This window comes from Pseudomonas sp. FR229a (genome assembly GCF_030209115.1).
Lineage (GTDB): Bacteria > Pseudomonadota > Gammaproteobacteria > Pseudomonadales > Pseudomonadaceae > Aquipseudomonas > Aquipseudomonas moraviensis_A.
The window spans coordinates 1-115,343 of record NZ_JARVSP010000020.1 but is presented as its reverse complement, the minus strand read 5'-3'; the positions used below and the strand labels follow the sequence as shown (position 1 = coordinate 115,343).

Sequence of the window (115,343 nt, the reverse complement as noted above, 5' to 3'; positions counted from 1 at the left end):
CCTGCGCGGCAACTGCGATGCACGGGACACCGCCGATCCGCTGCACACCATAAGCGCCGGCGGCACTCATCACGGGCTGGTCACTGCCTTCATGGAACGCCAGTTCGGCGCCAGCGTAGGCCAGAGCGTGGATGAACCGGCGCCGACCATCACAGCAGGCGGCGGCGGCAAGAGCTCGCTGGTCGAGCTGCAGCTCTCGCCAGAGGTTGAAGCCGGTGCGCTGAGGGTCGCTGCATTCCTGATCAGCTACTACGGCACCGAGAACATGAGCGCCGCAGACGCGCCAGCGCCAACCATCACCACCAAGGATCGGCTGGGCCTGGTCACCGTCACTATCAAGGGCACGCCCTATGTGATCGTCGACATCTGCCTGCGGATGCTCCAACCGGCAGAGTTGTACAAGGCTCAGGGCTTTCCCGCTGACTATATCATCAGCCACGGCGCCGACGGCAAACCGTTCACCAAAACTCAGCAGGTGCACATGTGCGGCAACAGCGTCAGCCCGCCGCCTATGGCTGCACTGGCACGGGCGAACGACCCTTGGAAACAACTAAGCTTGCGGCGCGTTGCTGCCTAAACGATGAACTCACCTAAACCAGAGACCGGAAGATATAAAATTATCTAGTCGTGCTGATTTTATATCTTTCAGTAAGTCTGAGTCCTTAGGGATAACTGTTATTTTAGAATTGAATTTGTCATCATAGACGCCCGCTGCAATAAAAACATCTCCATATGACGCAACGAGCGCAAGCTCCTCACCATCACGGTTAACAGTCGAATAACTTGTCTTCCAGTGAGCAACACCAAACCCTATGCCTCGTATCATAAATACGACTAGCAGAATAAAAACAATTATCGTCAGGGCCATATAAATGTAGTCTTTAAGCATCAAACCCTTGTCAGATCCTCCTACCTTAGCTCGATCCTTCACCCCTTCAGCGTCAGCGTAGTCACCCAGCACCTGTGTCCAACCATTGGTTCTAGCTTTATAAAATAGCTTCAACAGGGTCCACCCCAAAAAACAAAGCGAGATCAGGAGTAGTCCTTTCATTATTGTTGACTGAAAGCCGGTGATATATAGGAACAACATCGAAAACACCGGATACAACATTGGCAACGCGGCAACCCTTACTTTCCTTGAATCAGATTGAATCAAGTATAAAAAAGCATACAAAAAGATAATTAGAGGCAGCAAAACAAAAATCACGCAAACAAGCGCCACCACCATACCCTTGAGATCTATTTCAATAAAAAAATAATCATAACCAAAAGCGTCTGCATAGCCCATTTCGAAAATCAGGGACACTACGAAAGCCAGAACCGGTAATACAGCAAGAATAAAGCCATCCCTATCAATCACTTTTTTCATGCTTATCATTCCCGAGTTTGAAAACAAAGATGATCATGCCTGAAGCGCTCCAGATTCGCGATGGCGTTAACAATTCCCTCCCCCTTCAAAGTCAGCCGCTATAGCGGCAAGGATACCTATGCGCCTGAAGAAAGCTGAGCGCGAGCACGTGCGCCTGAAGTACGGCGGGCATTGCGCGTATTGCGGAGTGTTGCTGGGTGACCGGTGGCATGCCGATCACCTCGAAGCAGTTCGCCGCAACTGGGGCAAGGAGGCGAAGCTGGTTCCTGCACTGAGCCCACAAAACCACAACCTCGCCAACATGATGCCGGCCTGCATCCCATGCAACCTGAGCAAGCACGCCATGCCTCTGGAAGCCTGGCGCGAGTGGATCGCCGGACACGTCAACAGCCTCAACAACTACCACCCAATCTACCGGCTCGCCAAGTCGTACGGCCTGATCGCTGAGACTGGCGCGCCGGTGGTCTTCTACTTCGAAAAGGTGAACCCATGACCGCTATCAAGGAACGGCCGATCCTGTTCTCGGCCCCGATGGTGCGCGCCATTCTGGATGGCCGGAAGACGGTCACGCGGCGGCCGGTGAAGGGTTGGCAGGTTCCAACTGAAGACACCACCGTTGCTGCCGGCGAGCGCCATCGCTGGATGGCCATTGCCCAGCGCGACCCGCGCTACGGTTTCGGCGTGTTCGGACCAACCGAAGCGGAGTGCGCCAAGGAGCTGGAAGAGTTCGCGCCTTGCCCATACGGCCGTCGCGGCGAACGACTGTGGGTGCGTGAGGCTTGGCAGGATGTGCATCCGGTCCAAGTTATTGATCGCTACTCACAGCCAGGCCGGGCCGGAATTCCAGGTCCTCCGGGAGTTACTTATCAAACGATCTACCGAGCGGACGGAGACTACCCGCCAGTCCATTACACACATGAGCATCCCTACAGATGCCTCGAGCCAGACCCAAACCATGGATTTCGCGGAGCGGCAAATTCCGGTTGGACGGGCTGGACACCAAGCATCCACATGCCGCGCTGGGCCTGCCGCATCGTGCTGGAGATCACCGACGTGCGCGTGGAGCGCTTGCAGGACATCAGCCGCGCCGATATCCGGGCGGAAGGCTTGCAATGTCCGCCGGAACTGGCAAGCGATGACGTTTCGCCGAATTACCGAGACTGGTACCCGGCGGCTTGGAAGGAGTTGTGGAACTCCACCGGCGGCGACTGGGACGCCAACCCGTGGGTCTGGGTCGTCGAGTTCAAGCGGGTGACGCCATGATCACCAAGTGCGCACTCGGCTGCACCCTCTTCTTCTGGATTCCATTGGTACTGACCATAAAGGCGGTGATCGGATGAGCGACCATTCAAAACTGAAACAACTGGCTGAGGCTGCCACGAAAGGCAAGTGGTGCACCGACGGCGCGCGACAGGTCATGTCGGCAGAAAGCGACCAGTTGAACAGCGGCTTTGTGATTGTCGATTGCCAGGGGCCGGACAACTTGAAGAACGCGGCATTCATTGCCGCCGCCAACCCTGCCGCAGTGCTGGCACTGATCGCCGAAAACGAAGCATTGCGCCAAGACCGCGACAGCCTACTCGACGCAGGAGCCGACTTACTATGATCGCCCTCGCCTGGTTCGCCTACGTGTACTGCTACAAGGGGCCGCGGTGATGAAAGCGCGCATCGAAAAGAAACTGAGCAAGCGACTGGTTGAATTGCATCCATCCCTGTACAGAAAGGCTTGGCGTGATGACGAGCATTCTGAACTGGCGTATGAGCAGCGTTCGAGTGTCAGGCACTGCCTCAGTGTTGGAGGCGGCACTGATTATTGGGGCGACGGCCTGGAAGCCTATACGGTGTGGGCTGACTGGCGTAACAACTGGGCCTGGCATGGATCGTTTGAGGCTTACCCTGACGGGCATAACCTCGAAGGCTACCCCGACACCGGCCGTTTCAGGCCGACAACGAGGAACCTGCTGAAGCTGGCTTCCAATTGCGAACTGTCAGAGCGCGCCAAGGCGCGGGCACGATGAAGCACACGGTCAGCGTCCGCACCGAGGAACTGACCGGCCCGGCGCTGGACTGGGCAATCAACGCGATCGAGGGTGATCAGCAGCCCGCCGCCGGCCAGCTGGATCTCTTCGCCCTGCCCGACGCCGAGCAACTGATTACGAAGTACGGCGTCTGGGTTGATGTTGGTCACCGGCACCCGTGGCTGGCCGACGCGACAAACGATCCGTTCAACCGCCAGCCCGGCGATACCCGAACCATCGCAGTGTTCCGCGCCGTGTTGTTCGCCAAGCGCGGCGCCGCGGTGAAAGTCCCCGCCGAACTCATCCAGCAATGACCCCAACCACTCAACAGCCTGCCGGCCAGCGGCGGGCGAGGTATCCCAATGTCCGAAGAAAAGAATGCATTCCGCGACGCTGCTATCGAAGCCATCACGGATATGGCTCAGCACCTGCCGCTTGATTGCGAGCTGCTGATGGTGGCCTGCCGCCCCGGCAAGAAAGACTTTGACCTGGTGCTGCCGTCGCCCAAGTCGAACTTGAACAATGCCTTGGACGCTCTGCGCCGAAACGGCCTGAGCATCGACGGCGACAACGCCTACAAGCGCGACCTGCTGGACGGTGTGGTCGGAGCGCTGGCCCTCGGCGCGCAAAACAGCAACCCGCCGCCATCCGATCACTGGGCAACGCGATTCTGGGAAATCGGCCGTGAAGAACGCGAACTACATGAAGAGCTGGTCGCGACGCTCCGTGAGTCTCGACAAGTCCTCGCCACCGCAATCAAGACCGGCGCGCCCGACTGGTTCGACACCGATGAAAAGGTTTCGCGGCACGTCACTGTGCAGCGGATCGACGCAGTTTTGGCCAAGACCGGCGCATAACCCATCACCACCTTCTGCCGCCACGCGCGGCATGGAGCATCACATGACCATCCAGTTTCTATCTCACGAGGAGGTTTGCGAGCTCACCGGCGCGCGGACCAAGGCAGGTCAGATCCTCAACCTGAAAAAAAACGGCGTCCGCCATACGATTAAAGTGAACGGCTGGCCGAGCGTCACCGCGATGGCGGTCACCGCCGTCGGCGCATTTGAATCTGAAAAGCCCGTATGGAAATCACGTAAGGCCAGCTGACATGGGAAGACGACCAAGTAAACCCGGCTCGATCGCCAGGCTGCGGGAACGCAAGAAAGCCAGCGGCCGAGTGTTTTACTACTACGACACGGGCGGCAAGGACCGCAAGGAAATTCCGCTGGGCAGCGACTACGGCTTGGCGATCATGGAGTACGCGAAGCTTGAGCGTGATCGCACCGCAACCGATCTGGTCGCCAAGGTCATCACGTTCCGCTACGTCGCCGAAAAATACGTGGTCGACGTCGTTCCCACCAAAGGCACGGCGACCCAGGCTGACAACAAGCGCGAGCTAAAAAACCTGATCGCTTTCTTTGATGACCCACCCGCGCCGCTGGAAACGATCGAGCCGTTGCACGTACGCCAGTACCTGACATGGCGCAAGGCCGCGCCGGTGCGCGCTAACCGCGAGAAGGCACTGCTCAGCGCCATCTGGAATTACGCTCGGGACAAGGGTTACACCTCTCTTGCCAATCCATGCGCGGGCATCAAGGGCAACAAGGAAACCGGGCGCGACACGTATGTCGAAGATGCGCTGTTCAAGCGTGTGCACGACAAGGCAGACGTGGGCCTACAGGACGCAATGGACCTCGCCTATCTGACCGGGCAACGGGTGACCGATACCCGGCTGATGGACGAGCGCGACGTGCGCGACGGGCAGATTTGGGTGCTGCAGGGCAAGACAAAGGCGAAGCGTCGGATCGAGATAACTGGGGAGCTGAAGGTTTTGATTGATAGAATCATGTCCCGGAAGTCAGAACACAAGGTCCGCTCGACGCGGCTGATCGTTACGGAGGACGGCACACCGATGACGGTGGCGATGTTGCGCAGGAGATTCGACTTGGCCAGGGAGGCGGCCGGCGTGCCGAAAGCGGAGTTTCAGATGCGCGACTTGCGCGCCAAGGCGGGTACCGATAAGGCGGAATCCAGTGGTGATATCTTGCAAGCCAGAGATCAACTTGGGCATACGACGGTGGTGATGACCGAGCAATACATCCGCAATCGAAAGGGCAAAAAGGTCATGCCCACTAAGTGAATTGCGGACCAAGTCAAGAATTGCGGACCAGAAACATACAAGGGCTTGCATCAGCTTTCGCCTGCAAAGCCTTGATTTAAGATGGTGCCCGAAGCCGGAATCGAACCGGCACGCCCTTACGAGCGGGGGATTTTAAGTCCCATGCGTCTACCAGTTTCGCCATTCGGGCGGTAGCGCGGTGTTGCGTTGCTCAGCCTTGCGGTTGCGATCCTGACAGGATGGCTGCTTGAAAAGCCGAGCGGGGAATATATACATGACGTCCCGGTGAAGCAAGTTCGCAGTGGTCGATTTGAAGACTAAATCTTGCTGGCGACTGATTAGCAAAAAGTCATTGGAATCATTGAGCTACGAAGCGTGCTTGAAGTAGAGCCGAAGCTGCCGGTAAATCGAGGCAACCGGGTACGAAATTCATGCGAAAAATCAATAAGATCAGAAGGTTACCACTGCTTTCGCATACCGGGCCAGAGATTTTTCTGCGTTGGCGATATGAAGAAGCAACCCATAACTCGCCGAGGTGTCTACGCTAAACGATGACGCCGGAATCAGCGATTGGACCAAACAAGCCTGCACCTTTCACCACGACCCCGCCCCCACGGGCGCTGACTTCCACAACACGTCACCAGAGCCCAGCTCAGGGATGTACCAGCAATCAGGAGATTTGACCCTATGCAAATGAGTGACACCGTTCTCAAAGCGTCCTTGAGCCCCGAGGAGCGCTCCGCGATCGCCGAGATCGAAGCGACCACCAACATCCTGCAGCTTGTCACCCGTCTGACCGGTACGCGCTTTGCCGGCATTGCCAAATTCACGGAAACCGAGTGGATCGTCTGTTCCGCCTACGATCCGATCGAACTGGGGATAAACGTCGGTGATACGCTGGATCTGGAAACCACGCTTTGCAGTGAGTTTCGCAGAAATCCTCAAGCCCTCTTCCTTCCACAAATCAGCCAGGATGGACGACTTTCGTCACGTCCTGTGGTGAAGCAGTATTCGATCGAGAGCTACGCAGGCGCGCCTGTTTTCCTGCCGGATGGCAGATTGTGGGGCGCACTGTGTGCTTTGGATTCAAGGTCTGTGCTGTTCGACAACCCGGATATGGCAGAAACATTGACGCTGTTCGCACGGCTTATCGGCTGTATCTTTTTCTCGAATCTGACTGTTGAGGGCGTTACCCATATCAAGACCGGGGCGTGCCTGACTGAGTAGCCCTGCCAATGGTCGAGGATTACCCAACTTTCTTGCAGACAACAAAAAACCCCGTAGATCATTGATCTACGGGGCTTTTGATAGTGGAGGCCGAGGTCGGAATCGAACCGGCGTAGGTGGATTTGCAATGTTCGCTCTAAAGCTAAGTAAATAACTAGCTCAATTGCAATCTAACTACGTAGTGGCTCGCCCCTTTATCACAGCCCCTGTTTTCAGACAGTAGAATATTTGCTAGCTCGAGTTTAGCCATTAGGCTGAACCCAGGCGATAAGAGGACCTTGCTGAGAACAAATTCAAGACAGAAAATTAATCAAATAGTCCACTAAGAGAATCACTATTCTCTTCGATCGTTCTTACCAGATCGATCATTTGATCCCTATCGATCACAGAATCCGTTAACGTTGTGACAAGCTCGTTATTCTGACCCACAACGAGAACCTCAGGGATATATTTCTGGAAGGCATAGTCATGATGAGGATCATCAGTTTTCTTTTCTACGAAAACAAGTTCGTAGGTTTTACCACCTTTCTTGTATACGGTGGCATACTGTCGAAATGACATATCAGGGTTGAATATCAGATCGGCATGAGCCGTCTTACTGATCTGCTTCCAATTCAAATCGCCATTATGGGTTTTAGTAGCAATATCATCAAAAAGTTTTTCGTATTTGTTCATAGGTCTTCGCAATGGGACTTATAGTCCTCTATGCCCTCTTTAACCGAAGCAATTTCACCTGCGAGAATTGCATTTCTTATTCCCCGCAATGCCATACTTTTCTTAGACCAATACAGTGGCCAAGCAGATGGAAGATTTCTATCCAAGGATTGAAATTTACTCTTAGTAGCATTCGACATAGGAAGAGCATCATCCTGGATCCTCGCCACATCAGAAAAGAGGTCTCTCAATCTGCCCTTTCGCCTAGACTCGATGATATTATTCCTAATACTTCCGATCAAGTACAGAGACAGTACAGTGATAGCCAATGAAATTATAGATGCCCATGATGCAAGCTTATTGAAATCTGCGTCCGTAATGATTGCTCCCTCCTTTTTCATCTCTGCACCTTGCTTTCTGTAAGCGGACGTTATGGATCCTCGCCCTGCGGTCAGGTGACTGACTGGATCGACTTAACCCAATCAAAGTCAGAATATAGCAGCATTACGTACCTTCATCGTCTCCTGCTGCATGAAAATTCAAATCCGTTGCGACTCGCAGAATACAAGGTCAGGTTGACCTGCCCGGTTGACAGCTCTCAGCTGCGCTCTTGGTCATCAACACACCTTCGGAACTCCTGCACATGTGTCGAATTTCAAAGTTTCGAAAGACAAAAAAAACCCCGTAGATCATTGATCTACGGGGTTTTTGATAGTGGAGGCCGAGGTCGGAATCGAACCGGCGTAGGTGGATTTGCAATCCACTGCATAACCATTTTGCTACTCGGCCTCAAAGTATTCGCTGTCAGTAGCGCAACAACAAACACTGTACAAATTGGAGCGGGAAACGAGACTCGAACTCGCGACCCCGACCTTGGCAAGGTCGTGCTCTACCAACTGAGCTATTCCCGCTTGGTGTGGCGCATTCTATAGAATTAAGAAGCCCCGTCAACCCCTTGATTCAAAAAAGTTTTATTTCTTTTCGACATCGGTCTTCAGGTGCGGCCAGGCGGCGCGAAGGTATTGAACCATCGACCACAGGGTCAGCCCTGCAGAGACCATCAGCAGCGTATAACCGAGCACGACCCAGAAGCTGAACGCCTTTGGATGGGCCAGCAGGATCACCAGCGCGAGCATCTGCGCCGCGGTTTTCCATTTGCCCAGATTCGAAACTGCCACCTGTGCCCGGGCGCCGAGTTCGGCCATCCATTCGCGCAGCGCCGAAATCACGATCTCACGACCGATGATGACCGCTGCGGGGAGCGTGAGCCAGAGATTGCCGTGTTCCTGCACCAGCAGGACCAAGGCGACAGCCACCATCAGCTTGTCGGCGACCGGATCGAGAAACGCACCGAAGGGTGTGCTCTGCTCCAGTCGGCGCGCCAGATAACCATCGAGCCAGTCGGTGGCGGCCGCGAAGGCGAACACCGAGGCGGAGGCCATGTAACTCCATTCGTAAGGCAGATAGAACAGCAAAATGAAGATCGGGATGAGCAGGACGCGTAGAACGGTAATCAGATTAGGGATATTCATCGGCACAACTGGCTACGAGGTGAAGGGGCATTCTACTCACTATGCAGGTTCGCATAAATCGACTCAGCGAGCTTTTTACTGATCCCCGGGGCTTTGGCGATCTCTTCGATGCTTGCACGAGACAGCTCCTGCAATCCACCAAAATGTTTCAACAGGTCACGGCGCCGGGTCGGCCCTACCCCTGCCACGCCTTCCAGCGTTGAGGTGCGGCGCGTCTTGCCGCGGCGGGCGCGGTGTCCCGTAATCGCGAAGCGATGCGCCTCATCGCGGATCTGCTGGATCAGGTGCAAGGCAGGCGAATCGCCGCGCAATGTGAACTCGTGGGCTGCATCATTCAGATACAACGTTTCGAAACCGGCCTTGCGGGTGGCACCTTTGGCGACGCCCAAAAGGATCAGGTCGGGCACGGCCAGTTCGTTGAGGACATCACGGGCCATCGACAGCTGGCCCTTGCCACCGTCGACCAGCAGGATGTCTGGCAACTTGCCCTCGCCGTCCTTGAGTTTGCTGAAGCGGCGGGTCAGCGCCTGGTGCATGGCCGCATAATCATCGCCGGCGGTGACGCCTTCGATGTTGTAGCGGCGGTAATCCGACTTGATTGCCCCTTCCGGCCCGAAGACCACGCACGAGGCCACCGTCGCCTCGCCGCTGGAATGACTGATGTCATAGCATTCCAGGCGTTGCGGCGGCTCGTCGAGGTTCAACACCTCGGCCAGCGCGTCGAATCGCGCAGCCGTGTGCTGACGATTGGCCAGACGCGCGCCCAACGCTTGCTCAGCGTTGGTCACGGCCAGTTGCTGCCAGCGCGCTCGCGTACCGCGCACCCGGTGGCTGATCGCCAATTCGCGGCCGCGCAAGGTATGGATGCCTTCGATCAGGGCCGGGAAGTCCTCGTGAACCACGTTGACGATCAATTCGCTCGGCAGATCCCGTTCGGGGCTACTGATGTAGTACTGGCCGAGGAAGGCCGCCATGACTTCGGAAACTTCTTCCTCGATGCCGACCTGGGGGAAGAAATTCTTGCTGCCCAGCACTCGCCCGCCGCGCACGCTGATCAGGTGGACACAGGCGCCACCGGGGTTGACGAAGGCCGCGATGACATCGATATCACCGGTGCCGCCCTCCATGCTTTGCTGATCCTGAACGCGGCGCAGCAAAGCAATTTGGTCGCGCAATTCGGCGGCACGCTCGAATTCGAGATTGATCGCCGCTTCTTCCATCGCCGTGGACAGCTCATTGGTCAACGCGTGGCTGCGGCCTTCAAGGAACATCACCGAGTGGCGCACGTCTTCGGCGTAGACATCAGGCTCGACCAGGCCCACACAAGGCGCCTTGCAGCGCTTGATCTGATATTGCAGGCATGGACGGGTGCGATTCTTGTAATAGCTGTCTTCGCACTGACGGACAAAGAAGGTTTTTTGCAGGATGCTCAGGCTCTCGCGGATGGCACCGGCACTCGGGTACGGGCCGAAATACTTGCCCTTGGCTTTTTTGGCGCCGCGATGAATGCTCAGGCGTGGAAACTGCCCATCCGACAAAAAAACATAGGGATAGGACTTATCGTCACGCAGCAGGATGTTGTAGGGCGGGCGCCATTCCTTGATCAGCGTCTGTTCCAGCAACAGCGCTTCGGTTTCGTTGGCTGTGATGGTGGTTTCGACCTGAGCGATGCGCCCGACCAGTGCAGCAGTCTTCGGCGCCAGCCCGGTCTTGCGAAAATAGCTCGCCAGGCGTTTCTTCAGGTTTTTCGCTTTACCCACATACAGCAGACGCGCCTCGCTGTCGAACATGCGATAGACGCCGGGGCGACCGCTGACGGTGGACAGGAAAGCACTGGAATCAAATATTTCGGTCATGGTCAGGCGCTGGCATCCACCATGCCATGTCGCACCGCGAGGAGCGTCAACTCAACGTCGCTGCTGATCGAAAGTTTCTCGAAAATGCGGTAGCGGTAGGTGTTCACGGTTTTCGGCGACAGGCACAGTTTGTCGGAAATGATCTGCACCTTCTGGCAACCGACAATCATCAATGCGATCTGGATTTCCCGCTCGGACAGGGCATCGAATGGCGAGTCATTGGTTGGCTGGAAGGACTTGATCGCCAACTGCTGGGCGATCTGCGGACTGATGTAGCGCTGGCCGGCGAACACCAGGCGAATGGCCTGGACCATTTCCGGCAAGCCTGCCCCTTTGGTCAGGTAACCGGCGGCGCCAGCCTGCAGCAGACGCGTCGGGAAAGGGTCTTCCTCGCACACGGTGACAGCAACCACCTTGATGTCGGGATGGCTGCGCAGCAGCTTTCGCGTGGCTTCGAGGCCGCCGATGCCTGGCATCTTGACGTCCATCAGCACGACGTCAGGCTTCAACTCCCGTGCCTTGATCAGGGACTCTTCACCTGATTCGGCCTGACCCACCACCTGCAGGCCATCGATATCGGCCAGCATCCGTGTAATGCCTGTACGAACGAGATCATGGTCATCGACCACTAGCACCCTAATCAAGCAGACACCTCGCGATATGGTCTTATTGGGATGCCGGACACCTTAGCAAAAAGTGCCTGACAGACCTAGCGGAAAGCCGCATTTAAAAAGTTTCAATTCGTCATTGAGGGCTTGCCGGCTGTGGGTTTCAGAGCACAGCTGTACTTAAATCGAGCTGCATCCTCAGGAAATACTCATCCCTGCCGACGATCCGCAGTCCTTTGCGCCCGTACAGTTTTTGCGCCGGGTTGTTATCGAACACCGTCAACCGCAGCGCCGGTCGTCCTGCCTGAAGGGCCATGCCGATAACCTGATCAATCGCCCAGGAACCGGCGCCCTGCCCTTGCCACGCCTGATCGATCTGCAATTCGCGGACGTACAGCGCCCGCGCATCCTGGCTCAGACTGAAAAACCCGATCGGGGTTTCGTCCCGGACAATCAACCAGCTGTCACGATAGTGCCAGCCTGCGTCGAACGCTTCGTCCTGCCACAACAGATCGTGGTCAATGTAATAGCGCAGCATGTTGCGACAGGTCAGGCCCCGCGCGAAATCCAGGTCATCATCGGTGGCATGCCGAATTCGGTAGCTCATTCAGCCCCCCTCCATAACCACAAAAATTTACTCAACCCGAATCATTTGCCAGCGATAGCGCTTTCGCTCAACTGGTAATAGCATTTTCTGATTGCTGATGCGCACCAGCGTCGAGTAAGCTCGGCGCACTCAACGGAGAAAACCATGTTCAACGCCCTCGCACAGTCACGCATCGCCAGCGCCCCGCGCTCGATTGCGCCTGCCCGGGTGAATGACGTGTGCGCTCCTGGCAGTTTTTATTTTGGGTATTGGTTTAGCCACTGGCGCGCCTGATACCCAAACGGCGCCCATGAAAAACGGGTCGCCTACCAGAGATTTCTCAACCCCCGGTCGGCTTCCCGATCGGGGGTTTTGTTTTTTCAGGCCCAATATTTTCCAGCACCACACCAGACAATTCGAGGATTACATCATGAACTACGCCACTTATTACCGTTACGACAGCTTTAGCGCCTGGCGATTTACCAGCCTCCGCTCGGGACAGCCTGCCGCCTCCGATCGGTCACCCACAGGTGGCAAACACACACCCCTAGCCAGTACGGCCATTTGTCGAACACCCCAGTAGGGCCGAGCGCGCGGGAAATACCCGCCATCCGCCCAGGAAGACCGAACATGAACTCTTCAGTTTCCGCTCTGCCGCTGTCCACACTCGATTCTGCCAACGAAGCACTGACCCTGCGTCTGCCCAGCTCGTTGCAACTCAAACAGCAATTACCGCTCAGCCATTCCCTGCATCAGCAGGTCAATGCCCACCGCCAGGCGGTGCGCGCCATCCTCAACGGCGAAGACCCGCGCCTGCTGGTGATCGTTGGCCCCTGCTCTATCCATGACCCGCAATCAGCAATCGAATACGCTGCCAGACTCGCTCGCCTGGCCCAGGATGTCAGCGAGGAAATGCTGCTGGTCATGCGCGCCTACGTTGAAAAGCCGCGTACGACGGTCGGCTGGAAAGGCCTGGCCTACGATCCGCATCTGGACGGTACTGACGACATGGCTACGGGCCTGACGCTGTCCCGCGAACTCATGCTGGAAATGATCCGTCTCGGTCTGCCGGTGGCCACCGAGCTGCTACAACCCATGGCCGCTAACTACTTCGATGACCTGCTCAGCTGGGTGGCCATTGGTGCCCGCACCACCGAATCGCAGATTCACCGGGAAATGGCCAGCGGCCTGAACATGCCGGTGGGTTTCAAGAACGGCACCGACGGCGGCGCCGCCGTTGCTGTCGACGCCATGCGTTCGGCAGCCCATCCGCATCGGCACTTCGGCGTGGATAGCCAAGGACATCCAGCGATCGTGCAGACCGCTGGCAACGCTGACACCCACATGGTGCTGCGCGGCGGCCATCAAGGGCCAAACTACGACGCGACCAGCGTGGCCAAGATCAGCGCCGAGCTCAGCCGACTGAAAATCCCGAGCCGCATCATGGTCGATTGCAGCCATGCCAACAGCGGCAAGGATCCACTGCGTCAGCCAGCAGTCTTCAACGACGTTCTTGAGCAGCGCCTTCGTGGCGACCGCTCGCTGATCGGCATGATGCTGGAATCGCACCTCTTCGAAGGCTGCCAGCCGCTGAGCAATTCCCTGCGCTACGGCGTGTCGATCACCGATGGCTGCCTCGGCTTCGACGCAACGGAACAATTGTTGACTGACGCGGCGAGGCGCCTCGCGCAAACCCAACGTTGATCGCAACCGCCCTCCCGCTTACACAGAGCGTGGAGGGCTGCAGTTCGCAGGCTATGCCACTACATTGATCCGTCTCACCGCGGATTGCTGACTGACGTCATCCAGGCGTTCAACCGTGTAGCCAATTTCGACTGTTGTGCCGTGATGTTCACGCCAGAAGCGGTGAGGGACGGTGAAACTCAGCGGTCGCCCGGCCATCTCCGGAGTGATTTCAAGGTCATCCCGGTGACCGAAAAATTCGCCGTCAAGCTTGAGATAGACCAACTCATCCTCCTGCACTTGCGCGTCCTCAATGAGAATGGCAACCCCGTCTACCGAATCCTTCACTGACAACACGTCTTCAATCGCGCCGACAACATCCGGCGCAACCAGTTGCGCACGCGCCGCAGGCCCGATGAAAACCGTGGCGGGCTCTGACGTTCGAATGGTTGCGCAGGGTTGTTCGACACGGTAACCGACAACCACCTCGCCACCGCGATGGGCTTCGATGTAGCTGCCCGGCACCCAGAATGAAAGACTTTGGGCAACCGCATAGGCCTCCACCTTCAATGCATCGGTGAAAATCTCGGGCGAGGTATCTCCGTGCCAGGACAACATCACCCGGTCGCCCACGGACATTCGCGCGTAAGGTTGCAGCGTCACCAGCGTGCCTTCGGCAACGCGCAACGGCTCCAGCGCCCCGTTGACCGAGCCCTCTATCTGCGGCGCCAACAGCTGCGGACGGACATCCCCCACAGACAATTGCAAGCGAGCAGACTCCACGGGGCCGGGTACGCGCGGACTTTGCAGTGCCCAGTAGACCTGCAGCGAACCTCCGTCCAGCGCGGCCACATGCATGCCCTTGATGACGAAGATGACGTCTTTGCCCACCTGGGCCTGGCTGATAAACCGGATCCTCTCGTATTGATAGGCAAAACCTTCGATATCCAGCCCCTCCCAGTACAGCACCAACTGATCGCCACAGGTCATGTTGGCGTAGGGCGCGATCCGTACGACGATCCTGGTTAGCGAAGGGTCGAGGACGCTGCCCTCCAGACCGTCGATCGTCGGCGCGTACAGCGGTTCGGCAGACACTTGAGCCGCGACCGGCTGATGCATGCGCCAGCAAAACTCGATTTCATGGTGATTCATTTCGTCTCCACTCCATGGATAACGTGCCGCCCTGGATGACGACACCGACACCTACATTGAGGACTTCTTTGACTGTCCTGGCTGTCAGCCGCATACGTCGCGAAGCCGGCGTAATCGCTACTCGCAAAGTAGGCAAGTGGGGGCTTCGGGCTCTTATGCCGACAAACGACCCAATGAACTTCCGATTCGGATTTCACAGGTATCCGAAATTTCGTACGCCCCCTATTCCATTTTCAAACGCAACGTGAAGCCTCTTCGTACTTCTTCAACGAGATGAGTGTTTTAGAGTGGCCCGGTGATTTCCCGATGAACTTCTACGAAAAAGGTAAGAACATGCAACGGAATGCTACAACTCGTTATCCCATCCTGTTGGTCCACGGTCTGTTCGGGTTCGAGCGTATCGGTCATTTCGAGCTGTTCCATGACGTCAAGTCCGCGCTGAAATCGGCCGGCTGCCGATTGTTTGTTCCACACCTTTCGGCGACTCACAACAACGAAATGAGGGGTGAGCAATTGCTGTCACAGATTGCCTGTGTGCTGCGAGGCACAGGCGCGAAGAAAGTCAACCTGATCGGACACAGCCAAGGCGCACTCGCTGCACGCTACGCGGCGGCGCTTGCACCAAACGTCGTCGCGTCAGTCACCTCCGTCAGTGGTCCGAACCAGGGCTCGGAGCTCGCCGACTTCCTGCGCAATGCGCTGATCCCGGGCAAGCTGCCGGAGGCCGTCGCACAAAACGTGGCGACGCAGTTTGCCGATTTGTTGTCGCTACTCAGCGGTAATGTGGCACTGCCGCAGAATGCATTGGCCGCGCTCAACGCACTGACCACGGTCGGCGTCGGTCAATTCAATGACAGGTTTCCGCAGGGACTGCCGCAAACCTGGGGTGGCCACGGCCCCGGGCAGGTCAATGGCGTGCGCTATTACTCGTGGAGCGGGGTTGTCCCCCAATCGACGCTGCCAGCGCTGGATCCGGTTCAAGACATATGCCGGCGCCTGTCGCAATACTTCACCACCGAACCCCAGCAGAACGACGGTTTCGTCGGACGCTTCAGTACCCATCTGGGGCAAGTGATCCGCTCTGATTATCCAATGGATCATCTGGCCAGCCTGCGGCGTAGCACTGGCGTAAATGGGCCATCACCCGATCCAATTGACCTGTATGTCGAACATGCACGGCGCCTGCGAGCGGCGGATCTCTGAATCGGATCTGCCATCGAGAATGGAACTTTGCCGAGAATTCGCCCACTGATTCCGGTAGGCTCCACCTTTTATTGAAACAGTTCGGAGAATTCCCCATGGCTAAAGCCACTGCCCGCCACATCCTGGTTTCCAGCGAAGACAAGTGCAACGAACTCAAGGCTCAGATCGAAGCCGGCGCTGATTTCGCCGAAGTCGCCAAGACCAACTCCACCTGCCCGTCCAGCCGCCAGGGCGGTGATCTGGGTTCTTTCGGTCCTGGCCAGATGGTCAAGGAATTCGACACCGTGGTGTTCAGCGCGCCAATCAATGTCGTGCAAGGCCCGGTGAAGACCCAGTTCGGTTACCACCTGCTGGAAGTCACCAGCCGTCAGGACTGATTCGTCGTCCGATTGCGATAACGGCCCGCCTTCTGGTGGGCCGTTGTGTTTCAGTTACATATACGGCTGGCGAGTGACGCGCGGCTCGCGTACAACTTGCGCTTATCGATTTTCCGTTCCAAGGCTGACGATGCGACTGGTTTTTCCCACACTGCTGTTCACCGCCCTCGCCCTGCTCACGGGTGCCGCCGGTGTCAACGCTGCGCCGCAACACGCGTTGACCGTTTACGGTGAACCGGCCAAATACCCCGACGGCTTCAGCCATTTCGACTACACCAATCCGCAAGCGCCGAAGGGCGGGACGATGCGTCGCTCGGCGATCGAAATCGGTCACTTCGACCATTTGCTGCCTTATATAGACAAAGGCATCGGTGTCACACAGATCGACGGGCTCCTTTATTCTCCATTGGCGCAACGCTCGCTCGATGAGCCTTACACCGTCTATGGTCTGGTCGCGGAGAAAATGGAGCGTTCGGACGACGGGCTGTCGCTGCGTTTCTTTATCAATCCCAAGGCGCGCTTTGCCGATGGCAAACCGATCACCGCCGAAGACGTTCGCTATACCTACAACCTGCTGATGACCCAGGGCAGCCTGCGTTATCGCACCCAGTTCGCCGACGTCAAGGACGTCGAAATCGAAGCGCCGCTGACCGTGCGCTTCGACTTCAAAAGCAACGAAAACCGCACCCTGCCGCTGGATATCGCGACCCTGCCGGTGTTCCCCGAACATTGGTGGAAGAGTCGCGATTTCGCTGGCGGCGGTGGCTATGAACCGCCACTGGGCAGCGGACCGTACCGGGTCGGCAAAGTCGATTCCGGGCGCAGCATTACCTTCGAACGCAATGGCGACTGGTGGGGCAAGGACCTGCCGGTCAGTCGCGGCCTGTACAACTTCGACCATTTCAGCATCGAGTACTTCGGCGACACCGACGTCGCCCGTCAGGTGCTGCGTGGCGGCGCCTATGACTACAACCGCGAATTTTCCGCGACCGGCTACTCGATCGGCTACGACAGCCCAGCTCTCAGCGATGGCCGTTTGCAGAAAGCCCACCTCGCCACCGAAGCGCCGCAGTCGGCTCAGGGCTTCGTGTTCAATCTGCAAAAACCGATGTTCCAGGACCGTCGTGTGCGCCAGGCACTGGCGATGCTCTGGGATTTCGAATGGAGCAACCGGCAGATGATGCGCAACGTCTATATCCGCCAGCAGAGCTACTTTTCCAATACCGATCTCGCCGCCCGGCAGTTGCCCGATGCGCAGGAATTGAAAATCCTTGAACCGCTGCGCGGCCAGGTACCTGAGGAAGTTTTCAGCAAAGTCTTCGAAGCACCGAAGACCGATGGCAGCGGCATCATCCGCGACAAGCAACTGCAAGCGCTCGATCTGCTCGAGCAGGCCGGCTGGAAACCGGACGGCGACCAACTGGTGAACAGCGCCGGCGAGCCGTTGAGCTTCACCTTTCTGGTCAGCCAGAACGGAATGGATCGCCTGCTGCTGCCCTACAAGCGCACCCTGAAACAGATCGGCATCGAACTCAATATCCGCCGCATCGATGCCTCGCAGTACGTCAACCGCCTGATGAGCCGCGACTACGACATGATCGTTACCGGCTATCCCGTCACCACCTCCCCCGGCGGCGAGCTGCTCAACTATTTCGGTTCGGCGGCAGCCAACGATCCGGGCGCGAACAATTACATGGTGCTGAAAAACCCGGCGGTTGACACCTTGATCAACGGCCTGATCCGCGCCTCGACCCAATCGGACATGCTGCATTACGCCCATGCACTGGACCGGGTGCTGCAATGGAATTACTACTGGATTCCCAACTATTACCCGCCAGGCACCTCGACCGTCTGGTGGAACCGCTTCGGCATTCCGACAGTGCAGGCCAGCAATGACGAAGCCATCGAGAGCTGGTGGGAAATCAGTCGGACACCGCTGACCAATCAACAAATGACCGCTGAGAAAATCAGTCGCAGCAGACCCGGAGGGCCGCACTGATGTGGGGTTACATACTGCGGCGCCTGCTGCTGATCATTCCGACGCTGGTGATCATCCTGCTGGTCAATTTCGTGATCATTCAGGCCGCGCCCGGCGGACCGGTGGAACAAGCCATCGCCCATCTGCAAGGCATCGGCGGTGCCAGTGTCGGCGGCGGAGCCAGCGAGACATCGAGCAACGCTTCGCGCGCCAGCCGTGGCCTGGATCCGCAACTGATCAAGGACATCGAAAAACAGTACGGCTTCGACAAGCCTGCCCACGAACGCCTGTGGCTGATGCTGAAAAACTATGCGCAGCTGGATTTCGGCAAGAGCTTCTTTCGCGGCGCGACGGTCACCGACCTGATTCTGGAAAAAATGCCGGTCACCATCTCATTGGGTTTATGGGCGACGCTGATCACCTATCTGGTGTCGATCCCGCTGGGCATCCGCAAGGCCGTGCACCACGGCAGCCATTTCGATATCTGGAGCAGCACAGCGATCATCATTGGCTATGCGATGCCAGCGTTTCTGTTCGCGATGTTCCTGATCGTGGTATTTGCCGGCGGCACTTCGCTGAACTGGTTTCCGGTGCGCGGACTGGTTTCGGACAACTTCGAATCGCTGTCGACGCTGGGCAAGATCGCCGATTACTTCTGGCATCTGGTGTTGCCGGTCACCGCGCTGGTGATCGGCGGGTTCGCCACCCTGACCATCCTGACGAAAAACTCGTTCCTCAATGAGATCACCCGGCAGTACGTGGTCACCGCCCGGGCCAAGGGCTTGAGCGAACGCCGTGTGCTGTACGGACATGTGTTCCGCAACGCCATGCTGCTGGTGGTGTCCGGGATTCCTCAGGCGTTCATCAGCGTATTCTTCGCCGGCTCCCTGCTGATCGAAGTGATCTTCTCCCTCGACGGCCTTGGGCGCATGAGCTACGAAGCGGCGGTTTCACGGGACTATCCGGTGGTGTTCGGCTCGCTGTTCATCTTCACCCTGTTCGGTCTGCTGATAAAACTGCTCGGCGACCTGTGCTACACCCTGGTCGACCCGCGTATCGACTTCGCCGCGAGGAACGCCTGATGCTCACGCTCTCGCCTTTGGGGCGCCGCCGTTTCGAACGTTTCAAGAAAAACCGTCGCGGCTGGTGGTCGCTGTGGTTGTTCATCGGCCTGTTCATGCTGACGCTGGGCGGCGAATTGATCGCCAACGACAAGCCGTTGATGGTCAGTTATCAGGGACAGTGGTACTTCCCGGTGCTCAAGCGCCACACCGAGCAGGAATTCGGCGGGCAACTGCCCTTCCAGGCTGATTATCGCAGCGAGTACGTGCAGAACCTGATCCGCAAGGAGGGCGGCTGGTTATTGTTCCCGCCGATTCCGTTCAGCGACGACACGCCCAACTACGACTTGAACAAACCGGCGCCAAGCCCACCAACGTTGGTCAACTGGCTGGGCACCGACGATCAGGCCCGCGATGTGCTGGCGCGGGTCATTTTTGGCGCTCGGGTGTCGATCCTGTTTGCGTTGATGCTGACCTTCGTCAGTGCGCTGATCGGCATCGCTGCCGGCGCGTTGCAGGGCTATTACGGTGGCTGGGTCGATCTGCTCGGGCAGCGCGTACTTGAAGTCTGGTCGGGACTGCCAGTGCTGTATCTGCTGATCATTCTTTCCGGTTTCGTCGAGCCGAATTTCTGGTGGCTGCTGGGGATCATGGCGCTGTTTTCCTGGCTGGCCCTGGTGGACGTAGTGCGCGCCGAGTTCCTGCGCGGGCGCAATCTGGAATACGTCAAAGCCGCGCGCGCCCTGGGTCTGACTGACCGCAAGGTGATCTTCCGGCACATCCTGCCCAACGCGATGAACGCCACGCTGAGCTACCTGCCGTTCATTCTGACCGGGGCCATCTCGACGCTGACCGCGCTGGATTTCCTCGGCTTCGGCATGCCGGCCGGCAGTGCTTCGCTGGGCGAGCTGATCGGTCAGGGCAAGCAGAACCTGCAAGCGCCATGGCTTGGCTTGACCGCGTTCTTCACCCTGGCGCTGATCCTTTCATTACTGGTATTCATCGGCGAAGCGTTGCGTGACGCTTTTGACCCTCGATCCTGAAGCGTGACCATGACTGACAACCTGATTGAAATCCGCAACCTCAATGTCGCCTTCCATGGCCAGACGGTGGTGCGTGACCTGTGCGTGGATATCCGCCCCGGTGAATGCCTGGCACTCGTCGGCGAATCGGGTTCGGGGAAATCGGTGACGGCGCATTCGATCCTGCAACTGCTGCCCGACACTGAGGCGCAATCCCGTGGCAGCATCCGCTATCGAGGGCAGGAGCTGCTGGGCGCCGATCCGAAAGTCTTGCGAGAACTGCGCGGCAATCGCATCGCCATGATCTTTCAGGAGCCGATGACCTCGCTCAATCCCTTGCACACCATCGAAAAGCAGATCGGCGAAACCCTGCTGCTGCACCGTGGCCTGGGCGGCAAGCAAGCGCAGCAGCGCATTCTCGAACTGCTCGGACTGGTCGGCATCCAGAAGCCCCGGGAACGGCTGAAGGCCTATCCGCATCAACTCTCTGGCGGGCAACGGCAGAGGGTGATGATCGCCATGGCGCTAGCCTGCGAACCGGAGTTGCTGATTGCTGACGAACCGACCACGGCACTGGACGTCACCGTGCAGCGCAAGATTCTCTTGCTGCTCAAATCCCTGCAACAGCGCTTGGGCATGTCGCTGCTGCTGATCAGCCACGATCTCAATCTGGTACGCAGCATTGCTCAGCGCGTCTGTGTGATGAAGGCCGGCGAGATTGTCGAGCAGGCGCCCTGCGAAACCCTGTTCACCGAGCCGAGACACCCTTACAGCTGCGTGCTGTTGAACGCGGAGCCCGAAGGTGAAGCCCTGCCCCGTGACGAGCGTGAAAACGTGCTGGAAGTGGCAGACCTGCGCGTCGATTTTCAGGTCGCTGGCGGACTGTTCCAGCGCAAGCAATATTTGCGCGCAGTTGACGGCATCAGTTTGAACATTCAGCGCGGCAAGACCCTGGGCATCGTTGGCGAATCTGGTTCGGGCAAGTCGACGCTGGGTCAGGCGATCCTGCGTTTGCTCGACTCCGAGGGCAGCATTCGCTTTCAGGGCGCAGCGCTCGACGGCCTCAATCAGAAGCAACTGCGACCGTGGCGGCGGCAAATGCAGGTGGTGTTTCAGGACCCGTTTGGCAGCCTCAGCCCGCGCATGTCGGTGGCGCAGATCATCAGCGAAGGTCTGGAAGTGCATTGCGAATCGACGGCTAACGAATGCGACGAGCAAGTGATTCGCGTGCTCAGGGAAGTCGGCCTCGACCCGGAAAGCCGCCATCGCTACCCGCATGAATTCTCCGGCGGCCAGCGTCAGCGCATCGCCATCGCCCGGGCGCTGGTGCTGAAACCGGCGCTGATCCTGCTCGATGAGCCGACTTCGGCACTCGATCGCACGGTGCAGAAACAAGTGGTCGCCCTGCTCCGTGACCTGCAGGAAAAACACGGTTTGACTTATCTGTTCATCAGCCACGATCTTGCGGTAGTGCGCGCGCTGGCCCACGACATGATTGTGATCAAGGACGGCAAAGTGGTCGAGCGTGGCGCCAGTCATGAGGTATTCGACAATCCCCAGCATCCGTACACCAAAGAGCTGTTGGCGGCGGCGCATCCGGGGTAGGCATAATCGCAGCCCGACTCGGAACCGAGTCATGGCTATCGCAAGCAGGCTCACTCCTACAATTGGAATGCGTTCCCCCTGTAGGAGTGAGCCTGCTCGCGATGAAGCCTCAACAGGCGAAATATTTTCAGGACCTTGCAGATGAACACCACCGAAAGCCTCAAGGACTATCAACGGGTTCGCACTCTGGCGATCCGTTCGCTGTTCGAGATCATCGAGCAGTCCAGTGAAGGCACGGTGATTGTCGATCGCGATGCGAACATCGTCTGGATGAACGAGCGCTACGCGCGGCGCTTTGGTCTTGAATCTGCGGCAGGCGCCATCGGCAAACCCTGCGAAAGCGTGATCCCCGGCAGCCTGCTGCGCGAAGTGGTGCGCACCGGTCGCCCCATTCTGCTGGACATGCAGGACACACCGAAGGAACCGCTGGTGGTGATGCGCCTGCCCATCCATGACGACGCCGGCAGTGTGATCGGCGCCATCGGTTTTGCCCTGTTCGACGAATTGCGCACGTTGTCGCCGATGCTCAAGCGCTACCTGAGCATGCAGGAAGAACTGGCCTCGACCCGCTCGCTGCTGCGCGCGCGGCAGACCAAATACAACTTCGCCCATTTCATCGGCACCAGCGCTGCCAGCCTCGAAGTCAAACGCCGCGCCCGACGCAGTGCCAGCGCTGATTCGCCGGTGTTGCTGCTCGGCGAAACCGGCACCGGCAAGGAATTGCTTGCGCAAGCCATTCACAGCGCCTCGCCACGGGCGCACAAAGCCTTCGTCAGCATCAACAGTGCGGCCATTCCGGAGGCTTTGCTGGAAGCCGAGTTCTTCGGCACGGCACCGGGCGCGTTTACCGGTGCTGATCGCAAGGGCCGTACCGGCAAATTGCAGATCGCTCAGGGCGGCACGCTGTTTCTCGACGAGATCGGCGATATGCCGCTGCCGCTGCAAAGCAAACTGCTGCGGGTTTTGCAGGAAAAGGAATTCGAACCGGTCGGCTCCAATGAAGTGATTCAGAGCGATGTGCGGGTGATCGCCGCGACTTCGACAGATTTGCAGGCGGCGATCAAGCGTGGCGAATTTCGCGCCGATTTGTACTACCGCCTCAACGTCCTGCCAATCCAGGTGCCGCCGCTGCGTGAACGGCTTGATGACCTGCCCGCGCTGAGCGAGGCGATTCTGGAGGAGCTGCGCAGCCAGCATGAATTGCACCGCGATGCGCTGGCGCTGCTCGGCCAGCATGCGTGGCCGGGCAACATTCGCGAGTTGCGCAATGTGCTTGAACGGGCGGCGCTGCTCAGTGATGACTTACTGCTGACCGAGCAGGATATTCGCGGGGCGATTGGGTCGTTCACCCCGGTTGAGCGCACGGCCGATCCGGGCGTACAAGCAGCCGTGGGTGAGACATTCGCCCAGGCGCGAGCGCGTTTTGATCGGCAGTTGATTGAGTCGGCCCTGGCGCAATGCGCGGGGAAAGTGCCGGAGGCTGCGGCTCGGTTAGGGCTGGGGCGGTCGACGCTGTACAAGAAAATGCTGGCGTTGGGAATCGTTTGAGTCTCACTAAAGAGACAGCAATCTCTTTTTTTAGATAGGTTTTTCGAGATCAAAAGATCGCAGCCTTCGGCAGCTCCTACAGGGTAAATACGACCTTCCGTGTAGGAGCTGCCGAAGGCTGCGATCTTTTATCGGTCTCAAAATAGAGACAAATTACTCAAGATGCTGACCTTGCCGTAGAGAATATTCATAGATATCAATTGGTTAGGGTTTTGGCACAGTAATCGCTACAGCCTCTCCACCCGTTCCACCTATAAAAACAACAATCCTGGAGAGACACACCATGAGTGTGATCATTGCCCTGGCAGCGCTGACGCTGCTGATGCTCGCCGCCTACCGTGGCTACAGCGTTATCCTCTTCGCCCCGATCGCTGCCCTCGGCGCGGTTTTGCTCACCGATCCATCCGCCGTCGCGCCCGCGTTTACCGGGGTGTTCATGGACAAGATGGTCGGTTTCATCAAGCTCTACTTTCCCGTTTTCCTGCTCGGCGCAGTGTTTGGCAAGCTGATCGAACTGTCCGGCTTCTCGCGGTCGATTGTCGCCGCCGCGATTCGCTTGCTCGGCACCCGGCAAGCGATGCTGGTGATCGTGCTGGTTTGCGCCCTGCTGACTTACGGCGGCGTGTCGTTATTTGTCGTGGTGTTTGCGGTGTACCCGTTCGCCGCCGAGATGTTTCGCCAAAGCAATATTCCCAAGCGCTTGATCCCGGCGACCATCGCGCTCGGTGCGTTCTCGTTCACCATGGACGCCCTGCCCGGCACGCCGCAGATCCAGAACATCATCCCCAGCACGTTTTTCAATACCACCGCATGGGCGGCGCCGTGGCTGGGCGTGATCGGCACGATATTCGTGTTCTGCGCCGGCATGCTGTTTTTGCAGCGCCAGCGCAACAAGGCGCAGCGTGCCGGTGAAGGCTATGGCACCGAACTGCGCAACGAACCGGAAACCGCTGAAGACCTCCAACTGCCGAACCCGTGGATCGCGCTGTCGCCATTGCTGGCGGTCGGGATCATGAACCTGCTGTTCACCCAGTGGATTCCGCAGTGGTATGGCAAGACCCACAGCCTCGCACTGCCGGGCATGGCCGCGCCAGTCACGACCGAGATCGCCAAGCTCACGGCGATCTGGGCGGTGCAGGCTGCGTTGCTGGTCGGCATTCTCATGGTATTGGCATTCGGCTTTCAGGCGATTCGCAGCAAGCTTGCCGAAGGCAGCAAAAGCGCGGTCAGCGGTGCGTTGCTGGCGGCGATGAACACCGCGTCCGAATACGGCTTTGGTGCGGTCATCGCCTCACTGCCCGGCTTTCTGGTGTTGGCCGACTGGCTCAAGCAGATCCCCAATCCACTGGTCAACGAAGCCATCACCGTGACGCTGCTCGCCGGCATCACCGGTTCGGCCTCGGGCGGCATGAGCATTGCGCTGGCGGCGATGTCCGAACAGTTCATCAGTGCGGCGCATGCGGCGAATATTCCGCTGGAAGTGCTGCACCGCGTGGCCGCAATGGCCAGTGGCGGCATGGACACCCTGCCGCACAACGGCGCGGTGATCACGCTGCTGGCGGTGACCGGGCTGACCCACCGTGAAGCCTATAAAGACATTTTCTGTATTACGCTGATCAAGACCCTGGCGGTTTTCGTGGTGATCGGCACTTTCTACGCCACTGGCATTGTGTGAGGTATTCATGACCACTCTTTCCGGCAAGACAGCGCTGGTAACCGGCTCCACCAGCGGCATCGGCCTGGGCATCGCGCTGAGCCTGGCGCAGGCCGGCGCCAACCTGATTCTCAATGGTTTCGGCGACGCCTCGAAGGTGATTGCCGAGGTCGCCCGGTTCGGCGGCAAGGTCGGCCATCATCCCGCCGATGTCAGCGACCCGGCGCAGATTGCCGACATGATCGCTTACGCCGAGCGTGAGTTTGGCGGCGTCGACATTCTGGTCAACAACGCGGGTATTCAACACGTGGCGGCGGTGGAAGAATTTCCAGTCGAGCGGTGGGATTCGATCATCGCGATCAACCTGTCATCGGTGTTTCACAGCACTCGCTTGAGCCTGCCGGGCATGCGCGAGAAAAACTGGGGACGGATCATCAATATCGCGTCGGTGCATGGCCAGGTCGGCTCCACCGGCAAAGCCGCGTATGTCGCCGCCAAACATGGTGTGATCGGCCTGACCAAAGTGGTCGGGCTGGAAACCGCGACCAGCCATGTCACCTGCAACGCGATCTGTCCGGGCTGGGTGTTGACGCCGCTGGTGCAGAAGCAGATCGATGATCGTGCGGCCAAGGGCGTCGATCCGCAGCAGGCGCAGCATGACCTGCTCGCCGAGAAACAGCCTTCGCTGGAGTTCGTTACGCCGCAGCATCTGGGTGAGCTGGTACTGTTTTTGTGCAGCGAGGCTGGCAGCCAGGTGCGCGGGGCGGCGTGGAATATTGATGGAGGGTGGTTGGCGCAATAATCCTGCCCGCTCCTGTAGGAGTGAGCCTGCTCGCGATAGCGGTGGATCAGACACAGTTCGGGATTCTGACACAACGCTTTCGCGAGCAGGCTCGCTCCCACAGGAGATGATTTCCGTGGCCTGTACGAATCAGATAAGAAGAGGCAACCCATGTCCGACATCCTCTGGCAACCCGACCCGCAGCGTATCGCCCGTTCGCGTATGGACGTGTTTCGGCGCGAGATCAATCAGCGGCATTCGCTGCAGCTCGATGACTACCCTGCCCTGCACCAATGGAGCATCGAGCAGCGCGGCGATTTCTGGCAGGCGATCGTCGATTTCTTCGACATCCGCTTCCATACCCAACCCGACGCCGTTTTCCACGAAGGTGCGCAGATGCCCAGCGCCGAGTGGTTTCCCGGCGCGACGCTGAACTTCGCCGAACACCTGCTGCGCCGTCGCGACGATGCCGTAGCGGTGGTCGCCGTTGCGGAAAATGGCCAGCGCGAGCAACTGACCTGGGCCGAACTGGCCGAACACGTGGCAGGCTTCCAGGCCAGCCTGCGCGCCGTGGGCATTGGATACGGCGATCGCGTCGCCGCGTGCATGCCCAACACCTGGCAAACACTGGTGGCGATGCTGGCGACTACCAGCCTTGGCGCGATCTGGTCGTGCTCGTCACCAGACTTTGGTACCCACGGCGTGATCGATCGCTTTGGCCAGATCGAACCGAAACTGCTGCTCACCTGCGCGGGCTATCAATACGCCGGAAAAACCCTCGATCAGACCGCAAAGCTCAACGAAATCCTGGCGCAACTGCCGTCGCTGCAGCAGTTGATCATCGTGCCGTACGCCCGTCCGCAAGCGCGCATCGACGACTACCAGACCGACGCCGAAGTCACTCTGTGGCAAGACTTCTACGAACCGGATGGCGAGCCGGATTTCACCCCGGTGCCGTTCAACCATCCGCTCTACGTGCTGTACTCCAGCGGCACCACTGGCGTGCCGAAATGCATCGTCCACAGCACCGGCGGCGTGCTGCTGCAACTCGTCAAGGAGCATGGTTTGCACTGCGACCTCGGCCCTGGTGATCGCTTGTTCTACTACACGACCTGCGGCTGGATGATGTGGAACTGGCTGGTCTCGGCACTCGCGGTGGGCAGCGCCGTGGTGCTCTACGACGGCTCGCCGTTCCACCCGGACCCTCAGCGTCTGCTCGAACTGATCGACGACGAGCGCATCAGCGTGTTTGGCACCAGTCCCAAGTTCCTCGCCACATTGGAAAGCGGCGGCGCCAGACCCCGTGAAAGTCATGACTTGAGCAGCTTGAAAACACTGCTGTGTACGGGCTCGGCGCTGTCGCCGCAAAGCTATGATTTCGTTTATCGCGACTTCAAAACCGACGTATGCCTGGCGTCGATGTCCGGTGGCACGGACATCGTTTCCTGCTTCGTCAACGGCAATCCGCTGTCACCGGTCCGCCGCGGAGAAATCATGGGCAAGAGCCTGGGCATGGCCGTCGAGGTGTGGAACGACGCTGGTCAGCCGGTGATCGGTGAAAAAGGAGAACTGGTCTGCACCCGGCATTTTCCGGCGATGCCGATCGGGTTGTGGAATGATCCTGACGGCACAAAACTGCGCCAGTCCTATTTCAGTCTCTTTCCCGGCTTCTGGGCGCAGGGTGACTACGCCGAACAATTGCCCAATGGCGCAATGATGATCCATGGCCGCTCGGACGCGGTGCTGAATCCGGGTGGCGTGCGCATCGGTACAGCGGAAATCTATCGTCAGGTCGAGAAGATCACCGAAGTACAGGACAGCGTCGCCATCGGTCAGCAGTGGCAGGATGATGTGCGGGTTGTGCTGTTTATCAGGTTGCGCGAAGGGCTGGAACTGGATGAAGCAATGGAGCAGCGCATCCGTCAGGTGATCCGCGCCAACACCTCCCCAAGGCATGTACCGGCGAAAATTGTGGCGGTGACAGACATTCCACGCACCATCAGCGGCAAGGTCGTGGAACTGGCTGTGCGCGAGATGGTGCATGGGCGACCGGTAAAAAATACCGATGCGCTGGCCAATCCCGAAGCGCTGGAGCAGTTTCGGGATCGGTGGGAGCTTGAGCAGTGAATATTGCAAAGGTCAAGGTGACCATTCGCGAGCCAAAGGCAAAAGCCCGGGAATGGTCTGGACGTTTAATCGTTGAGATTCAACCAGACTTCCTCGGTAATCTTTCGCCCGGCGCTCCTTTTAACTGCAGCCTTCAGACGTGTCATGTTCATATTGAATTCTGATGGATCAGACTCTTTCTGGCTGAGCAAAGCTACCAGCATTGCAATCGAGTCCGCGTTTTGCAAAGCGCTACCATCGCCAGCAGCTGGGCCAATATAAGGTATGTGCCCTGCAGCGAAATTCAATAACCGGCTAACGTCACAGTGCTGGGTCTTGTTTCGTATTGCCGCCGGAGCATAAGCGTAATCTACCGTTCCGGCCTGTGCTCGACACATCTCATGTAACAGATCATCGGCAACTGCTCCATAATTGAATCTGCTGAATTCAAAACCCATATTGAGATTCTGATTGTTAACCGTCATGAACTGCACTTGATTCCGAGCATGCAACTCTGCTTTTTTCCACTCGTTGTATTGATTGACATCGACACTGACGACCTGATCATCAGTCTTCAGCGGATCAAGAAAGAAATTACTGGCGGAAACCCCTGCAAAGTCGAGTCTTACAGTCTTTAGTAGTGCCTCGATCTTTGCGCGACTATTGTCCGTCGTCCCCAAAAACAGACCGATCGCCAGGTCGGTGTCCAGATTGATCCGGGAGTTCGTCAATACAGTAATTGCGGAATCCAACTTCTGCTTAGAAATGCGCAGGCCGTGTTCGATGATATGTTTCGTAAGACTTTCTGGTCGTACACTTGGGAGAGTAAACGAACACTTGAATTCGAAGTTCGGCAGCTTTTTTCCCCAAGGCTTACCGCTCCGGGTGAGCGCATACCAATGATTACTTTTTTTGAATGCACTGACACTCAGCGCAGTAAGAGCACCGCCGCGAGGTCGCCACTTCCCCTGCCCGAGCGCTGGAAGGCTGGCAGCCTGAATCAAATCAGTGGAATGTCTGCCCCCCGTGAAGTTTTTCAGTTGCGAGGAAGCAGCATCTAGAAGCCTCAACCCCTTGGGCGCCAAGCTCAATCCATTTCTGATTAATATTTTTGAAATTTTGTAACCCGTCGAGGGTAACCCATCAATCGGATTGAAGGTCGAGACCGCCAATTGCAAACCATACTTCAGGAATTTAGCAAGTTTGGCAGTCTGCGATATCGACTTTGTAGCGATATTAAGCACCTTGACCGGAGCACCTACAAGCGTAAACAAAACACCAATAGCGTCCATGGAACAACCGTAGATACCATCGACAACTTTATTTCTTTCTCCGGACGCCAGGTCCTCGATGCATTTTTTGAACGGCACAATCAGATCGATTACAAACGTTACTGCCTCATCGTATTGCCGCGCTTTTTTCTCTTTCTCCGTAAGATCAGTAAATGTCTCCAGCAACTCATCTACGCTGCCGATAGGGCGATTGGCGACTATGAACTTCGCAATAGTCTGCGCCTGTGCACTGATGAAATACTGATAATAACTTTTTTTGCTGCCAGACTCGATGGCTGGTGCTGCGATCGTGCCGAGCTTCTCGATTATCATCGAACCTGCTGAATTCGGGTTCGCTTGAGTACCGTTCATATAGGTGCTTATGTCGATCGGAACGTTATGCGTTTCAGGGACTGGAGGATGTTCTTCGTAAAGCCCGCCCTTATAATCGAGCCTGGATGGCATACTCATTTTGCCGGTATTCTTTATCAAAGCCCCCAATGCATCATTTCTACGACACTCACCCAACAAGCTAAACATTTCGTAGCATAGAAGTTCATTATTGCCATGGGAAGCGATCATGATCAGCGCGAATCGACCTCGGGCACGATCTTTATCAGCCTGGATCTCTACAACTTTCGTTTCCTGCCGGTCGGCACTTGTCTGTCTGTGATCTACCGGCTCATGAATAAATGTCCCGGCGGTTCGACGGACTGTAAAGAATGTAATTCTGCTCCTTTCAAATACATCCCGGTCTTGACGTGGCATACCCGCCAGCGCCATTTTTATGTTTGTTTCCATGGCGGCATGAATATTTTTGTGATACTCGCGCGTCTCTGCCAAAAAGGCGACTCGGGTGGGAGTACAGTATTGCAGCAGAGGATACTGAGTAAGGATGTGGGGTTGTTTATTCCAGTCCCACTGGCCGGAAGCAAGTTCGTCCTCTATTTGCAACTCGAGTATAGAGTGCCTCAAATCGGAAAACGTATTCGGGCGAAGTATCGGCTCTTCCAGAAAATCGCAATTCGGCAGCGCCGGCTCCAGAGCGGCCAAAGCAATTCGCCTGCGATTTGGCACGGGAGCAGTGAAGGCTTTGGTGCCTTTGACAATAGTCTCCACGTGGCTTTGATAGGCATTCATTGCCCGTTGCGTTGCTTGTCCAATAGCTGTCTGTATGTCCTCGGGCGTGATCACCTCATTGATCAACCCCCAGTCCGTAGCGGCATCGATCAAAGCCAGACCCTGCAGAGCGCTAATTGATTTACTGATCGATTCCAGATCAGCAAATTTCATAACCTGGTCATATGTCACAAGACGCGATGCGCCTTTGGCTGTCATTTCGATAGAGCTAACCGTTTGCGAAAAAACCACCCAACTTATAGAGCCCGCAGTAAGCCATGCCGGAATGTTTTTAACCAGCAACGCCGGGGCGATGGAAGACAATAGTAAGTGAGATGCCAGTGGCACAAGCAGGCGAGAAATTTTCTTGCTGTCAACAAGGTGACTCTCAATGTTTTCCCGGACAACACTCAAAGATTGATCAGCCGCTGTTTCGGGGTCATAGATATCGAAACCAGCAATACAGTTTCTCCTATGCTGGGTACCGATCAATGGATCAAGCTGAAGAATAATCGCAGTGTACAGGACGGATGACCGTCTTTGACTGTCCAGCGCCTCATCACTGTTTGCCCCCCACCACGCCAACCTTTCGATATAGCGCTTGGCCTGAGCCTGTGAATACTGATGGCCTATCAACTGGGCAACAACATCACCTGCACTTTCCCAAGAAATGCGATCCGCCAACTTCGGCTTGATCTGCTCATACAAGGTGTCCAGCAAAGAGCCTGAAAAAAACTCCGTCGTCAAATCACGAATTTCTTTACATTCTTCAGCGGTCAATGTGATCACGCCGCCATTGATACACTCCCAGTAATCGGGAAGCTGATCCGCTGCTGACCACCTCAAGGTCAAAAATTCCACCAACTTCGTCAGTTGATCAATGTCTGTAGGGACATGCAAACCATGAAAGCGCAACCACTGTGCGTAACTCGCCTTTCCATTCGACCAGATTTGACCTCCGGTAAGATTGAGGCCGTCTTTGAGCACTTCAAAATCGTCGTGAGCTTCGGGCGCGGACTTGATTCTAGCCGCCACCTGCTCAAGCCCGTCAGCCATTAACAACCCATCGCCCTTGAGTATTGCAATCGCGCCCGGTTCGTAACGATTTACACACTTCGCGAGCAAATCGCTAAAAGGTTTTTGCACATAATGCATGGATGAACCTGGCTGTAAATCCAGACTTAACATCTCAAAATCCGGTAAAGACGAACCGGCCTGATAACTACCGGAAATTCGACTTACAATCTCTGCCCGTTCAAACTGATCAGCCTCCGAGCAGAAATTATTATCTTCTGCGGTCAACACAGCGCTTTGTTCAAAAACACTTCTTACTCTCATATTGCGTCCTTTATTCAACAATTAAACAACGAACGCAACCTTAAACAAACGCAATAAACCTTCAAGCGAAGGTTTATTAATCGATATTTCTCGACACTTAAAACAACAACTGCAACTACACGATTTTTTACTCCAACAAACTCCAGCCGCCAGAAAGACGCCCCTGCGCATCAGCTGATTCGCCGGAAAGTTTTAATCGCAGCCTGATGTTATTTATGGAGTCTGCATTCTTGAATGCTTCTTCCATAGTGATCGCCCCCTCCAGAACCAGGTTGTAAAGAGCACCATCAAAGGTCTGCATACCCAAATCGATGGATTTTTCCATTATGCCTTTCAACTCACCCAACTCATTTCTGCGAATGTGATCTTCAATAGTCGGATTCCCCAGCATGACTTCCACCGCTGCTCTTCTCTGCCCGTCAACCGTGCGTACAAGTCTTTGCGATACACAAGCCTTCAGGTTGTTGCCCAGGGTTTGCAAAAGCTGCTCGCGCCGCTCCTCGGGAAACATATTGATGATTCGATCGAGTGCCTGATTGGCGTTGGTCGCGTGCAACGTCGACAGCACCAGATGCCCGGTATCGGCGAATGACAATGCATGTTCCATGGTTTCGCGATCACGGATTTCGCCGATCAATACGACGTCCGGGGCCTGGCGCAGGGTGTTCTTCAGCGCGGCATGAAAGCTGCGCGTGTCGACGCCGACTTCACGCTGGTTGATGATCGAACGCTTGTGCCGATGGATATATTCGATCGGGTCCTCGATGGTCACGATGTGCCCGGCACTGTGGCGGTTGCGGTGGTCGATCAGGGCGGCCAGCGAGGTCGACTTGCCTGAACTGGTGGCGCCGACGAAGAGAATCAGGCCGCGTTTGAGCATCACCGTCTCGAGCAACACTGGCGGCAGCTTCAAGTCTTCGAATCGCGGAATGTCGAGTTTGACGTTGCGGATGACGATCGAGACGTCGTTGCGCTGCTTGAAAATGTTCACCCGGAACCGCCCGACGCCCGTTCGGGAGATTGCCAGGTTCATTTCCAGATCCCGGTCGAACTCCCGGCGCTGCTCAGCGTCCATCAGGGAGGTGGCGATTGCCGCGGTTTCGCCGGGTTTGAATGGCTGATCGTTCAATGCCGTCAACACACCGTCAACGCGCGCGCTGGGCGGTGCGCCGGTGGAGAGGAAGAGATCCGAACCGTTATTTTGCGACAATGTTGATAACAGTGCATCGATTTCCATGGCTGAAAGCACCCGCGAAGCATTGGATGAGCAGATTTGGCCTACGCTTGGCGCGGCTCCTGCAACAATGATAGACCTCGTCTCACCGAACCACGCTCAGGATTGAAACATGAATGCTGTACCCACCACCGATGATGCTCAGGCCCTGATTGCCCGCACCGACTGGAGTCGCAGCCCGCTAGGCGCTGCCGGCACCTGGCCGCAGAGCCTGCGCACGGCAGTGGATATCGTGATTCATTCACCGATGCCGATGCTGCTGTTATGGGGCCCTGAGCTGACGCAGATCTACAACAATGGTTTCGCCCTGCTCGCCGGCAGCAAACATCCGCAAGCGTTCGGACAGCCGACGCATGAGGTCTGGCCGGAAGTGCGGGATTTTTCCGAGCCGATTTATCAAGCGGTGTTGCAGGGACAGGTTCGCAGCTTCAGTGAGCAGCGTTTCACGGTGCAGCACGACGGCAAAAAAACCGATTTCTGGCTGGATCTGACCTACAGCCCGATTCGCGATGAAAGCGCACAAGTGGCGGGAATTCTGATCACGGCCATCGAAACCAACGAACGCCGACGCATCGCCCTGGAATTGCAGCGCCGCTCCGAGGAAAGCCTCAAGGCCCAGCGTCAGTCCGAAGAACGTCTGCAACTGGCCCTGGCCGCGGCTGATGCCGTCGGCACGTGGGACTGGGACATTGGCGAAGACCGTTTCATTGCCGACGCGCACTTTGCCGAACTGCACGGTGTCGATCCGGCCGCCGCCGCACAGCTGCCGATCAGCGACTACCTGCACGGCGTGCACCCGGAAGACCGCGCCATGGTCGCGCGTGGCATCAAGCACTGCATCACCCACGGCACCGAGTACGCCGAGGAGTACCGCCTGTTGCAAGCCGACGGCACGCTGCGCTGGGTTTTCGCGCGCGGGCGCTGCTACAAGGATCATCACGGTCGACCCATGCGCTTTCTCGGCGCGGCGCTGGACCTGACCGAACGCAAACACACCGAACAGGCGCTGCGTCAGAGCCAGACCGAGCTGCAACTGATCATCAACGCCATGCCGATCCTGATCAGCTATGTCGACGCCGAAGAGCGTTTTCGCCTGAACAACGCGGCGTACCTCGATTGGTACGGCCTGACGCCGCAGGAATTGTACGGGCGCACGATCCGCGAAGTGGTTGGCGAAGAAGCCTACTTCCTGCGCGCACCGTACATTGCCGAAGCGCTGGCCGGACGCTCCTGCTCTTTCAGTTTCTACACCCCACACCGCGATGGCAGCATCCGTCATGCCTTGATGAACTATCTGCCACGTCATGGCGCGGACGGTGCGGTGAACGGCTTCTACATCTTTGTGATCGACGAAACCGAGCGCAAGAAAACCGAAGAAGCCTTGCGCAATCTCAATGAAACGCTTGAAGAGCGGGTCAGCGCGCGCACCGAACAACTGGCCCAGGCCAATCAGCGTCTGCAGAACGAGATGTTCGAACGCGAGCGCGCGGAAGATGCCTTGCGTCACGCGCAAAAAATGGAGGCTGTCGGCCAGCTCACCGGCGGCATCGCCCACGACTTCAATAACATGCTCACAGGCATCATCGGCAGTCTCGACCTGATGCAGCGCTACATCGCCAATGGTCGCGCCGACGAGATCGGCCGTTTCACCGAAGCGGCGGTCTCATCGGCCAATCGCGCGGCGGCGCTGACCCATCGTTTGCTGGCGTTCTCGCGGCGCCAGTCGCTGGATCGCAAGCAACTGAACGTCAACGAGCTGGTGCATTCGCTGGAAGACCTGATCCGCCGCACCAAGGGCGATCCGATCGATCTGCAACTGCGCCTGCCCGACGATGTATGGCCGGTCAGCACCGACGTCAGTCAGTTGGAAAATGCTCTGCTCAATCTGGTGATCAACGCCCGCGATGCGATGCCGGAAGGCGGCACGTTGCTTATCCAGACCGCGAACGTGTATCTCGACAGCAGCGACATCACCATCCTCGAGCCGGTGAAGGCCGGGGAATACGTGATGCTCGCGGTCAGTGACAATGGCACCGGCATGACCCCGTCGATTCGGGCCAAGGCGTTCGATCCGTTTTTCACCACCAAACCGATCGGCCAGGGCACCGGCCTGGGGTTGTCGATGATTTACGGTTTCGCCCAGCAGTCCGGCGGACATGTAAGCCTCGACAGTGTGCCGGGGCAAGGCACTTGCGTGCGCCTGTACTTGCCGCGTTTGCTGGAGCCGACAGCCGAAACCACCTCGGTCGAAACCGCCGAGCCGATCGCCGCTTCATCCTCCGGCGAGACCGCGATCGTGGTCGAGGATGACCCGGCAGTGCGCATGCTGGTGCTCGATCTGCTCAAGGAACTGGGCTACAAAACCGTCGAAGCGGAGAACGCCCAGACCGCCCTGCCCTTGCTCGAATCCGCACAACGCGTCGATCTGCTGGTCACCGATGTCGGGCTGCCCGGCATGAACGGCCGCCAGTTGGCCGAGATCGCTCGCCAGCATCGTCCGAGTCTGAAAGTGTTGTTCATGACTGGCTATGCGCAGATTGCTGCCGAGCGTCACGGCTTTCTCGAAGAAGGCATGGACATGGTCGCCAAACCCTTCGTCCTTGAAGTGCTGGCAAGCAAGATCCGCAAGTTGAGCAACCCGAGGCCGTGAGTTGGGGCATAATCGCGCGCCCCGCTGTCACCCCGTTATCAGGTATTGCACGATGAAAGCCCAAGCCCGCCACATTCTGGTGAAAACCGCCGAAGAGGCCGAACAACTCAAACAGCGCATCGCCAAGGGCGAAGCGTTCGATGTCCTGGCGAAGAAATTCTCGACCTGCCCGTCCGGCAAACGCGGCGGCGATCTGGGTGAAGTGCGCCCGGGACAGATGGTCGGCGCGATTGACGCGGTGATCTTCAAGAAACCGTTGCGCACCGTGCATGGGCCGATCAAGAGCAAGTTTGGCTATCACCTGGTGCAGGTGTTTTATCGGGATTGATCGCTGCTCGCTGTAGGAGCTGACGAGTGCAACGAGGCTGCGCCTACAGGAATTGCATTTCAAGTTCGGGGGATCAGCGCTCCGGGCACCTGTATCACTCGGCTGGCCAATTCATGCCCCGCCTGCGCGGCCTCTGCCGGACTGCCGCCGAGCAAGCGCCTGGCCAGGTACGCCGCGCTGAACGAATCCCCCGCCGCCGTGGTGTCGACTACCTTGTCGACCTTGTGCGCCGGCACTTCAAACGTCTCCCCCGCGCAACGAATCAGACACGCCTCGGCGCCACGCTTGAGTACCACCTCCGGTGTGCCGAACTGCGCGTAGGCGGCGAACACCTCTTGCGCATCGGCAAACCCGAACAACGCCTGTTCATCATCCACGGTCAGCAACGCCAGATCGACATAAGGCAGGACGCTGCGATACGCCGCCCGCGCCTCCTCCACCGAAACCCACAGGCGTGGGCGATAGTTGTTGTCGAACACGATACGCGCATCGCGCTGCCGCGCTTCGCTCAACGTCTTGATCAGTCGGGCGCGGCCTTGCATGCCGAGTACGGCGAGGGTGATGCCGCTGAAATACAGCACGTCGTAGTCCGGCAGCGCCGCGAGGATCGGCTCGGCCGCGGGCGTGGTAAAGCAATCGCGTACCGCCGCTTCGTTGCGCCAGTACAGAAATCGCCGCTCGCCGTTGGCATCGGTCTGGATGCAGTACAAACCGGGCAAACGGCCCGGCAAGCGCTGCACCCTGTCCAGGCCGATGCCCTCGCTGCGCCAGATCTGGCACATGGCGTCGCTGAAACTGTCATCGCCCAGCGCAGTGACGTAATCGACCTGCGCCTTGTCGCCCATGGCGCGGGACAGGTACACCGCGGTATTGAGGGTATCGCCACCAAAACTTTGCTGCAGACTGCCGTCGGCACGTTGTTGCAGTTCGATCATGCATTCGCCGATCAGGGCGATGCGCGGAGTGTTGCGGGGGATTTTCATCGGGTGGGATCTCTGGGGGTTCGGTGGTGGCTGTTCTGGTGCTATCGCGAGCAGGCTCACTCCTACAATTGAAATGCGTTCCAAATGTAGGAGTGAGCCTGCTCGCGATCAGCCGCCGCAACGCAATCTCAAGCCTTAGAAGCAAGTTTCCATGGTCTCGATGACCGCCAACTGCTCATCCACCAGCAACCCCACCCGCCATTTGTCGAACGTCAGGCACGGATGCGAAGTACCAAAGGCAATGATGTCGCCGACCCGCAGTTCTACACCCGGTGCCACGGTCATGAATGCATGCTGATCCATCACCGCCGTGACCTTGCACGCACCGACATCATCCCCCACCGCCGGCACCACGCCGGCCTTGTAGCGCAACAGCGGCACCGGCAAACCGGCATCGAATGCGACGTCGCGTTTGCCCAGGGCGATCACCGCAAAACCCGGCTCCGGCAACGATTGCACATGAGCCCAGACTTCCAGCGCCGGGCGCAGGCCTTCGTGCAGATCGCTGCGACGCTCGAGCACGCAGCACTGCGCTTCTTTGTAGATGCCATGGTCGTGCGCCACGTAACTGCCCGGGCGCAACACGCTGAGGAAACGGCCAGCGGCGTTCTGCGTTTCGAAGGATTCGGCAATCAGGTCATACCAGGCCGAACCCGATGCGGTGATGATCGGTTTGGCGATTGCGAAAGCGCCGCTGTCCTGCAGCTGCACGGCCAGGCGTACCAGCGACGCGGCAAATTCGCGAATGCCGCTGACCGCGTGATCGCCGTGGATCACGCCCTCATAACCTTCGATACCGGTCAGGGCCAGTGCCGGTTGCGCATCGATGGCCTTGGCCAGCTCGATGACTTCCTGCTCGCTGCGGCAACCGCAGCGCCCGCCGACCACGCCGTATTCGATCATCACGTTGAGCCTGACCCCACGGGCCGCGAAGTAAGCCCCGAGGTCGGCGACGTTGTCCGGGTGATCGACCATGCAATGGAAATCGAACGTCGGATCAGCGAGCAGATCGGCAATCAACGCCATGTTCGGCGTGCCGACCAGTTGATTGGCCATCAACACCCGGCGCACGCCATGGGCGTAAGCGGCGCGGGTCTGGGTGGCGCTGGCGAGAGTGATGCCCCAGGCACCCGCGTCGAGCTGCCGCTTGAACAGCGCCGGGGTCATGCTGGTTTTGCCGTGGGGCGCGAGTTCGGCGCCGCTGTCGCTGACAAATTTCTGCATCCAGCGGATGTTGTGCTCCAGCGCCTCGCGGTGCAGCACCAGCGCGGGCAGGCTGACGTCGCGGGTCAGTTGCGCGCCAATCGCGGCGTCACCTTTGTCTACGGCAGAGTTGATGGCAGTGGTCATGGTCCAATCCTCACAGTCGCGGCCGCAGGCAGCCGCGGTTATTCGTTGATACGCCGGGCGAGGCTGTTGGCGCTTTCAATCAGCACCCGGCGATAGTCGTTGTAGTTGTTTTTCGCATCGGCGCGCGGAGCGACGATGCACAGGGTACAAATCGCCACGCCCTGCGGGTCTTTGACCGGCGCGGCGAAGCAATGGGTGAAGGTGTCGGCGACGCTGTCGAAGGAGAAAAAGCCATCGATGCCGGCCTGACGAATCTCCGCCAGAAAGCGTTCCAGTGGCAGGCGCTCGCCGTCGGGCAGGATGTAGTCGTCCTCGTCGATCAGGTCGATGATCTGCTGATCGCTCAAGTGCGCGAGCAGCAGGCGCCCGGAGGCGGTCCACGGGATCGGCGCGTTTTCACCGATGTCGGAGGAGATGCGGAAATGCCGCTCACCCTCCTTCATCAACGCGACCGTATATTTGCGCCCGTTGAGCAGGCACATCTGCGCGGTTTCGCGGGTCTGGCTGACGATCTCCTGCAAGGCCTGATCGGCCTCGCGGCTGAGATCGAAATGACGCAGATGGGCCTGACCGAGGAAGTACAACTGGCGGCCCAGATAGACGTGGCCGTCCTTGCCCACTGGCTCCAGAATGCGCCGTTCCAGCAAGGAGGCGACCAGTTCGTAGACCGTGGATTTCGGACTGCCGATGCCGTTGGCGATGTCATTGGGGCGCAAGGGCTGGCCGATCTCCTTGAGAAAATCGAGGATATCGAACGCCCGGTCCAGACCGCGTGCCCGGCGCTTGATGGTGTCTTCGGTCATTTCAGTGGTTTCCATTCAAAGTCGCCGGATGGTAACTGGCCCTTGGTTCCGTGTCAGTGACATTGCCGCCCCTCACCCCCCGCCCTCTCCCGGAGGGAGAGGGAGCCTGATCGTGTCGATGCATAAATCACTGATAAACGCTGAACTGTGCATCGATAAAGATCAGTCCCCTCTCCCTCCGGGAGAGGGCTAGGGTGAGGGGAAAGCTTCACTCAGATCTTTTTTTGTAGGCAATGCAGTCAATCTCAACCTTGCAATCCACCATCATGCTCGCCTGCACACAGGCGCGCGCCGGGGCGTGTTCGGGTTTGAAATACTCGGCGAAAACCTTGTTGAAGCTGCTGAAATCCCGTGGATCGTCCAGCCACACACCGGCACGGACCACGTCTTCAAGGCCATAACCGGCCTCTTCGAGAATCGCGACCAGGTTCTTCATGGTCTGGTGGGTCTGCTCGACGATGCCGCCGACAATGATCTCGCCATCCACCGCCGGTACCTGACCGGACACGTGCAGCCAGCCATCCGCTTCGACAGCGCGGGCAAATGGACGAGGCTGGCCGCCGGCGGCGGTGCTGCCGGTGCCGTAACGCGTAATGCTCATGGGTGTTTCTCCTGATTGCAAAAGTACAGATTCAAAACCGCGTGCTCTTGAGAAATTCCGCCAGACGCGGCGATTGCGGGCGTTCGAACAGTTCCTTGGGAGGTCCCTGCTCTTCGATCCGCCCTTGATTCATGAAAACGATCTCGTCCGAGACCTCGAAGGCAAACCGCATTTCGTGGGTCACCAGCAACATGGTCATGCCGTCTTCGGCCAGACCCTTGATGACATTGAGCACCTCACCGACCAGCTCCGGGTCGAGGGCCGAAGTGACTTCGTCGAAGAGCATCAGGCTCGGGTTCATCGCAATCGCCCGGGCGATGGCCACCCGCTGTTGCTGGCCGCCGGACAACTGACCGGGAAAGTGATTGCGCCGCTCCAGCAGGCCGACACGCTCCAGCCATTTTTCGGCGAGCACCACGGCTTCATCCTTGTGCATCTTCTTCACCTTGAGCAGGCCCAACGTGACGTTCTGCAACGCGGTCAGGTGCGGAAACAGGTTGAACTGCTGGAAGGCCATGCCAGTCATCGCGCGATGGCGAGCAATGACTTTTTCAGGATGACGCACGCGTTTGCCGTTGACCTCGTCGTAGCCGATGGATTCGCCGTCGAGCAGGATCTGCCCGCCCTGGAATTCTTCGAGCATGTTCACGCAACGCAGCAGCGTGGTCTTGCCGGAACCGCTGGAGCCGATCAGGGTGACGACGTTGCCGCGCTGCATGCTCAGGTCGACACCCTTGAGCACTTCCACCGCGCCGTACTGTTTGTGCAGGCCGCGAATGTCCAGCAGCGCCTGATCCTGTGAAGCAACGTGAGCTTGAGTCATGGCAGGGCCACCCGCTTTTCAATGTGCCGGCCGAGTAATTCGATGCCGTAGTTGATGACGAAGAACAGAAAACCGGCGAACAGGTAGAACTCCAGGGTCATGAAGTTCCGGGCGATGATCTGTTGCGTGCTGAGCAGCAGTTCGGCGACGCCGATCACCGAAAGCAAAGTCGAGGCTTTGACGATTTCGGTGGACGAGTTGACCCAGGTCGGCAGGATCTGCCGCAATGCCTGAGGCAACAATACGTAGCCAAGGGATTGGTAGAACGTCAGGCCGATGGCTTTGCCCGCCTCCATCTGCCCGCGCGGTAAGGCTTGCAGCGCGCCGCGCACGATTTCGGCGACGTGGGAGCCGCAGAACAGCGTCAGGCCCAGGGCACCGGCCTGAAACGCGCTGATCTGCCAACCGAGCGCCGGCGCCATGTAAAAGCAGGCCAGCACCAGCACGAACACTGGCGTGCCGCGAATCAGATCGACGTAAACGCGGAACGGTGCGCGCATCCAGAACTTGCCATAAGTCAGCACCAGACCGGCAACCACACCGAGCATAGTGCCGAGGACAATGGCCAGCGCCGAGACTTGCACACTGGTCAGAAAGCCCTGCCACAACGGCTCGCGGGCGAGCCACAATTCATGCAACCAACTGGGAGATTGGTACATCGCAGCCTCCTATCGACGGACCGCCAGACGCTGCTCGAGGTAACGCAGCAGCATGGCAATGAGGTAACAGGCCGCGACATACAACGCCGTGGTCACCAGCCAGGTTTCGATTACCCGGTAGCTTTCGACGTTGATCTTGCGCGCGTAATAAGTCAGCTCCGGCACCGCAATCGCAGCGGCCAGCGAAGTGTCCTTGAACAGCGAAATGAAGTTGTTCGACAGCGCCGGCAAGACGTTGCGCAGCATCACCGGAACGGTGACGTAGGCCTTCACTTGCCACTCGCCGAGGCCGATCGCCAGGCCAGCTTCGCGCTGCCCTTTGGGGATGCTCAGCAAGCCGCCACGGAACACTTCGGTCAGGTACGCGCCGGCATACAGCGACAGCGTGATGATGAACGAGGGAATCTTGTCCAGACGAATCCCGAGACTTGGCAGTGCAAAGTAGATCAACAGAATCAACACCAGGATCGGCGTATTACGCACCACCGTGACGTACACCGAGGCCAGCACCCGCAAGGCGCGATGCTTCGACAGCAAGGCAAACGCCATCAGCAGGCCGATCACGCAGCCGATGGCGATCGACACCAGCGCCAACTGCAAGCCCAGACCGAGCCCCGCCAGCAAGGTGTCGAAATCGCGCCACACGGCGGCAAAATTCAACTGATAGTTCATGGTCAGCAGTACCTTGAGCGGGGCGACGGTAACCGCCCCACTCTCACGGGATCATTTGAATTCGACTGGGAAACCGATGGCTGGAGATGGCAGGTCCACGCCGAACCATTGCTTGAATGATGCCGCGTAGGTCGGGAATTCAACGCCGGTCATGGCTTCATGCAGCGCGGTGTTGACGAAGTTCAGCCAGTCCTGATCGCCGCGCTTGACCGCACAGGCGTAAGTCTGCGGGCTCCAGGCATAGCTCGGGCTGCGGTAACGGCCGGGGTTCTGCACCATCAGGTATTTGACCGACGACTGATCGGTGGCGGCGGCATCGGCACGGCCGGAGTTCACCGCCTGATACATCAGGTCAACGCTGTCGTACTGATCGACCTTGGCCTTGGGCAACGCCTGATGCACCAATTCTTCGGCGTACACGTTCTGCAGCACCGCCACGGTGACGTCATCGCCTGCCGCTTGCAGGTCTTCGATTTCCTTGTACTTGCTGTTGTTCGGCAACAGCAGGCCGACACCTTCGCGGTAATAAGGCAGGGTGAACGCCACTTGCTGCGCACGGCTGGCGGTGACGGTGATGAACTGGCAGCTCATGTCGACCTTGTCGGTCAGCAGATTGGGAATCCGCGCATCGGACGACTGCACCACGAACTCGACTTTGCTCGGGTCGTTGAACAACCCCTTGGCCACCATCCTGGCGATGTCGATATCAAAACCCTGCAACTTGCCGTCCGCGCCTTGAAAGTGCCACGGCGCATTGGTGCTGCCGGTGCCCACGATCAACTTGCCACGGGCAAGAACACTGTCGAGCTTGCTGTCAGCCGCTTGGACCAGGCCGACGAGCGAAGAACAAGCTGCAAGAACAAAAACACACGCTTTGAATAACGAAGGATGGCGACGCATGGCAAGCACTCCAGAATTGTGTTTATTCCGCTATACCGGAACACGGTTTGTTACTACGGAATAGACAGCAGAAAGTGTGCCACAGGAATCAGGAGAAATCTGTAGTTGCGTAGAATGCTTTGCTTATCAAGCAGATATGGACTTGCAGAGCAATTGCTCTGGGCCGATCCAGCACTCAGGAGGTTTCTGGCCATCGTTGAAGAAGGGGTAAAGCGTTCCCAAATTGGGTCGGATGGCGTCGTCATGGTGCGAATCAGGGTTACAGTTGTGCAAAACCGGTGTCAGCGTTTGAGAGCCTGCCTGTAAACGTCACCACCCTGCCGTTTCCCGGCCGCTATCACCGTAACGACCAGCACCTCATCCCTTACCCGATAGACCAACCGATATCCAGCGCTTCGAAGCTTGATTTTATAGGCGTTACTCAACCCTTTCAGGCGAGCCGCCGGAACGTGCGGATTTGCCAGCCTCTCCAAAAATTTGTTTTTGAACTGCTCCCTGAGTTCCGACCCGAGTTTCCCCCACTCTCTCCAAGCCTTATCAGAAAACTCCAGCTCATAGGTCATCAATGGATACCTTGATGGTCGGATCGTTTTCTCGCTCCCTACAGAGGGCGATCAGTTCCAGATCATCAAGGCGCTCCATCATTGCCTCGTATTCTTTGGCGGGCACGCAATAAAAAGCCGGTTCGTTCCGATTAAGGATCGCCACTGACCGGCCTCCACCAGCAGCGACTGTACCCATAGGATTTTTTTTCAATTCGGAAATACTCGCTACGACATGAGAAAGAACGATGTGCGTCATGAACTGGTGCTCCTTGAAGTGCTCTGGTTGGTGCTCAAAATAGCACTCCAAGTGACGCTCGGCTTGATGCATGGAGGTTATCACGCGCTTTCTTGTGAGGTTCCTGCATTGGTTGTCGGCGCTATCTGGCGTTTTTGTGGGATTAATCCCGTGGATAAGCAGCTCACCTGTAATTTCTGACAGTAGACCCCGACCCGCATGCTCCTTTAACGTCAGCAAACCTTCCGCTCGTTGAAAAGGATCATTCGATGAACGCATCAAACACAACTTTTTCGCTGGCACCGGTTTATCGCAAAGCCCTGAAAACCTGGCGCCCGGTCATTCTCTATTTCGCCAATGAACACTGCCCCGCGTGCGAATGGGCGGGGCCGGTTTTTCGGCGGATTGCCGAGCCTTATCGATTGCGTGCCAATGTCTACATGCTCGATACCAGCCAGTCGCCCAGGCACCCAAACGTGACCGGCACGCCGACGGTGCTCTTCTACAAGGGCGGCAGGCTGATAAAAAAACTCGAAGGTATTGGGACTGAAGAAACTCTGGCACGGGATTTCGCCGCGCATATCGGCAAGACCAAAGCGCCCGTTGCCGCGCGCAAACGAACGCATGATCTGACTTGGTTACGCCGAACACTCCGTACTTTGCGTACAGTCCCACTTGCACGCCTGCGCCGGATGTTCTGAACGAGCCTCACCAGAGATGTGAAGTGCATGCCAAATCGCCTTCGCGAGCAGGCTCGCTCCCACATCGAACCGCGTTGCAATGTGGGAGCGAGCCTGCTCGCGAAAAGGCCGGCACAGCTGGTAAAAAAAGCGCGAGTATTACGCGGCAGCACGCTCCAGCAGCACCCGCGTGACGCGTCGTTCTTCAACGGCTTTGACGGTCAGTTGCCAGCCTTCGTATTCCAGTCGGTCGCCCATCATCGGCAAGCGATCCAGAAGGCTCATGACCAACCCCGCCATGGTCTGATAGTCATCGGTGGGCTCAGCGCCGAAGCCGGTGCGCTGGCGCACTCGTGCCAAGGGCAGCGCACCACTGACGAGGAATCCACCACGCTCTTCAACCACGTCCGGGCCTTCGATTTCGCTGGCATCGGGTAACTCGCCGGCGATCGACTCGAGGATGTCGGTCATGGTCAGCACGCCGACAAAATCACCGAACTCGTTGACCACGAAAGCAATGTGCGTCGAGGCCGCGCGCATTTGCTCCAGCGCATTGAGGATCGAATAACTTTCGAGCAGATTGAGGGTCTTGCGGGCCAGATGCTCAAGGTTCGGCTCGTTGCCGGCCAGATACTCCTTGAGCAGTTCCTTCTTGTGTACGAAGCCCAACGGCTCATCCACCGCGCCATCGCGAATCAACGGCAAGCGCGAGTAGGACGAATGCATCAACTTCGTACGAATGGTCTCGGCATCATCGGCCAGGTCGATCAGATCGACATCGGCGCGCACCGTCATCAGCTGGCGAATCGGCCGTTCCGCCAGTTGCAGCACGCCGCTGATCATCACCCGCTCACGGCGGTCGAACAGCTCGGCAACCGGCGCTTCACCGTTGTCGAGCAAATCGGAAATCTCCTCACCGACCTCCTCCACTGCGAGTTTGCGCCCGCCGAGCAAGCGCATTACCGCATGCGCAGTGCGCTCGCGCAGCGGACGCAAGCCCTGCATTGAGCGTTTGCGGCGTGCCCGGGCGATCTGGTTGAACACTTCGATGAGGATCGAGAACCCGATCGCCGCATACAGATAACCTTTCGGGATGTGGAAACCCAGACCTTCTGCAGTCAGGGCAAAACCGATCATCATCAGGAAGCCCAGACACAGCATGATCACGGTCGGGTGCGCGTTGACGAAACGGGTCAGCGGTTTGCTGGCGACGATCATCAGGCCGATGGAGATGATCACCGCGATCATCATCACCGCCAGTTCATCGACCATGCCCACGGCGGTAATCACCGCGTCGAGCGAGAACACCGCGTCGAGCACCACGATTTGCGCCACGATCGGCCAGAACAGCGCATAGGCGGTGTTGGTCGAGCGCTCGCCGACGTGGCCTTCGAGGCGTTCGTGCAATTCCATGGTGGCCTTGAACAACAGGAACACACCACCGAACAGCATGATCAGGTCACGCCCGGAGAAGCTCTTGTCGAACACCTCGAACAACGGCTGCGTCAGCGTGACCAGCCAGGAAATACTCGCCAACAGGCCCAGGCGCATGATCAACGCCAGCGACAGGCCGATGATGCGCGCGCGATCACGCTGATGCGGCGGCAGTTTGTCGGCCAGGATTGCGATGAACACCAGGTTGTCGATACCCAGCACCAGTTCCAGCACGATCAGAGTCAACAGGCCTAACCAGGCCGTGGGATCCGCTAACCATTCCATAAAACGTCTCGATCTCTCTTCAGTGAATTCAGGCTGCCGGACACGGCGAAGTGCAACGCGAAGGCTCAAAAGCCGCGTTATCAACCATATTCGGGAGTCGGAAAACGGGATGCTGCGAATGGATCAAGACCGCACGAAGGCGTGCTGGAGAGTGCTGACTGGGAGGCTCCGAGAGGGTGTTCATGTAAGTCCTGAATGAAAAATGGCCTTGGAGCGTACAGGGTCGAAGGGTCCGCTCCACAGCGGCAAATCATTTCAAAATCTGTACAGCCTGGAGAGATGGGTTGACTGTGTTGGCCCCATCGCGAGCCGGCTCACGCCTACAGGGGAACGCATTCCAAATGTAGGAGTGAGCCTGCTCGCGATGAGGCCCGAGCAAACACAGAAAGTTTCAGAGGGAAACCGGCTCATCGATATGCCGATACTGCGCTTGCAGCGCTGTCGCCAGTTCCTTCGCCCGGCCCAGTCGAATCGGCCCGCGCTCGATGTCGATCAGCAGTGCCGGGCACGCCAACGCTGGCAGCGCCGACAGGTCTTTCACCCGACCATCGGTCAGGATCAGACAGCGCTGCATTTCAGTGGGAAAGTGTTTGCGCCGCACCGTGAGCCATTGCTGCGCCTGCTCCAGCGCCGCAAGCAGCGGCGTGCCGCCACCGGCACCCAAACCGTCGAGCCAGAGACGCAGGCCACTGGATGCCTTCAAACCTTGCACCTGCCACTTCGGCGCGGCACCACTGGCCGTCAGCAATGCCAGCCGCGCCCGCTGGCGGTAGGCATCGTCGAACAATTGCGCGAGCAGGCCTTTGGCGTCGCTCAAGGCCTGATGGCGACGGGTCGAGGCCGACGCATCGACGATCACCAACCAGACTTCGTGGGGTGAACGGGTACGCTGCTGAAACAGCAGATCAGCGCGGTTCCGAGGGCGGCCATTGAGCAGCGTCCCCGGCCAGTTCACCGAACCGCTGCTGGCGCTCTGCCGTTGGCCCTGGCGACCATTGGCGAGTCGTCCGGCGCAGGGTCTGGCATTCGCCCCCGCGTCGGATCGGGGGCGAATGCCTAGGGCTTTTTTGCCTGCGGCGGCCAGCTCGGGACTTCGCGACGGGCGCCGGCAAGTTGCGCGGTGGCCGGCATTTCGCCCCATTGGCCCTGCCCTTCGCCGGGTTTGCTCTCTGCACCTGACGGCGGTGGCGCAGGCGACTCAGCGTTCGCCGAAGGTTGTTCGCGACGGCGATGGCGCAAGGCAAATTCGGCCACCGCATCGATGTCCTGCTCGGCAATCGCATCCGCGCCACGCCAAGCGGCATGGGCGCGGGCCGCGCGCAACCACACCAGATCGGCGCGCAAGCCATCGACGCCTGCAGCGAAACAACGCTCGGTAATCAGCGCCAATGCTGCATCGTCCAGAGGGATTTCCACCAACAGCTTCCGGGCGCTTTCACAGCGCGAGCGCAAGGCGTGTTGCTCGGTTTCCCACTGCGCGCAGAACGCCTGCGGATTGCTGTCGAAATCCAGCCGTCGGCGAATGATCTGCCCGCGCTCGGTCGGCGCGGTATGGCCGCTGAGGGCGACATTCAAGCCGAACCGATCGAGCAATTGCGGGCGCAACTCGCCCTCTTCCGGGTTCATGGTGCCGATCAGGACGAATTTCGCCGAATGTCGATGGGAAATGCCGTCGCGCTCGATCAGGTTGGTGCCACTGGCGGCGACATCGAGCAGCAGGTCCACCAGGTGGTCGGGCAGCAGATTGACTTCATCGACGTACAGCACGCCACCGTCGGCCTTGGCCAGCACCCCCGGGGAAAACTTCGCGCGACCGTCACTCAGGGCGGCGTCAAGATCAAGCGTGCCGACCAGACGCTCCTCAGTAGCACCCAGCGGCAAGGTGACGAATTGGCCGCTGGCGAGCAGATCCGCCAAGCCCCGCGCCAGTGTCGACTTGGCCATGCCACGCGGACCTTCGATCAGCACGCCACCGATTTTCGGGTCGATGGCCGTCAGGCACAGGGCGAGTTTCAGGTCATCGGCGCCGACCACGGCGGAGAGCGGGAAATGCGGGCTGTCGGTCATCAGGTTTTCTCTTTCGTGGTCGTGAGTGGTCTTGAAATTTAGGTGGGGCAGTTGTTGCCCTCACCCTAGCCCTCTCCCAGAGGGAGAGGGAACTGACCGTGTTGGTCTTTCGAGTTCCGTCGACCTGATGCATCGGTGCGACACACATTTCGACAGCGCTAAAGATCGGCGCCCTCTGCCTTCGGGAGAGGGCTGGGGTGAGGGTAGCTCTGAGCGGTTACATGTCTTCCTCTATATCCAAGAGCAAATTCTCTAACGCTTCTTTATAAGCCCCCGGCTCCTGCCACATCCCCCGCTGCTGCGCCTCGAGCATGCGCTCGGTCATGTCGCGCAGCGCGTGGGGATTATGCTCACGGACAAAATCCCGCGTCGCCGGATCGAGCAAATACGCATCCGCCAGCAACGCGTATTGATGATCATCGATCAACTGCGTGGTCGCATCGAAGGCGAACAGATTATCAACGGTCGCAGCGAGTTCGAACGCGCCTTTATAGCCGTGACGCTTGACCCCGTCGATCCACTTCGGATTCGCTGCCCGCGAGCGCACTACGCGGTTCAGCTCTTCCTTCAAGGTACGGATCTTCGGCAGATCCGGCTGACTGTGATCGCCGTGATAGCTGGCCGCCGCCTCGCCGCGCAGGCTTTCCACCGCAGCGAGCATGCCGCCCTGAAACTGGTAATAATCGTTGGAATCGAGCAGGTCATGCTCGCGGTTGTCCTGGTTTTGCAGGACTGCCTGCACCTGGCTCAGGCGCTGGCTGAATTGCTCACGTGCGGCCGTACCCTCGTCAGCGCCGCCGTAAGCATAGCCGCCCCAGTTCAGGTAAACCTCAGCGAGGTCTTCGCGGGTCTGCCACAGACGCCCGTCGATAGCGCCTTGCACTCCGGCGCCATAAGCCCCCGGCTTGGCGCCGAAGATCCGCCACCCGGCCTGACGCCGCGCGGTATCTTCATCGACGCCCGATTTCAACAGAATCTCGCGCTCGGCACGCACTTTGGCGGCCAGTGGATTCAAGTCGTCCGGTTCGTCCAGCGCGGCCACCGCTTGCACGGCGGCGTCGAACAGGCGGATCAGATTGGCAAATGCATCACGGAAAAAACCCGAAACCCGCAGCGTCACGTCGACTCGCGGACGATCAAGCAAACTCAGCGGCAGAATCTCGAAATCATCCACGCGCTGACTGCCCGTGGCCCAGACCGGACGCACGCCCATCAGCGCCATGGCCTGAGCAATGTCATCGCCGCCGGTGCGCATGGTTGCAGTGCCCCAGACGGACAAGCCGAGGTGGCGCAAGTGATCGCCGTGATCCTGCAGATGCCGTTCGAGAATCAGCGTGGCGGACTGGAAGCCGATGCGCCACGCGGTGGTCGTCGGCAGATTTCGCACGTCCACCGAGTAGAAGTTGCGCCCGGTGGGCAGCACGTCGAGGCGGCCACGGCTGGGTGCGCCGCTGGGGCCGGCCGGGACGAAACGACCGCTGAGGGCGTCGAGCAGACCGCGCATTTCCGCCGGGCCGCAAGCGTCGAGGCGTGGGGCGACGACTTCGCGCAGGGACTGGATGATTACATTTACGTCAGACCACCCCGATCCCTGTAGGAGCGAGCCTGCTCGCGATAGCGGTGTGTCATTCAACACTGAATTGCCTGATCCGCCGCCATCGCGAGCAGGCTCACTCCTACAGGGGGATTGCAGTGTCTGGGAGATCAGGTCGGTGGCAAACAGTTCGAGGCGCTCGCGGGTGTCGCCGGCGGTGCGCCACAGTTCATCGCTGACGGCTTGCAACTCGCTCGGTCGCGGGCCGTTCCACGGATCGGCCAATGTGCAATCCAGCGGATCGAAGCCCAATTCAAACGCCTTGGCCAAGGCCCGCAACAGGCTCGACTGCGCGCCCTTGCCGTCACCGCGCGGAATCCGCAGCAACGCCAGTAACGTGTCAATGCGCAAGCGCCCGCTCGGCGACTCACCGAAGATGTGCAAGCCATCGCGAATCTGCGATTCCTTCAAATCGCACAGATAAGTGTCCAGGCGTGGCAGCCAGATCGCCGCATCGGCATCGCTGTCGAGCGCAGCATCCAGCTGCAATTCGCGGTCGATTTGCGTGTCACGCACCAGTTGCAGAATGTCGCGCTGAAGCTCACGGGCGCGGCGTGGATCGAGCAGTTGCGCCTCGTAATATTCGTCGGCGAGCAACTCCAGATTGCGCAGCGGCCCATAGGTTTCGGCGCGGGTCAGCGGCGGCATCAAATGGTCGATGATCACCGCTTGCGTGCGCCGTTTGGCCTGGGCGCCCTCGCCCGGGTCGTTGACGATAAACGGATAGATATTCGGCAACGGCCCGAGCAGTGCGTCCGGCCAGCAATTCTCTGATAGACCGACGCCTTTGCCCGGCAGCCATTCGAGGTTGCCGTGCTTGCCGACATGGATTACGCCGTGAGCGCCGTAGGTGTTGCGCAACCAGAAATAGAACGCCAGATAGCCGTGCGGCGGCACCAGATCCGGGTCGTGATACACCGCGCTCGGATCGACCTGATACCCGCGCGCCGGTTGAATGCCGACGAAGGTCAGAGCGAACCGCAGGCCGGCGATCATCAGGCGCCCGTCGCGGCACATCGGATCGTTGTGTGGCGATCCCCACCGCTCGAGCACCGCAGCGCGATTCGCTTCCGGCAGCGCGTTGAACATCGCCAGATAATCGTCCATCGCCAGGCTTTGCTGGCATGGGCGCAGGTCAAGGCTGTCGAGGTCATTGCTGACCCCGCCGAGCAGTTGCTGAATCAGCTCGGTGCCGCTGTCGGGCAACTCGGCAGTGACCGGATAACCGTGTTCGCGCAGTGCGCGCAGGATGTTCAGCGCCGCTGCCGGCGTATCGAGGCCGACACCGTTGCCGATGCGGCCGTCGCGGGTCGGGTAGTTGGCGAGGATCAGCGCGACGCGTTTCTCGCCGTTGGGCACGCGCGCCAGATCAATCCAGCGCCGCGCCAGTTCGGCGACGAAATCCATGCGCTCGGGCTGGGCGCGGTAGCAGACCACATCGGACTGACTGCGCTCGCTGCGCCAGGCCAGATCCTTGAAGCTGATCGGCCGACTGATGATGCGCCCGTCGAGCTCCGGCAAGGCAATGTGCATCGCCAGATCCCGCGGCCCAAGGCCCTGTTCGCTGTCGCGCCAGCCGGGCTCGTTGTCCTGGGCGCAAATCGCCTGGATCACCGGAATGTTGCGGCGAAACGGGCGCAGATGCGGCGCTTCGGGGCTGGATTGGGCAAAACCGGTGGTGTTGAGAATCACCCCGGCCTCGACCTCATCCAGCCAATCCTCGACCACCGACAGGCAGCCAGGTTCTTTCAGACTGGCCACCGCGATCGGCAGCGGATTGAGCCCGGCCGCCTGCAAACGCTGACAGAACACATCGATGAACGCGGTGTTCGCCGCTTGCAAGTGCGAGCGATAAAACAACAGCGCCGCCACTGGTTGAGCAGGCAGCCACCCGGCTTGCCAGTCGCTCAGGGCAGCGCTGTTTTTCTGTGGGTGATAAATCGCCGTACGCGGCAGGGTCTGCGGTTCGCTCCACGGGTAATCGCGGGCGAACCATTGGTTGCCCAGGCACCGGAAGAAATCCAGCGCATTGCCCATGCCGCCCTGACGCAGGAATTGCCAGAGGCGATCCCGTGCTTCGGCGCTGACCGTGCTCAAGTCGCTGAGCTCGGGGTCCGGGCGGTCGTCGCCGGGCACCAGAATCAGTTGCACGCCGCGTTCGGACAGTTCGATCAGCCGCTCGACACCATAGCGCCAATAGGCGATGCCGCCGTGCAGCGAGATCAGAATGACCTTGGCGTGGCGCAGCACTTCGTCCACGTACAGATCGACCGACGCGTGATTCTGCACCTGCATCGGGTTGGCCAGACGCAGGCTCGGATAATCCTCCGGCAATTGCTGCGCAGCTTCGGCGAGCAGCGCCAGGCTGGAATCGCCGCTGCACAGGATTACCAGCTCGGCCGGGGTTTGTCCGAGGTCGGCAATGTTGTCATCCGAGACGAATCCGCCGGGCTGGGTCCTGAGCAGGTGCATGAGTTAAACGCTGAGCGCAGCGCGCAATTGCGCTTCGAGCTGCGCAGCATCGAGTTCCTGACCGATCAGCACCAGGCGCGTGACGCGGGCTTCTTCGGCGCCCCACTGGCGGTCGAAATGCTTGTCGAAACGCGTGCCTACCCCCTGGATCAACAGGCGCATCGGCTTGTTCGGAATCGCCGCGAAACCTTTCACGCGCAGGATGCCGTGTTGCACCACCAGTTGCGTCAACGCATCGAGCAGCAGGCTCTCATCAGCTTGCGGCAGTTCGATGGAGATCGAATCGAAGGCGTCGTGATCGTGGTCGTCGTCATCACCGTCGTGGTGGTGATCGTGGTGGCTGTGGCGGCTGTCGATGTGCTCCTCGGAACCGGCACCGAGGCCGATCAGCACGTCGAGTGGCAGGCGACCGTTGCTGGCTTCGATGATTTTCACTGCTGGCGGCAGTTCTTCGGCGACTTCAGCGCGTACCCGAGCCAGATCTTCCGGGCTGGTCTGATCGGCCTTGTTGAGGATGACCAGATCGGCGCTGGCCAGTTGATCGGCGAACAGCTCGTGCAGCGGCGATTCATGGTCGAGATTCGGATCAAGCTTGCGCTGGGCGTCGACCTGATCCGGGAACGCGGCAAAGGTGCCAGCGGCCACGGCCGGGCTGTCGACCACGGTGATCACCGCGTCGACGGTGCAGGCGCTGCGGATTTCCGGCCACTGGAAGGCTTGCACCAACGGCTTGGGCAGGGCCAGGCCGGAGGTTTCGATAAGGATGTGATCGAGGTCACCCCGGCGGGCAACCAGTTCACGCATTACCGGGAAGAACTCTTCCTGCACCGTGCAGCACAGGCAGCCATTGGCCAATTCGTACACCCGGCCACTGGCCTCTTCTTCGGTGCAGCCGATGGTGCATTGCTTGAGGATTTCCCCGTCGATACCCAGCTCGCCAAACTCATTGACGATCACCGCGATGCGCCGGCCCTGAGCGTTGTCGAGCATATGGCGCAGCAGCGTGGTTTTGCCCGAACCGAGGAAACCGGTGACGATGGTGACGGGAAGTTTGGCCAGTGTTTTCATCGGTATGCCCTTTGGCAAGCGGCGGGCATACGGGACGAGAACCGGCAGCGCGCGTGCGCGTCGGAAGCATTCGCCACCGGATCACCCCGCCCGGTTGTAGTGAGAATCTGTGACGAGGCAGGTCTCCTGGCTGACGGTGTTCAGGCGCCGGGCCTGGCATTCGTTGCGCCTTCCCGCTGGCTTGAGCCTGCAGTGGCGTGGCAACGAACATCACCGTTCACAGTTGCGGGGGCAGCCGCGGCTTCGACCGCGTTCCCTTCTTAGCTTCGGCAAGTGCCGAAGAACCTCGAAAGCGCAAGGCTACGCATGCCCGGGAGGCGGGTCAACAGCTGCAACGTCGCCGCTATATGAACATGAATCTTTCATATATAAGCCGCGATCAGTTCTCATTTAAAAATTTGTCTGTAAGTTATTTCCTACATATATGGATGCACGCATTAAAATCCAACTCGCGCTAGAGCGTGAATTAGAGCCATTAAACAACCGCATTACATTTCTTTACAAAAACCAAATTGATAATTTGAAACAGGATATGAACTATAAATATTCATACGGACTATGAATCACACATAAAAGGATTTTCTGCATGCCTGATTTTCGTCAGCGTTCAATCCTGTTTTTTCATAACCAGACTGTAAGCGAGTCAGCACCGTGAGCGCTGGCAATGCATTACGGCAATCAGACCAAGCCGTATTAAAACAACTTTCCGAATTGCTGGGTAATTGCCACTACGCGCACAGTTACGATTATCCAATGGCAGAACTTGCATCGCTCGGTCGGGACGCGTTCCGCGACTTTAATGCGACCTGGGAGCGTTTGTGCACCGATGCGTACTTGAGCGCGGAGAACGGTAGCCGCGAGCGGCGCATCTGCAAGTTCGAATATCGCCACCGCGAAGGCCAGTGGACGCCGTTGCCCGACTGCCACTTTTTTCAGACCGAAGCGCACAATCCGCTGCTGGGCGGCGTCCAGCGCACTTATCAGCGCAGCGAAGCGACGTTTATCGAGTCCGCAGTATTGCGCTCGTTGCTGGCCGCCGACCTGGCGCTGATGGAGTTGACGGTCGGCCGGCGTGACTGGCTAGTGACCTGCCATCAGTTCCGCATCCTGTGCGAACCAGGCCATAGCGGGCACGCCACGCCCGAGGGCCGGCATCGTGATGGGCATGATTTTGTTTTTCAACACCTGATCAATCGCCAGCATGTCATTGGCGGTGAGAGCCGGATATTCCATGACGATAGCGGCTGTGTGTTCAGCGCAACGCTTACGGATTATCTGGAAACTATCGTGTTGAATGACCGGGTACTTATGCACGAAGTTTCTCCATTGCAAACATCAGGCATTAATTCCGATCGCGGCAGCCGCGACATGTTGATCATTGACTTCGACCTGGCGGACTTCTAATGAATCATTCAAATCATGCACTTCCCATCGCCCTGCCTGGCACCCATGATTTTATTCTGAAGCAGTTCCAGCAAGCCTGTTCGCGGCGAACTTCCACACTGTCGTTGACGGCCAATGAAAACATCCTGTCAGACACTGCGCGCACGCTCGGGCAAAACCGGCACTACGAGCGCTATCTGTTCAACGCCAAGGCCATTGACGGGCAGCGCTACGCCGCCGAATTCAACGGTATGCAGATCGAACACTTTCCTGAAGTCGAGACATTGAAGGCGTTGGCGACGCAAGCTGTGCAGGCGATGTTCAACGCGCCATTTGTTGAATATCGCGTACTCTCCGGCGTCCATTGCACCCTGAGCGTATTGGCCGCCCTGACCGAACCGGGGAATACCATTGTGTCGCTGGCGCCCGAGAGCGGCGGCCATTTTGCCACTGGACCACTGGTACGACGAATCGGCAGACACAGCGTTTATTGCAGGCTGACAGCAGACGGACAAATCGATCTCGAGCATTTCCAGCAGGTTGTTCAGTCACTCGCTGCGCCTCCCTCGGCGGTGCTGATCGATCATGGCCTGACCATCCGCGCCATCGCCATCAGCCCCTTGCGCGCATTGCTCGACCGCTGCGGACTCGAGCGAACCCTGATTCTCTATGACGCCTCGCATACCTTGGGACTGATCGCAGGTCAGGCATTCCCGAATCCGCTCGACGACGGTGCCGACATCCTGCAAGGCAACACCCACAAGTCCATGGCCGGTCCGCACCGGGCGCTGATCGTCACGCGCCGCGCCGACCTGGCCCGATCGATCGAGCAGACGCTCAGCGGCGGCCTGGTGTCGTCGCCCAATCTGCCCGGTTTGCTGCAACTGTTCGTCACCCTGATGGAAACCGAGTGTTTCGGCCAGGCCTACGCTCGACGCATGTGCGCCAATAGCCAGCAACTGCACGACGCGCTGGTCGACATTCCAGGCTGGAAACTGCACCCCACCGACACGCACTTGCTGCTGCTGGAAGGCGAACAGGCGAGGCACGCGGCGCAGCAGCTCAACGAGCTGGGCATCCGGGTCAACAACAAACAAGTGAACGGTCGGGATTGCCTGCGCTTCGGACTTCAGGAAATCACCCGCCTGGGCATCACCCCAGAGGATCTCGAGACGTTGGCGCAGATTATCCGTAACGTCCTCAATGGCGGTGCAAATGGCGTCGACCGGATCCGTTTGGCCCATATTTGCCAGCGCCTGAACCAGGTTCACTTCAGCTTCGATCAGGAGACATGCCAATGAGCGCGCCAGCCTGCCTGATTCTTGGCAACGTCCGCGATGGCGAATACGAGGGCCTGCTGGCCGAGGGCATCACGCCCCTGCTGATTGCCGACAGCCGCAAAACCAGCAAGATCGCCGACGCGAAGCGGATTTCGCCGGTCGCGCTGTACGACTTTTCCAAGGGACTGACGGCCGAACTGATCGAACTGACGCAACAGTTGCTCAACCAGCACCGCTTCACCAGCGTGCTGAACTTCCGTGAGAGCTACGTCGCCATCTCGGCGCAGCTGTGCGCGGCAATTCCGGCACTGGCTCATCTGCACCGCAACGTCGAGAACACCCTCGACAAGGTGCTGCAGCGGCAACGTTTCCTGCGATCGGACAACCCTGATCTGCACGTAGTGTCACGTGAAGTGCGCATCGACGATCTGCTGGCACGCCCGACTGAACTGCCCTACCCGTTCATTCTCAAACCGGCCAGCCTCTACAGCAGTCTGTTCGTGCGCTGCATCCATGACCGGCAGGAGCTGCTCGATTACGCGACCCATGAATGGCCAATGCTGCAGCGGTACGTCGCCGGCAAAACCCGCGAGAGCGATCAGTTGCTGCTGGAGGAATTCCTTCAGGGGTCCAACCACTCCATTGATTGCGCGATTGAACCGGACGGCACGATCCACAGCTTCGCTATTGTCGATGTCATCGCCGGTATCGATATCGGTCGCGGTGATTTCCACCACTTCGCCCGTTACACGCCTTCGACCCTTGCAGCCGATGCGCATCTGCACGAGCGCTGCCAGCGCCTGGCCCACGACGCGGTTAAAGCCCTTGAGCTCAAGGGCACCTTTGCCCATGTCGAATTCATTCTCACAGCCAACGGCCCGCGAATCCTCGAAGTCGGCGCACGCCCGGGCGGCAGCCGGATTCACGTCATCCGTCAAGCCTGGGACCTGGCACTGGATGTCTGCTACCACCGGGCGCTCAGCGCACAACCGCTGCCTTCGGCCAGTCAGACGCCAACACCGTTCGGCATCGCCACACCCTTTGCCCGTTCCGACCGTCTCTTTGACGGCCTGCACCACGCCGAACGCATTAGCGCTGTGCCGGGTTTTCAGCGCTGGTACGCCTACGTGAATCCGGGAGAGGCCATTGGCCCGGTCAGCAACGGGTTTCAAAACTATCTTTACCTCGAATTCAGACAGCCCGACACCGCAAGCCTGCGCCAGTCACTGCTGGCGGTCGCGGACATCGATGTCTATGGCGAAAACGCCACGGCAGCGGATACCAGACATGTTCTGGTGATCGGCGGGCGCGATTCGGGACTGGATTGGGACACGGCGCGACAGCTGCGCTTTACCCTCGTGCAACAGCCAGCCGATGTCACGGATTACCAGCGTCAGCAGGCAACGCTGGTGCTGACGGCGGATATCGCCGACCTGTCGGCCTACCGCGAAACGATCGAGCGGCTGCACCAGCAACGCCCCTTCGACGCCGTCGTATCGTTCTCGGAACTGGGTCTGTTGCCCGCCTCGCAGCTGGGTGAACAACTGGGTATCAGCCACAACAGCCTGCGCAGCGTCGAAGTCAGCCGCGACAAGTTGCGCTTCCGCCAGTTGCTCCAGGGCAGCCGCTACGAGTTGCCGGCTGCCGCGGTCAACAGTGTCGAGGACGTTCGCGCCTTCGTGCTTCGCCACGGCCCGGCCATTGTCAAACCCGTCGATGGCTCAGGCAGCCTGGGCGTCTACGCCATCGACACGGCGGAAGATGCCGAAGGTCTGGCGCTCGCAGGTCGTAATTTGATCGAAGCGTTCGCCCGGGGTGACGAATACAGCGTCGAGTCCCTGAGCCTGGACGGACGCCATCAGATTCTCGGCATCACCCGCAAACACACCAGTGGCGCGCCGGGTTACGTCGAAACCGGGCATGATTTTCCCGCCGCACTCGACAGCGCCAGTCGCGCCCGGATCGAAGACGCAGTGCTGTGGCTGCTCGAACGCATGGGCAATCGTTGGGGGCCGGCGCATACCGAGATCAAACTCGACGGTTCACGCCTGCATTTCATCGAAACCCAGACTCGCTTCGGCGGTGACCAGATCTGGGAAATGGTCTGGAAAACCACAGGCGTGCACCTCGCCGCCAGCACCATCGCCGGAATGACCGGTATTGCGCTGCCGGCGCCTGCAAAACAGTTCGTGAAAATGGCCATCCGCTACATCGAAGCAGACCCTGCAACCGATCCGCAGCCACTCAAGGCCCGTCTCCTGCAGCAGCCGTTCGCACTGCGCGCGAGCCTCAATCAGGACAGGTTCGGCCGTCCGATCCGCCGCTCCGCCGATCGCCACGGTTACGTGTTGCTGGCCTGCAGTGACGCGGATGACCCGGCGCTTTTCAATGCCGCGATTTCCAACCCTCCCTTCACTACCCAAGGACAGGTGCAATGACCAAAGACCAGACGCTGTACTACATCGATGGACCGATCAGCCGCGACTTTCCGCTGATCTCGTTTTCCACCAACGTATACGACAACCCGGCCGACATTCTTGGTTCGATCACCGATCTGGCCCGGTACTTCAAGGCGGTGGAGTTCGAAATCGGCGAGGATGCCGAACAGGTGTTCTGGTCGCTGGACACCGGCCAACGTACCGAGCTGGCAGGCCAGATCCGCGACTTTACCCATCGACACGGCATCACGCTTACAGTGCATGCCGGGTGGTGGGGGCGTCAGTACAACCTGTGTTCTGCGGATCACGCCGAGCGTGCACAAGCCGTGGACTGTCTCAGCGCAGCCGTGGAGTTCTCCCGTACCGCCGGTGCCACCAGCGTGACGTTCCATCCTGGCTACAAGGACCAACTGGACAATGGTGAACTGCTGGACAACCTGATCGCCGCGATCAATCAGGTCAAGGCCCGTTGCAATACCACCGGCATCGCTCTGTGCCTGGAAAACATGGGTGGCCAGCGTCCGAAGTTCCCGGTATTCACGGTCGAGGAACACCTGCGGTTCCATCGCGAGACGGGTTGTTTCGTGACCATCGACGTAACACACCTCTGTTCTCTAATGCCCTACGGCGACGATTTGTTCGCAGCCATCGCCGCACTGGCGCCGGTTACCCGCCACCTGCACATCGCTGACCTCAATGGCACGCATCATCAGCACCTGCCGATCGGCGAAGGCGATCTGCGTCTGAGCGACGTGCTCAACCGTTTCGCGGTCAATGGTTATCGGGGCGTGGCGGTGGTGGAGGAATTCATCCCGCGCTTTTCCACCGAGTATTACCTGGAGAAGGCCCTGGCCTACAAACAGGGCGTAGAGACCCTACTTGCCGACGCGCGACAGAACACCCATGCCGGCTGAATCGAGTCTGGCGAAACCTGCGGTACACAGCGAGATAGCGACCGGCATCCGCGACGCGCTGCCTTTCGTGTTCTCGCTCTTGCTGACCTTCACCCTGATCGGCATGCTCGGGCGTCGCCATGGCCTGGAGTTGCCGGCCATGGTGGTGTTCAGCGGCACGGTGATGGCCTCGCCGTTGCAACTGACGCTGCTGGAGACGCCCGCGCATCTGCTCAATGCCTTTGGCGTGCTGGTCTCGGCGCTGAGTATCAATTTGCGTTTTCTGGTATTCACCTTGAGCTTGAAATCCAGCCTTGATGGCCCGGTCAAAGCGTTCATCCCGGCGCTGGCGGTGATGGCCAATGCAGCCTTTACGCTGATGTCGATTCGCAAGGAGCAGCAACCGCTCAGCCGCCGCTACGCCAACACCGTGTGTTTTTTGCTGTATGCCGCCGCTCTGCTTGGCACCGTGGCCGGCTATTGCTTCGCCAGCCTGGCCGACAATGCCTTGATGGATCACGCCAGCGTGGTGATCGCGATCTTCCTCAGCGCTTCGCTGGGCAAGATGGCCCGCGACCGTCAGAGCTTCCACGGACAATGGATTGCCGGCCTGGCCAGCGCCGCGAGCCTGTTGTGGCTGGGCGAGATCAGCCTGTTGCTGGTGCTCGCGGTCACCGTCCTGACGAGTTATGCCTATGACCGACCCTAGTACGTTCTGGCTGTACGTGGCGATCTGCGCACTGGTGTCGGCGATCTGCCGCTTGCTGCCCCTGGCAGTCAATGTCGAACGACTGTCGGGCGGCGCCCGCACCTTTATCGATCGATTGGGCAAATACACTTCGGTGGCGATGCTGGTGAGTCTGCTGGCCGGATCGCTTTATCCCCTGGTCAGACAGCACGCGGAGAACATGCCGTGGGTGGCGCCAGTGGCGCTGGCCTGGTTGCTGAGCCTGACGCGAATCAAGTCCTACTATGCGTTTCTGATCGCTTTGGCGTTATACGTGCTGCTCGCAATGCGCTAGCGGTCGATTGACGGCCATCGCCGCCCATGCTCTCCTACACACCTTGTTACGGGTGCCCTTCACAGGGTGAAACGGGAAACCGGTGAATCATGTGCTTTACTCAAAGCCCATGTCAGTCCGGTGCTGCCCCCGCAACGGTAAGCGAGCGAAGCGTCAGATCCACTGTGCCCCGGCATGGGAAGGTGATGCTTGCAGGTCGGCCTGGTGCCAACCCCTCGTGAGCCCGGAGACCGGCCCGCAACACCCAGCGCGCACCAGTGCCGCTGACCACAAACAAACCCGCGGTGGGCGGGCGCTGTTCGAAATCCCCGCGTGCCCGGCTCGCAGGTTTTTTCATGCGCTCGATTCACCCGCTGACATTTCAGAGGGAAGCGCTATGTCGATCATCAGCAATACCGTCAGCCACACTGACCACATCTCCAGCACAGCCACTTTGGGCCAACGCGTGGCTGCCGCCCTCTTCGCCTCGATCCTCGGTGCCAGCCTGGTCTGGTTCGCCGGTTTCTCGCACATCGAAGCGGTGCACAACGCCGCTCACGATACCCGCCACAGCGCCGCGTTCCCGTGCCACTGAGGTCTGCCGAGATGATCAAGCGTATCGCGCAAACCGCAGGCTTCACCGGCTTGCTGGCCGCCCTGCTGCTGACCCTGCTGCAGAGTTTCTGGGTATCGCCATTGATTCTTCAGGCCGAAACCTTCGAGAAATCCGAACCGGTCGCCGAAGTCCACGAGCACGCCGCTGGCACCGCTGCCCACAGCCATGATGCCGAAGCCTGGGAACCGGAAGACGGCTGGCAACGCGTGGTCTCGACCACTGGCGGTAATCTGGTGGTGGCGGTGGGTTTCGCCCTGATGCTCGCTGGCCTGTACACCCTGCGCGCGCCGACCAGGACTTCGCAAGGTCTGCTCTGGGGTCTGGCCGGTTACGCCACGTTCGTTCTCGCACCGACCCTGGGCCTGCCACCGGAGTTGCCGGGTACCGCAGCTGCCGATCTGGCGTCGCGGCAGATCTGGTGGATCGGCACTGCCGCTTCGACCGCGGTCGGTCTGGCTCTGCTCGCCTTCAGCCGCCATTGGCTGATGAAGATCCTCGGTGTGGCGATCCTTGCCGTGCCCCATGTGATCGGCGCACCGCAACCGCAAGTGCATGCCATGCTCGCGCCCGAGGCACTGGAAACCCAGTTCAAAATCGCTTCGCAGCTGACCAACATAGCGTTCTGGCTGGCTCTGGGCCTGATCAGTGCGTGGTTGTTCCGCCGCAAAAGCGCGGGCCATTATCAGGCATGACCGATGACCGCGCCGCGCAGCCGCTGGTTGTCGGTTTTGGCTGCCAGCGCGGCTGCCCGGCCAGTACGTTGCGCGCGCTGCTCGATCAGGCGTTGCAGGCGCATCGCATTGAACTGCGAGCCATCAAGGCGTTGGCCAGTATCGATCTGAAGCGCGACGAACCGGGTCTGCTGGAGCTGGCCACCCAGTTGAATCTGCCATTGCAGTATTTCAGCAGTGCCGAACTGGCCGTTTACCAGCCGCGTCTCAGCCATCATTCGCAAATCGCTTTCGAGCGCACCGGTTGCTACGGCGTCGCCGAAAGCGCTGCGCTGGCCCTGGCCGAGCAGCTGATTCAGGCGCCGGCAAAACTGCTGATCTCCCGGCAGAAATATGCCCAGGCCACGCTGGCATTGGCCGGTGCGGGATAAAACCCGGATAATTCCCGCCATCGATCATGAGCACACTTCATTTGAAGTGCGGCTGCGCTTCTCCTCAAGGATTCAACGATGACCGTCTACTTCATCGGCGCCGGCCCCGGCGACCCGGAACTCATCACCGTCAAAGGCCAGCGCCTGATTCGCAACTGCCCGGTGATCATCTACGCCGGTTCACTGGTGCCTACGGCAGTGCTGGAAGGTCACCAGGCCGAAACCGTGGTCAACAGCGCTGAACTGCATCTGGAACAGATCATCGATTTGATCAGGGCCGCCCATGCCAAAGGTCAGGATGTCGCGCGTGTGCATTCGGGAGATCCGAGTCTGTATGGGGCGATTGGCGAGCAGATCCGTTATTTGCGTGAGCTGCAGATTCCTTTCGAGATAATCCCTGGTGTCACCGCCGCAGCGGCCTGCGCAGCGCTGCTGGGCGCCGAGTTGACCCTGCCGGACATCTCGCAAAGCGTGATCCTCACTCGCTATGCCGACAAGACGGCGATGCCGGCCGGCGAAGAACTGGCGAGCCTGGCGCAGCATGGTGCGACCATGGCGATTCATCTGGGGGTCAATCATCTGGAGAAGATACTGGTCGAACTGCGGCCGCATTACGGCGCGGATTGTCCGATTGCAGTGATTCATCGGGCGACGTGGCCGGATCAGGACTGGGTGGTTGGCACGCTGGCGGACATTGCCGGGAAGGTCGAGGCCAAAGGGTTTCGGCGTACGGCGCTGATTCTGGTCGGGCGAGTGTTGGGCAGTGAGGTGTTCAGCGAGTCTTCGTTGTATCGCGCCGGGCATGCGCATCTGTACAGACCCTGAAAACAAGTGTGGCGAGGGCGCTTGCTCCCGCTGGATCGCGGAGCGACCCCAGCCTCAGACAACCCACTCATCACGGGTAAATGCGTCGCCTGAGTTGTGACTGCTACGCAGTCAAGCGGGAGCAAGCTCCCTCGCCACAGTGCCGTTTCGGTACACAGCGAACGCCTTAGTAGTAGGCGTTTTCTTTCTGCGTATGGTCGGTCACGTCACGTACGCCCTTGAGTTCCGGAATGCGCTCGAGCAAGGTGCGCTCGATGCCCTCTTTCAGGGTCACGTCAGCCTGGCCGCAGCCCTGGCAGCCGCCACCGAACTGCAACACGGCGATGCCGTCCTCGACCACATCGATCAGGCTGACCTGACCGCCGTGGCTGGCCAGCCCCGGGTTGATCTCGGTTTGCAGGTAATAGTTGATGCGCTCGTTGACCGGGCTGTCGGCGTTGACCATCGGTACTTTGGCGTTCGGCGCCTTGATAGTCAGCTGGCCGCCCATGCGGTCGGTCGCGTAATCGACGACCGCGTCGTCAAGAAACGCTTCGCTGAAGGAATCGATGTACGCGGTGAAGCTTTTCAGCCCCAGCGCCGTATCTTCAGGCTTCTCTTCGCCCGGCTTGCAGTACGCAATGCAGGTTTCGGCGTACTGAGTGCCAGGCTGGGTGATGAAAACGCGGATGCCGATGCCCGGGGTGTTCTGCTTGGAGAGCAGATCGGCCAGATAATCATGGGCGGCGTCGGTAATGGTAATAGCGGTCATAAAAACTCCTCGCAGGCTTGGGCGCAGTTTACGCCAAATGACGCGGCTGACAAAGTCCTAGTATTTTTGTCGGAAAACGCCGGATTCGTCGTTCCGCCCAGCGCCTCGTGGCATCGTCAGGCCCGCTTGCGCGCGCGGGCGGCCACGTAAACAAATGGATACTGAAACAGGCACAAGACATATATATGTATGCCTCGGGGATTTTTTCGGCCGATATATTCACCGCCTTCGTTTACTTGCAAGTTCCATTGCACTTATTTCAAAGGCGCTCAATGAATACATCGTTATCAGGGTTCTATAGCCGAACGCCGCCGCGCAGACTGCAGGATCTCAACCACCTGATCAGCTACCTGCACACCCTCGTTGGTGAGCATTTCAACAGTGACCCACGCGACCTTTACTATCACCCTCCTGCCAGTTCTGAGCTGGGGCACGAATGCCGGGAAGCATTTAGGGTTTTGAACAAGCTGGAAGAGGATGAAGACTTTATCAGGCATATTTCAACGCCGGTCGGCGTCGATAAATCGCCTCTAGGCAATGACTTCCTATACGACCTTGTATCGTTCCACTTGAGCTCCGCCAAGACGCCAGCGCCCTCCCCCCCGGAAGTTTTCAGCATAGCCGGTCACTCAGTGATTCTCAGAGAGGTCCCGGTCTACTGGTCTATCGACGTCGATGTCTTGCTGGATATTCACCGTAAAGTCGGCAACGGCGTCAAAAGTGACGGCTCGGTCAGGCTCGATCTGGTGCTTGCCTACTACTCGCTGCAGCCGCAGCGGCCCGCCACCAGCGCCGACTGGCAGCGCCTTCTGCACAATCTGGTTGACCATCGCGCACTGTGGCTGCTTGGACATGACGGGCACGTCAGTGACATTGAGCACCTGTTGGGCGCTGCGGGTGATCAAGCGATCATGCGCATTGTTCGCCAGATTGAAGTGAAAACATCCCGTTCGCTGTTGGCAAACCTGCTGCCGGAAAAACTCAATGACAAACTGGAGAAGTTGGCCAACACCACCCCCGTCGCTCTCCTGGAAACCGCTCTGGGTTCTGCAAAGAACCTGCAACTGGCTCAACGCATTGCCAACGAACTGGACTGGTACGGTGCAGGCGACAACCAGCAGTGCCCCCCTGGCGTGTTGAAAAGACTGTTGTGGCGAGCGCTCTGGTTGACGGTAAAACCCGACGCCCACAGTAATCATCGAAACGAGTTGCAGATCCTTATCGAAACCGGCAGCCGCTACGCTTGCATACGGCAATCGCTGGTCGAGCATTTCCAACGAACGCTTGGCGTCAACCAAACCACCGCCTTACTGGCAGTCGCGATTTTCAAAAGCAATATCGCCAGCGAAGCCTGGGTCGAGGACATTCCCGAGGAGCTTCCCTACGGCACTTCCAGCACCTGGGCGAATTTCAAGAGCGGCTTTATTCTGGCCGAAACCATCGCCCCCGGGTCATCCCGGCATATGACGTTCGAGCAACTGCTCAACCTGCCAGCCGAGCATCATCAGGCGCATGCCGACGATGTTGAGCAGCAGCGGCTGGTAACGGCAGCCAAAGCGCGTTCGGCGCTGGATTGGGCAGTGGAAACGGGACTGCTGGGAATTCGTCATGCGCCGTACTCGCTGAGTGAAGTCGAGCTGGCAGTGCAGACACTCGAGCAGCACGAACGCGACATGGTCAGTGCAATGCAAAACCTCGCGTCCAGGCCCCCGAGCCGCTTTCGTTACGACACCGACGCGGCATTCGACGAGGCCTTCCGCAACTGGCTGGATACTCCGCGAGCCGCCTACGCGACGCTCATCAGAACATTGCTGAGCCAGTACCTGCCGGCGTGCGGCACCGATCTTGAGCGCGACGAAGTGGTCGTTTACTCGTTAAGGCTGCCATTGCATGACACCCAGGTGGAGCATGAGAACCGGACGAACACCGACGCCGTTCGTGCGCGCTCGGGGTTTATTTTGCGCACGCTCAACCCTGCTTACCCGACCGACCCACGTTACATTGAAGTTTTCCCGTTCGCAGGCGTTGTGCGCCTGCGCAAAGAGATGAAGTCGCTGCAAGTGGGCGGTGAGATTGTCGTCGAGAAGGTCGGGTCAAGCAGCCGGACCAGCCGAGGCGCCTTCAGAAAAGGCACTGAATTGCCCTTCGACTGGGAAGCCTACCGCGATGGCTCGAAACCCAGGGAAAACCAGCAAGCGGTATTGATCGTGGAACAGTTCGGCGAGACGTTCGAGGCTGTTGCAATCGAACAGCGAACCCCGGACGTTGCGGCGCGGACGCTGCCCTTTGCCGCGAACAACCTGACGTCGGCGCGAGCTGAAAAACTGGCCGCGATGATCGCCAGAGAACTGTTCTTCAAGGATGAGTCAGCGTTACTGGAACAGACCCGGAAAGCGACGCGCAGCATGGACATCGGTCGGGACTTTATCGAGGACATGACCTTCTGGGGAAAAATGTTCGTGCCGTTCTGGGGGTCCATCGACGACCTGACATCGGGTGATCCTCGACGCATCGAGTCTGGCGGCCTGGGCCTGTTTACCGATGTGGTGTCTTTCGGCTTGCCCGTCGGCAAGTACATTGCGGGTTGTACCCGTCTGTTGAGCGGCGCTGGCAGAATCGGCCTGCGCCTCGCGTTGCCAAGGCTCTCCACCCTGACACGAACGTTGCTTGTTTCTACGCTGCGGGAGCTCAATCCTCTGGAGAGCGTTATTGCCCTGCTCAGGCTGGGTCGCTTTGCTCTCGGCAAACTGAGCAGCGTGACCTTGCGGCACGTGCGGATGGGCATCGCAAACCTGCGCGACGGCACCATTGCTGCGCGCCATCTCAGTCCGGTCGATCCTGCGACCTGGGTGCCCCATCGAGCCGGCGACCAATTGTGCACCGTGGAAGGCATCGCCGATATTCCCATGCGCAATGTCGGCACCGCCGCAGCGCCCGACTTTCGCCTGATCGACCCTGTCTCCCATCAAGCGTTCGGCCCGCGCTACCGGCCACCCGTCACGGTGATCAGCAACAGCAACCCCCTGATACGTCGATACGCGGTAGAACCGCACTGGATTCAAGGGCTGAAAGCGGACTCGCGCGGCATATTCTTTCGTGCGGACTATAACCAGAAGTTCATCTGCAACATCGACGAGCGCGGCACCATTGCCGTCTACCAGATCAGGGACAACTCCTACGGGTTCATCGCAGAAACAGCGCAGACCGGGGAAAACAGCTTTTCTGTGGTGTTGGTCAACCCGAAAACCAACCGCGACCTGTCGATCAACCTGTCGTCGGTGAAACCCGGGCATTGGTACACAAAGGAAATCAGGGTGGCTGGTGGCGCGCCCGATCAGGCGAACGCGGTAACAGCCTTGCACCTGGAAAAGTGGTCGCAGTTCAGCGAAGTGATGCTGGACATCGCCATAAAAGCTTTTGCGAAGAAGCACGGTCTGGATCGGGCGGCGTTTCAGCAGTTCGTCCACACCCAGGGCCAGTTGAAACCCCTTGGCCAACAACTGCTGGACCAGGCCGGCACGGCTCGCACGGCCATTTCCTTCGACAATCTTGAGCAATGGCGGACGCTGTCGCAGGACAGTCGCAACCGCCTGACCCGCGAAGGATTCGCTGCCGAGCACAACCTGGACCCTCAGGATTTCCTCGCCCATGTCAACATGGATGGCAGCTTCAGGGCGCCGGGCACCGTGTTGGCAACCTATGCAAACCACCAGGCCTTCACCCCGCTGACCCCAGAGCATCTTCAGCAATGGCGGGCGCGCTACGACGTGACACGGTCGGCCAGCACGATGAACGCGTTTGTCGCTGAAAACAATTTGAACCCCGTGCTCTGGGCAACCTTCGTCAACGACGCCGGGCAACTGAGAAGTGCCGTAGCGGAAACCTTGCAAAGGCTCGCAGCGACGGATTCGGAGGTCTTGCTCGCGCGTAAATCACTGCCCCCGGGCACCGCGAAAAAATCGGCTGTCAGGCATTCACCCGAACCCTCGACTGCGCACAGCGACGGGCCATCCTCGCCACCCACGGCAGGCCCTTCCAAGCGTGCTCGACTGGACGTTGCCGCCACCCTGCCACAGGACCTGACACCTTCGCTCGGGCACCACATCAACAACAACGCGCCCATTCTGCAGGATCCGACGGATGTGCGAACAAGCCTGACGCGCAAGCTGGAAGGCGATATCGAACATATCGCGATCACTGAGGCCAACCGGCTCTTTGCGCACTTCCAGGGCGCCAGACTCAAGGAGATGACCCGGCGCATCACCGAGGACATCCATGAGTGGATCGCCGACGAAGGTCGGCACCATGCGAGGCTGACTCAACTTTTCGAGATCAGGAGGCCGACCGAAGGTCCCGAGCGCGGTTTATCGGTGTTCGCCAGGGTCGATATCGAACCTTATGAAGTGCTGGGTCCTTACATCGGCAAACTGCACCGCACCGGCAAATCCCTGCGCGCGGAAATACTTGAAAAATCCACAGAGAAAGTCAGCACCTATCTGTACGAAACGGCAACCAAGAACGCCACCCTGAGCGGGCACGGCAACAGCAACGTGCTGAGCCTGATCAACGCCATCAACGTACCCGGCCAGACCAATATCGGCGTGGAGAACGTCGGTTCGATCTGCGTCGGCAAGTACATGGTGTTCTTTGTCGCGTGGGAAAAAATCCCGGCGGGTGGCGAGCTGTTTCTCGATTACGGCGCCAGTTACTGGAAACACCTGAAACCTTGACCGCCCCGGCTTATCAGGTTTTCAGCCGCTTCGGTGGTGCACAGAGGAATACGTGCACCACCGACAGAAGACAGATGAACGCTGCTCACACAGCATCTGCCCACGGCCGATCAAAGATTTTCGTAGCGGTTCATGTCCAGTACACCCTCTTCCACCGGGTCGGTTTCGTGGATGTACTGGCTCAAATCGTGGAAATACTCCCAGAACTGCGGATGACTGCGGCGAATGCCCCAGCGCTCGACGATTTTCTCGAACCGGTTCGCGTCCCGGGCGTTTTCCATGGCATCGACAAACGCCGGAACCTGCGCGGCCGGCACATTGAACATGAAGTTCGGGTAACTGGTGAGTACGCCGGGATAGATCGTCAGGGTGTCGAGCCCTGGCTGATAGCGTCGCGACTCACCGAGCAAAAACGCCACGTTGCTGTGCGCCCGGTTGCGCAGCAGGCTGTAGACCTCGCGCTTGCCACTGGCCGTCTCAACACGCAGCATGGTCGCTTCGGGCAACTGATCGATGACTTTCAGCCCGGCTGCCGGGCGCGAGGCCAGACGGCTCAAGGCCTGCTCAGCGTTCTGCAACGCCGGATCGATATTTGGCCGTGAGCAATAAGCACCGTCGCAGCGGTTGATCGGATCCGGCCGCGCATTCAGATCGCCGTAGCGCGTCAGCAACTGCAAGGCGAAATCACGTTTCGGATCTTTTTCGTCGAGTTTCAGCGCAGTCGGTTTGTCGTCGTCGATCGCCTCATAATCGAGCCACATCTTGAACTGGCCGCCATCCTGGTACCAATCATTGAGGTAGTCCTCGCGAGCATCGGCGGGCATCAGGCGCAGGAAGTTCTGCTCGGCACCGTTGCGGATCAGGTCGAAATACAGGCGGGTCTGCGCTTGATGGGAGACGTTGCCGAACACGTCGAAATTGACCGCGAGCTGGTAATAGGTGCGCTCCAGCAGCGGATAGTCGAACAGCCACATCGTCTGCGGCACCTCGCCGATCAAACCCTTGGTTACCGAGGCGCTGTCAAAGTGGCGGAAGATGCTCAACAGGGCGTTGTCGTTGCCGGCCCACAGCGTCGACCAGCTCGGCGCCGGCAGATCGGCGTAGCTGTCGCGGCGCAGGGCTTCGTATTCGTTGCGCTTGTCGCGGTAGTCGCGCCACAGGCTCAGCACGCTGCCGACGTCGTCGTTCTGCCCCGGCATTGCCAGCAGCGGCGTGGCCTGGCCGCGGTAGTTCGGGTCGGTGATATAGAGGTCATGTTCCGGCGCCTGGAACAGCGCCCAGAAGTTGTCGCGGATCACATCGGTCGCGATCTGCCCGCGGCACACCGGCCCGCGAATGAAAGTACGGACGAAGTATTCGGCGTTATCGAGCATGAACTGATAGCGCGCCTGAGCTGGAATCGCTTCGAACGTGGCGAACGGATTGGCGCGGCTCTGTGGCCCGTAGCCCGGCAGCGCGTTGACCTGCCAGTTACCGTTGTAGAACAGGCTTTTGATCCGGGCCATTTTCGCCGCGCTCAGCGGGTAGGTGATGTGCGTCTTGTGCACGATCACCCCCTGCACCGGCCACAAGCGGTAATACACCCGCGTGCCTGGGTCGTCGTTGGGGCGGCGGGTGGCGATCAGGTCGATCGGCTGCCCGCTCGGTGTACGCGAACGCACCCACTGGAAATAATGCCCCGGCTCGCCATCCTTGAAATAGATGTGCGCCAGGTACCAGTGCTCGAACAGCCAGCGGCCGACCAGACTTTGCCGCGCGCCGGGAGCGTTAAGCAGGTTTTCCCATTGGGCGATCTGCATCGCTTCTTTCGCGCTCGGCGCCAGGCTCTGCTCGTCGATCGGTGCGCCAGACGCCAGCCAGCGCTGCAAGGTCTGGTACTGCTGATCGGTCAGGCCAGTGACGGCCAGCGGCATGCCTTCTTTCGGGTGCGCCCCGGCATAAGCGTCGAATTCGCCAGGCATCGCGCAGAGATTGTTGCGGTTGAGCCCCAGGACGATGTCCTCGGGCAGCCTGGCGTTCGGCGTCAGTGGCGTCTTGTGGCCGAGTTCGAGCATGCGCGCCATCAGCGCGGCCTGGCTGCCCTGGGCGTCGAGCACCGAATAGAAGTCTTTCTGCTGCCAGGCGCGCTTGCCGAAGGCGTCATAGAACAGTCGCGTTGTCGGTGCGGCCTGGGTGCGTTCGCCGTCATATACCGGCATCTTGCTCGCGCCGCGGGCGGCGCCTTCGCCACTGCCCAGATTGAGCTGGCACGCCGAGTCGTAACAGGCATGGCAGGCCACGCACTTCTCGGTGAAGATCGGTTGGATGTCCCTGCTGTAGGAAATCGAAGGCGGCATCGCGGGATCTTGCGCCGCGACGCTCCCGCTCAGGACCAGCAACAATAAACTGATGACGCGGTACGGCATGCTGCTGATCCCGATGGTAAAAAAAGGCTGCGATTCTACCGTTATGACGCTCGTACCAACATGAGCGATATTCATGCAAAAGCCGCACGTGCTCTAAAAGCGCACAGGTTTGCTATGATCCCGCTCCTTCGTAATGGTCTTTTCGAGTAGTCCACATGTCCGATCGCAGCGTCCGCCTTCAAGCTCTCAAGCAAGCCCTCAAAGAGCGCATCCTGATTCTCGACGGCGGGATGGGCACGATGATCCAGAGCTACAAGCTCGAAGAGCAGGATTATCGCGGCAAGCGCTTTGCTGATTGGCCGAGTGACGTAAAGGGCAACAACGACCTGCTGGTGATCACTCGTCCGGACGTGATCGGCGGCATCGAAAAAGCCTATCTGGACGCCGGCGCCGACATTCTCGAAACCAACACCTTCAACGCCACGCGCATTTCCATGGCCGATTACGGCATGGAAGAGCTGGCGTACGAGTTAAACGTAGAAGGCGCACGTCTGGCGCGCAAGATTGCCGACGCCAAGACCGCCGAAAATCCGGCCAGGCCGCGCTTCGTCGCCGGTGTGCTCGGCCCGACCAGCCGCACCTGCTCGCTGTCGCCCGACGTCAACAACCCCGGCTACCGCAACGTCACCTTCGATGAGCTGGTGGAAAACTACACCGAAGCCACCAAGGGCCTGATCGAGGGCGGCGCCGACCTGATCCTGATCGAGACGATCTTCGACACCCTCAACGCCAAAGCGGCGATCTTCGCCGTGCAAGGTGTGTTCGAAGAACTGCACATCGAACTGCCGATCATGATTTCCGGCACGATCACCGATGCCTCCGGCCGCACCCTGTCCGGCCAGACCACCGAAGCGTTCTGGAACTCGGTGGCCCACGCCAAGCCGATTTCCGTGGGGCTGAACTGCGCCCTTGGTGCCAGCGAACTGCGCCCATACCTGGAAGAGCTGTCGAACAAGGCCAGCACCCACGTTTCCGCGCACCCGAACGCCGGCCTGCCGAATGAATTCGGCGAGTACGACGAACTGCCATCGCAAACCGCGAAAGTCATCGAAGAGTTCGCCCAGAGCGGTTTCCTCAACATCGTCGGCGGCTGCTGCGGCACCACGCCGGGGCACATCGAAGCCATCGCCAAAGCCGTGGCCGGTTATGCACCGCGACAGATTCCGGACATTCCCAAGGCCTGCCGCCTCTCGGGCCTCGAGCCGTTCACCATCGATCGCAGCTCGCTGTTCGTCAACGTCGGCGAGCGCACCAACATCACCGGTTCGGCAAAGTTCGCCCGGCTGATTCGTGAAGACAACTACACCGAAGCCCTCGAAGTCGCTCTGCAGCAGGTCGAGGCCGGCGCGCAGATCATCGACATCAACATGGACGAGGGCATGCTCGATTCGAAGAAGGCCATGGTCACCTTCCTCAATCTGATCGCCGGCGAACCGGACATCTCGCGTGTGCCGATCATGATCGACTCGTCGAAATGGGAAGTCATCGAAGCCGGCCTCAAGTGCATTCAGGGCAAGGGCATCGTCAACTCGATCAGCATGAAAGAAGGCGTCGAGCAGTTCATCCATCACGCCCGACTGTGCAAGCGCTACGGCGCGGCGGTGGTGGTGATGGCCTTCGACGAAGCCGGTCAGGCCGACACCGAAGCGCGCAAGAAAGAGATCTGCAAACGCTCCTACGACATTCTGGTCAATGAAGTCGGCTTCCCGCCGGAAGACATCATCTTCGACCCGAACATCTTCGCCGTCGCCACCGGCATCGAAGAGCACAACAACTACGCCGTCGACTTCATCAATGCCTGCGCCTACATCCGCGACGAGCTGCCGTATGCGCTGAGCTCCGGCGGTGTGTCCAACGTGTCGTTCTCGTTTCGTGGCAACAACCCGGTGCGTGAGGCGATTCACTCGGTGTTCCTGCTCTACGCGATCCGCGCCGGCCTGACCATGGGCATCGTCAACGCCGGTCAGCTGGAGATCTACGATCAGATCCCGGTGGAGCTGCGCGACGCCGTCGAAGATGTGATCCTCAACCGCACCCCGGACGGCACCGACGCTCTCCTCGCCATCGCCGACAAGTACAAGGGCGACGGCAGCGTCAAGGAAGCCGAGACCGAAGAGTGGCGTAACTGGGACGTCAACAAGCGTCTGGAACACGCGCTGGTCAAGGGCATCACCACGCACATCGTCGAAGACACCGAAGAGTCCCGACAGTCGTTTGCGCGGCCAATCGAGGTGATCGAAGGCCCGTTGATGTCCGGCATGAACATCGTCGGCGACCTGTTCGGCGCCGGCAAAATGTTCCTCCCGCAAGTGGTGAAATCCGCCCGCGTCATGAAGCAGGCCGTGGCGCACTTGATTCCGTTCATCGAACTGGAAAAAGGCGACAAACCGGAAGCCAAGGGCAAGATCCTCATGGCCACGGTGAAAGGCGATGTGCACGACATCGGCAAGAACATCGTTGGCGTGGTGCTTGGCTGCAACGGCTATGACATCGTCGACCTCGGCGTGATGGTCCCGGCCGAGAAGATCCTGCAGGTCGCCAAGGAACAGAAATGCGACATCATCGGCCTCTCCGGCCTGATCACCCCGTCGCTGGATGAAATGGTTCACGTTGCCCGCGAAATGCAGCGCCAGGATTTCCATCTGCCGCTGATGATCGGTGGCGCGACCACCTCCAAGGCGCACACGGCGGTGAAGATCGAGCCGAAGTACAGCAACGATGCCGTGGTCTATGTGACCGACGCCTCACGCGCCGTGGGTGTGGCGACGCAGTTGCTGTCCAAGGAATTGAAAGCCGGTTTCGTCGAGAAAACCCGTCTGGAATACATCGACGTGCGCGAGCGCACGTCCAATCGCAGCGCCCGCACCGAACGCCTGAGCTATGCCGCCGCGATCGCCAAGAAGCCGCAATTCGACTGGGCCGGTTATCAGCCCGTGAAACCGACCTTCACCGGCAGCAAGGTGCTCGACAATATCGATTTGAAGGTGCTGGCCGAATACATCGACTGGACACCGTTTTTCATCTCCTGGGACCTGGCCGGCAAATTCCCGCGCATCCTCGAGGACGAAGTGGTCGGTGAAGCCGCCACCGCGCTGTACAAGGACGCCCGGGAAATGCTCACCAAGCTGATCGACGAAAAGCTGATCAGCGCCCGCGCGGTATTCGGTTTCTGGCCGGCCAATCAGGTCAACGAAGACGATATCGAGCTGTACGACGATAACGGCAAGCCGTTGGCCAGGCTGCATCACCTGCGTCAGCAGATCATCAAGACCGACGGCAAACCGAACTTCTGCCTCGCCGACTTCGTTGCGCCGAAAGACAGCGAAGTCACCGACTACGTCGGCGGTTTCATCACCACCGCCGGTATCGGCGCCGAAGAAGTGGCCAAGGCCTATCAGGACGCTGGCGACGACTACAACTCGATCATGGTCAAGGCCCTCGCCGACCGCTTGGCCGAGGCCTGCGCGGAATGGCTGCACCAGCAAGTGCGCAAAGAGCACTGGGGTTATGCCAAGGACGAAACCCTCGATAACGATGCGCTGATCAAAGAGCAATACCGTGGCATCCGCCCCGCTCCCGGCTACCCGGCCTGCCCGGATCACACCGAGAAAGCCGCGCTGTTCACCCTGCTGGACCCGGAAGCGGCCGAAATGCGTGCCGGGCGCAGCGGCGTGTTCCTCACCGAGCACTACGCGATGTTCCCCGCTGCTGCAGTCAGTGGCTGGTACTTCGCCCATCCGCAGGCGCAGTACTTTGCCGTGGGCAAGATCGACAAGGACCAGGTGCAGAGCTACACCGCGCGCAAAGGCCAGGACCTGAGCGTGACCGAGCGCTGGCTGGCGCCGAATCTGGGTTACGACAGCTAAGATGCATGAGGCCCGACAGCACCTTGCTCCCGGGCCTCATCATTCATCCGCTCACGGGCGCCATGATGGGCCGGGCTGCGGTGAAGAAGGATCAGGTTGTGCCGTGCCTTCGCCCACCAGTGCCAGACTCTGCATTTGCGCGCGAGACAGTTCTTTCAGCTTTTCAATGCGCGCTTCCGCCAGTTCGATCTCCAGTGCGGCCATCGCCTCCAGGTAGCGGTTACGAGTCGCCTCGCTATCGTCTTTGTCCGGGTAGAGGTCCTCGACCTCCTCCTGACGCCGGCTCGCGTTGCTTTCGAGTGTCTCGAATACCTCGGGGTTGCGCTCGCGCAAATAGCGGATCCAGTAATCGCGACCGATCAGATCCTCCAGAAACCTGTCCGACGCTTCATCGGCGAGAACGGCTGCACGCGCATCAATCAACCGCTGCCCGCGAATCGGCGTGGCGTACAGCATGTGCTCTGGTTGCGCCGGCAATTCCAGGCCGTCCGGCCAGCCGCGAGTCATGCCGATGCGGTATTGCAGGCGGACTTCCGCGCGGTCCTTGTACCTGGCGGCAGCTTCGGCCAGTCGGTCAACCCTTTCCAGGCGGAACAGACGTCGACTCAGATCAAGCAAGGCCCTGCCACGCTGTTCTGGACGGTGCCGTGGAATATCGCGCAGGGCGATGTATTCATACACGCGGGTTTCCAGCTCGCTGAACGACAGGATTCGCCCATCAGGGCAGGTGCCGTGGGTTTCGGCGTTGAGAAACAACAGGTCGCGCAGTTGGGCATTTTCCGTGGCCGCCTCGATGACTTGCCAGACCCGATGGGTCAGATCGGCACCTGATAAACTGAATTCGAGGGTATCGGGCAAGGTCGAGAGCAAATGAAAGAACGGCTCATGATTGTCCTGATCAGCCAATTGCAGCCATAACGCCTGCCGCGCGGCTTGCGCATCTGCATGGGTGTACGTCATCCAGGCGGCCATCGCTGGCGCTGCCGTATCTCGCGCCGGATAGGCAATGAACTCCGCTGCCTGCACGACGGCGCGGGTATCAACGGGCCTGGCACCGCCACCCCCACTTGGGCCATCGCTGTCGGAGCTGGAGTCCGAATCCGATCCCTGACCGGAGCCAGAATCCGAATCGCTATCGGTCTCCAATTCGCGTTCGGCAATTTCACCCTGCAGAAAATCCTGGGAATAACCCATGACATCACGGTCTGCGTTGGCCGCACTGTATTCGCGCAGTTGCTGCAGGCCATTGAGCGACAGCGGGTTTTCGGACAGGTCGGTGCCGTCCACCAGCGCTTGATGGTTACCGTCCAACAGGCGATCCGGAAAGACCATGATGTTGTTCCCCGACAGGTCCAGGCGTTGCAAATGCGCCAGATCGAGCACGTCATCAGGCCAGAATCCCAACCCGTTCTGGCTGAGATCGAGGGTCTCCAGACGGGGGAAGTTGGTGGCGCTGAACTCCTCCAGCTGATTGTGGCTGAGGTCGAGCCAACGCAACTGCGACCCACCCGCGTGCTGATACACGGTTTGTGCCACGGCCAGCCGATTACCGCTCAACTCCAGACGTTCCAGGCGGGTCAGACGACCGACAGCTTCGGGCAGCCGCTCCAGTGCATTGCCGTTGAGTTTCAGGGTGGTCAACTCAGGGAACGCCGGGCAAAAGAGGTTGAAGCTATCGACTGAAAACTTGACCCCTGTCAGATCCAGTGTCCGCACATGGGCAAACACGTTTGACAGCGCGGGCAGATCGCTCATGACCCCCGCTGAAAGGCTCAGCGTTGGTCCGGCAGACTCGGAAAGCCCTGTCAGACCGTCCCGCCAGCAATTGCGGATCCTCGTCGCGTTGAAGAACCTTGTGGACGATGACACGCTTTCACCAGGTCCTGGCGCCGCACCGAAAATCCAGCCGTTCAACTCACGCGTCAGCGTCTCGTCACTCGCTCGCCACTGGGTCAGCCTGTCCGCTATTTGCTCCGGGGACAGGCCTTCAACGCGCAATCGGGCAACGCTGGCTTGCGCTTGTTCAAGGGTCAGCGAGGGAAATATCTCCAGCACACGGGCACTCATGTCGGAACTGGCGCCAGTTGCAGCAACGGGCGCAAGCGCTAACAGCTGACCGGCGCGCTCCAGCGCACTTTCCGGCGGGGTCGCGCTTGGATTCGCCGGCAATGACGCCGTTTGCGCGTCGAACCGTTGCAAGGCACCTTCCGGCAAACCAACGGACATTTCAATCCGGCGCTGCGCCGCCCGCATGTCCGCCTCGCCTTGAGTACTGAAGCGGTTGTTCTGCAGACGGGTCTTCAGCAGCACAGCGTCGTTGGCAAGCACCTGATCGGGGAGCGACCCAATGGTGTTATGACGTAAATCCAATGTCCGCAAGTGCGGCAGGCTTTCCGCCCCGGTCGGCCATTGATTGAAGCCGTTGGAGCTGAGGTTCAACGTCTTGAGCCCGGAGGCGAGAAACGTCCAGTGTGTCCAGGCGATTGAGCCGGGCATTGAGATGCTCCAGTTTGTTCAGGGCATTGAACTGACTCTGCACCTCAGGGGTAACGCCGATAAGGTTGAGAGACACGTCCAGTTGCGTCAGGTGGCTTGCATCGGCGGGCCGGACCGGCAGTTCCGTCAATCCGCAGGCGGTGACTTCCAGGCTGGTGGTGCCACTGAATGCCTGGAGAAAATCGCGAATCTGGTCGATCGGCACATTCAACCGGTCCAGCCGAACGCTCTGCACGTGAGCAAACGCACCGGTTGGCAATCGCGGCAGCTCACTGACCGACTCCTCGCCCTGTACCCATGCAGTGTCCACCAGTTCAAACACACCGGCATCGTCGAGATCGATACTGGCTGCCCAGTTCGTCCCATTGAAAGGGCGAACGTCGTCGTTCAAGCGATAGCGCCGGCGGATGGCTGCACGCCAGTTCTTTTCCAGAGCACGTACCACCCGTGCATTGGGCTGCGCTTGCCAGCGGGCGGCGGGAATTGCAGTGCGCAATCCATCGGATGCCGTGGCCTCGTAGAACTGGCGGAAAATTGCGGTGTGCTCCACACGCAGAATCTCCACAGCCTTGAGCCGGGTTTCCGGGGTATTCCAGAGGGTCATGATGCGCTGAGGCAACGGGTTGAGGCGGCCGGCTTCGCCCGTGAGGAACTGCAGTTCTCCGGCGCAATAGCGACGAACCATCAAGTCCAGATCGACCAGATGTCGCCACTGCCCCATGTAGTTTTTCACATAGTCGTAAGCGGGTTTGAACGCTTCATGGGAGAACATGGACCAGTCCAGCGACAAACCTGCCCAGAGTCTTTCGTGTCCGACATAGAGCGATTGGGGAATGGAAGCGATGGCGGTCTGCGTCAGGTCCAGTCGTTCCAGTTCAGGCAGTTGCTGCACATAGGCCGGCCATTGCGTCAGGCCCGACGCTTCGATCCGGAGTTTCTTCAGGCGTCTGAGGGGCGTCAGATCCAGGCCAGCGGCATGGCTCCCACCGTCGAGGAAAGCAAGATGAAGCTCCTCAAGGGCGGTCAGCGTACTCAGTCTGCTCGACAGGTCGGAGGCCATCACCGTGGCTGCCGTCCTGAACTTGAGTTTCCTCAGTGCAGACATCCGGGTCACAGTCAGAGGCAAGGTTGTCAGTGCCTGCTCATGCGCCATGTAGGCGCCAAACAGACTGCCACGCTCCCCCAGCGACAGCTTTTGCACGTTGGCAAATCGCGCCAGAAAGGCGTCCGCATTGGCGTCGGTGATGCCATTGCCGCCAATCGAAAGTTTACGCACATGGGCGAAGTCTGCCGTCAGCTCTGGCAGCGGGTCATAAGTGAGTATCGAAAGTTCATCGGCACCTGAAACTCCGGTGGACAAGGCGTTGCGCCAGCAGGTTTTCAACGCTTGCGCGGCGCGAAACTTGTGATCCGTTGCGGAACGTTCCCAAGGCGCCGCCGTGGATGTGCCTGCCCATTCATCCAGCGTCCTGTTCAACTGCTGCCATTCTTCGCGGCGTGATTGCAACAGCTGGAAAATCGCGTTGTCGTCTTTACCCGTCCGGTACTGCTCGAGAATGAAACCGTTAGCCTGTTCGTAGGTAAGCTGCGGATAGACATCGCACACATGATCGGTCAGGTTCATTTGCAACCCGGCGCCGCGTCCGCTCGCGGGGTAACCGATCAACGTAGTGTTCACACGCACGGGCGGCTTGATCCATTTGACCTGCGGCGCGAGCAGCGCAGGCGCATCCGCCTGATGCCGATCGGCATGATCGATGATCTTTTGCTGTAACCGGGCGGACTGCCCCACCTCGGGCACACCGAGGCTGCGGCGCACGTCATCAGGCAAGGCATGCATGATCGATGAGTAAAAGTTGTCGCCGTTGCGCGGCAGGCTGTTGAGTGCAAGACCGAGTTCGTCGAACGCCTGAAACTGAGCGCCTTTCTTGATCAGGTATTTCTTCTCGCTGGCTGTTTCACTGCCGATGCTGTCGAGCAGCAGGCCGGCGTCATTGCCCTCGCGAACTTCAATGCGAACGCTGTCGGTCCAACCCGGCAGCTGCTCCAGCGTGTGCAACGCCAAGCGCCGACTGTCCGCAGAAGCGACGTTTTCACTGCGCAGGCCGGCATAGGCCGCAACTTGTCGGCTTTGGCGGGCGTACCAGCGTGCCTCTTCCAGCAGGCGTAGCGGCACTCGATGGCCTGAGTCCAGTCGCTCGAGATCTTCGGGGCGTCCATGGGCCAGCACCGTTTGTGCCGCGGGTTCGCTGAGTCCAGGGCAGGCCTTCTGCAAACGCGCAATCCGCGAATCGATGGGGTCGGTTCCCTTGTAAAGGCTGTCGTAGATCGCCGGCTGACGAGTGTCGGCGTAGTCGGCGATCTGCTTGCCGAACTCAGCCGGCCGTGCATCGCGCACGCGTGCGCCTTGCTCGCCCAGGAGCCGGGTGACTTCCGACTCGTCCAGCGCCGCAAGGATATGTGCTGGCAGGCCACCGCTGAGAATATCGGCCCGCGATATCTGAATCGGTGCCTTGACGCCGACGTCGCGAAAGCGCCGTGCGGAACCGTACCTGACCGACATGCCGGACAGTTGCTCGCCGTCGAATACTTCCAGCACCCGGTTCGCCGGCCAGCGCGGCATTTCGGTGATCAGCGGCAACGCATAGAGATACAGTTCGTCGATCGGTTTTGTCCCGCGCAACTGTTCGACTACCAGTGCCGCGTTGCTATCCGCCTGCATCACGCGCATGGCCTGGGTCAGTTCCGGTGGAGGCAGCGCAGAATCGACGTGCATCTTGCGCAGAGCGGCGTCGCTGACACCGCTGATATCGGCAGCCTTGATCAACTGCGCGTCGGTGAAGGCTTCGGTTTCGTGGCCGATGCGCCGCAGCAGGGTCAGACGATCCCAGTCCCGCGGCCGCTCCAGCGTATGCCGCCAGGCACCGCGTCCGTTGCTCTCGAGCACTGGCTGCCAGGCGCGGGCATCGGTCGGGTGCTTGATGCGCCATTTGCTGATCGACTCATCGTAAAACTGCTCGTAGACCTTACCGCCCTGGCGGATGAAGGTCTGACCTTCCAGCACATGCTGGCCGGCAGGATTCGGGCCGGGGCTGTCTGGCAGCGTGACAGCGGACTCGTAGGCTCTCAGGTCGGCTCTCCACAGGCGAGCTTCGCCGTCGGGCAGTGTGACCGGCTGCAGCCGCTCGATGACCGGCACGGCTCTGGCACTGGAGATTTTCTGCACCCCGGCCCCCACCCCCGCCATCAACGCAATCTGCGCCAGATTCTCCGCGACATCGATCAGGTGATCCTTCGCCGCCCGCCGATCGCCCTCACTCCATTCAATCGCGCCTTCCAGGGTTTCATTCAGCAATTGCCCGGCCATCACCACCATCATGACCTCGCCCAGCACCGGCACGAACATCGAGACCAGGTTCAGGCCGAGCATGCCGATCTGCAGCAGATGAGCGAGCTTGGCGTCCCGGGCCTTCGCATCGACATCCGCCGATGGCACGGCATGGCTGCGTGCGTCGGCCAATACCTTGGCGCGACTCTGGGTGTAAAGGTATTGCCAGAGATCCTCATTGGGCGCCCAAATCCCCCGTCCGCTGCGACCGAACGTCGATGGCGCAATGTAGGGATCCGGCACAGGATCCCACCTGATCTCACGCTCGGGTGGCAGTTCACGGATCCGGGTGAACACCGAACCGCCCGCCAGTACCTGCGCCACAGCCAGCCATGGCGAGCGCCATATTGCCCAGGCATCGCTCGGGGAACCGGCCGCCTTTTGTCTGAACTGGCTGAAATAATACCCACGCTGGTCATACGGCAGAAACTGGCTGAGAAAGCGCTGGTACGCGGTCGGTTCTGCGCCGGGCTCTTGGACGGGATCGCGGGCGGTAAGCAAGCGCTTGAATTCATCGCGCATCTGCTGGACGGTGTAGCGCTTGAGCGGGTGCTCCGGATCGTGAGGGATGTAAAGGATCAACTCGTCGCTGTAGCGGTACTTCTGGCAAATGACAAACACCACGCAGCCGGTGAGCCTTTTCTTCATCACGCCCAGGTCACTGAACCAGACCTGTTTATCGCCCATCCACGGGTGCATGTTGCCGTTGATCACCGACACAATCATTGCGTGATCCGCCGGCTCAATGTCTTTTTGCAACAGCGCCTGATCGGCTGCGGCGCGCATCGTCGCCTTTTGGCTGGCAATGAAGCGCTCGCTGAGCACCGCCTCTGCCACCGCATCGGACGGGTGGAAGAATGTCGTCAAATAGCTCTGATACTGCTTGCCGACATCCAGCTCTCGGCAAAGCGTCAGGAACTGCGTCACCGTCAGGCCGATGCTCACGTGCTCGAATGTACCTGGGGTGGAGGTGGCTACCACGAAACCCGACGTCGAGTGATAGGCACCCTGCTTGCATTCGTCAGCTTCGAAGTTGTGCAGCGCGGCTTCCAGCATCGACAGTTTGAGGACCTCGAAGGACGCCAGCTCGATCTTTTCAATGCCCAGTTCGACGGGACGCCGCAGGCCCAGGTACGTCTTGTCGATATCGATTTGTAATTGATGCCGGTCCTTGAGCGCTTTGAGCAGCAATGGCCTGGCAAATGTCTCGACGTCCTGAAGGGTCGCCATGGTTCTATCTAGATCGTTCTGGGCGACAACACTGGCCTTCATGCTGTCGGCCAGCGTCTTGCGTTGTGCCGGCGTCGCGTCGAGGTACCACGCTGGCAGCACAGTCGGAAGGTTTTTGAGCGCTTCGCGCCGTTGCGACGAAGCACTGGACAGCCACGGCGGGATGGACTTTTCGAGAAAATCCCGGTGCAGGCTTTGCGTTGTATTGAGCTTTGTCGGCTGGCTGTCAGCGACAACTCGTGCGGGCGGCGCAGCGTGCGGCGTCTCTGGGTTGGATGGGATAGTGACCATGATCACTCCTGGTTTGATGGAGCGATCAGCAGACCATGTCCCGTCAGCGGATCTGCGGTATCCGGGTATTGCCGGTGCGGCCGTGAGTAACCTGATATGTATCACTCACGGCGCAATCTTCAGCGCCAGCCAGCGCCCGTCAAGGGCGGCTCGAAGGTCCCGGTGTCGGTGTGACTCGATTACCTTCTGCGGCCTCATCGGCAAAGCTCTGCAGATCGACGATCTCCCGACGTGTCAGCTCGAGACGTTTCTGGGTGAGCAGCCGTTCCATGGCCTTGCCCAGATCGACCAGTTCCCGATCGTACTCTCGCGCATCGATTTCACCCCGGGAGAGCCGATCATCCAACGCACTCCAGCGTTCTTGGCGTTGCTGATCAACCGCGGAGTCAATCGCCTGCATCTCCAGCGGGAGGCGTTCCTCCAGATAGGTGATCCAGTAATCGCGGGCGATCATGCTCAGTGGCAGTGCATCGGTCCGCTCCGCCTCGAGGATCGAGGCCCGGGTCTGAGTCAGCAGTTCACCGCTGAGGGGTTCGTCATAGAGCATGTAGGCCGGCTGCCCGGGCAGATCCACCCCATCGCCCCAGCCACCGGTCAGACCGATACGATATTTCAGGCGCACCTCGGCACGATCCCTGCCCCGCCCTGCGGCGTCAGCCAGCGTCTCGATCCTGTCCAGACGAAACAATTGCCGGGACAGACGCAATAAAGCCCGGCCCTTTAGCGCCATCCGATGCACCGGGATGTCGTGCAGTGCCCGATACACCGACACCCGCACTTCCATGTCGCTGAATGTCAGAATCCGCCCGTCCGGGCACGTGCCATGGCTTTCAGCGCCGAGAAACAGCAACTGGCGCAGTTCGCTGCTCTCGGTGGCTGCCTGCATGACATCCCACATTCTGCGCGTCAGGTCGGCCGGTACCAGCCGGAAGTCGTCCGTGTCGCGCAACAAACGCAGCAACTGAAAAAAACGCTGGTGATCGGGCTCTTGCGCCAGTTGCGCCCAGATGTCCGCTCTGCGAGCCGCGAGCGTCACGTCGCTGCGCTGGAGCCACGGATCTCTTGATCTCGGAGCCACATCGTTGAGCGGATCCAGGACCTCTTCGACAGGCAGGACAGCGGCCTCAGGATCGTCAAGGTCCACATTGCCGACGTTGTCTTCGGGAATGCCGGCCGCTTCTGCGCCACCGAACAGATCGCCGAAAAGGTGTGTGTCGATCATCGTTTCAATGTTTCGGCGTGACATTCCCAGCACGTGCGACGCCGACTGCTCACGCGCATAGCGGCGCATGTCCTGCAAAGCAGAAAGGGACAAGCGTCGATTCTCGGAGAGGTCAGTCCCCCGGATCAGACGCTCGTGCTCGCCGCTGAACAATTCCCCGGGAATGCGTGTGAGCTCGTTGCCGCTCAGGTTCAAGCTATGCAACTGCGGCGCTTCGAATACACGGCCAGGCCATGCAGTCAGGTGGTTGTAACGCAAGTCCAGGGTCTGGACAGCGCCAAAGTCGGGCGGGTTGAAGACACGAAGTTCGTTGTAGCCGACATCCAGCCTGCGAAGACGCGCACGGGCCAGCAACGGGTAAAGGTCCGTCGCGTCCGCGAGATCGCAATACTGCATCTCCAGATGTTGCAGATGCTGCATTCGCAGTACCGGCGCAGGCACCGACCCCAAGGGATTGCCACTGATGTACAAGGTTTCGACGTGGGGAAAAGCCGCGAGAAACCCGTCCGAGCCCCGCGTGGTCATGCCCACGCGGCTCAGATCCAGCGTTCTGACTGCTGGAATCGGCACTGCCAGTTCCGGCAAATCACCGGTTTGCAGGCCTTGGAAATCCAGATCCAGCCGGGCCCTGTCGACAGGCTCTGTGAGCCCGTCCAGCCAGGCTTCGAAGAGGCGCCTCGCCGCGACCGATCGGTCTCGCGCATTGATCCTGTAGGTGTCCGTGCGCACTTCGCGGGTGTACAGCCAATCATTCGCCCGACGGACCAATGCCTCGCCAAGGTGCTGCCATTCGGTGATCCGTGCTTCGACCTGCGCATCGCTCGCCCCCGACGCCCGCAGATTCTGCAAGTGAAGCCGCGCTTGCTCGACCGGCATGAGGCGAGTCAGTCGTTGCAACTGCGTCGACGGCCCCGTTTGCCCTTGAAGCACCGTCGCAGCTTCCGGAAGCGAGAGCATCAGATCGATAAACGACCAGCCTGTTTCCGCAGGAGGGAAAGCCTCCGGCACCGGTTCTGCGCCGAATCGCGCCAGCGTGCCCTGCCCCAGCCACCGTTCCTGCTCGATACGCCGCAGCGCCGCGTGCAGGCTTGCTTCACCCTCAGGACTGAATACGTTACCGGTCAGGTTGGCTCTCATCAGCGCGTCGGGATGGGCCAACACCGACGGTGGCAGCGACAAGACCCGATTGTCTCGCAGGTCGAGCCAGGTCAACCGAGGCAGGTTTTCGGCACCGGCGGGCCAGGTTCGCAACTGCGTCGATCTCAGGCTCAGGGCACGCAATCGGCTCAACAGGCTGACATTGATGTTGCCCAGCGGGTTGTTACTCAAATTCAACCTTCTGAGACGCTGCAACCCGTCGATCTGCCGCTGCACGACAGGCGTAACCTCGATCCTGTTGCCCGCTGCATCCAGATGCGTCAGCGCTGACAGCTCATCCGGCGCAAAGGGCAGCTCGGTGAAGGTATTACCGCTGAATTCAAGTGATTCGACATGACTGAACGCGCGGAGAAAGTGCCGAGCCTGTTCGATGGGGACGTCCAGCCTTCCCAGGCGCACTGTCCGCACGTGGGAGAAACTGCCTGCCGGCAGTGGCGGCAACTCGGTGATCAAGTCTGTAGCCGGCGATATGGCGTGGCCTGATCGGGTCACCGGCAGGTCAAATGTCGCCACGTTGGCGGTCAGGCCGTACCGTTGGCGAACCGTGCCATACCAGTTGGTTTTGAGCGCGCTGACGACGTCGGCGTTAGGCCCCGTGGACCACTGGCGCCGGAGGGTCGCATAGCGTGTTCCATGCCGCAGGGAGGGTGTGTAGAACGCCGCGAAAATGGCTTCATGCTCCGCCCGAAGCTGTTCGATGGCGGTCACTCTGGCCTGCGGTGTCCCCCAGGCCGCGTTGAACGCTGCGGATAACGGGTCAGTGAAATTCGGCATTGGCGCCATCGTGTCGAGCTCGGCGCGGCAGAACTCGCCGACCATCTGATGCAGATCGAGCAGGTGGCCCAGTGGGCCGGAATATTGGCTGACGTATTCGTAAGCGCGCCGGAAGGTCGCCGGGGTCACCCTCGACCAGTCGAGCGCCAGCCCGGCCCAAAGCTGCTCTTGATCGTGATACAGCGATTCGGGCAGCGTCTCTATCAACGTATGCGTCAGATCCAGACGCTCAAGAAGCGCAAGGCGCTCAACGTACGCGGGCCATCGCCACAAGGCACGGGGCGCGTCAATGCGCAGGCTGCGCAGGCGGGTCAGTGGCGTCAGGTCAAGTTCATGCAGAGTGGTTGAGTCGACTCCTGAGTAATCGATGCGCAGCGCTTCAAGCCTGGCAAGCGAGCTGAGCCGTTGAGAAAAGCTCGGCGCCAGTAACGGGGCATCGGTGGAAAAACGCAGACGGGTCAGTCCGGGCATTCGGCCGACCGCCTCCGGCAGCGTCGTCAGCGCGCCGGTCCCAGACATGGGGCCAACGGCCTGTTGCCCCAGTTCGCCGATCGACAAATCCGTGACATTCGGGAAGGCCGCCAGAAAACTGTCCGCATTGGCATCCGTTATGCCCAGTCCCGTCAGGGACAGTTCATTGATATGGGCAAAACGGGTGGAGAGCGCAGGCAACGGCGTATCGCACACCAGCGACAGGCGCCCGGCTTCGGCCTCTTGCCCGGCCAACGGGCCATTGCGCCAGGCATTCCTGAGTGCCTGAGCAACTTGCGCCCTGTGCAGCGCGGCCTGGCTCCCGGTCGGGCCTGCCTGCCATTGCTCCAGGGTGGTATCGAGTCTTTCCCAGTCTTCCCGCCGGGACTCCAGTTCGCTGAAGATCTGCGCATTACTTCTGCCGCGTTGCTGGGTGAGGAACGCCTCGGCCTGCCGCGCCTGCGGATAGAGATGCGCCACCCGTGACTCCAGAGATGGCGCAAGATTTGGGCCTCGGCCACTGGCGTAATAGCCCTTGAGCCTCGCGCTCACCCGCACCGGTGGTTTGAACGCTTTGGCTTGCGGCGCCAGAACGTGCGCAGCTTGGCGTCGATGCGCATGGGCCGAGCCGATGATTTTATGTTGCAGTTCGCTGCCAGGGCTTCCTTCCGGCAAGTCAATGGCCAAGCGTATGTCATCGGGCAGCGCGTGCAGGAGCGAATGATAGAAGCTGTCCTCTGCATTCGATAACCTGTTGAGCGCTTCTGCGCGATCATCGAAGGCCTGATAAGCAGGCCCGTTCTTGACCAGATAGCGTTTCACCGGTGCCGCGGGCTCACCGATGCTGTCGAGCAGCGCGCCGGTTGTGCTGCCCTCGCGAATTTCCAGGCGCAATGTCTGCGGCCATCCTGGCAACTGCTTCAGCGCAAACAGTGCCAGCCTTCGGCTGTCTGCCGAAGCCAGGTTCTCGCTGTGCAAACCGGCGAATGCACGAACCTGGCGTCCCTGGCGAGCATGCCAGCGAGCCTCTTCGAGCATTTTCAACGGGGAGCGCCCGGCAGCGTCCATTCGAGCCAGTTCCGCCGCCGTTGCATGATCGAGCACATCCTCTGCGGCCGCATCGCTGAGTCCGGGACATTCACGCTGCAGCATGCGCCCACGTATGCCCAGCGGTTCGCTGCCTCGGTAAAGGCTGTCGAAAATGGCCGACTGTCGTGTATGGGCATAATCGGCGAGCCTGCGACTGAATGCGTCTGGCCTCGCTGGACGAAACTGCGCGTCGGCCGGGCCCAGGAGCTGGCGTACTTCGTTTTCCTGCAGCGCTGCCAGAATTCGTGCAGGCATTTCTCCGTTCAATACCTGCGCACGGCTGATACGGATGACCGGTTTGCGATCAAACCCGGGCAGTGACGTCTGCGCACCGTACCGAATCGACGATCCTTCGCCCTCGGCACCGAGGAAAAACTCCAGTATCCGATCAGCCGGCCAGTGCGGCATTTCGGTGACCAGAGGCAGTGCGTACAGATACCCCTCATCAATGGGCCTCGCTCCGCGCAGTTGCTCGATCATTTGCCTGGCTCCCCTATCGGCGCGAAACAGGCGCATCGCGTCGTGCAATTCAGGAGGTGGCGGTAGATGATCCATGTGCATTTTGCGCAAGGCGTTGTCACTGACGGCGCTGATATCGGCGAGCATCAACAGGGATTCATCGCTGAAGTCGTCGGTGATATGCCCCATGCGCCGCAGGAGGGTCAGTCGCTCCCAGTCCATCGGCTGCTCCAGCGCCAGCCGCCAGGCGCCCTGACCGTTATGACTCAGGACTGGCTGATAAGCGTCGGCATCGCTGGGATGTTTGAGACGCCATTGAGCGGTTGACTCATCGAGTGTCTGTTCGTAGAACCTGCCGCCATGGCGGAAACAGATTTTGCCGTCGATCCGGTACTGCCCCTGTGCATTCGGCCGCACTGATTCACTCAACGTGAGGTGCTGTTCATAGCCACTGAAGTCGGGCTTCCACAGACGGGTTTCGCCAGTGGGCAGAGTCACGGGATGCAGTTGCTCGATCAGCGGCTCCGCCTTTACCGCCGTCAGCCGTTTGAAACCCGCGCCGGCTGCCGCCATGACCGCAATCTGCGCGAGGTTCTCCGCCACATCCACGAAGTGCGCCTTGGCGGCGTGCCTGTCACCCTCGCTCCATTCGACCACGCCCTCGATGGTTTCGAACAACAACTGGCCGGCCATCACCACCAGCATGATCTCGCCCAGCACCGGCACAAACATCGACGCCCCATTCAGCGCCAGCAGGCCGAATTGCAGCAGGCCTGACAGCTTGGCGTTGCGTGCACTGGCGTCCACGTCGGCGGTTGGAACCGCGTGGCAGCGGGCATCAGCGAAGACCTTCTCGCGGTGCTTTTCATAGAGGTAAGTCCACAGGTCGGAATTGGCAGCCCAAGGAAAAGCCTGCACGTGGGGCATCAACGCGGCGGCAATGTAGGGATCGGGCTCCGGCACTCTCTTCGCGTATTTGGGCGAAGTTTTCCATATCTCGATTGCGGTCAGTGTGGCTTCCAGTATTTTGCGCCAGGGCGACGTCAGCCAGTCGGACGCAGAGTCGGCAACCTTCACGAACTGGCTGAAATAGTAAGGACGTTTTTCGTAGGGCAAGAACTGGCTCAGAAACCGCTGGTAAGGCGTCGGTTCGATGTCTGCCGACTGCCGTGGAACACGAGCGGTAAGCAGCCGCTTGAAGGTGCTCTGCATTTGCGTGCCGGTATAGCGCTTCAGCGGATGTACCGGATCATTCGGCACATAAAGAATCACTGCCTCGGTGGGGCGATTCCTTTCGGCGATCTTGAACGCAACACACCCCACCAACCTGTGCCTCATCAGGCTCAGGTCCTGAAACCACACCTGATTGCGACCGATTCTGGGATGTCGCTCGCCTCTGATGACCGAAATGATCATCGCGTGGTCTTCCGGCAGAATGTCCCTGCTCAACAAAGCCCGATCAGCCGCCGCACGCATGGCTGTTTTCTGGCTGGCAATGAACCGCCGGCGCAACCTCGCCTCGGCCTTGGGGTTTTCAGGATGGAAAAACGAATCGAGATAGGCCTGATACTTCGCACCGATATCCAGTTCACGGCACAGGCCGAGAAAGTTTCTGACCGACACGTTTACCGGCACAGCCGTGTAGACCTCCGTGGCAAGGTTCTGGATTGCGAACCCGGAGCTGCGGTGAAACGCCCCGTACCGACATTCGTCACTTTCAAAGTTGTGCAGCGCCGCCTGCAGCAAAGGGAGCGTCAAGGATTCGTAAGTTCCGATTTCCTCGCCGAGGAGACCGGCGCGTATGGGGCGCCGGAGGCATAACAGGGTTTTGTCGACATCAACCTCGACCTGAAAACGGCTTTTCAGCGCCTGCATCAGGATGGGCCGGGCGAACGCATCAATGTCCTTGAACGCTGCCATGGTCTGGTCCAATCGCGTCTGCGTGCTGAAACTGTGGCCGTAGCTTTCATGCAAGACACGACGGTGTGCCGGTGCCATGGTGCTGTACCAGTTCGGCAGGACGGTCCTGGCCTGTTTGAACTCGGCCTTTCTCAGAGCAGAAGCATCGATCAGCCATGGCGGCACCGCAGCCTCCAGAAAAGGCCCGTGCAGGCTCTCGGTAGCAGGCGGTGGTGCAGGCTTGTCCGTGGCTTGAGGAATAAGGAAATCGGGGGACATACATCGCTCCTGTAAATGGAGCGACAGCACATCACTTGTATGGGTGGCTTAAGCGGTACAGGGATATAGGCAGAGGCGGCAGTTGTAACGACGTGTCTGCGAACAGCCGAGCGCTATTTGACTATGCTTGAGAGGCACAACTTTCAGCGGAGGGATTTATGGACGATCCAGTCGACAACAAACCGCCGACCTTTTGGCAAATGTTGCAAAGCGTCATGGCAGCGGCGTTCGGCGTACAAAGCGGCAAAAACAGGGAACGAGACTTTACCCATGGCAAACCCAGTCATTTCGTGATGTTGGGCATTCTGTTCACGGCGCTGTTCGGGTTGACGCTGTTTGCCATCGTCAAACTGGTGCTGCATCTGGCCGGGGTGTGAACCGGCACGCTGAGGCGTTGGCTACATGGCTTCATGCGGATGCGCAGGGGGCCGGGCCCAGGAAAAGGCCCGGAACCTGGCTTACTGGTGGCTGACCCAGAAGACCGCTGTCCCTACTACGAGAATGATCAGGAACAGAATGGCCCATGCGTCGACACTGCTGTCGCTTTTTCTGGCTTTGGTCGGGTTGCTCATTGCATCGCCTCTTGTCGGTTTTATCGGTGATTGCACAAAGACTCGATCACAGTTAAGACGATGATTGTCCGCACGACAAATGTGGATTAGTTGACAGTGATGCGTGTTAGGCGATTTGGTTCTTTCCATATACTCAAACATCACTTTTGCGCATAACTGCAAACGGGTATATTGCCCCGGCTCCGTCAGGAGTGCGCGGCCGTGCGCGCAGAATTGCAGAGGCATCATCGGACTCCAGCAAGCGAAAACGCAGCGTTTTCCGAGTAGCCCAAGCCTGAGAACAGGACTTATATGTACGTATACGACGAGTACGATCAGCGGATCATCGAGGACCGCGTCAAGCAGTTCCGTGATCAGACCCGACGCTATCTGGCAGGTGAGCTGAGCGAAGAAGAATTCCGCCCCCTGCGCCTGCAGAATGGCCTGTATATCCAGCGCTTCGCACCGATGTTGCGGGTGGCGGTGCCTTACGGCCAACTGACTTCGCGCCAGGTGCGCATGATGGCCAGGATTGCCCGCGACTACGACAAGGGCTACGCCCACATCAGTACGCGGCAGAACGTGCAGTTCAACTGGCCGGCCGTGGAAGACATCCCGGACATTCTCGCCGAACTCGCGACCGTGCAGATGCACGCTATTCAGACCAGCGGCAACTGCCTGCGCAACGTCACCACCGATCAGTTTGCCGGCGTCGCCGCCGATGAGGTGATCGATCCACGCCCATGGTGCGAGATCGTCCGTCAGTGGACCACGTTCCACCCGGAATTCGCCTACCTGCCGCGCAAGTTCAAGATCGCCGTCAACGGTTCGACCAGTGACCGTGCTGCCATTGAAGTCCACGACATCGGTCTGGAACCTGTCCATAACGCTGCTGGCGAGTTGGGCTTCCGCGTGCTGGTTGGCGGTGGCCTCGGTCGTACGCCAGTGGTAGGCGCATTCATCAACGAATTCCTGCCATGGCAGGACCTGTTGAGCTACCTCGACGCCATTCTGCGTGTGTACAACCGCTATGGCCGTCGTGACAACAAATACAAGGCGCGGATCAAGATCCTCGTCAAAGCGCTGACTCCGGAAGTGTTCGCGCAGAAAGTCGATGCGGAAATGGAGCACCTTCGCGGTGGCCAGACCACGCTGACCGAAGCCGAACTGCATCGCGTTGCGAAGCACTTCGTCGATCCGGACTACAAGACCCTCGAAAACCAGACCGCGCAATTGGCCGATCTGGACAAAGAGCATCCGGGTTTCGCCCGCTGGCGCAGCCGCAACACCCTGGCGCACAAGAAGCCTGGCTATGTCGCTGTGACGCTGTCGCTGAAGCCGACCGGTGTTGCCCCCGGCGACATCACCGACAAACAGCTCGACGCCGTCGCCGATCTGGCCGACCGCTACAGCTTCGGTCAGCTGCGCACCTCTCACGAGCAGAACATCATTCTTGCCGACGTCGAGCAGAGTCAGTTGTTCACCCTCTGGGGCGAGTTGCGTGAAGGCGGTTTCGCCACGCCGAACATCGGCCTGCTGACCGACATCATCTGCTGCCCGGGCGGCGACTTCTGCTCGCTGGCCAACGCCAAGTCGATCCCGATTGCCGAATCGATCCAGCGCCGCTTCGACGATCTGGACTACCTGTTCGATATCGGTGAGCTGGACCTGAACATCTCCGGCTGCATGAACGCCTGCGGTCACCACCACGTGGGCCACATCGGCATCCTCGGCGTGGACAAGAAAGGCGAAGAGTTCTATCAGGTCTCCCTCGGCGGCAGCGCCAGCCGGGATGCGAGCCTAGGCAAGATCCTCGGCCCGTCCTTCGCTCAGGAAGCCATGCCGGACGTGATCTCCAAGCTGATCGACGTGTACGTTGAGCAACGCACCGAAGACGAGCGCTTCATCGACACCTACCAGCGTATTGGCATCGACCTCTTCAAGGAACGCGTCTATGCAGCGAATCATTAAGAACAACGAAGTCGTCGACGAAACCTGGCACTTGCTGCCCAAGGATTTCAACATCGACGAGATCAGCAACTGCGACGATCTGATCGTTCCTCTGCAGTTGTGGCGCGAACACAGCCGCATGCTCAAGGCCCGTGATGGCGGTCTGGGCGTGTGGCTGGATGCCGACGAGGAAGCCGAAGAAATCGGTGAAGACGTAAGTGAGTTTCAAGTGATCGCGCTGAATTTCCCGGCGTTCACCGATGGCCGCAGTTACTCCAATGCCCGTCTGCTGCGCGACCGTTACGGTTTCAAAGGCGAACTGCGGGCAATTGGTGACGTGCTGCGCGACCAGCTGTTTTACATGCACCGCTGCGGCTTTGATGCCTTTGCCATTCGTGCGGACAAAGATCCGTACGAAGCGCTGGAAGGTCTCAAGGACTTCTCGGTGACCTACCAGGCCGCCAGTGACGAGCCGCTGCCGTTGTTTCGTCGGCGCTAAGCCTGCGGATTTACTGCGGACACAAAAACGCCGGTCATTGACCGGCGTTTTTTTATGCCTGCTCGTTTACCAGAAGCGTTGCTGGGTGAGGCGGCTCCACCAGCTCAACAGCACACGATCCACCGAACCGCTGGCAGCCATGCCGATGCGTTCCTGCAGGCTTTTACGCTCGGCGTAATGCAGATGGTAAACCTCGGCCTGTCTGGCTTTCTGCGCCAGATATTCATCGCTGGTCTTCAGTTCGTCGACCAACTGGTTTTCCAGGGCAGCGATCCCCAGCCAGATTTCGCCGGTGGCCACTTCATCGATTGCCAGTTGCGGGCGATAACGGGCGACGAAGTTCTTGAACAGCTGATGGGTAATGTCGAGGTCTTCCTGAAATTTCTCACGGCCCTTTTCGGTGTTTTCGCCAAACACCGTCAGGGTGCGCTTGTATTCACCGGCAGTCAGCACTTCGAAATCGATGTCATGCTTCTTCAGCAGGCGGTTGACGTTAGGCAACTGCGCGACCACACCGATGGAACCGAGTATCGCGAATGGAGCGCTGATGATCTTGTCGCCGATGCACGCCATCATGTAGCCGCCGCTGGCCGCAACCTTGTCGATGCAAACGGTCAACGGCACACCCGCATCGCGGATTCGGGCCAGTTGTGACGACGCCAGACCGTAGCTGTGCACCATGCCGCCGCCGCTTTCCAGGCGCAGAACCACTTCGTCCTTCGGCGTGGCCAGGGTCAACAGCGCGGTGATCTCGTGACGCAGGCTCTCGGTGGCCGAAGCCTTGATATCGCCGTCGAAGTCGAGCACGAATACCCGGGACTTCGGCTCTGGCTGGGTCTTCTGCTTCTTCGCGGTTTTTTCGGCTTTCGCTTCGCCCTTGCGCAATGCCTTGAGCTGATCCTTGTCGAGCAGGGTCTGCTCCAGGCGCTCACGCAGGCCTTTGTAGAAATCGTTGAGCTTGCTGACTTGCAACTGGCCCGCCGATTTGCGCCGTCCCTTGCTGCGCAACGCGGCGAAACTGGCGAGCACCACCAGAATGGCGACCACCAGGGTGACAGTCTTGGCCAGGAAGCTGGCGTATTCGGTGAAAAAATCCACAGAGACTCCTCAATGCAATGCGTGAACGTGAAACACACGCGGAATGGCTCCAGCATACCCATGCGCCGGCTCGTCGGCCAGCCGTGAAACCTCTGGCAACACGCCTGTAACGGGCATTTCAAACAAGCGTATGTTTTTTCATTGACAGCTCTCCGCCATCCTCATAACCTCGCCTGACCTTCAACGTACCGGGACGACGCGGACGTGGGCAGCATCTACTTGATACGACATGGCCAAGCCTCCTTTGGTGCAGACGATTACGACGTCCTGTCACCGACCGGCGTGCGTCAGGCAGAAATCCTCGGCCAGCACCTTGCCGATCTGGGCATCAACTTCGACCGCTGCCTTGCCGGTGACCTGCGTCGTCAACAGCACACCGCCACCAGTGCCCTGGAACAATTCAGTGCCAGAGGCCTGCCGGTTCCCGTTCTTGAAACCGATTCCGCCTTCAACGAATTCGATGCCGATGCAGTCATCCGCGCCCTGCTCCCGGCGATGCTGCCGGAAGAGCCGGAAGCTCTCGACATCCTGCGCAATGCCGCGCAGAACCGCGGTGAATTCCAGCGCATCTTTGCTTTGATCGTCGAACGCTGGCTCGCGGGCACTCATGACACCCCGGGGCTGGAAAGCTGGCTGGGTTTCGTCGAGCGCGTTCAGGCCGGTCTGCACCGTATTCTCGATCTGGCGGAAAAAAACCAGAAAATCGCCGTGTTCACTTCCGGCGGCACCATCACCGCCCTGCTCCACCTGATTACGCAAATGCCTGCCCGACAGGCCTTTGAATTGAACTGGCAAATCGTCAACACCTCGCTCAACCAACTGAAGTTTCGCGGTCGCGAGGTGGCTCTGGCTTCCTTCAACAGTCACGCACACCTGCAACTGCTGAAGGCCCCGGAACTCATCACTTTTCGCTGAGTCCGGCTTACTGTGACCCTGGCTGTAACCACCCAGCTCCCATGACCAAGAAAGGATCGAACCATGACCTCCGTAGCTGATGCCGTAAAAGCAATGCAAGCCAAGTTCAACCCAGCAGCCGCTGCCGGTCTGGACCTGGTCTTCGGTTTCAACATCACCGACGAAGACAAGCAATACGCGCTGATCGTCAAAGACGGCACCTGCGACATCCAGGAAGGTGAAAACCCGGACGCCAACTGCACGCTGGTGCTGGACAGCGAAACCCTGAAAGGTATCGTCAGCGGCGAAACCGACGGCATGCAGGCGTTCATGGGCGGCAAGCTGCGCGTTGAAGGCGACATGATGCTGTCGATGAAACTGTCCGAGCTGTTCCCTTCGTAAGAAGCTGCTGGGTTCAAACAAATCCCGCCCATGTGGCGGGATTTGTCGTTTCAAGCACTGCGTGTCATTGCAATGTGGATTAGTGCTTGGCTGCAGCCGTTCCATCAAGCTCTTTTCTGACCGAGCCGCCGCGAATGTAGCTGGCAGCGGCTCATTTGCTCCGAAGCCCTTCCGGAACCTGACAAGCGTGGTCTTGGATCCGCAGGACCTCGCCGATACGATCAAACCTCCTGCAACAACCGCGTATCCAGCCCGAACCGCTCTTGCGAAACCATCCTGAACTGACCCTCCGCCAGATCGCAACTCACCAGCAAATTCCACGAGTGCCTCGTTGCCACCGAAGGCACCAATACAAAAGGGTGTTCAGCCAACAGTGCATCGGCAAACTTTCGCTGGTTGGGCGAGGTTTTCATCGGGGTGAGCCAGTGCGGATTGGGCACATCCTCCGGCTGCACGATTCTCACGCTGGCTTGGTGAACGATTTCAAAACAGGTCAACACATAGGGTTCCTGATCAAGCGCGTCGAAACTGCCATGGGCGGCCACCTCAAGAATCGCTGTGGATGGATCGACTGACGCGTACACGACTCGCCGTCCAGGCGTATTCCAGCGGCCGCCGTCCCGTTTCGAACCCAGACCGCTGTCCCAGGTTTCGCTGTACACCGCGCGATCCAGCCGCCAGGCGTACCAGCGATCATCCCAGGGCAAGGGATTCATTGATAAACCCCGTATTTGATCTGGTTCAGATACTCCTCCACCATCCTGAACCCCAACGCGTGTCCCACCAGATCGAGTGGCACATAGCCATAGAAGTAGGTTGCGCGTTGCTTCAGCCAGGATTCGGCCTTGGCCTGACGCCCGAACACTTCGGTGGCCAGTTCCAGTGCCGCGGCATATTGATAAGCGAGGATGCTCTGCGGCGTGTCCAGACGCACCGGCGCGCCTTCCTTGAGCAGACGTCGCACAGTTCTCACGGATCTGCCGGTGATGCGTTTGACCATCTCGCCCTGCTGGTACAGCTCGGAGGAGGCAATCATGTTGACCACATCGAGCAGCTCGAATCCTTCGCTTGTGCAGCGCAGGACGAGCATCGGGTCGTCGCCGGTGTCCTGACCACGCAACAGCAACTCCAGAGGCTTGCCCTCGAGCTTCTTCAAGCCGGTGAGCCGGGGCGCTTTGGCAGTCGGCATGGCGACGTCCTCCGAGGGGCATCTGGCGCGATCGTCGCGCCAGTAATGGCGAGGGGAATAAGCAGGCGTATGGCTTTCAATCAGTGGGATTCGCATGTTCCATCCTTTGTACGGGTCCGGAGCGATCTGTGCGCTCGATGACTTCAATGTCAGGACTGATGCTATAGCCCCAGCGTCCGACGACCAACCTGAAAAAGTCGTCAGAAATATCCACGTATCTGATCGAAACACTCCTGTTTCCGTAGGACCTGAACGGAAATTTCAGCGCGTGAATTCTCGCCTTGCCTGACACAACGTTGACCTCGGTCACCTGTGGACGTGCAAGCACTGCGTACGCTTCCCGCTCCATCGAAAGCCAGGGAAGGCTCACCGGGAGCCTGCGGCCGACTCACTCAAGGAAGAATCCCATGCAATCGCTCAAGATCATTCTGCTGGCGTCAGCGTTCAACGGCCTGACGCAACGGGCCTGGCTGGAACTGCGTCACGCTGGGCACTTGCCCAGCGTGGTGCTGTTTACCGACCCGGCTTCGGTGTGTGAACAGGTCGAGCACAGCGGCGCCGACCTGGTGATCTGCCCGTTTCTCAAGGACCGTGTGCCACAGGCACTTTGGGCCGATGCCCGGCGTCCGGTGGTGATCATTCATCCCGGCATCGTTGGCGACCGCGGCGCCAGCGCACTGGATTGGGCGATCAGCAACGAACTGCCGATCTGGGGTGTCACCGCGCTGCAGGCGGTCGAAGAAATGGACGCCGGGCCGGTGTGGGCCACCTGCGAATTCAACCTGCCCGCGGGCCTGCGCAAATCCGAGCTGTACAACGGCCGCGTCAGCGATGCGGCGATGGTGTGCATCCGCGAGGTGGTGGAAAAATTCGTCGAAGGGTTCCGGCCGGTGGAACTGGATTACGCCGATCCCAGCGTGCGCGGGCGCCTGCAACCGAACATGAAACAGGCTGATCGCAGCTTCAGCTGGCACGATTGCGCGCGCGTCATCAAGCGCTGTATCGACGCAGCAGACGGGCAACCGGGCGTGCTGGCAAGTCTGGCTGGCCGGCAGTATTACCTGTATGACGCTCACCTTGACTCGCGAAGAGGCACGCCCGGCGAGATTCTTGCGGTACATGACGACGCGGTGTTGATCGCTGCCGGCGACCAGAGCCTGTGGATCGGCGCGCTGCGACGCAAACCTCAACCCAGCGAGGAAACCTTCAAGCAACCGGCCCGGCATGTGCTGGCCGGACAACTCAACCATGTGCCAGTGCTGGGCTGGTCGATCGCCACACAGCCGTTCAGCGACGAAGCGTATCAGCCGATTCGTTACCGTGAGTCCGGGCATGTCGGGGAACTGACGTTCGAGTTCTACAACGGCGCGATGAGCACCGAGCAATGCCAGCGCCTGGTCGCGGCACTGCGTTGGGCCAAGGCCCGGGATACGCAAGTGCTGCTGATCAGGGGCGGCCGGGGCAGTTTTTCCAACGGCGTGCACCTGAACGTGATTCAAGGCGCGCAGGATCCCGGCGCCGAAGCCTGGGCCAACATTCAGGCAATCGACGATGTCTGCGCCGAACTGCTCAGCGCGCGGCAACTGGTGGTCAGCGGCGTGACCGGCAACGCCGGCGCGGGCGGCGTGATGCTGGCGCTGGCGGCGGACATCGTGTTTGCCCGCGCCGATATCGTGCTCAATCCGCACTACAAAAGCATGGGTCTGTATGGCTCGGAATACTGGACCTACAGCCTGCCCCGCGCCGTCGGCCCGACGATCGCCGAGCAATTGACCCAGGCCTGCCTGCCGATCAGTGCGGTGCAAGCCTGGCAACTGGGCATGGTTCAGGAGATCGGCCCGCGCAGTCCGGACGAGTTTTCCCTGTGGCTGCTGCAACGAGCGAATAGCGTATTGAGTGATCCCGCTTATGCGGCGGTGCGCGAACGCAAGTTGCGGATCGATCAGGCACTGATCCGTCGATGCCGAGACGCGGAGCTGGAGCAAATGCAGGAGGACATGCTGCATGACCGCAATCGCTTTGCCGAAAAGTGCAGCCACTTCGTCTACAAGCGCAGGGTGTGTGGCACGCCGGCGCGCCTCATAGAGGATTGGGCGCGAGTGGGCTTGCTTGAGCGCACCGAGTTGGCCAGTTGATCTTGTGGTGTCTGCTTTCCCCTCACCCTGGCCCTCCCCCAGGGTTAGGGCCAGGGTGAGGGGCTTTTGACTTACAATGCGCCCCACCCCAGACACCGGCCCCGCCCCATGGACATCGACCTCGCCCGCACTTTTCTCGAAATCGTTCGTCACGGCAGTCTCGCCGCCGCCGCGCAGAAGCTGTTCGTCACGCAGACCGCGATCACCGCACGGGTGCAGAAACTCGAAAGCCAATTGGGCAGTACGCTGTTCGTGCGCAATCGCGCCGGGGCGAAGTTGACGGCCAATGGCGAAGCGTTCGTGATCTACGCCAATCAACTGGTGCAGACCTGGGAAGCCGCGCGCCGCGACTTGCCGCTGCCCGAGGGTTATCACAACGTTCTGCACATCGGTGGCGAGGTCAGCCTGTGCAATCCGCTGATGCTCAGTTGGGCGGCGGAACTGCGCGAGAAAATCCCCGGACATGCGTTGCGCATGGAAATCCGCGATGGCGAAAACCTGCTGCGTCAGCTCGAACTCGGCGTGCTCGATGCCGCGCTGGTTTATCAGCCGGAATACTGGCCCGGGCTACAGGTCGAACAAGTGCTGGAAGAAAAGCTGATTCTGGTGCGCGCGCCCGAGCGCCCTGATCCTTACGTCTACATCGACTGGGGCCCTGACTTCCGCCGTCAACATGACGCCGCGCTGCCGGAAAAAGCCAAAGCGGCGCTGAGCTTCAACCTCGGCCCGCTGGCCCTGCAATACATCCTCGAACATGGCGGCAGCGGCTATTTCCGCACCCGGGTCGTGCGCACGTATCTGGAAACCGGTGCGCTGGAAGCCGTCACCAAAGCGCCGGAATTCGGCTACCCGACCTACCTGGTGTATTCGCGCGATCGCGACTCGGCCGTGCTGCAGCAGGCCTTCGATCTGCTCCGCGAAGTGATCCGCACCGATGACGACTGGTCGCAGCGCTGGAACCCTCTGAGCTGACACCGCAGGCGCAGTCCGGAGCATGGCGCTTGTGACCTCAAGGTTGGCCCTGCAGACATCAGCGGATCGGCTACTCTGCCGGGTATAACGACAATACCCGCAGGTGAAAGCGTTGAGGCAGACCACCGAGACATTTCGCAGCCGCTACCGTGCGGCCATTCACCCTTTGTACAACCCATGGCTGCACGGCATGTTCGTGCTGCTGTTCGGCATTCTCGCTATCGCTGCGTTCTGGCGCACGGTGCATTCAGTGAGCTGGCTGGAATGGCTGACCGTGCCGTTGACCCTGCTGCTGTTCAATTTCGGCGTGTACATGGTCCATCGCCATCTCGGTCATCAGAAAAAAGCGTTCGCAAAGATGTTCTACGCCCGGCATGCCGGCGACCATCACAGCTTTTTCACCCCCGGCCATATGACCTACGACAGTGCGCGAGACTGGCGGGTGATTCTGTTTCCGGCCTGGCTGATCGTCATTCATACGCTGCTGATCACCCTGCCCCTGTGGTGGCTGCTCGCGCAGGTCAACGCCAATGTCGCCGGACTGTTCGCCGGGTGCATGGTGCTTGGTTATCTGCTCTACGAAGTGTTCCATGCCTGCGAACATCTGCCGCCGCAAAATCCGTTGAGCCGTTTGCCGTGGATCCGCCAGATGCGCCGTCTGCATGAATTGCATCATCGCCGCGAGCGCATGCAGGAACGCAATTTCAACATCGTTCTGCCCTTGATGGACTACCTGTTCGGCACGCTGTATCGCGAGCCGGAACCCGCCCCTTTGAGATATTCAGATATGCCCATGACGCGCATGCAGCACGAGATCGACATCGCCGGCGAGCCGGTCGCCGTGCTGGCCTATGCCGCCAGCGTCAGTCACTGGCCGGACTGGCATCCCTCCTCATTGAAGATTGACGGTCCGCAAGGTCCGCTGCATGCCGGTGCGCGCTTCGAAGAGGACATTCATGCCGGCGGACGTGCCGGCCATTTGCGCTGGGAAGTGACGGAATATCTGCCGGGACGGCGCTGGTGCGCCCGCGCGCAAAGCGATCAGGGCTTGTCCTTGCGGCTGACTTACGAGTGCTCGGCGGAGGCTGGCAGCACGCGCTTCGTGCGTACGCTGGAATATCGCTTTGACGGCTTGCTCATGCGCCTCGCCAATCGCCTGTTGCTCAAGCGGCGCATCGAACGCGAATCTGCGGCGTCCATGCTCGCCCTGCGCGCCACGGCCGCACAGTTCATCGGCGCGGCGAGGGCCAGCGCGTGAAATTACGTCATCTGCCGGGCCTGCTGATCGTTCTCGTCATTGCCTTCGTGCTTTTGCTGCCAACCAAAGTCGAACCGGTGGCCTGGACACCGCCACCGGCGCCCTCGCTGAAAGACGGTATCTACGCGGACAACAAGCGGCTCAAAGGTGTGGCGAAGGTCGGGCCGAGCGACATCGAAGGCCCCGAAGCCTTATTGCTGGAGGACGACTTCCTCATCACCGGATTACATGACGGCAGGCTGATTCGCAGCAGCCTCGACGGCACGCAGCGCAAGGTGCTCGCCGATACCGGTGGCCGCCCGTTGGGCCTGGCCCGGCATCCGAACGGCATGCTGGTGATTGCCGATGCGGTCAAGGGTTTGCTGTCGCTGGATGCGCAGGGACAAATGATTCCTTTGGCCACGGAAGCCAACGGTGTGCCATTCGGATTCACTGATGATGTAGCGGTCGACAAGTCAGGCCACTACGCCTACTTCAGTGATGCCTCCAGCCGTTGGGGCTACGGCCAGGACGGCGAGGCCATCATCGAGCACGGCGCCGACGGACGCTTGCTGCGCTACGACTTTCAGACCGGCAAGACCAGCGTGCTGCTCGACAAACTGCAATTCGCCAACGGCGTCACTCTTGGCCCGGACGAGGCCTATGTGCTGGTCAACGAAACCGGCGCCTACCGCATCAGCCGCTATTGGCTGAGCGGGCCGAAGGCTGGCACCCACGACGTGTTCATCGACAACTTGCCAGGGCTGCCCGACAACCTCTCGTTCAATGGCAGCGATCGTTTCTGGGTAGCCCTGTATGCGCCGCGCAATGCCTTGCTCGACGGCACGGCTGAACATCCGTTTTTGCGCAAGATGATCGTGCGGGCGTTGACGGTCTTGCCCAAGCCTGTGGAGAAGCGTGGGTTTGTCCTCGGTCTGGATCTGGACGGCAAAGTGATCGCCAATCTGCAGGATGCGAGCGATGGCAATTACTCGCCGATCACTACCGTGCGCGAGTACGGGCAGTGGTTGTATTTCGGCTCGTTGAAGGCGGGGCATATGGGGCGGATAGGGTTGGATTCGGCGCTGAAGTGAGTCAGCGGGATTTGCGCGGAATTGAATTGCGCTATCGCGAGCAGGCTCACTCCTACAGAGGTACGCATTTCAAATTGTAGGAGTGCGCCTGCTCGCGATAGCGGCCTGTCAGTTGCTGGATCTATCGAACTTGTCCGGATCGTCGTCTTCGGGAAGCTCCTCGACCGGTTCTTCAGGATGCGCAGTGGTATGCGCCGGGCTGTTCGGTTCGGGACGGGTGGGAATCGGGTCGAAACCGCCCTGCTCTTCACTGGGGAATCTGGGGTCGTTCATGTGGCACCTCGCAACGAGTCGATGGTTTGCAGACTCTGCACATTGGAGGTGCCGTAAGCCGTAGCCGTTCCCTTGGAAAAATGACCACGGGTCGGGCGATTACTGGCCCGTCAGCGGCTGCCCCGCCAGTTGGGCGACGACCTGCTCCTTGACGATTACACGCTTCTCTTTGAGCTTTTTCAGGTCATCGTCAGTGGGGGCGTCTGACTTGGCGTTCTCGGCCTCGACGACCGCTTTATCGACATCAAAATACTTGTTAAGCAACGAATCCAGCTTCGGATCCTCGGAGCGTTTTTGCTCGATCTCTTCCTTCCTGCAGCCCAGGTCCTGATACAGATCATGTGAAACCGGCATGAAACACCTCCATCAATTTGATCGACAACCAGCGCGACCGATGCGCTGACTCATTATCAGCATGGCCTTGCCCGATGACTTCTGTCGACTCCCTGTCAGACCAGCGGTTGCCGTTCGTCGCCCTGTCGTAAATGCGATAAAACCTTTGGCTTGTGCCTTCGCTCCATTGGATAACGCTCACAAAAACCTGCGTGGAGATACCCAATGGACGGATTCAACCTGCGTCATCTCGCTCTGGCTGTTGCACTGTCTGCCGGCATGGGCAGCGCCTTTGCCGCGACCGACAACGACTTTGTCGACAATGCCGCCGCCGGTGGCATCGCCGAAATCGAAACCAGCAAGCTGGCACTGGAAAAAAGCCAGTCTGCCGACATCAAAGCCTTCGCGAACCAAATGATCGCTGATCACACCAAGGCCAATGAAGAGCTGAAGAAGATCGCGACCACCAATGACATCGAAGTCCCTGACGACACCACCCTGGTCAAGCAGGCCAAGGAAAAGATTCTCGACATGCGCGATGAATCGTTCGATGCGGCCTACGCCAACAACCAGGTCAAGGCTCACGAAGAGACCATCGAGCTGTTCAAGAAGCAGGCGAACACCGTGACCGATGACAAAGCCAAGGGCGCTACTGAACTGAAAGCGTTCGCGCAGAAAATGCTGCCGGCGCTGGAAAAACATCTGGCCCACGCCAAAGAGCTGCAAGCCAAACACCCGAGCAAATAAACGCCCGGGCAATAAAAAAGGCCGCATCCATCGATGCGGCCTTTTTACGTTCTGCCGATCAACCGCCATCGGTGTCGATATCGGCGTCGGTGCTTTCGCCCGGTGCGGGGCGGTCCGGGTCAGGCTTGAAGCCGGGGCTGAATTCGTTGTTGTTGTCGTCGTGATGCTGTTTCTGATCAACTTCGCTGGCCGCACTGTCGGCCTGCCCTTTTTCGGCCGGTGCAGGCTTGGTTTGCCCCGGTGTTTGCGGGTCGATCGCCGGATCGTTGCGGTTAATCGACTCAGAGGACTGATTTTGCTGTTGCGGCGCTTGCTCGTTCATATCCACCTCATTCATAGTCCTGCCTCCTTCTTCCAGCACGACTGGAAAACGTCGGGCATGCAGATTCGAAGCCTGACGCCGTAGATTCGTTCAAAAGATCGTTGCCTGCTGCCACGCCGACTAGAGTTACCGGGGTGTTCGACGCGGCAGGCAGAAAAATTCAGCGCTGGATGAACAACTATTTCAAGCGGCAAATGTCAGTCAATTCGCGCCGGCCATTTCGCTGCGCCGGCCCCCAATACGTATCGGAGCGACACGCACATGGCAGCACTGCAGAACAGCACAGTCGAAGCAATCAAGAACAACCAGACGCAACTGCTGAGCGAATGGACCAAACGCCTCGAAGCCAGCGGCGCCACGCGCAATCTCAAGGAACATGACCTCGCGCAACAGACCCGCGATTTGCTGAGCCTGCTGCTGACCGGCCTGGAAAACGGCAATGGCAGCAAGATTGCCGCCGCAGGCTGGGAAGATACCCGCCAGTTCCTTGAAAAGCTGTCGCAAAGCCGCGCCCTGCTCGGCCAGGATTCCCAGCAAACTGCCAACTTCATCTTCGCTCTGAAGGGTCCGTTGTTCGCCCTGCTGCAAAACCATTATCAGGACCAGCCGGCACTGCTCGCCGAGCAATTGCTGGAAGTGTCCGAACTGCTCGACACCGTCGGCATGCACACCATCGGCACCTTCCAGAAATCCCGCGAGGCGGTGATCAAGCGTCAGCAGGAAGAATTGCTGGAACTGTCGACCCCGGTCGTCAAGCTGTGGGACGGCGTCCTCGCCCTGCCAATGATCGGCACCCTCGATTCGCAGCGCACTCAAGTGGTGATGGAATCGCTGCTGCAACGCATCGTCGACACCGGTTCGGAAATCGCCATCATCGACATCACCGGCGTGCCGACCGTCGACACACTGGTTGCCCAGCACCTGCTGAAAACCGTGACCGCGATCCGCCTGATGGGCGCCGATTGCATCATCAGCGGCGTGCGTCCGCAGATTGCTCAAACCATCGTCCACCTCGGTCTGGATCTGCAAGGCGTAGTGACCAAGGCCAACCTGGCCGACGCATTGAAACTGGCCCTGACCCGCTTGGGTGTCAGCCTAGTCAAGACGGCTTGACCATGGAACGTATTCCGATTCTTCAAATGGGCGAATTCCTGCTGGTGACCATTCAGGTCGACATGCATGATCAACTCGCGATGACCCTGCAGGACGATCTGTCCGAGCGCATCAGCCGGACCTCGGCGCGCGGTGTGTTGATCGACATTTCGGCGCTGGACATGGTCGATTCGTTCATCGGGCGCATGATCGGCACGATTTCCGGGCTGTCGAAAATCATGGACGCCGAAACCGTGCTGGTCGGCATGCAGCCGGCGGTGGCGATCACCCTGGTTGAGCTGGGCATGACATTGCCGGGCGTCAGTACCGCACTGAACGTTGAACGCGGGATGAAACTGCTGCGGGAGCGAGTACTTGCACAATGACCGTGCGCAGCAGCGGTACTCAACCCATTCTCATTGAACAGGACGTGGTGCTGGCCCGCCAGACCACGCGCAAGCTCGCCACCGAGTGCGGCATGCGCCTGATCGACCTGACCAAACTGGTGACCGCTGTCAGCGAGCTGGCGCGTAACACCATGGTCTATGGCGGTGGTGGCGACATGGACTGGCAGGTCCTCGAGGAAAACGGCCGGGTCGGTCTGCGTCTGACCTTTCGCGACGAAGGCCCGGGCATCCCTGACATCAAACTGGCGATGACCGACGGCTGGACCTCCGGCAGCGGTCTGGGCCTGGGCCTGACCGGCGCCAAACGCCTGGTCAATGAATTCGAACTCGACACTGAGCCCGGTAAAGGCACGCGCATCACGATCACACGATGGACATGAATATCACCGGGTCGTTGACCCAAGTCCTGCCGATCGAGGACAGCAGCCAGATCGGTCACGCACGGCGCACTGCGCAGAAACTTGCCGAGCAGCATGGCTTCGATGAAAACGACGCCGGGCGCGTGGCGCTGGTGGCAACCGAACTGGCCAGTAACGTGCTCAAGCATGCCCGACGCGGCGAATTTCACCTGCGCGTACTGCCACGACCAGGCAACGGTTTCGCCATCGAGATGCAGACCGTGGATCGCGCGCAGGGCTTTGACCTGGACGCGTGTCTGGCGGATGGCTTTTCCACCGGCGGTACGCAGGGCATCGGTCTCGGCGCGGTGTCGCGTCAGACTGACGTGTTCGATGTTTACGCCGACCACCGCGGCGCCGTGCTGCTGGCGCGGATCTTTGCCCGCAGCGATCGGCAGGCTGATATCCGCTTCGGGGTCAGCCAGCATTCGTTGCATGCCGATCCAGCCTGCGGCGATGTCTGGCACCTGAAGTTTGAAGGTTCGCGGATCAGCGCGCTGGTGGTCGATGGCCTCGGCCATGGCGAAGACGCCGAGCGCGCAGGCCTGGCCGGGGCACAAGCATTCGCCCGGGCACCGTTCGCCGATCCTGTGGTATTGATGGAAGACCTGCATCAGGAAATGCTCGGCACCCGCGGCGGCGCCGTGGCGTTCGCCCAGTTCGACAGCCAGCGCGACGGCCTGACGTTCGCCGGTGTCGGTAATATCGGCGCCAGTCTGCTGGAGCCTGGCAAATCCCGCGGTCTGGCCTCGCACCCCGGTATCGTTGGCGGCCAGTACCGTAAAGCCAAACCCTTTGACTATGCTCACGTGAACGGACATTTATTGATCATGTACAGCGACGGCTTACAGTCCCGTTGGAATCTTGCAGACTACCCCGGCCTGGTGCATCGCCATCCCGCCGTGATAGCCAGCGTCCTGCACCGGGACTTCTGTCGCGGCCGCGATGACGTGACGGTACTGGTCGTTGCTCTGGAGGCCGCCCATGGCTGAATCGACAACCCTGAGCCCTGCCGAGCAGGCGGCGCTCATCGCCCAGTTGCAGCGTGAAACCACTGCCCTGCGCGAAGAGCTCGATGAAACCAATCAGGGCGTGCTTGCGCTGTACGCCGAGCTCGACAATCAGGCCGAGGAACTGCGTCAGGCCTCGGATCTGAAGAGCCGGTTCCTGTCGTACATGAGCCATGAATTCCGCACGCCACTGGGCTCGATCCTGAGCATCAACAGCCTGCTCGCCGACGAACTCGACGGCCCGCTCAGTCCCGAGCAACACAAGCAGGTAGCGTTCGTCAGCACTGCTGCCCGGGAACTCAGCGACATGGTCGATGACCTGCTCGATCTGGCGAAGATCGAAGCCGGGCGCATCAGCATTTCTCCGGCCTGGTTCGACATGTTCGATCTGTTTTCCGCCTTGCGCGGCATGTTCCGGCCGATCGTCGATGCGACAGCGGTGGATCTGATCTTCGAAGAGCCGCTCGGCCTGCCGCGCCTGTATACCGACGACAAGAAGCTCGGGCAGATCCTGCGCAACTTCATTTCCAACTCGCTGAAGTTCACCACCCGTGGCGAAGTGCGCGTCTCGACGCGCATGGAAGGCGAAGACAAAGTGCGCTTCGCCGTCAGCGATACCGGCATCGGCATTGCGCCAGAACTGCATGACACGCTGTTCGAGGACTTCTCCCAGGTCGATTCGCCGTTGCAGAAACGCTTACGCGGCACCGGTCTGGGTCTGTCACTGTGCAAGCGTTTCGCCGCGCTGCTGGGCGGTGAAGTCGGGGTTGAAAGTACCCCGGGCGTCGGCTCGACGTTCTTTGTCATCATCCCGCTGGCAATCGCTCTGGAGAACGTCGATGAATCGTGACATCCGCCTGCTGATTGTCGATGACAACGTCGCCACCCGTTACGCCTTGCGCCGGCGTCTGGAGCGCCACGGCTACGCGGTGCTCGAAGCCGGCACCGGCAGTGACGGTCTGGCCCTGATCGAGAGCGAAGCCCTCGATGCGTTGATCCTTGACGTCAACCTGCCGGACATGAGCGGTTTCGATATCGTCCGCCTGCTGCGCGCCGACCCGCGCACCGCGCTGCTGCCGGTGATCCATGTGTCAGCAGCCTCGATCCAGACCGGCGACATCATCACCGGTCTGAACGCCGGCGCCGATGCCTACCTGATTCACCCGGTCGACCCCGACGTACTGCTGGCGACGCTGCGCACCTTGCTGCGGGTGCGCGACACGGAAAACGCCCTGCGCGAAAGCGAGGCACGTTTTCGCGAGATTTTCGCCAACGTCTCGGCGCCGATTGCGGTAATCGATGCCAATCTGAAAGTGCATGAATGCAACCATGCCTTTGCTCAGTTGATCGTCGACAACCGTGACCCACAGGCTCTGCGTGAATGCTTCGCCGAAGATCAATGCTCGATCCTCGATGAACTGCGTCTGCGACTGGTCGACGGCGAGCGCTGGAAAGGCACGCTGAACATGAGCGTGCAAGGCGAGATTCGCGAAACGCAGTGGCAGATTTCGCCGTATCGCACCCCGGAATTGAGCCTGGTATTCGTCGAAGATGTCACCGAACACCGCCACCGCGAGCGCTCGCATCTGGCGCGGCTGGATGACACCACCACGCAACTGGCCAAGGAAGTTGCCGAACGCGTGCACGCCGAAGCGCAACTTCTTCAAGTGCAGAAAATGGATGCACTGGGCAAGCTCACCGGCGGTATCGCCCACGACTTCAACAACCTGCTGACCGGGATCATCACCAGTCTGGAACTGATTCAGAAACGCGTGGCCGATGAGCGCCTGGACAAGGTGCAGTTCTATACCGAAGCAGCGCTGAACTCGGCGATGAGCGCGGCCTCGCTGACCCATCGTCTGCTCGCGTTCGCCCGTCAGCAGCCGCTCGACACCCGGCCGGTGGATATCAACGAGCACGTTCGCTCGCTGGAAGAATTGCTGGTGCGCACCATCGGTGAGCGCATCACCCTGAAGCTGGAACTGACCAACAAACCGGCGATTGCGCTGGTGGATCCGGTGCAGCTGGAAAGCGCGGTGCTCAACCTGGTGATCAACGCCCGCGATGCCCTGCCCTCCGGCGGCAATATCTGGGTCAACACTTACGCCGCTTATTCCCACGGCGATCCGAATCTGGCCGATGGCGCTTACGTGGCGCTGTCGGTACGCGACGACGGCACCGGCATTGAACACAACGTGATCGACAAGGTGTTCGAACCGTTCTTCACCACCAAACCGTTGGGCCAGGGCACCGGGCTCGGCCTGTCGACGATTTACGGTTTTGCCCGTCAGTCTGGCGGCGACGCGCACATCCGCAGTGTTGCCCGGCGTGGCACCGAAGTGACGATCATGCTGCCCGGCACCAACGACCCGACCGGCGCCGACGTGCCTGTGCCGGTGCCTGATGCCAAAGGCAGTGGCGAACATGTGCTGATCGTCGAAGACATGGCCACTGTTCGCTTGTTCGTCAACGAAGTGCTGGAAGATGCCGGCTATCGCTGCACGCAGGCGGCGGATATCGAGTCGGCGCTGGAGCGCTTGCAGAATGACCCGTCAATCGACCTGCTGCTGACCGACGTCGGCCTGCCGCGCATGAGCGGCCGCGAACTGGCGGATGTCGCCCGCGGCTGGAATGCAGGGCTGCCGATCCTGTTCATGACCGGCTACGCCGAAACCGCGATCAACCGCCAGGTCTTCCTCGGCACAGGGATGGAAATGCTGGTCAAACCGTTCCAGATCAGCGAACTGCTCGACAAGGTCCGCCGCACGCTCGATGGCGCCTGAATAAACGCACATCCCCCTGTACGAGCGAGCCTGCTCGCGAAGGCGTCCGTCCAGTGACCTCATCTGTTGCCGATACTCCGCTTTCGCGAGCAGGCTCACTCCTACAAGGGATCCGGGGTGTGATCACCTTTCTGGGTAGACATTGCAAAACTGTAGGAGCGAGCCTGCTCGCGATAGCGTCCGGTCAGTCAACTCATTTGTTACTGACACTCCGCTTTCGCGAGCAGGCTCACTCCTACAAGGGATCCGGGGTGTGACCGACTTTCTGGGTACACCTCGCAAAACTGTAGGAGTGAGCCTGCTCGCGAAGGCGTCCGTCCAGTCAGTTCATCTGCGACTGGCACTCCGCCTTCGCGAGCAGGCTCACTCCTACAAGGGATCCGGGGTGTGATCACCTTTCTGGGTAGACATTGCAAAACTGTAGGAGTGAGCCTGCTCGCGATAGCGCCCGTTCAGTCAACTCATCTGTTACTGACACTCCGCTATCGCGAGCAGGCTCACTCCTACAAGGGATCCGGGGCGTGACCAACTTTCTGGGTACACCTTGCAAAACTGTAGGAGTGAGCCTGCTCGCGATAGCGCCCGTTCAGTCAACTCATCTGTTACTGACACTCCGCTATCGCGAGCAGGCTCACTCCCCCAAAGGATCTGCTGTGTTACCACTTATCTGGTTAACCCAATCAAACCTGTGGGAGCGAGCTTGCTCGCGAAGGCGTCCGGCAGGGCGCCACAATCAGCGGCTTAAAGCACGGGCAAGAAACGGCGCGGTCTTGCTCTTCTTGCTGGCGGCGACTTTCTGCGGTGTGCCGGCGGCGACGATCCTGCCGCCCTGATCGCCGGCGCCGGGGCCGATGTCGATCACCCAGTCGCTCTGCGCGACCACACGCATTTCGTGCTCGACCACGATGACCGTGTGCCCCGCCGTTACCAGCGTGTCGAGTTGCTCCAGCAACCGATCGACATCCCTGGGGTGCAAGCCCGTGGTCGGCTCGTCCAGCACATACAGGGTCGCGCCACGCTGACTGCGCTGCAACTCGGTTGCCAGTTTGATCCGCTGCGCTTCACCACCGGACAGTTCCGTGGCCGGTTGCCCCAGGCGCAGATAACCCAGGCCGATATCGCGCAGCACCTCCAGCGAACGCCGGATCCCTGCCTGCTCGGCAAACACTGCCACCGCTTCATCGACGGTCAATTGCAGCACCTGGGCGATGCTCAAGCCCTGCCAGAGGATCGCCAGGGTCTGCGGGTTGTAGCGCGCGCCATGGCAGGTCGGACACGGTGCATACACGCTGGGCATGAACAGCAATTCGACGCTGACGAAACCCTCACCCTCGCAGGTGGCGCAACGGCCCTTGGCGACGTTGAAGGAAAACTGCCCGGCATCATAGCCTGCCGCTTGCGCCTCGGGCGTCGCGGCGAACAGTTTGCGCACGTTGTCGAACAACCCGGTGTAGGTCGCCAGATTGGAACGCGGTGTGCGTCCGATCGGTTTCTGATCAACCTGTACCAGCCGCTTGATCGACTCCAGGCCGGTGGTGATCTGGCCAGTGCTGGGGGTTGGCGTGTCATCTTCCAGGCTCGGTTCTTCCGACTCGACCTCGGCTATCGGCCGGCCTAATTGCGCGCCGACCAGTTCCAGCAATGCCTGACTGACCAGACTGGATTTACCGGAGCCAGACACCCCAGTCACCGAGGTGAAACAGCCCAAGGGAAAATCGGCGCTGAGATTATTCAGGTTGTTGCGCGTGACACCCTCCAGCTTCAGCCACCCGCTCGGCTTGCGCGCGGTGCGCTCGGGGCGCTGATTTTCGGCGAACAGATAAGCCCGGGTCTGCGAATCCTCGACGGTCGACAATCCATCAGGCGGACCGCTGTACAACACCCGCCCACCCTTCTCACCCGCTGCCGGACCGACGTCGATCAGCCAGTCGGCACGGCGCATGGTTTCGACATCATGCTCGACCACGAACAATGTGTTGCCGTCAGCCTTCAGCCGTTGCAACGCCTCGAACAGCGCCTCGCCATCTGCCGGATGCAGGCCGGCCGATGGCTCGTCCAGCACATAAATCACCCCGAACAGCTGCGAACCCAACTGCGTGGCCAGGCGCAAACGCTGCAACTCGCCCGACGACAAGGTCGGCGTACTGCGTTCCAGCGCCAGATAACCCAGGCCGAGATCGGTCAGGGTGCTGACGCGCTCCAGCAGATCTTCAGCAATGCGCTGCGCCGCAAGGCGTTTTTCCAGCGACAGATTCGGCGTGTGACGCACGTCCGGCGCGCTGGCGTGACCACTGGCGCCATGGGCGACCCGCTGTTTGCGGGCCTCGCGCGTCTGCGCATGGCTGAGGGTGTCGCCGCTCTCCTCCGCCTGTTCCAGGTAACTGGTCGCTGCCACCGGCCGCAGCACTTCGGCCACTTGCAGCAACGGCATTTGCGACAGCTCGCCGATGTCGTAACCCGCAAAAGTCACTGACAACGCCTCGCGCTTGAGCCGCTTGCCCTCGCACAACGGGCACGGGCTGCCGCGCATGAACTGCGAAACGCGCTTCTTCATCAGCGCACTTTGCGAGTGGGTAAAGGTGTGCAGGATGTAGCGCCGAGCGCCCGTGAAGGTGCCCTGATAACTCGGTTCCATCTTGCGCTTGAGGGCGACGCGGGTTTCTTCCGGGGTCAGCCCGGCGTACACCGGCACGGTCGGCGTTTCTTCGGTGAAGAGAATCCAGTCGCGCTGCTTTTTCGGCAGTTTCTTCCAGGGAATGTCGACGTCGATGCCCATGGTCACGAGGATGTCGCGCAGGTTCTGGCCCTGCCAGGCCAGCGGCCAGGACGCCACGGCGCGCTGGCGGATGGTCAGGTTCGGGTCCGGCACCATCAGCGCTTCGGTCACTTCGTAGACGCGGCCAAGCCCGTGACACTCCGGGCAGGCGCCCTGCGGCGTGTTCGGCGAAAAGTCTTCGGCATACAACATCGGCTGCCCCGGCGGATAGCTGCCGGCGCGGGAATAAAGCATGCGGATCAGGCTCGACAATGTCGTCACGCTGCCCACCGAGGAACGCGCGCTCGGCGTGCCGCGCTGCTGTTGCAGAGCCACGGCGGGCGGCAGACCTTCGATGGAATCGACATCCGGCACGCCGACCTGATCAATCAACCGCCGCGCATACGGCGCCACCGACTCGAAATAACGCCGCTGGGCCTCGGCATACAGCGTGGAAAACGCCAGCGACGACTTGCCCGAACCCGAGACGCCGGTGAACACCACCAGCGCATCGCGGGGAATATCGACATCCACGTTCTTCAGATTGTGTTCGCGGGCGCCGCGCACGCGAACCATGCCGGCGGGTGCTTTGGAGTTGCGCTTGGAAATCATCGGCGTGCCTTGTGTTGAAAACCGGGGCAGCGCTCGGCCTCAGGTGCCGAGCACCTCGCAAATCATCTGCAGTAAAGCTTGCGGGCTGTAAGGTTTGCCGAGCAGATGGGTATCGGGACTGAGCTGGTGGTCGCGGGAAATGATGTCGCGGGTGTGGCCGGAGGTGAACAGCACCGGTACGGGTGGCATCTGCACCTTGGCCCACGCTGCAAGATCGGAACTCTTGATCAGGCCGGGCATGACCACATCGGTGAAGATCAGATCGATTTCGATGCCTTCCAGCAACATCTGCATGGCGACGTCGCCATTGCCCGCCGTCATCACCCGATAGCCTTCTTCCCGCAGCAACTCCACCGCCGAAGCGCGTACCGCGTCGTTGTCTTCCACCACCAGAATCGTCTCGTGACCACCGCCCTTGCGTTCGCCGACGCTGGCTGTCTCTTCGCGGACCGGACGCAGACTGCGGGGGAAATACAGCTGCACTCGCGTACCTTCGCCGAGCTGGCTGTCGATCTCGACGTGGCCGCCGCTCTGTTTGACGAAGCCGAACACCATGCTCAAGCCCAGCCCGGTGCCCTGTCCGTCGGCCTTGGTGGTGAAGAACGGTTCGAAGACCTGCTCGAGCATCTGTGGGGCAATACCCACACCAGTGTCGCTGACCGCCACGCGCACATACTCGCCAGCCGAAATGCCTTTGCCGGCACAGAACTCGTTGTCGAGACGCACATTGGCAGCGCTGAGGCCGATAACCCCCTCGCCCTTCATCGCGTCGCGGGCGTTGATCGCCAGATTGAGAATGGCGTTTTCCAACTGGTTGCGGTCGACGTTGATGTGCCACGGCTGCGGCGGCAGCTGCACGTCGATCTGAATGGTTTCGCCCAACGCGCGTTGCAGCAATTCGCCGACGCCTTCGAAAATCTGTTGTGGATTGCACACGGCGGGCGAAAGCGGTTGGCGTCGGGCAAACGCCAGCAGTTGCGAAGACAATTTGGCACCGCGTTCGACCGCTGCCAGCGAAGCCCCGACCCGGCGCTGTACGTTTGCATTGTTCGGTTCATGCCGCGCGAGCAAATGCAGATTGCCGGCGATGACCTGCAGCAGGTTGTTGAAGTCGTGGGCGACACCACCGGTGAGGCCGCCGATGGCTTCGAGTTTCTGCGACTGCCGCAGTTGTTCTTCCGCGGCCAGTCGCGCATCGACTTCGGCAGCCACGCGCTGTTCGAGGTTGCGGGTGAATTTGAGCAGTGATTCTTCGGCGTTCTTGCGCTCATGAATATCGATCAGCACGCCGGGGAAACGAAACGGCCTGCCCTGCTCATCGAACTCACAGGCACCACTGGCCAACACCCACAGGTACTGGCCATCGGCGCGCTGCACACGGTATTCGGCGTTGTACGGCTCGCCAGTGCGTACGCAATGGGCAACGCGGTCCTGCACCCAGGGATGGTCGTCAGGATGGATGCGTGATTCGGCGATGTCTTGTTGCAGATCGCTCAGGTCCTGGTCAGCGGGATAGGAGAAGGTGCGGGCGAAACGTTCATCGGCGGACAAGCGATTGTTCTTGATGTCCCAGACAAACGAGCCCAGCAGTGCACCGGCATTCAAGGCCAGGCGCACGCGCTCATTGTCGGCCCGATAGGCATCTTCCGCTGCCTGGCGCAGGCGCTCGGAATGCACCAGTTCGGTGGTCTCGACCACCATCGCCATGACGCCGCCAGGCACGCCTTCGTCGTTGGCGACCGGGCTGTAATACAAATCCATCCAGACGTCTTCCGGGACGCCGTCGCGCAGCAATACCAGTTCTTTGTTGCGATAGGACAAGGTGCCGCCGGCCAGGCAGGTGTCGACGACGTGACGATTGAATTCGGCTACCTCCGGCCAGCCCAGTTCGACTGGCACGCCGAGCAGGTAGGGATGGCGGCCGCCGGCGAATTCGGAATAGGCGTCGTTATAGATCATGTAGCCGGCGTGGCCCCAGAGCATCACCATCGGCAGCGGCGAGGCCAGCATCAGTTGCACGGTGTTGCACAGGCTGGCCGGCCAGTCGGCGAGCGGACCCAGTTCGGTATGGCTCCAGTCGAACGCACGTATGCGTCCGGCCATTTCGCCTTTCCAGCCCTCACAGCCGTGGCTTTCGGATAAAAACTGCATCGCCTGACTCAGTGTCCTTTTTTGCGGTTTTCCGATCTATCGCAACGCTTCAACGACGCGACGCCCGTGTGTTTCGAGGCTTTGAAAGCGCATTGGTTTCATTGGAGGTATAGCCGATTTGCGACGCCGAGCCATTCAGACACCAATCAAGTGTTTGAGTGGGTGATAGCCGGTTTTCATTTTCGCTGCAACGTCGAGAATTGCCTTCTCGATTCCGTTGAGGTGGGTGCAGGTCAGCTCGATCGCAGCGCTCTGATTGCCGGCCTCGATGTACTCGAGCAACCGCAGATGTTCATCGTCGCGGCATGCCTGATGGCTGTCGTCGTCGAGCGCGGCGGCGTACAGCGAGGCGCGCGAGATCAGCTTCTGGAACCAGTCGAGCAACACCGGGTTGTTCAGACTGCGCGCCAGTTTGATGTGGAACTCGCCCAGCAGGTGAATCAGCCGTTCGTGGTCGCCGGCGGCGTGCGCGGCATCTTCCAGCAACAGGTGCGCACGCAGATCCTGCATCGCCACGGCGTCCTTGCGCCGGCACAGTTCAGTGACGATGCCGATTTCGATCAGCCGCCTGGTTTCGAACAGCGAACGGATCTCCTCGTCACTGGGCAACGACACCGACGCGCCTTTGTTGGGCTCGGTGGTGACCAGGCCATCGGCTTCCAGTTGTTTGAGCGCAGCGCGCACCGAGGTGCGACTGACATTGAACAGTTCGGCCAGTGAGGCCTCGCCCAGCTTCATGCCGGGGCGCAACGAACGCTTGCTGATCGCCGCGTAAACCCCTTGGTAGACGCGGTCGACCGTGGTTTCCAGTTTCTTTTCGGTCATTCGAACACTCCTTTGGCATCGGACAGCCAGCCCTTGGCGATGGCTGGCCATGGAAAAAGAGCGGCAGACGCAGATTAATCCGCGCATGGCTAAATTGCATTCATATATTGCACAGCGGCGGATGAGGGTGCTGAACATCGGCCAATCGCGGGAGGTCGTTTTGGCGAGGTGATGGATTATCTGCCGACCACTCGTTGCGAGCGTGGGCAGTAGCGAACGGATTTGGCTTTGCGCCAAATAAACCGACAGACAACCCATTCCCTTGTGGGAGATTCTATGGTTGTCCTCAAGCGATAACTGCCCCTTTTGGTTGATATT

Annotated in this window: 90 protein-coding genes, 3 tRNA genes, 1 pseudogene and 2 riboswitches (1 of these 96 running past the window's edge); of the genes and pseudogenes, 53 read left to right on the top strand and 41 right to left on the bottom strand. The window is 59.6% G+C overall.

Going from position 1 to position 115,343, the window contains the following annotated elements:
• Positions 1 to 577: the 3' portion of a DNA cytosine methyltransferase gene (locus QRN33_RS15445; protein WP_285409268.1), read on the top strand. It extends 1,493 nt beyond the left edge of the window; only the last 577 of its 2,070 coding nucleotides appear in the window; the start codon falls outside the window, past its left edge; its stop codon occupies positions 575 to 577.
• A gap of 9 nt (positions 578 to 586) precedes the next feature.
• Here QRN33_RS15445 and QRN33_RS15440 read toward each other — a convergent pair whose 3' ends face one another.
• Positions 587 to 1,369, bottom strand: a complete 783-nt coding sequence (locus tag QRN33_RS15440; RefSeq protein ID WP_285409267.1) for a hypothetical protein — start codon at positions 1,367 to 1,369, stop codon at positions 587 to 589.
• A gap of 118 nt (positions 1,370 to 1,487) precedes the next feature.
• Here QRN33_RS15440 and QRN33_RS15435 point away from each other — a divergent pair, with 118 nt between their 5' ends.
• From QRN33_RS15435 to QRN33_RS15400, 8 genes are all read left to right on the top strand, one after another.
• A complete protein-coding gene (locus QRN33_RS15435; RefSeq protein WP_285409266.1) occupies positions 1,488 to 1,862 on the top strand; it encodes an HNH endonuclease in 375 nt (124 codons plus the stop codon).
• Entirely contained in the window at positions 1,859 to 2,632 is a 774-nt protein-coding gene (locus QRN33_RS15430; RefSeq protein WP_285409265.1) for an ASCH domain-containing protein, read from the top strand. The genes QRN33_RS15435 and QRN33_RS15430 overlap by 4 nt, the downstream gene beginning before the upstream one ends.
• Positions 2,633 to 2,705: 73 nt before the next feature.
• Entirely contained in the window at positions 2,706 to 2,975 is a 270-nt protein-coding gene (locus QRN33_RS15425; protein ID WP_285409264.1) for an ead/Ea22-like family protein, read from the top strand.
• A gap of 49 nt (positions 2,976 to 3,024) precedes the next feature.
• The gene (locus QRN33_RS15420; protein ID WP_285409263.1) at positions 3,025 to 3,387 is read left to right on the top strand and encodes a hypothetical protein; all 363 of its coding nucleotides are present in this window, start codon (positions 3,025 to 3,027) and stop codon (positions 3,385 to 3,387) included.
• On the top strand, positions 3,384 to 3,701 hold the full coding sequence (locus tag QRN33_RS15415) for a hypothetical protein (protein WP_285409262.1): 318 nt from the start codon (positions 3,384 to 3,386) through the stop codon (positions 3,699 to 3,701). Before QRN33_RS15420 ends, QRN33_RS15415 begins: the two co-directional genes overlap by 4 nt.
• Before the next feature lie 48 nt (positions 3,702 to 3,749).
• A complete protein-coding gene (locus QRN33_RS15410; RefSeq protein WP_285409261.1) occupies positions 3,750 to 4,244 on the top strand; it encodes a hypothetical protein in 495 nt (164 codons plus the stop codon).
• Between the two features lie 43 nt (positions 4,245 to 4,287).
• Positions 4,288 to 4,494 carry a DUF4224 domain-containing protein gene (locus tag QRN33_RS15405; protein WP_056785291.1) on the top strand — a complete coding sequence of 69 codons (207 nt, stop codon included), beginning with the start codon at positions 4,288 to 4,290 and terminating at the stop codon, positions 4,492 to 4,494.
• Position 4,495: 1 nt separating this feature from the next.
• On the top strand, positions 4,496 to 5,527 hold the full coding sequence (locus QRN33_RS15400; RefSeq protein WP_285409260.1) for a site-specific integrase: 1,032 nt from the start codon (positions 4,496 to 4,498) through the stop codon (positions 5,525 to 5,527).
• A gap of 82 nt (positions 5,528 to 5,609) precedes the next feature.
• On the opposite strand, the gene QRN33_RS15395 is transcribed toward QRN33_RS15400, so the two are convergent.
• Positions 5,610 to 5,696: transfer RNA gene (locus tag QRN33_RS15395), tRNA-Leu, on the bottom strand.
• 503 nt (positions 5,697 to 6,199) lie between these two features.
• Here QRN33_RS15395 and QRN33_RS15390 point away from each other — a divergent pair.
• Positions 6,200 to 6,733 (top strand): GAF domain-containing protein, encoded by a 534-nt coding sequence (locus QRN33_RS15390; RefSeq protein ID WP_371919855.1) that lies wholly within the window; start codon positions 6,200 to 6,202, stop codon positions 6,731 to 6,733.
• Between the two features lie 306 nt (positions 6,734 to 7,039).
• On the opposite strand, the gene QRN33_RS15385 is transcribed toward QRN33_RS15390, so the two are convergent.
• The 7 genes from QRN33_RS15385 to QRN33_RS15355 all read right to left on the bottom strand — a co-directional run bounded on the left by QRN33_RS15385 (position 7,040) and on the right by QRN33_RS15355 (position 11,990).
• Positions 7,040 to 7,408 (bottom strand): hypothetical protein, encoded by a 369-nt coding sequence (locus QRN33_RS15385; RefSeq protein ID WP_285409259.1) that lies wholly within the window; start codon positions 7,406 to 7,408, stop codon positions 7,040 to 7,042.
• A gap of 694 nt (positions 7,409 to 8,102) precedes the next feature.
• A tRNA-Cys gene (locus QRN33_RS15380) sits at positions 8,103 to 8,176 on the bottom strand.
• Positions 8,177 to 8,222: 46 nt separating this feature from the next.
• A tRNA-Gly gene (locus tag QRN33_RS15375) sits at positions 8,223 to 8,298 on the bottom strand.
• A gap of 60 nt (positions 8,299 to 8,358) precedes the next feature.
• Positions 8,359 to 8,919, bottom strand: coding sequence for a CDP-diacylglycerol--glycerol-3-phosphate 3-phosphatidyltransferase (pgsA, locus tag QRN33_RS15370; protein ID WP_042610378.1), 561 nt, complete (start codon positions 8,917 to 8,919; stop codon positions 8,359 to 8,361).
• Positions 8,920 to 8,951: 32 nt separating this feature from the next.
• Positions 8,952 to 10,775 (bottom strand): excinuclease ABC subunit UvrC, encoded by a 1,824-nt coding sequence (gene uvrC, locus QRN33_RS15365; RefSeq protein WP_042610377.1) that lies wholly within the window; start codon positions 10,773 to 10,775, stop codon positions 8,952 to 8,954.
• Between the two features lie 2 nt (positions 10,776 to 10,777).
• Positions 10,778 to 11,419 carry a response regulator transcription factor GacA gene (gene gacA / locus QRN33_RS15360; RefSeq protein ID WP_024012761.1) on the bottom strand — a complete coding sequence of 214 codons (642 nt, stop codon included), beginning with the start codon at positions 11,417 to 11,419 and terminating at the stop codon, positions 10,778 to 10,780.
• 127 nt (positions 11,420 to 11,546) lie between these two features.
• A complete protein-coding gene (locus tag QRN33_RS15355; RefSeq protein ID WP_285409258.1) occupies positions 11,547 to 11,990 on the bottom strand; it encodes a GNAT family N-acetyltransferase in 444 nt (147 codons plus the stop codon).
• A 609-nt stretch (positions 11,991 to 12,599) separates the two neighbouring features.
• On the opposite strand from QRN33_RS15355, the gene QRN33_RS15350 reads away from it, so the two are divergent.
• Positions 12,600 to 13,673, top strand: coding sequence for a 3-deoxy-7-phosphoheptulonate synthase (locus tag QRN33_RS15350; RefSeq protein ID WP_285409257.1), 1,074 nt, complete (start codon positions 12,600 to 12,602; stop codon positions 13,671 to 13,673).
• Positions 13,674 to 13,724: 51 nt separating this feature from the next.
• Here the strand turns inward: QRN33_RS15350 and QRN33_RS15345 are convergent, their stop codons facing one another.
• Positions 13,725 to 14,804 (bottom strand): hypothetical protein, encoded by a 1,080-nt coding sequence (locus QRN33_RS15345; RefSeq protein WP_285409256.1) that lies wholly within the window; start codon positions 14,802 to 14,804, stop codon positions 13,725 to 13,727.
• A gap of 333 nt (positions 14,805 to 15,137) precedes the next feature.
• Here QRN33_RS15345 and QRN33_RS15340 point away from each other — a divergent pair, with 333 nt between their 5' ends.
• From QRN33_RS15340 to QRN33_RS15295, 10 genes are all read left to right on the top strand, one after another.
• The gene (locus QRN33_RS15340) at positions 15,138 to 16,007 is read left to right on the top strand and encodes an esterase/lipase family protein (RefSeq protein ID WP_285409371.1); all 870 of its coding nucleotides are present in this window, start codon (positions 15,138 to 15,140) and stop codon (positions 16,005 to 16,007) included.
• Positions 16,008 to 16,102: 95 nt separating this feature from the next.
• On the top strand, positions 16,103 to 16,384 hold the full coding sequence (locus QRN33_RS15335) for a peptidylprolyl isomerase (RefSeq protein ID WP_042610373.1): 282 nt from the start codon (positions 16,103 to 16,105) through the stop codon (positions 16,382 to 16,384).
• 130 nt (positions 16,385 to 16,514) lie between these two features.
• Entirely contained in the window at positions 16,515 to 18,383 is a 1,869-nt protein-coding gene (locus QRN33_RS15330; protein WP_065617215.1) for an extracellular solute-binding protein, read from the top strand.
• Positions 18,383 to 19,444, top strand: coding sequence for a microcin C ABC transporter permease YejB (locus QRN33_RS15325; protein WP_065617214.1), 1,062 nt, complete (start codon positions 18,383 to 18,385; stop codon positions 19,442 to 19,444). Before QRN33_RS15330 ends, QRN33_RS15325 begins: the two co-directional genes overlap by 1 nt.
• Positions 19,444 to 20,466, top strand: a complete 1,023-nt coding sequence (locus tag QRN33_RS15320) for an ABC transporter permease (protein WP_285409255.1) — start codon at positions 19,444 to 19,446, stop codon at positions 20,464 to 20,466. Before QRN33_RS15325 ends, QRN33_RS15320 begins: the two co-directional genes overlap by 1 nt.
• Positions 20,467 to 20,475: 9 nt before the next feature.
• The gene (locus tag QRN33_RS15315; protein WP_285409254.1) at positions 20,476 to 22,050 is read left to right on the top strand and encodes an ABC transporter ATP-binding protein; all 1,575 of its coding nucleotides are present in this window, start codon (positions 20,476 to 20,478) and stop codon (positions 22,048 to 22,050) included.
• Between the two features lie 141 nt (positions 22,051 to 22,191).
• Positions 22,192 to 23,598, top strand: coding sequence for a sigma-54 interaction domain-containing protein (locus tag QRN33_RS15310; RefSeq protein ID WP_042610368.1), 1,407 nt, complete (start codon positions 22,192 to 22,194; stop codon positions 23,596 to 23,598).
• Between the two features lie 283 nt (positions 23,599 to 23,881).
• Entirely contained in the window at positions 23,882 to 25,273 is a 1,392-nt protein-coding gene (locus tag QRN33_RS15305) for a GntP family permease (protein WP_065617212.1), read from the top strand.
• 7 nt (positions 25,274 to 25,280) lie between these two features.
• Positions 25,281 to 26,054 (top strand): 3-hydroxybutyrate dehydrogenase, encoded by a 774-nt coding sequence (hbdH, locus tag QRN33_RS15300; RefSeq protein WP_123418353.1) that lies wholly within the window; start codon positions 25,281 to 25,283, stop codon positions 26,052 to 26,054.
• A 150-nt stretch (positions 26,055 to 26,204) separates the two neighbouring features.
• The gene (locus QRN33_RS15295) at positions 26,205 to 28,160 is read left to right on the top strand and encodes an acetoacetate--CoA ligase (RefSeq protein ID WP_285409253.1); all 1,956 of its coding nucleotides are present in this window, start codon (positions 26,205 to 26,207) and stop codon (positions 28,158 to 28,160) included.
• A gap of 65 nt (positions 28,161 to 28,225) precedes the next feature.
• Here QRN33_RS15295 and QRN33_RS15290 read toward each other — a convergent pair whose 3' ends face one another.
• Both QRN33_RS15290 and QRN33_RS15285 read right to left on the bottom strand, forming a co-directional pair.
• Positions 28,226 to 31,867 carry a hypothetical protein gene (locus QRN33_RS15290; RefSeq protein ID WP_285409252.1) on the bottom strand — a complete coding sequence of 1,214 codons (3,642 nt, stop codon included), beginning with the start codon at positions 31,865 to 31,867 and terminating at the stop codon, positions 28,226 to 28,228.
• 127 nt (positions 31,868 to 31,994) lie between these two features.
• Positions 31,995 to 33,104 carry a PilT/PilU family type 4a pilus ATPase gene (locus tag QRN33_RS15285; protein ID WP_285409251.1) on the bottom strand — a complete coding sequence of 370 codons (1,110 nt, stop codon included), beginning with the start codon at positions 33,102 to 33,104 and terminating at the stop codon, positions 31,995 to 31,997.
• Between the two features lie 109 nt (positions 33,105 to 33,213).
• On the opposite strand from QRN33_RS15285, the gene QRN33_RS15280 reads away from it, so the two are divergent.
• Together QRN33_RS15280 and QRN33_RS15275 are read left to right on the top strand one after the other, a co-directional pair.
• Positions 33,214 to 35,751: a PAS domain-containing hybrid sensor histidine kinase/response regulator family protein gene (locus QRN33_RS15280; RefSeq protein WP_285409250.1), complete on the top strand. Its 2,538-nt coding sequence runs from the start codon at positions 33,214 to 33,216 to the stop codon at positions 35,749 to 35,751.
• Positions 35,752 to 35,803: 52 nt separating this feature from the next.
• Complete coding sequence (locus tag QRN33_RS15275; protein WP_007912322.1) at positions 35,804 to 36,079, top strand: peptidylprolyl isomerase; 276 nt, start codon at positions 35,804 to 35,806, stop codon at positions 36,077 to 36,079.
• Between the two features lie 59 nt (positions 36,080 to 36,138).
• Here QRN33_RS15275 and QRN33_RS15270 read toward each other — a convergent pair whose 3' ends face one another.
• From QRN33_RS15270 to QRN33_RS15225, 10 genes are all read right to left on the bottom strand, one after another.
• Positions 36,139 to 37,062: a sugar kinase gene (locus QRN33_RS15270; protein ID WP_285409249.1), complete on the bottom strand. Its 924-nt coding sequence runs from the start codon at positions 37,060 to 37,062 to the stop codon at positions 36,139 to 36,141.
• A 135-nt stretch (positions 37,063 to 37,197) separates the two neighbouring features.
• Positions 37,198 to 38,412, bottom strand: a complete 1,215-nt coding sequence (locus QRN33_RS15265) for an amino acid deaminase (RefSeq protein ID WP_285409248.1) — start codon at positions 38,410 to 38,412, stop codon at positions 37,198 to 37,200.
• Positions 38,413 to 38,450: 38 nt separating this feature from the next.
• A complete protein-coding gene (locus QRN33_RS15260) occupies positions 38,451 to 39,215 on the bottom strand; it encodes an IclR family transcriptional regulator (protein WP_042610359.1) in 765 nt (254 codons plus the stop codon).
• 208 nt (positions 39,216 to 39,423) lie between these two features.
• Positions 39,424 to 39,816 carry a RidA family protein gene (locus QRN33_RS15255; RefSeq protein ID WP_252874461.1) on the bottom strand — a complete coding sequence of 131 codons (393 nt, stop codon included), beginning with the start codon at positions 39,814 to 39,816 and terminating at the stop codon, positions 39,424 to 39,426.
• Between the two features lie 31 nt (positions 39,817 to 39,847).
• Entirely contained in the window at positions 39,848 to 40,639 is a 792-nt protein-coding gene (locus QRN33_RS15250) for an amino acid ABC transporter ATP-binding protein (protein WP_285409247.1), read from the bottom strand.
• Positions 40,636 to 41,298 (bottom strand): amino acid ABC transporter permease, encoded by a 663-nt coding sequence (locus QRN33_RS15245; RefSeq protein ID WP_065617203.1) that lies wholly within the window; start codon positions 41,296 to 41,298, stop codon positions 40,636 to 40,638. Before QRN33_RS15245 ends, QRN33_RS15250 begins: the two co-directional genes overlap by 4 nt.
• A 9-nt stretch (positions 41,299 to 41,307) precedes the next feature.
• Positions 41,308 to 41,970: an amino acid ABC transporter permease gene (locus QRN33_RS15240; protein WP_285409246.1), complete on the bottom strand. Its 663-nt coding sequence runs from the start codon at positions 41,968 to 41,970 to the stop codon at positions 41,308 to 41,310.
• Between the two features lie 51 nt (positions 41,971 to 42,021).
• Positions 42,022 to 42,870 carry a transporter substrate-binding protein gene (locus QRN33_RS15235; RefSeq protein WP_285409245.1) on the bottom strand — a complete coding sequence of 283 codons (849 nt, stop codon included), beginning with the start codon at positions 42,868 to 42,870 and terminating at the stop codon, positions 42,022 to 42,024.
• A 281-nt stretch (positions 42,871 to 43,151) separates the two neighbouring features.
• A complete protein-coding gene (locus QRN33_RS15230; protein ID WP_285409244.1) occupies positions 43,152 to 43,433 on the bottom strand; it encodes a type II toxin-antitoxin system RelE family toxin in 282 nt (93 codons plus the stop codon).
• A complete protein-coding gene (locus tag QRN33_RS15225; RefSeq protein ID WP_042610420.1) occupies positions 43,423 to 43,671 on the bottom strand; it encodes a type II toxin-antitoxin system Phd/YefM family antitoxin in 249 nt (82 codons plus the stop codon). The genes QRN33_RS15230 and QRN33_RS15225 overlap by 11 nt, the downstream gene beginning before the upstream one ends.
• Positions 43,672 to 43,919: 248 nt before the next feature.
• Between QRN33_RS15225 and QRN33_RS15220 the strand changes: the two genes are divergently transcribed.
• Positions 43,920 to 44,351, top strand: coding sequence for a thioredoxin family protein (locus tag QRN33_RS15220; protein ID WP_285409243.1), 432 nt, complete (start codon positions 43,920 to 43,922; stop codon positions 44,349 to 44,351).
• Positions 44,352 to 44,489: 138 nt separating this feature from the next.
• Here QRN33_RS15220 and QRN33_RS15215 read toward each other — a convergent pair whose 3' ends face one another.
• The 5 genes from QRN33_RS15215 to cobW all read right to left on the bottom strand — a co-directional run bounded on the left by QRN33_RS15215 (position 44,490) and on the right by cobW (position 53,250).
• Entirely contained in the window at positions 44,490 to 46,049 is a 1,560-nt protein-coding gene (locus QRN33_RS15215) for a TerC family protein (protein ID WP_285409242.1), read from the bottom strand.
• 391 nt (positions 46,050 to 46,440) lie between these two features.
• Positions 46,441 to 47,190 (bottom strand): vWA domain-containing protein, encoded by a 750-nt coding sequence (locus QRN33_RS15210; RefSeq protein ID WP_285409241.1) that lies wholly within the window; start codon positions 47,188 to 47,190, stop codon positions 46,441 to 46,443.
• Complete coding sequence (locus QRN33_RS15205; protein WP_285409240.1) at positions 47,106 to 48,116, bottom strand: magnesium chelatase ATPase subunit I; 1,011 nt, start codon at positions 48,114 to 48,116, stop codon at positions 47,106 to 47,108. Before QRN33_RS15205 ends, QRN33_RS15210 begins: the two co-directional genes overlap by 85 nt.
• 217 nt (positions 48,117 to 48,333) lie before the next feature.
• Positions 48,334 to 52,182: a cobaltochelatase subunit CobN gene (gene cobN, locus QRN33_RS15200; protein ID WP_285409239.1), complete on the bottom strand. Its 3,849-nt coding sequence runs from the start codon at positions 52,180 to 52,182 to the stop codon at positions 48,334 to 48,336.
• Between the two features lie 3 nt (positions 52,183 to 52,185).
• The gene (cobW, locus tag QRN33_RS15195; protein WP_042610347.1) at positions 52,186 to 53,250 is read right to left on the bottom strand and encodes a cobalamin biosynthesis protein CobW; all 1,065 of its coding nucleotides are present in this window, start codon (positions 53,248 to 53,250) and stop codon (positions 52,186 to 52,188) included.
• Between the two features lie 99 nt (positions 53,251 to 53,349).
• A riboswitch (cobalamin riboswitch) is annotated at positions 53,350 to 53,554 on the bottom strand.
• 347 nt (positions 53,555 to 53,901) lie between these two features.
• Between cobW and QRN33_RS15190 the strand changes: the two genes are divergently transcribed.
• The 10 genes from QRN33_RS15190 to cobM all read left to right on the top strand — a co-directional run bounded on the left by QRN33_RS15190 (position 53,902) and on the right by cobM (position 62,788).
• Positions 53,902 to 54,654 (top strand): 2OG-Fe dioxygenase family protein, encoded by a 753-nt coding sequence (locus QRN33_RS15190; protein WP_285409238.1) that lies wholly within the window; start codon positions 53,902 to 53,904, stop codon positions 54,652 to 54,654.
• A complete protein-coding gene (locus tag QRN33_RS15185) occupies positions 54,654 to 55,934 on the top strand; it encodes a PLP-dependent aminotransferase family protein (RefSeq protein ID WP_285409237.1) in 1,281 nt (426 codons plus the stop codon). Before QRN33_RS15190 ends, QRN33_RS15185 begins: the two co-directional genes overlap by 1 nt.
• Entirely contained in the window at positions 55,931 to 58,351 is a 2,421-nt protein-coding gene (locus QRN33_RS15180; RefSeq protein WP_285409236.1) for an ATP-grasp domain-containing protein, read from the top strand. Before QRN33_RS15185 ends, QRN33_RS15180 begins: the two co-directional genes overlap by 4 nt.
• Entirely contained in the window at positions 58,348 to 59,265 is a 918-nt protein-coding gene (locus tag QRN33_RS15175) for a sugar phosphate isomerase/epimerase family protein (protein WP_285409235.1), read from the top strand. Before QRN33_RS15180 ends, QRN33_RS15175 begins: the two co-directional genes overlap by 4 nt.
• Positions 59,255 to 59,953 carry an AzlC family ABC transporter permease gene (locus tag QRN33_RS15170; RefSeq protein ID WP_042610344.1) on the top strand — a complete coding sequence of 233 codons (699 nt, stop codon included), beginning with the start codon at positions 59,255 to 59,257 and terminating at the stop codon, positions 59,951 to 59,953. Before QRN33_RS15175 ends, QRN33_RS15170 begins: the two co-directional genes overlap by 11 nt.
• Positions 59,940 to 60,266 (top strand): AzlD domain-containing protein, encoded by a 327-nt coding sequence (locus tag QRN33_RS15165; RefSeq protein WP_042610343.1) that lies wholly within the window; start codon positions 59,940 to 59,942, stop codon positions 60,264 to 60,266. Before QRN33_RS15170 ends, QRN33_RS15165 begins: the two co-directional genes overlap by 14 nt.
• Before the next feature lie 33 nt (positions 60,267 to 60,299).
• Positions 60,300 to 60,519, top strand: a riboswitch (cobalamin riboswitch).
• Between the two features lie 123 nt (positions 60,520 to 60,642).
• Positions 60,643 to 60,840 carry a CbtB domain-containing protein gene (locus QRN33_RS15160; protein WP_064361781.1) on the top strand — a complete coding sequence of 66 codons (198 nt, stop codon included), beginning with the start codon at positions 60,643 to 60,645 and terminating at the stop codon, positions 60,838 to 60,840.
• Positions 60,841 to 60,851: 11 nt separating this feature from the next.
• Entirely contained in the window at positions 60,852 to 61,553 is a 702-nt protein-coding gene (locus QRN33_RS15155; protein ID WP_123418372.1) for a CbtA family protein, read from the top strand.
• Complete coding sequence (locus QRN33_RS15150) at positions 61,550 to 61,963, top strand: cobalamin biosynthesis protein (protein ID WP_083352927.1); 414 nt, start codon at positions 61,550 to 61,552, stop codon at positions 61,961 to 61,963. The genes QRN33_RS15155 and QRN33_RS15150 overlap by 4 nt, the downstream gene beginning before the upstream one ends.
• Before the next feature lie 78 nt (positions 61,964 to 62,041).
• Positions 62,042 to 62,788: a precorrin-4 C(11)-methyltransferase gene (gene cobM / locus QRN33_RS15145; RefSeq protein ID WP_285409234.1), complete on the top strand. Its 747-nt coding sequence runs from the start codon at positions 62,042 to 62,044 to the stop codon at positions 62,786 to 62,788.
• A gap of 166 nt (positions 62,789 to 62,954) precedes the next feature.
• Here cobM and nfuA read toward each other — a convergent pair whose 3' ends face one another.
• Positions 62,955 to 63,539: a Fe-S biogenesis protein NfuA gene (nfuA, locus tag QRN33_RS15140; protein WP_003225494.1), complete on the bottom strand. Its 585-nt coding sequence runs from the start codon at positions 63,537 to 63,539 to the stop codon at positions 62,955 to 62,957.
• A 272-nt stretch (positions 63,540 to 63,811) separates the two neighbouring features.
• On the opposite strand from nfuA, the gene QRN33_RS15135 reads away from it, so the two are divergent.
• The gene (locus QRN33_RS15135; protein ID WP_285409233.1) at positions 63,812 to 68,269 is read left to right on the top strand and encodes an SET domain-containing protein; all 4,458 of its coding nucleotides are present in this window, start codon (positions 63,812 to 63,814) and stop codon (positions 68,267 to 68,269) included.
• Positions 68,270 to 68,379: 110 nt separating this feature from the next.
• Here QRN33_RS15135 and QRN33_RS15130 read toward each other — a convergent pair whose 3' ends face one another.
• On the bottom strand, positions 68,380 to 70,674 hold the full coding sequence (locus QRN33_RS15130; RefSeq protein WP_285409232.1) for a fatty acid cis/trans isomerase: 2,295 nt from the start codon (positions 70,672 to 70,674) through the stop codon (positions 68,380 to 68,382).
• A 155-nt stretch (positions 70,675 to 70,829) separates the two neighbouring features.
• Here QRN33_RS15130 and metH point away from each other — a divergent pair, with 155 nt between their 5' ends.
• Positions 70,830 to 74,540, top strand: a complete 3,711-nt coding sequence (gene metH / locus QRN33_RS15125) for a methionine synthase (protein WP_252876108.1) — start codon at positions 70,830 to 70,832, stop codon at positions 74,538 to 74,540.
• A gap of 51 nt (positions 74,541 to 74,591) precedes the next feature.
• On the opposite strand, the gene QRN33_RS15120 is transcribed toward metH, so the two are convergent.
• The 3 genes from QRN33_RS15120 to QRN33_RS15110 all read right to left on the bottom strand — a co-directional run bounded on the left by QRN33_RS15120 (position 74,592) and on the right by QRN33_RS15110 (position 89,296).
• Positions 74,592 to 76,295, bottom strand: a complete 1,704-nt coding sequence (locus QRN33_RS15120; protein ID WP_285409370.1) for an NEL-type E3 ubiquitin ligase domain-containing protein — start codon at positions 76,293 to 76,295, stop codon at positions 74,592 to 74,594.
• 598 nt (positions 76,296 to 76,893) lie between these two features.
• Positions 76,894 to 81,945, bottom strand: coding sequence for a dermonecrotic toxin domain-containing protein (locus QRN33_RS15115; RefSeq protein WP_285409231.1), 5,052 nt, complete (start codon positions 81,943 to 81,945; stop codon positions 76,894 to 76,896).
• Positions 81,946 to 82,084: 139 nt separating this feature from the next.
• Positions 82,085 to 89,296 (bottom strand): NEL-type E3 ubiquitin ligase domain-containing protein, encoded by a 7,212-nt coding sequence (locus QRN33_RS15110; protein WP_285409230.1) that lies wholly within the window; start codon positions 89,294 to 89,296, stop codon positions 82,085 to 82,087.
• A gap of 158 nt (positions 89,297 to 89,454) precedes the next feature.
• On the opposite strand from QRN33_RS15110, the gene QRN33_RS15105 reads away from it, so the two are divergent.
• From QRN33_RS15105 to QRN33_RS15095, 3 genes are all read left to right on the top strand, one after another.
• Entirely contained in the window at positions 89,455 to 89,673 is a 219-nt protein-coding gene (locus QRN33_RS15105) for a DUF2970 domain-containing protein (protein WP_042610335.1), read from the top strand.
• Positions 89,674 to 90,159: 486 nt separating this feature from the next.
• Positions 90,160 to 91,818: a nitrite/sulfite reductase gene (locus tag QRN33_RS15100; RefSeq protein WP_042610334.1), complete on the top strand. Its 1,659-nt coding sequence runs from the start codon at positions 90,160 to 90,162 to the stop codon at positions 91,816 to 91,818.
• Positions 91,802 to 92,296, top strand: coding sequence for a DUF934 domain-containing protein (locus QRN33_RS15095; RefSeq protein ID WP_039758643.1), 495 nt, complete (start codon positions 91,802 to 91,804; stop codon positions 92,294 to 92,296). Before QRN33_RS15100 ends, QRN33_RS15095 begins: the two co-directional genes overlap by 17 nt.
• Before the next feature lie 66 nt (positions 92,297 to 92,362).
• Here the strand turns inward: QRN33_RS15095 and sohB are convergent, their stop codons facing one another.
• Positions 92,363 to 93,394: a protease SohB gene (gene sohB / locus QRN33_RS15090; protein WP_285409229.1), complete on the bottom strand. Its 1,032-nt coding sequence runs from the start codon at positions 93,392 to 93,394 to the stop codon at positions 92,363 to 92,365.
• A gap of 204 nt (positions 93,395 to 93,598) precedes the next feature.
• On the opposite strand from sohB, the gene QRN33_RS15085 reads away from it, so the two are divergent.
• Entirely contained in the window at positions 93,599 to 94,309 is a 711-nt protein-coding gene (locus QRN33_RS15085) for a histidine phosphatase family protein (RefSeq protein WP_116657616.1), read from the top strand.
• Between the two features lie 63 nt (positions 94,310 to 94,372).
• Positions 94,373 to 94,690 carry an SCP2 sterol-binding domain-containing protein gene (locus QRN33_RS15080; RefSeq protein ID WP_042610331.1) on the top strand — a complete coding sequence of 106 codons (318 nt, stop codon included), beginning with the start codon at positions 94,373 to 94,375 and terminating at the stop codon, positions 94,688 to 94,690.
• A gap of 221 nt (positions 94,691 to 94,911) precedes the next feature.
• Here the strand turns inward: QRN33_RS15080 and QRN33_RS15075 are convergent, their stop codons facing one another.
• Both QRN33_RS15075 and QRN33_RS15070 read right to left on the bottom strand, forming a co-directional pair.
• Complete coding sequence (locus QRN33_RS15075) at positions 94,912 to 95,406, bottom strand: RES family NAD+ phosphorylase (protein ID WP_064361792.1); 495 nt, start codon at positions 95,404 to 95,406, stop codon at positions 94,912 to 94,914.
• Positions 95,403 to 95,879, bottom strand: coding sequence for an MbcA/ParS/Xre antitoxin family protein (locus QRN33_RS15070; protein WP_042610329.1), 477 nt, complete (start codon positions 95,877 to 95,879; stop codon positions 95,403 to 95,405). Before QRN33_RS15070 ends, QRN33_RS15075 begins: the two co-directional genes overlap by 4 nt.
• Positions 95,880 to 96,286: 407 nt before the next feature.
• On the opposite strand from QRN33_RS15070, the gene QRN33_RS15065 reads away from it, so the two are divergent.
• The 4 genes from QRN33_RS15065 (at position 96,287) to QRN33_RS15050 (ending at position 101,317) form a co-directional block, all read left to right on the top strand.
• Positions 96,287 to 98,014 (top strand): hydrogenase maturation protein, encoded by a 1,728-nt coding sequence (locus tag QRN33_RS15065; protein WP_285409228.1) that lies wholly within the window; start codon positions 96,287 to 96,289, stop codon positions 98,012 to 98,014.
• Between the two features lie 108 nt (positions 98,015 to 98,122).
• Positions 98,123 to 98,986, top strand: a complete 864-nt coding sequence (locus QRN33_RS15060; RefSeq protein ID WP_042610327.1) for a LysR family transcriptional regulator — start codon at positions 98,123 to 98,125, stop codon at positions 98,984 to 98,986.
• A gap of 112 nt (positions 98,987 to 99,098) precedes the next feature.
• Positions 99,099 to 100,244 (top strand): sterol desaturase/SRPBCC family protein, encoded by a 1,146-nt coding sequence (locus QRN33_RS15055; RefSeq protein ID WP_285409227.1) that lies wholly within the window; start codon positions 99,099 to 99,101, stop codon positions 100,242 to 100,244.
• A complete protein-coding gene (locus QRN33_RS15050) occupies positions 100,241 to 101,317 on the top strand; it encodes an SMP-30/gluconolactonase/LRE family protein (RefSeq protein ID WP_285409226.1) in 1,077 nt (358 codons plus the stop codon). The genes QRN33_RS15055 and QRN33_RS15050 overlap by 4 nt, the downstream gene beginning before the upstream one ends.
• Before the next feature lie 108 nt (positions 101,318 to 101,425).
• Here QRN33_RS15050 and QRN33_RS15045 read toward each other — a convergent pair whose 3' ends face one another.
• Entirely contained in the window at positions 101,426 to 101,590 is a 165-nt protein-coding gene (locus tag QRN33_RS15045) for a hypothetical protein (RefSeq protein WP_177330585.1), read from the bottom strand.
• A 99-nt stretch (positions 101,591 to 101,689) separates the two neighbouring features.
• On the bottom strand, positions 101,690 to 101,944 hold the full coding sequence (locus QRN33_RS15040) for a hypothetical protein (protein ID WP_285409225.1): 255 nt from the start codon (positions 101,942 to 101,944) through the stop codon (positions 101,690 to 101,692).
• Positions 101,945 to 102,148: 204 nt separating this feature from the next.
• Here QRN33_RS15040 and QRN33_RS15035 point away from each other — a divergent pair, with 204 nt between their 5' ends.
• On the top strand, positions 102,149 to 102,670 hold the full coding sequence (locus QRN33_RS15035) for a DUF4142 domain-containing protein (protein WP_056785185.1): 522 nt from the start codon (positions 102,149 to 102,151) through the stop codon (positions 102,668 to 102,670).
• A gap of 58 nt (positions 102,671 to 102,728) precedes the next feature.
• Here the strand turns inward: QRN33_RS15035 and QRN33_RS15030 are convergent, their stop codons facing one another.
• A complete protein-coding gene (locus QRN33_RS15030) occupies positions 102,729 to 102,992 on the bottom strand; it encodes a hypothetical protein (RefSeq protein WP_042610415.1) in 264 nt (87 codons plus the stop codon).
• Between the two features lie 261 nt (positions 102,993 to 103,253).
• Between QRN33_RS15030 and QRN33_RS15025 the strand changes: the two genes are divergently transcribed.
• The 7 genes and pseudogenes from QRN33_RS15025 to QRN33_RS26740 all read left to right on the top strand — a co-directional run bounded on the left by QRN33_RS15025 (position 103,254) and on the right by QRN33_RS26740 (position 108,682).
• A complete protein-coding gene (locus QRN33_RS15025) occupies positions 103,254 to 104,105 on the top strand; it encodes an STAS domain-containing protein (RefSeq protein ID WP_042610324.1) in 852 nt (283 codons plus the stop codon).
• Between the two features lie 2 nt (positions 104,106 to 104,107).
• Positions 104,108 to 104,470, top strand: coding sequence for an STAS domain-containing protein (locus QRN33_RS15020; protein WP_042610323.1), 363 nt, complete (start codon positions 104,108 to 104,110; stop codon positions 104,468 to 104,470).
• On the top strand, positions 104,467 to 104,871 hold the full coding sequence (locus tag QRN33_RS15015) for an anti-sigma regulatory factor (RefSeq protein ID WP_042610322.1): 405 nt from the start codon (positions 104,467 to 104,469) through the stop codon (positions 104,869 to 104,871). The genes QRN33_RS15020 and QRN33_RS15015 overlap by 4 nt, the downstream gene beginning before the upstream one ends.
• Entirely contained in the window at positions 104,868 to 105,881 is a 1,014-nt protein-coding gene (locus QRN33_RS15010) for an ATP-binding protein (protein WP_042610414.1), read from the top strand. Before QRN33_RS15015 ends, QRN33_RS15010 begins: the two co-directional genes overlap by 4 nt.
• A complete protein-coding gene (locus QRN33_RS15005; protein WP_042610321.1) occupies positions 105,874 to 106,749 on the top strand; it encodes a sensor histidine kinase in 876 nt (291 codons plus the stop codon). Before QRN33_RS15010 ends, QRN33_RS15005 begins: the two co-directional genes overlap by 8 nt.
• Positions 106,739 to 107,770 (top strand): annotated as a pseudogene (locus QRN33_RS26745) (ATP-binding response regulator); the annotation flags it as partial. The gene QRN33_RS15005 and the pseudogene QRN33_RS26745, both read left to right, overlap by 11 nt.
• Before the next feature lie 165 nt (positions 107,771 to 107,935).
• The gene (locus QRN33_RS26740) at positions 107,936 to 108,682 is read left to right on the top strand and encodes a response regulator (RefSeq protein WP_436839667.1); all 747 of its coding nucleotides are present in this window, start codon (positions 107,936 to 107,938) and stop codon (positions 108,680 to 108,682) included.
• 733 nt (positions 108,683 to 109,415) lie between these two features.
• On the opposite strand, the gene QRN33_RS14995 is transcribed toward QRN33_RS26740, so the two are convergent.
• The 3 genes from QRN33_RS14995 to QRN33_RS14985 form a co-directional block, all read right to left on the bottom strand.
• Positions 109,416 to 112,049: an excinuclease ABC subunit UvrA gene (locus QRN33_RS14995; protein ID WP_285409217.1), complete on the bottom strand. Its 2,634-nt coding sequence runs from the start codon at positions 112,047 to 112,049 to the stop codon at positions 109,416 to 109,418.
• A 39-nt stretch (positions 112,050 to 112,088) separates the two neighbouring features.
• Positions 112,089 to 114,200 carry a PAS domain-containing hybrid sensor histidine kinase/response regulator family protein gene (locus QRN33_RS14990; protein ID WP_064361802.1) on the bottom strand — a complete coding sequence of 704 codons (2,112 nt, stop codon included), beginning with the start codon at positions 114,198 to 114,200 and terminating at the stop codon, positions 112,089 to 112,091.
• A gap of 135 nt (positions 114,201 to 114,335) precedes the next feature.
• Positions 114,336 to 115,025: a GntR family transcriptional regulator gene (locus QRN33_RS14985; protein ID WP_042610317.1), complete on the bottom strand. Its 690-nt coding sequence runs from the start codon at positions 115,023 to 115,025 to the stop codon at positions 114,336 to 114,338.
• Positions 115,026 to 115,343 lie beyond the last annotated feature (318 nt).

What these genes read in the sequence shown, in the direction of transcription:
- QRN33_RS15440 (WP_285409267.1), bottom strand. Translation starts at nt 1,369, where the DNA reads ATGAAAAAAGTGATTGATAGGGATGGCTTTATTCTTGCTGTATTACCG.
- QRN33_RS15265 (WP_285409248.1), bottom strand. Translation starts at nt 38,412, where the DNA reads ATGACCACTGCCATCAACTCTGCCGTAGACAAAGGTGACGCCGCGATT.
- QRN33_RS15405 (WP_056785291.1), top strand. Translation starts at nt 4,288, where the DNA reads ATGACCATCCAGTTTCTATCTCACGAGGAGGTTTGCGAGCTCACCGGC.
- QRN33_RS15165 (WP_042610343.1), top strand. Translation starts at nt 59,940, where the DNA reads ATGACCGACCCTAGTACGTTCTGGCTGTACGTGGCGATCTGCGCACTG.
- QRN33_RS14985 (WP_042610317.1), bottom strand. Translation starts at nt 115,025, where the DNA reads ATGACCGAAAAGAAACTGGAAACCACGGTCGACCGCGTCTACCAAGGG.
- QRN33_RS15170 (WP_042610344.1), top strand. Translation starts at nt 59,255, where the DNA reads ATGCCGGCTGAATCGAGTCTGGCGAAACCTGCGGTACACAGCGAGATA.
- QRN33_RS15100 (WP_042610334.1), top strand. Translation starts at nt 90,160, where the DNA reads ATGTACGTATACGACGAGTACGATCAGCGGATCATCGAGGACCGCGTC.
- QRN33_RS15280 (WP_285409250.1), top strand. Translation starts at nt 33,214, where the DNA reads ATGAATGCTGTACCCACCACCGATGATGCTCAGGCCCTGATTGCCCGC.
- QRN33_RS15220 (WP_285409243.1), top strand. Translation starts at nt 43,920, where the DNA reads ATGAACGCATCAAACACAACTTTTTCGCTGGCACCGGTTTATCGCAAA.
- QRN33_RS15285 (WP_285409251.1), bottom strand. Translation starts at nt 33,104, where the DNA reads ATGGAAATCGATGCACTGTTATCAACATTGTCGCAAAATAACGGTTCG.
- QRN33_RS15325 (WP_065617214.1), top strand. Translation starts at nt 18,383, where the DNA reads ATGTGGGGTTACATACTGCGGCGCCTGCTGCTGATCATTCCGACGCTG.
- QRN33_RS15225 (WP_042610420.1), bottom strand. Translation starts at nt 43,671, where the DNA reads ATGACGCACATCGTTCTTTCTCATGTCGTAGCGAGTATTTCCGAATTG.
- QRN33_RS15035 (WP_056785185.1), top strand. Translation starts at nt 102,149, where the DNA reads ATGGACGGATTCAACCTGCGTCATCTCGCTCTGGCTGTTGCACTGTCT.
- uvrC (WP_042610377.1), bottom strand. Translation starts at nt 10,775, where the DNA reads ATGACCGAAATATTTGATTCCAGTGCTTTCCTGTCCACCGTCAGCGGT.
- pgsA (WP_042610378.1), bottom strand. Translation starts at nt 8,919, where the DNA reads ATGAATATCCCTAATCTGATTACCGTTCTACGCGTCCTGCTCATCCCG.
- QRN33_RS15205 (WP_285409240.1), bottom strand. Translation starts at nt 48,116, where the DNA reads ATGACCGACAGCCCGCATTTCCCGCTCTCCGCCGTGGTCGGCGCCGAT.
- QRN33_RS15150 (WP_083352927.1), top strand. Translation starts at nt 61,550, where the DNA reads ATGACCGATGACCGCGCCGCGCAGCCGCTGGTTGTCGGTTTTGGCTGC.
- QRN33_RS15335 (WP_042610373.1), top strand. Translation starts at nt 16,103, where the DNA reads ATGGCTAAAGCCACTGCCCGCCACATCCTGGTTTCCAGCGAAGACAAG.
- QRN33_RS15315 (WP_285409254.1), top strand. Translation starts at nt 20,476, where the DNA reads ATGACTGACAACCTGATTGAAATCCGCAACCTCAATGTCGCCTTCCAT.
- QRN33_RS15305 (WP_065617212.1), top strand. Translation starts at nt 23,882, where the DNA reads ATGAGTGTGATCATTGCCCTGGCAGCGCTGACGCTGCTGATGCTCGCC.
- QRN33_RS15005 (WP_042610321.1), top strand. Translation starts at nt 105,874, where the DNA reads ATGGCTGAATCGACAACCCTGAGCCCTGCCGAGCAGGCGGCGCTCATC.
- QRN33_RS15275 (WP_007912322.1), top strand. Translation starts at nt 35,804, where the DNA reads ATGAAAGCCCAAGCCCGCCACATTCTGGTGAAAACCGCCGAAGAGGCC.
- QRN33_RS15345 (WP_285409256.1), bottom strand. Translation starts at nt 14,804, where the DNA reads ATGAATCACCATGAAATCGAGTTTTGCTGGCGCATGCATCAGCCGGTC.
- QRN33_RS15110 (WP_285409230.1), bottom strand. Translation starts at nt 89,296, where the DNA reads ATGTCCCCCGATTTCCTTATTCCTCAAGCCACGGACAAGCCTGCACCA.
- cobW (WP_042610347.1), bottom strand. Translation starts at nt 53,250, where the DNA reads ATGAAAACACTGGCCAAACTTCCCGTCACCATCGTCACCGGTTTCCTC.
- QRN33_RS15185 (WP_285409237.1), top strand. Translation starts at nt 54,654, where the DNA reads ATGAATCATTCAAATCATGCACTTCCCATCGCCCTGCCTGGCACCCAT.
- QRN33_RS15175 (WP_285409235.1), top strand. Translation starts at nt 58,348, where the DNA reads ATGACCAAAGACCAGACGCTGTACTACATCGATGGACCGATCAGCCGC.
- QRN33_RS15255 (WP_252874461.1), bottom strand. Translation starts at nt 39,816, where the DNA reads ATGAGCATTACGCGTTACGGCACCGGCAGCACCGCCGCCGGCGGCCAG.
- QRN33_RS15010 (WP_042610414.1), top strand. Translation starts at nt 104,868, where the DNA reads ATGAATATCACCGGGTCGTTGACCCAAGTCCTGCCGATCGAGGACAGC.
- QRN33_RS15390 (WP_371919855.1), top strand. Translation starts at nt 6,200, where the DNA reads ATGAGTGACACCGTTCTCAAAGCGTCCTTGAGCCCCGAGGAGCGCTCC.
- QRN33_RS15155 (WP_123418372.1), top strand. Translation starts at nt 60,852, where the DNA reads ATGATCAAGCGTATCGCGCAAACCGCAGGCTTCACCGGCTTGCTGGCC.
- QRN33_RS15025 (WP_042610324.1), top strand. Translation starts at nt 103,254, where the DNA reads ATGGCAGCACTGCAGAACAGCACAGTCGAAGCAATCAAGAACAACCAG.
- QRN33_RS15425 (WP_285409264.1), top strand. Translation starts at nt 2,706, where the DNA reads ATGAGCGACCATTCAAAACTGAAACAACTGGCTGAGGCTGCCACGAAA.
- QRN33_RS15330 (WP_065617215.1), top strand. Translation starts at nt 16,515, where the DNA reads ATGCGACTGGTTTTTCCCACACTGCTGTTCACCGCCCTCGCCCTGCTC.
- QRN33_RS15415 (WP_285409262.1), top strand. Translation starts at nt 3,384, where the DNA reads ATGAAGCACACGGTCAGCGTCCGCACCGAGGAACTGACCGGCCCGGCG.
- QRN33_RS15080 (WP_042610331.1), top strand. Translation starts at nt 94,373, where the DNA reads ATGACCTCCGTAGCTGATGCCGTAAAAGCAATGCAAGCCAAGTTCAAC.
- metH (WP_252876108.1), top strand. Translation starts at nt 70,830, where the DNA reads ATGTCCGATCGCAGCGTCCGCCTTCAAGCTCTCAAGCAAGCCCTCAAA.
- QRN33_RS15320 (WP_285409255.1), top strand. Translation starts at nt 19,444, where the DNA reads ATGCTCACGCTCTCGCCTTTGGGGCGCCGCCGTTTCGAACGTTTCAAG.
- QRN33_RS14995 (WP_285409217.1), bottom strand. Translation starts at nt 112,049, where the DNA reads ATGATTTCCAAGCGCAACTCCAAAGCACCCGCCGGCATGGTTCGCGTG.
- QRN33_RS15040 (WP_285409225.1), bottom strand. Translation starts at nt 101,944, where the DNA reads ATGCCGGTTTCACATGATCTGTATCAGGACCTGGGCTGCAGGAAGGAA.
- cobN (WP_285409239.1), bottom strand. Translation starts at nt 52,182, where the DNA reads ATGCACCTGCTCAGGACCCAGCCCGGCGGATTCGTCTCGGATGACAAC.
- QRN33_RS15290 (WP_285409252.1), bottom strand. Translation starts at nt 31,867, where the DNA reads ATGAGAGTAAGAAGTGTTTTTGAACAAAGCGCTGTGTTGACCGCAGAA.
- QRN33_RS15075 (WP_064361792.1), bottom strand. Translation starts at nt 95,406, where the DNA reads ATGAATCCCTTGCCCTGGGATGATCGCTGGTACGCCTGGCGGCTGGAT.
- QRN33_RS15160 (WP_064361781.1), top strand. Translation starts at nt 60,643, where the DNA reads ATGTCGATCATCAGCAATACCGTCAGCCACACTGACCACATCTCCAGC.
- QRN33_RS15015 (WP_042610322.1), top strand. Translation starts at nt 104,467, where the DNA reads ATGACCGTGCGCAGCAGCGGTACTCAACCCATTCTCATTGAACAGGAC.
- QRN33_RS15270 (WP_285409249.1), bottom strand. Translation starts at nt 37,062, where the DNA reads ATGAAAATCCCCCGCAACACTCCGCGCATCGCCCTGATCGGCGAATGC.
- QRN33_RS15045 (WP_177330585.1), bottom strand. Translation starts at nt 101,590, where the DNA reads ATGAACGACCCCAGATTCCCCAGTGAAGAGCAGGGCGGTTTCGACCCG.
- QRN33_RS15105 (WP_042610335.1), top strand. Translation starts at nt 89,455, where the DNA reads ATGGACGATCCAGTCGACAACAAACCGCCGACCTTTTGGCAAATGTTG.
- QRN33_RS15245 (WP_065617203.1), bottom strand. Translation starts at nt 41,298, where the DNA reads ATGTACCAATCTCCCAGTTGGTTGCATGAATTGTGGCTCGCCCGCGAG.
- QRN33_RS15215 (WP_285409242.1), bottom strand. Translation starts at nt 46,049, where the DNA reads ATGGAATGGTTAGCGGATCCCACGGCCTGGTTAGGCCTGTTGACTCTG.
- QRN33_RS15210 (WP_285409241.1), bottom strand. Translation starts at nt 47,190, where the DNA reads ATGGGGCGAAATGCCGGCCACCGCGCAACTTGCCGGCGCCCGTCGCGA.
- QRN33_RS15355 (WP_285409258.1), bottom strand. Translation starts at nt 11,990, where the DNA reads ATGAGCTACCGAATTCGGCATGCCACCGATGATGACCTGGATTTCGCG.
- hbdH (WP_123418353.1), top strand. Translation starts at nt 25,281, where the DNA reads ATGACCACTCTTTCCGGCAAGACAGCGCTGGTAACCGGCTCCACCAGC.
- QRN33_RS15310 (WP_042610368.1), top strand. Translation starts at nt 22,192, where the DNA reads ATGAACACCACCGAAAGCCTCAAGGACTATCAACGGGTTCGCACTCTG.
- QRN33_RS15060 (WP_042610327.1), top strand. Translation starts at nt 98,123, where the DNA reads ATGGACATCGACCTCGCCCGCACTTTTCTCGAAATCGTTCGTCACGGC.
- QRN33_RS15235 (WP_285409245.1), bottom strand. Translation starts at nt 42,870, where the DNA reads ATGCGTCGCCATCCTTCGTTATTCAAAGCGTGTGTTTTTGTTCTTGCA.
- QRN33_RS14990 (WP_064361802.1), bottom strand. Translation starts at nt 114,200, where the DNA reads ATGCAGTTTTTATCCGAAAGCCACGGCTGTGAGGGCTGGAAAGGCGAA.
- QRN33_RS15135 (WP_285409233.1), top strand. Translation starts at nt 63,812, where the DNA reads ATGAATACATCGTTATCAGGGTTCTATAGCCGAACGCCGCCGCGCAGA.
- QRN33_RS15065 (WP_285409228.1), top strand. Translation starts at nt 96,287, where the DNA reads ATGCAATCGCTCAAGATCATTCTGCTGGCGTCAGCGTTCAACGGCCTG.
- QRN33_RS15430 (WP_285409265.1), top strand. Translation starts at nt 1,859, where the DNA reads ATGACCGCTATCAAGGAACGGCCGATCCTGTTCTCGGCCCCGATGGTG.
- QRN33_RS15340 (WP_285409371.1), top strand. Translation starts at nt 15,138, where the DNA reads ATGCAACGGAATGCTACAACTCGTTATCCCATCCTGTTGGTCCACGGT.
- QRN33_RS15435 (WP_285409266.1), top strand. Translation starts at nt 1,488, where the DNA reads ATGCGCCTGAAGAAAGCTGAGCGCGAGCACGTGCGCCTGAAGTACGGC.
- QRN33_RS15420 (WP_285409263.1), top strand. Translation starts at nt 3,025, where the DNA reads ATGAAAGCGCGCATCGAAAAGAAACTGAGCAAGCGACTGGTTGAATTG.
- QRN33_RS15230 (WP_285409244.1), bottom strand. Translation starts at nt 43,433, where the DNA reads ATGACCTATGAGCTGGAGTTTTCTGATAAGGCTTGGAGAGAGTGGGGG.
- QRN33_RS15020 (WP_042610323.1), top strand. Translation starts at nt 104,108, where the DNA reads ATGGAACGTATTCCGATTCTTCAAATGGGCGAATTCCTGCTGGTGACC.
- QRN33_RS15410 (WP_285409261.1), top strand. Translation starts at nt 3,750, where the DNA reads ATGTCCGAAGAAAAGAATGCATTCCGCGACGCTGCTATCGAAGCCATC.
- QRN33_RS15385 (WP_285409259.1), bottom strand. Translation starts at nt 7,408, where the DNA reads ATGAACAAATACGAAAAACTTTTTGATGATATTGCTACTAAAACCCAT.
- QRN33_RS15350 (WP_285409257.1), top strand. Translation starts at nt 12,600, where the DNA reads ATGAACTCTTCAGTTTCCGCTCTGCCGCTGTCCACACTCGATTCTGCC.
- QRN33_RS15180 (WP_285409236.1), top strand. Translation starts at nt 55,931, where the DNA reads ATGAGCGCGCCAGCCTGCCTGATTCTTGGCAACGTCCGCGATGGCGAA.
- QRN33_RS15260 (WP_042610359.1), bottom strand. Translation starts at nt 39,215, where the DNA reads ATGACCGAAGACACCATCAAGCGCCGGGCACGCGGTCTGGACCGGGCG.
- QRN33_RS15240 (WP_285409246.1), bottom strand. Translation starts at nt 41,970, where the DNA reads ATGAACTATCAGTTGAATTTTGCCGCCGTGTGGCGCGATTTCGACACC.
- QRN33_RS15070 (WP_042610329.1), bottom strand. Translation starts at nt 95,879, where the DNA reads ATGCCGACTGCCAAAGCGCCCCGGCTCACCGGCTTGAAGAAGCTCGAG.
- QRN33_RS15295 (WP_285409253.1), top strand. Translation starts at nt 26,205, where the DNA reads ATGTCCGACATCCTCTGGCAACCCGACCCGCAGCGTATCGCCCGTTCG.
- QRN33_RS15400 (WP_285409260.1), top strand. Translation starts at nt 4,496, where the DNA reads ATGGGAAGACGACCAAGTAAACCCGGCTCGATCGCCAGGCTGCGGGAA.
- QRN33_RS15095 (WP_039758643.1), top strand. Translation starts at nt 91,802, where the DNA reads ATGCAGCGAATCATTAAGAACAACGAAGTCGTCGACGAAACCTGGCAC.
- QRN33_RS15115 (WP_285409231.1), bottom strand. Translation starts at nt 81,945, where the DNA reads ATGGTCACTATCCCATCCAACCCAGAGACGCCGCACGCTGCGCCGCCC.
- cobM (WP_285409234.1), top strand. Translation starts at nt 62,042, where the DNA reads ATGACCGTCTACTTCATCGGCGCCGGCCCCGGCGACCCGGAACTCATC.
- QRN33_RS15250 (WP_285409247.1), bottom strand. Translation starts at nt 40,639, where the DNA reads ATGACTCAAGCTCACGTTGCTTCACAGGATCAGGCGCTGCTGGACATT.
- QRN33_RS15130 (WP_285409232.1), bottom strand. Translation starts at nt 70,674, where the DNA reads ATGCCGTACCGCGTCATCAGTTTATTGTTGCTGGTCCTGAGCGGGAGC.
- QRN33_RS15030 (WP_042610415.1), bottom strand. Translation starts at nt 102,992, where the DNA reads ATGAACGAGCAAGCGCCGCAACAGCAAAATCAGTCCTCTGAGTCGATT.
- nfuA (WP_003225494.1), bottom strand. Translation starts at nt 63,539, where the DNA reads ATGACCGCTATTACCATTACCGACGCCGCCCATGATTATCTGGCCGAT.
- QRN33_RS15120 (WP_285409370.1), bottom strand. Translation starts at nt 76,295, where the DNA reads ATGAGCGATCTGCCCGCGCTGTCAAACGTGTTTGCCCATGTGCGGACA.